Annotated in this window: 97 protein-coding genes and 1 tRNA gene; 52 read left to right on the top strand and 46 right to left on the bottom strand. The window is 62.3% G+C overall.

The features are described 5' to 3' along the window. Positions 1-52 precede the first annotated feature (52 nt). Entirely contained in the window at positions 53-646 is a 594-nt protein-coding gene (locus PG899_RS13490) for a DUF4102 domain-containing protein (RefSeq protein WP_270697444.1), read from the bottom strand. A gap of 203 nt (positions 647-849) precedes the next feature. Between PG899_RS13490 and mutS the strand changes: the two genes are divergently transcribed. Beyond that, positions 850-3,405 carry a DNA mismatch repair protein MutS gene (gene mutS / locus PG899_RS13495; RefSeq protein ID WP_270697445.1) on the top strand — a complete coding sequence of 852 codons (2,556 nt, stop codon included), beginning with the start codon at positions 850-852 and terminating at the stop codon, positions 3,403-3,405. 93 nt (positions 3,406-3,498) lie between these two features. On the opposite strand, the gene PG899_RS13500 is transcribed toward mutS, so the two are convergent. Further along, entirely contained in the window at positions 3,499-5,097 is a 1,599-nt protein-coding gene (locus PG899_RS13500) for a BCCT family transporter (protein WP_077095159.1), read from the bottom strand. A 9-nt stretch (positions 5,098-5,106) separates the two neighbouring features. Next, positions 5,107-5,634 carry a hypothetical protein gene (locus tag PG899_RS13505; protein ID WP_011707435.1) on the bottom strand — a complete coding sequence of 176 codons (528 nt, stop codon included), beginning with the start codon at positions 5,632-5,634 and terminating at the stop codon, positions 5,107-5,109. A gap of 163 nt (positions 5,635-5,797) precedes the next feature. Between PG899_RS13505 and PG899_RS13510 the strand changes: the two genes are divergently transcribed. Further along, positions 5,798-6,277: a MarR family winged helix-turn-helix transcriptional regulator gene (locus PG899_RS13510; RefSeq protein WP_011707436.1), complete on the top strand. Its 480-nt coding sequence runs from the start codon at positions 5,798-5,800 to the stop codon at positions 6,275-6,277. Between the two features lie 48 nt (positions 6,278-6,325). Here the strand turns inward: PG899_RS13510 and PG899_RS13515 are convergent, their stop codons facing one another. After that, a complete protein-coding gene (locus PG899_RS13515; RefSeq protein WP_077095160.1) occupies positions 6,326-6,907 on the bottom strand; it encodes a YjaG family protein in 582 nt (193 codons plus the stop codon). A gap of 162 nt (positions 6,908-7,069) precedes the next feature. Here PG899_RS13515 and PG899_RS13520 point away from each other — a divergent pair, with 162 nt between their 5' ends. Further along, complete coding sequence (locus PG899_RS13520) at positions 7,070-8,014, top strand: D-2-hydroxyacid dehydrogenase (RefSeq protein ID WP_017411249.1); 945 nt, start codon at positions 7,070-7,072, stop codon at positions 8,012-8,014. 66 nt (positions 8,015-8,080) lie between these two features. Here PG899_RS13520 and mepM read toward each other — a convergent pair whose 3' ends face one another. Continuing rightward, positions 8,081-9,418, bottom strand: coding sequence for a murein DD-endopeptidase MepM (gene mepM, locus PG899_RS13525; RefSeq protein ID WP_016352056.1), 1,338 nt, complete (start codon positions 9,416-9,418; stop codon positions 8,081-8,083). A gap of 260 nt (positions 9,419-9,678) precedes the next feature. On the opposite strand from mepM, the gene PG899_RS13530 reads away from it, so the two are divergent. Next, complete coding sequence (locus PG899_RS13530) at positions 9,679-10,971, top strand: LapD/MoxY N-terminal periplasmic domain-containing protein (protein ID WP_077095161.1); 1,293 nt, start codon at positions 9,679-9,681, stop codon at positions 10,969-10,971. Next, positions 10,971-11,912 carry a TAXI family TRAP transporter solute-binding subunit gene (locus tag PG899_RS13535; protein ID WP_077095162.1) on the top strand — a complete coding sequence of 314 codons (942 nt, stop codon included), beginning with the start codon at positions 10,971-10,973 and terminating at the stop codon, positions 11,910-11,912. Before PG899_RS13530 ends, PG899_RS13535 begins: the two co-directional genes overlap by 1 nt. Here the strand turns inward: PG899_RS13535 and PG899_RS13540 are convergent. Both PG899_RS13540 and znuA read right to left on the bottom strand, forming a co-directional pair. Continuing rightward, positions 11,907-12,581: a transglutaminase-like cysteine peptidase gene (locus PG899_RS13540; RefSeq protein ID WP_077095163.1), complete on the bottom strand. Its 675-nt coding sequence runs from the start codon at positions 12,579-12,581 to the stop codon at positions 11,907-11,909. The genes PG899_RS13535 and PG899_RS13540 overlap by 6 nt on opposite strands. 85 nt (positions 12,582-12,666) lie before the next feature. Beyond that, positions 12,667-13,581 (bottom strand): zinc ABC transporter substrate-binding protein ZnuA, encoded by a 915-nt coding sequence (gene znuA, locus PG899_RS13545; RefSeq protein ID WP_045525532.1) that lies wholly within the window; start codon positions 13,579-13,581, stop codon positions 12,667-12,669. Positions 13,582-13,675: 94 nt separating this feature from the next. Between znuA and znuC the strand changes: the two genes are divergently transcribed. After that, the gene (gene znuC, locus PG899_RS13550) at positions 13,676-14,440 is read left to right on the top strand and encodes a zinc ABC transporter ATP-binding protein ZnuC (protein WP_077095164.1); all 765 of its coding nucleotides are present in this window, start codon (positions 13,676-13,678) and stop codon (positions 14,438-14,440) included. 21 nt (positions 14,441-14,461) lie between these two features. Further along, positions 14,462-15,241 carry a zinc ABC transporter permease subunit ZnuB gene (znuB, locus tag PG899_RS13555; protein WP_011707445.1) on the top strand — a complete coding sequence of 260 codons (780 nt, stop codon included), beginning with the start codon at positions 14,462-14,464 and terminating at the stop codon, positions 15,239-15,241. Between the two features lie 92 nt (positions 15,242-15,333). Here znuB and PG899_RS13560 read toward each other — a convergent pair whose 3' ends face one another. After that, positions 15,334-16,251 (bottom strand): LysR substrate-binding domain-containing protein, encoded by a 918-nt coding sequence (locus PG899_RS13560; protein WP_011707446.1) that lies wholly within the window; start codon positions 16,249-16,251, stop codon positions 15,334-15,336. Positions 16,252-16,342: 91 nt separating this feature from the next. Here PG899_RS13560 and PG899_RS13565 point away from each other — a divergent pair, with 91 nt between their 5' ends. Next, positions 16,343-17,200 (top strand): DMT family transporter, encoded by an 858-nt coding sequence (locus tag PG899_RS13565; protein WP_039214048.1) that lies wholly within the window; start codon positions 16,343-16,345, stop codon positions 17,198-17,200. Between the two features lie 10 nt (positions 17,201-17,210). Here PG899_RS13565 and PG899_RS13570 read toward each other — a convergent pair whose 3' ends face one another. Beyond that, entirely contained in the window at positions 17,211-17,792 is a 582-nt protein-coding gene (locus PG899_RS13570; RefSeq protein WP_077095165.1) for a uracil-DNA glycosylase family protein, read from the bottom strand. A 102-nt stretch (positions 17,793-17,894) separates the two neighbouring features. Between PG899_RS13570 and rarD the strand changes: the two genes are divergently transcribed. Further along, complete coding sequence (gene rarD, locus PG899_RS13575) at positions 17,895-18,803, top strand: EamA family transporter RarD (RefSeq protein ID WP_077095166.1); 909 nt, start codon at positions 17,895-17,897, stop codon at positions 18,801-18,803. Here the strand turns inward: rarD and PG899_RS13580 are convergent. Further along, positions 18,785-19,519, bottom strand: coding sequence for a substrate-binding periplasmic protein (locus PG899_RS13580; protein ID WP_077095167.1), 735 nt, complete (start codon positions 19,517-19,519; stop codon positions 18,785-18,787). The genes rarD and PG899_RS13580 overlap by 19 nt on opposite strands. Positions 19,520-19,563: 44 nt before the next feature. Between PG899_RS13580 and PG899_RS13585 the strand changes: the two genes are divergently transcribed. Next, entirely contained in the window at positions 19,564-19,965 is a 402-nt protein-coding gene (locus PG899_RS13585; protein WP_077095168.1) for a GIY-YIG nuclease family protein, read from the top strand. Between the two features lie 223 nt (positions 19,966-20,188). Here PG899_RS13585 and pspG read toward each other — a convergent pair whose 3' ends face one another. The 4 genes from pspG to PG899_RS13605 all read right to left on the bottom strand — a co-directional run bounded on the left by pspG (position 20,189) and on the right by PG899_RS13605 (position 22,256). After that, positions 20,189-20,407 (bottom strand): envelope stress response protein PspG, encoded by a 219-nt coding sequence (gene pspG, locus PG899_RS13590; RefSeq protein ID WP_010636066.1) that lies wholly within the window; start codon positions 20,405-20,407, stop codon positions 20,189-20,191. 42 nt (positions 20,408-20,449) lie between these two features. After that, positions 20,450-20,656 carry a PspC domain-containing protein gene (locus PG899_RS13595; protein ID WP_077095169.1) on the bottom strand — a complete coding sequence of 69 codons (207 nt, stop codon included), beginning with the start codon at positions 20,654-20,656 and terminating at the stop codon, positions 20,450-20,452. Between the two features lie 2 nt (positions 20,657-20,658). Further along, complete coding sequence (gene pspA, locus PG899_RS13600; RefSeq protein ID WP_077095170.1) at positions 20,659-21,321, bottom strand: phage shock protein PspA; 663 nt, start codon at positions 21,319-21,321, stop codon at positions 20,659-20,661. 206 nt (positions 21,322-21,527) lie between these two features. Beyond that, positions 21,528-22,256, bottom strand: coding sequence for a 1-acylglycerol-3-phosphate O-acyltransferase (locus tag PG899_RS13605; protein ID WP_011707454.1), 729 nt, complete (start codon positions 22,254-22,256; stop codon positions 21,528-21,530). 176 nt (positions 22,257-22,432) lie between these two features. Between PG899_RS13605 and PG899_RS13610 the strand changes: the two genes are divergently transcribed. The 10 genes from PG899_RS13610 (at position 22,433) to PG899_RS13655 (ending at position 29,952) form a co-directional block, all read left to right on the top strand. After that, positions 22,433-22,813: a hypothetical protein gene (locus PG899_RS13610; RefSeq protein WP_043164617.1), complete on the top strand. Its 381-nt coding sequence runs from the start codon at positions 22,433-22,435 to the stop codon at positions 22,811-22,813. Positions 22,814-22,868: 55 nt separating this feature from the next. Next, positions 22,869-24,911, top strand: a complete 2,043-nt coding sequence (locus PG899_RS13615; RefSeq protein ID WP_179101290.1) for a protein-disulfide reductase DsbD family protein — start codon at positions 22,869-22,871, stop codon at positions 24,909-24,911. A gap of 10 nt (positions 24,912-24,921) precedes the next feature. Beyond that, positions 24,922-25,677 (top strand): DsbA family protein, encoded by a 756-nt coding sequence (locus PG899_RS13620; protein WP_077095172.1) that lies wholly within the window; start codon positions 24,922-24,924, stop codon positions 25,675-25,677. A 3-nt stretch (positions 25,678-25,680) separates the two neighbouring features. Then, positions 25,681-26,208, top strand: a complete 528-nt coding sequence (locus tag PG899_RS13625) for a protein disulfide oxidoreductase (protein WP_143238947.1) — start codon at positions 25,681-25,683, stop codon at positions 26,206-26,208. A gap of 279 nt (positions 26,209-26,487) precedes the next feature. Continuing rightward, the gene (atcJ, locus tag PG899_RS13630) at positions 26,488-26,772 is read left to right on the top strand and encodes a cold adaptation protein ActJcold adaptation protein ActJ (RefSeq protein WP_005305278.1); all 285 of its coding nucleotides are present in this window, start codon (positions 26,488-26,490) and stop codon (positions 26,770-26,772) included. A 23-nt stretch (positions 26,773-26,795) separates the two neighbouring features. Beyond that, positions 26,796-27,338, top strand: coding sequence for a cold adaptation protein AtcA (gene atcA / locus PG899_RS13635; RefSeq protein WP_045525544.1), 543 nt, complete (start codon positions 26,796-26,798; stop codon positions 27,336-27,338). A gap of 12 nt (positions 27,339-27,350) precedes the next feature. Then, entirely contained in the window at positions 27,351-28,118 is a 768-nt protein-coding gene (atcB, locus tag PG899_RS13640) for a cold adaptation protein AtcB (protein ID WP_005343119.1), read from the top strand. 11 nt (positions 28,119-28,129) lie between these two features. Beyond that, positions 28,130-29,032 carry a cold adaptation protein AtcC gene (gene atcC / locus PG899_RS13645; protein WP_077095173.1) on the top strand — a complete coding sequence of 301 codons (903 nt, stop codon included), beginning with the start codon at positions 28,130-28,132 and terminating at the stop codon, positions 29,030-29,032. A gap of 236 nt (positions 29,033-29,268) precedes the next feature. Further along, positions 29,269-29,520 carry a hypothetical protein gene (locus PG899_RS13650; protein ID WP_026080289.1) on the top strand — a complete coding sequence of 84 codons (252 nt, stop codon included), beginning with the start codon at positions 29,269-29,271 and terminating at the stop codon, positions 29,518-29,520. Positions 29,521-29,577: 57 nt separating this feature from the next. Then, complete coding sequence (locus tag PG899_RS13655; protein WP_042064827.1) at positions 29,578-29,952, top strand: hypothetical protein; 375 nt, start codon at positions 29,578-29,580, stop codon at positions 29,950-29,952. 181 nt (positions 29,953-30,133) lie between these two features. Here the strand turns inward: PG899_RS13655 and PG899_RS13660 are convergent, their stop codons facing one another. Further along, a complete protein-coding gene (locus PG899_RS13660) occupies positions 30,134-31,378 on the bottom strand; it encodes an MFS transporter (RefSeq protein ID WP_077095175.1) in 1,245 nt (414 codons plus the stop codon). Positions 31,379-31,465: 87 nt separating this feature from the next. Between PG899_RS13660 and PG899_RS13665 the strand changes: the two genes are divergently transcribed. Beyond that, positions 31,466-32,374, top strand: a complete 909-nt coding sequence (locus PG899_RS13665) for a LysR family transcriptional regulator (protein WP_077095176.1) — start codon at positions 31,466-31,468, stop codon at positions 32,372-32,374. Positions 32,375-32,467: 93 nt separating this feature from the next. On the opposite strand, the gene PG899_RS13670 is transcribed toward PG899_RS13665, so the two are convergent. The 12 genes from PG899_RS13670 to nudF all read right to left on the bottom strand — a co-directional run bounded on the left by PG899_RS13670 (position 32,468) and on the right by nudF (position 44,978). Next, a complete protein-coding gene (locus PG899_RS13670; RefSeq protein WP_256821905.1) occupies positions 32,468-33,484 on the bottom strand; it encodes an alpha/beta hydrolase family protein in 1,017 nt (338 codons plus the stop codon). Positions 33,485-33,606: 122 nt separating this feature from the next. Then, positions 33,607-35,898, bottom strand: a complete 2,292-nt coding sequence (parC, locus tag PG899_RS13675) for a DNA topoisomerase IV subunit A (protein ID WP_270697446.1) — start codon at positions 35,896-35,898, stop codon at positions 33,607-33,609. Between the two features lie 160 nt (positions 35,899-36,058). Next, complete coding sequence (gene parE / locus PG899_RS13680) at positions 36,059-37,954, bottom strand: DNA topoisomerase IV subunit B (protein WP_077095179.1); 1,896 nt, start codon at positions 37,952-37,954, stop codon at positions 36,059-36,061. Between the two features lie 114 nt (positions 37,955-38,068). Continuing rightward, positions 38,069-40,078: an FUSC family protein gene (locus tag PG899_RS13685; protein ID WP_077095180.1), complete on the bottom strand. Its 2,010-nt coding sequence runs from the start codon at positions 40,076-40,078 to the stop codon at positions 38,069-38,071. A gap of 1 nt (position 40,079) precedes the next feature. Beyond that, positions 40,080-40,946 carry an efflux RND transporter periplasmic adaptor subunit gene (locus PG899_RS13690; RefSeq protein ID WP_077095181.1) on the bottom strand — a complete coding sequence of 289 codons (867 nt, stop codon included), beginning with the start codon at positions 40,944-40,946 and terminating at the stop codon, positions 40,080-40,082. Beyond that, a complete protein-coding gene (locus PG899_RS13695) occupies positions 40,939-41,157 on the bottom strand; it encodes a DUF1656 domain-containing protein (RefSeq protein WP_005305321.1) in 219 nt (72 codons plus the stop codon). Before PG899_RS13695 ends, PG899_RS13690 begins: the two co-directional genes overlap by 8 nt. Before the next feature lie 117 nt (positions 41,158-41,274). After that, positions 41,275-41,676, bottom strand: a complete 402-nt coding sequence (locus PG899_RS13700) for a GFA family protein (RefSeq protein ID WP_077095182.1) — start codon at positions 41,674-41,676, stop codon at positions 41,275-41,277. A gap of 37 nt (positions 41,677-41,713) precedes the next feature. Then, positions 41,714-42,337, bottom strand: coding sequence for an NUDIX hydrolase (locus PG899_RS13705; RefSeq protein ID WP_077095183.1), 624 nt, complete (start codon positions 42,335-42,337; stop codon positions 41,714-41,716). Positions 42,338-42,339: 2 nt separating this feature from the next. Beyond that, on the bottom strand, positions 42,340-42,927 hold the full coding sequence (locus PG899_RS13710; RefSeq protein ID WP_077095184.1) for a YqiA/YcfP family alpha/beta fold hydrolase: 588 nt from the start codon (positions 42,925-42,927) through the stop codon (positions 42,340-42,342). Positions 42,928-42,936: 9 nt separating this feature from the next. Then, entirely contained in the window at positions 42,937-43,755 is an 819-nt protein-coding gene (gene cpdA / locus PG899_RS13715) for a 3',5'-cyclic-AMP phosphodiesterase (RefSeq protein WP_011707475.1), read from the bottom strand. A gap of 26 nt (positions 43,756-43,781) precedes the next feature. Continuing rightward, positions 43,782-44,207 (bottom strand): DUF1249 domain-containing protein, encoded by a 426-nt coding sequence (locus tag PG899_RS13720; protein WP_370539134.1) that lies wholly within the window; start codon positions 44,205-44,207, stop codon positions 43,782-43,784. A 129-nt stretch (positions 44,208-44,336) separates the two neighbouring features. Further along, entirely contained in the window at positions 44,337-44,978 is a 642-nt protein-coding gene (gene nudF / locus PG899_RS13725; RefSeq protein ID WP_179101291.1) for an ADP-ribose diphosphatase, read from the bottom strand. 306 nt (positions 44,979-45,284) lie between these two features. Between nudF and tolC the strand changes: the two genes are divergently transcribed. Further along, a complete protein-coding gene (gene tolC / locus PG899_RS13730; protein WP_029302135.1) occupies positions 45,285-46,610 on the top strand; it encodes an outer membrane channel protein TolC in 1,326 nt (441 codons plus the stop codon). A 151-nt stretch (positions 46,611-46,761) separates the two neighbouring features. Here the strand turns inward: tolC and hldE are convergent, their stop codons facing one another. Beyond that, positions 46,762-48,189, bottom strand: coding sequence for a bifunctional D-glycero-beta-D-manno-heptose-7-phosphate kinase/D-glycero-beta-D-manno-heptose 1-phosphate adenylyltransferase HldE (gene hldE, locus PG899_RS13735; RefSeq protein ID WP_016352090.1), 1,428 nt, complete (start codon positions 48,187-48,189; stop codon positions 46,762-46,764). Positions 48,190-48,494: 305 nt separating this feature from the next. Here hldE and lpxL point away from each other — a divergent pair, with 305 nt between their 5' ends. Further along, positions 48,495-49,418: an LpxL/LpxP family Kdo(2)-lipid IV(A) lauroyl/palmitoleoyl acyltransferase gene (gene lpxL, locus PG899_RS13740; protein WP_077095186.1), complete on the top strand. Its 924-nt coding sequence runs from the start codon at positions 48,495-48,497 to the stop codon at positions 49,416-49,418. A 152-nt stretch (positions 49,419-49,570) separates the two neighbouring features. After that, positions 49,571-50,038 carry an energy transducer TonB gene (locus PG899_RS13745; RefSeq protein ID WP_042064773.1) on the top strand — a complete coding sequence of 156 codons (468 nt, stop codon included), beginning with the start codon at positions 49,571-49,573 and terminating at the stop codon, positions 50,036-50,038. Positions 50,039-50,149: 111 nt separating this feature from the next. Here the strand turns inward: PG899_RS13745 and PG899_RS13750 are convergent, their stop codons facing one another. Further along, a complete protein-coding gene (locus PG899_RS13750) occupies positions 50,150-51,109 on the bottom strand; it encodes a CYTH domain-containing protein (protein ID WP_077095187.1) in 960 nt (319 codons plus the stop codon). Positions 51,110-51,278: 169 nt separating this feature from the next. Between PG899_RS13750 and PG899_RS13755 the strand changes: the two genes are divergently transcribed. The 3 genes from PG899_RS13755 (at position 51,279) to ybaK (ending at position 53,856) form a co-directional block, all read left to right on the top strand. After that, on the top strand, positions 51,279-51,959 hold the full coding sequence (locus PG899_RS13755) for a TIGR00153 family protein (RefSeq protein ID WP_005305357.1): 681 nt from the start codon (positions 51,279-51,281) through the stop codon (positions 51,957-51,959). A 23-nt stretch (positions 51,960-51,982) separates the two neighbouring features. Continuing rightward, positions 51,983-53,248: an inorganic phosphate transporter gene (locus PG899_RS13760; RefSeq protein ID WP_016352095.1), complete on the top strand. Its 1,266-nt coding sequence runs from the start codon at positions 51,983-51,985 to the stop codon at positions 53,246-53,248. Positions 53,249-53,394: 146 nt separating this feature from the next. Then, a complete protein-coding gene (ybaK, locus tag PG899_RS13765) occupies positions 53,395-53,856 on the top strand; it encodes a Cys-tRNA(Pro) deacylase (protein ID WP_011707484.1) in 462 nt (153 codons plus the stop codon). 48 nt (positions 53,857-53,904) lie between these two features. On the opposite strand, the gene PG899_RS13770 is transcribed toward ybaK, so the two are convergent. The 4 genes from PG899_RS13770 to PG899_RS13785 all read right to left on the bottom strand — a co-directional run bounded on the left by PG899_RS13770 (position 53,905) and on the right by PG899_RS13785 (position 57,025). After that, a complete protein-coding gene (locus PG899_RS13770) occupies positions 53,905-55,167 on the bottom strand; it encodes a DUF1479 domain-containing protein (RefSeq protein ID WP_077095190.1) in 1,263 nt (420 codons plus the stop codon). 223 nt (positions 55,168-55,390) lie between these two features. Further along, positions 55,391-56,113, bottom strand: coding sequence for a GNAT family N-acetyltransferase (locus PG899_RS13775; protein ID WP_077095191.1), 723 nt, complete (start codon positions 56,111-56,113; stop codon positions 55,391-55,393). After that, positions 56,103-56,540, bottom strand: a complete 438-nt coding sequence (locus PG899_RS13780) for a rhodanese-like domain-containing protein (RefSeq protein ID WP_077095192.1) — start codon at positions 56,538-56,540, stop codon at positions 56,103-56,105. The genes PG899_RS13775 and PG899_RS13780 overlap by 11 nt, the downstream gene beginning before the upstream one ends. Positions 56,541-56,557: 17 nt before the next feature. Beyond that, on the bottom strand, positions 56,558-57,025 hold the full coding sequence (locus PG899_RS13785; RefSeq protein ID WP_077095193.1) for an OsmC family protein: 468 nt from the start codon (positions 57,023-57,025) through the stop codon (positions 56,558-56,560). Positions 57,026-57,153: 128 nt separating this feature from the next. Between PG899_RS13785 and pdxR the strand changes: the two genes are divergently transcribed. Then, a complete protein-coding gene (pdxR, locus tag PG899_RS13790; protein ID WP_190283794.1) occupies positions 57,154-58,521 on the top strand; it encodes a MocR-like pyridoxine biosynthesis transcription factor PdxR in 1,368 nt (455 codons plus the stop codon). A gap of 15 nt (positions 58,522-58,536) precedes the next feature. Here the strand turns inward: pdxR and PG899_RS13795 are convergent, their stop codons facing one another. Next, positions 58,537-59,430, bottom strand: coding sequence for a LysR family transcriptional regulator (locus PG899_RS13795; RefSeq protein WP_077095195.1), 894 nt, complete (start codon positions 59,428-59,430; stop codon positions 58,537-58,539). Positions 59,431-59,557: 127 nt separating this feature from the next. Between PG899_RS13795 and PG899_RS13800 the strand changes: the two genes are divergently transcribed. From PG899_RS13800 to PG899_RS13815, 4 genes are all read left to right on the top strand, one after another. Further along, positions 59,558-59,959 carry a CidA/LrgA family protein gene (locus PG899_RS13800; RefSeq protein WP_041216456.1) on the top strand — a complete coding sequence of 134 codons (402 nt, stop codon included), beginning with the start codon at positions 59,558-59,560 and terminating at the stop codon, positions 59,957-59,959. Then, entirely contained in the window at positions 59,952-60,641 is a 690-nt protein-coding gene (locus PG899_RS13805; RefSeq protein ID WP_077095196.1) for an LrgB family protein, read from the top strand. The genes PG899_RS13800 and PG899_RS13805 overlap by 8 nt, the downstream gene beginning before the upstream one ends. A 96-nt stretch (positions 60,642-60,737) precedes the next feature. Further along, a complete protein-coding gene (locus tag PG899_RS13810; RefSeq protein WP_077095197.1) occupies positions 60,738-61,652 on the top strand; it encodes a hypothetical protein in 915 nt (304 codons plus the stop codon). Positions 61,653-61,728: 76 nt separating this feature from the next. Further along, positions 61,729-62,607 (top strand): hypothetical protein, encoded by an 879-nt coding sequence (locus PG899_RS13815; protein ID WP_077095198.1) that lies wholly within the window; start codon positions 61,729-61,731, stop codon positions 62,605-62,607. Positions 62,608-62,690: 83 nt separating this feature from the next. On the opposite strand, the gene PG899_RS13820 is transcribed toward PG899_RS13815, so the two are convergent. Next, the gene (locus PG899_RS13820; RefSeq protein ID WP_016352105.1) at positions 62,691-63,929 is read right to left on the bottom strand and encodes a multifunctional CCA addition/repair protein; all 1,239 of its coding nucleotides are present in this window, start codon (positions 63,927-63,929) and stop codon (positions 62,691-62,693) included. 272 nt (positions 63,930-64,201) lie between these two features. Here PG899_RS13820 and exeA point away from each other — a divergent pair, with 272 nt between their 5' ends. The 5 genes from exeA to mltC all read left to right on the top strand — a co-directional run bounded on the left by exeA (position 64,202) and on the right by mltC (position 69,262). Continuing rightward, complete coding sequence (gene exeA / locus PG899_RS13825; protein WP_179101292.1) at positions 64,202-65,848, top strand: type II secretion system protein ExeA; 1,647 nt, start codon at positions 64,202-64,204, stop codon at positions 65,846-65,848. Continuing rightward, the gene (gene exeB, locus PG899_RS13830) at positions 65,848-66,528 is read left to right on the top strand and encodes a GspB family T2SS assembly factor variant ExeB (RefSeq protein WP_077095199.1); all 681 of its coding nucleotides are present in this window, start codon (positions 65,848-65,850) and stop codon (positions 66,526-66,528) included. Before exeA ends, exeB begins: the two co-directional genes overlap by 1 nt. 197 nt (positions 66,529-66,725) lie before the next feature. Next, the gene (gene mutY, locus PG899_RS13835) at positions 66,726-67,787 is read left to right on the top strand and encodes an A/G-specific adenine glycosylase (RefSeq protein WP_077095200.1); all 1,062 of its coding nucleotides are present in this window, start codon (positions 66,726-66,728) and stop codon (positions 67,785-67,787) included. Between the two features lie 8 nt (positions 67,788-67,795). Further along, positions 67,796-68,068, top strand: coding sequence for an oxidative damage protection protein (locus tag PG899_RS13840; protein WP_005305420.1), 273 nt, complete (start codon positions 67,796-67,798; stop codon positions 68,066-68,068). 93 nt (positions 68,069-68,161) lie between these two features. Continuing rightward, positions 68,162-69,262, top strand: a complete 1,101-nt coding sequence (mltC, locus tag PG899_RS13845; protein ID WP_005305423.1) for a membrane-bound lytic murein transglycosylase MltC — start codon at positions 68,162-68,164, stop codon at positions 69,260-69,262. A gap of 67 nt (positions 69,263-69,329) precedes the next feature. Here mltC and PG899_RS13850 read toward each other — a convergent pair whose 3' ends face one another. Next, complete coding sequence (locus PG899_RS13850; protein ID WP_011707500.1) at positions 69,330-69,710, bottom strand: YgiW/YdeI family stress tolerance OB fold protein; 381 nt, start codon at positions 69,708-69,710, stop codon at positions 69,330-69,332. Between the two features lie 237 nt (positions 69,711-69,947). Here PG899_RS13850 and PG899_RS13855 point away from each other — a divergent pair, with 237 nt between their 5' ends. After that, positions 69,948-70,964 carry an SGNH/GDSL hydrolase family protein gene (locus tag PG899_RS13855; protein WP_124251899.1) on the top strand — a complete coding sequence of 339 codons (1,017 nt, stop codon included), beginning with the start codon at positions 69,948-69,950 and terminating at the stop codon, positions 70,962-70,964. 58 nt (positions 70,965-71,022) lie between these two features. Here PG899_RS13855 and PG899_RS13860 read toward each other — a convergent pair whose 3' ends face one another. Next, positions 71,023-71,757, bottom strand: a complete 735-nt coding sequence (locus tag PG899_RS13860; protein WP_043160294.1) for a substrate-binding periplasmic protein — start codon at positions 71,755-71,757, stop codon at positions 71,023-71,025. A gap of 233 nt (positions 71,758-71,990) precedes the next feature. Here PG899_RS13860 and ompA point away from each other — a divergent pair, with 233 nt between their 5' ends. Beyond that, positions 71,991-73,049, top strand: coding sequence for a porin OmpA (ompA, locus tag PG899_RS13865; RefSeq protein ID WP_077095263.1), 1,059 nt, complete (start codon positions 71,991-71,993; stop codon positions 73,047-73,049). A gap of 84 nt (positions 73,050-73,133) precedes the next feature. Here ompA and PG899_RS13870 read toward each other — a convergent pair whose 3' ends face one another. Genes PG899_RS13870 through PG899_RS13880 form a run of 3 tightly spaced genes read right to left on the bottom strand, consistent with a single transcriptional unit; the run spans position 73,134 to position 76,622 of the window. Further along, positions 73,134-73,703 carry a PqiC family protein gene (locus PG899_RS13870; protein ID WP_029304753.1) on the bottom strand — a complete coding sequence of 190 codons (570 nt, stop codon included), beginning with the start codon at positions 73,701-73,703 and terminating at the stop codon, positions 73,134-73,136. Beyond that, a complete protein-coding gene (gene pqiB, locus PG899_RS13875) occupies positions 73,703-75,349 on the bottom strand; it encodes an intermembrane transport protein PqiB (protein ID WP_077095203.1) in 1,647 nt (548 codons plus the stop codon). The genes PG899_RS13870 and pqiB overlap by 1 nt, the downstream gene beginning before the upstream one ends. Next, positions 75,342-76,622 carry a paraquat-inducible protein A gene (locus tag PG899_RS13880; RefSeq protein ID WP_077095204.1) on the bottom strand — a complete coding sequence of 427 codons (1,281 nt, stop codon included), beginning with the start codon at positions 76,620-76,622 and terminating at the stop codon, positions 75,342-75,344. The genes pqiB and PG899_RS13880 overlap by 8 nt, the downstream gene beginning before the upstream one ends. A gap of 177 nt (positions 76,623-76,799) precedes the next feature. Here PG899_RS13880 and hfq point away from each other — a divergent pair, with 177 nt between their 5' ends. Then, a complete protein-coding gene (hfq, locus tag PG899_RS13885; protein ID WP_011707507.1) occupies positions 76,800-77,162 on the top strand; it encodes an RNA chaperone Hfq in 363 nt (120 codons plus the stop codon). A gap of 139 nt (positions 77,163-77,301) precedes the next feature. On the opposite strand, the gene PG899_RS13890 is transcribed toward hfq, so the two are convergent. The 4 genes from PG899_RS13890 to dapA all read right to left on the bottom strand — a co-directional run bounded on the left by PG899_RS13890 (position 77,302) and on the right by dapA (position 81,673). Next, positions 77,302-77,892 carry an HAD family hydrolase gene (locus tag PG899_RS13890; RefSeq protein WP_016352117.1) on the bottom strand — a complete coding sequence of 197 codons (591 nt, stop codon included), beginning with the start codon at positions 77,890-77,892 and terminating at the stop codon, positions 77,302-77,304. A gap of 65 nt (positions 77,893-77,957) precedes the next feature. After that, positions 77,958-79,061 (bottom strand): EAL and HDOD domain-containing protein, encoded by a 1,104-nt coding sequence (locus PG899_RS13895; protein ID WP_011707509.1) that lies wholly within the window; start codon positions 79,059-79,061, stop codon positions 77,958-77,960. 4 nt (positions 79,062-79,065) lie between these two features. Next, complete coding sequence (locus PG899_RS13900) at positions 79,066-80,706, bottom strand: GGDEF domain-containing protein (protein WP_043160301.1); 1,641 nt, start codon at positions 80,704-80,706, stop codon at positions 79,066-79,068. A 94-nt stretch (positions 80,707-80,800) separates the two neighbouring features. Next, positions 80,801-81,673 (bottom strand): 4-hydroxy-tetrahydrodipicolinate synthase, encoded by an 873-nt coding sequence (gene dapA, locus PG899_RS13905; RefSeq protein WP_043127035.1) that lies wholly within the window; start codon positions 81,671-81,673, stop codon positions 80,801-80,803. 280 nt (positions 81,674-81,953) lie between these two features. Between dapA and rsmC the strand changes: the two genes are divergently transcribed. The 5 genes from rsmC (at position 81,954) to PG899_RS13930 (ending at position 86,383) form a co-directional block, all read left to right on the top strand. After that, positions 81,954-82,982 (top strand): 16S rRNA (guanine(1207)-N(2))-methyltransferase RsmC, encoded by a 1,029-nt coding sequence (gene rsmC / locus PG899_RS13910; RefSeq protein ID WP_077095205.1) that lies wholly within the window; start codon positions 81,954-81,956, stop codon positions 82,980-82,982. A 149-nt stretch (positions 82,983-83,131) separates the two neighbouring features. Continuing rightward, positions 83,132-84,349: a glucose-1-phosphate adenylyltransferase gene (gene glgC, locus PG899_RS13915; protein WP_011707513.1), complete on the top strand. Its 1,218-nt coding sequence runs from the start codon at positions 83,132-83,134 to the stop codon at positions 84,347-84,349. Further along, positions 84,339-85,799, top strand: a complete 1,461-nt coding sequence (gene glgA, locus PG899_RS13920; protein WP_077095206.1) for a glycogen synthase GlgA — start codon at positions 84,339-84,341, stop codon at positions 85,797-85,799. Before glgC ends, glgA begins: the two co-directional genes overlap by 11 nt. A 116-nt stretch (positions 85,800-85,915) precedes the next feature. Beyond that, a tRNA-Leu gene (locus PG899_RS13925) sits at positions 85,916-86,001 on the top strand. A 109-nt stretch (positions 86,002-86,110) separates the two neighbouring features. Beyond that, complete coding sequence (locus PG899_RS13930; RefSeq protein ID WP_016352123.1) at positions 86,111-86,383, top strand: late competence development ComFB family protein; 273 nt, start codon at positions 86,111-86,113, stop codon at positions 86,381-86,383. Here the strand turns inward: PG899_RS13930 and PG899_RS13935 are convergent. Then, positions 86,378-86,587, bottom strand: coding sequence for a hypothetical protein (locus PG899_RS13935; RefSeq protein ID WP_011707516.1), 210 nt, complete (start codon positions 86,585-86,587; stop codon positions 86,378-86,380). The genes PG899_RS13930 and PG899_RS13935 overlap by 6 nt on opposite strands. Before the next feature lie 299 nt (positions 86,588-86,886). Here PG899_RS13935 and nhaC point away from each other — a divergent pair, with 299 nt between their 5' ends. From nhaC to PG899_RS13970, 7 genes are all read left to right on the top strand, one after another. Continuing rightward, entirely contained in the window at positions 86,887-88,296 is a 1,410-nt protein-coding gene (nhaC, locus tag PG899_RS13940; RefSeq protein WP_017409482.1) for a Na+/H+ antiporter NhaC, read from the top strand. 106 nt (positions 88,297-88,402) lie between these two features. After that, entirely contained in the window at positions 88,403-89,326 is a 924-nt protein-coding gene (locus PG899_RS13945) for a LysR family transcriptional regulator (RefSeq protein WP_043164498.1), read from the top strand. Positions 89,327-89,517: 191 nt separating this feature from the next. Continuing rightward, positions 89,518-90,663: an ABC transporter substrate-binding protein gene (locus PG899_RS13950; protein ID WP_077095207.1), complete on the top strand. Its 1,146-nt coding sequence runs from the start codon at positions 89,518-89,520 to the stop codon at positions 90,661-90,663. 72 nt (positions 90,664-90,735) lie between these two features. Continuing rightward, positions 90,736-91,749 carry an ABC transporter ATP-binding protein gene (locus PG899_RS13955; protein WP_077095208.1) on the top strand — a complete coding sequence of 338 codons (1,014 nt, stop codon included), beginning with the start codon at positions 90,736-90,738 and terminating at the stop codon, positions 91,747-91,749. Continuing rightward, positions 91,746-92,714 carry an ABC transporter permease gene (locus tag PG899_RS13960; RefSeq protein ID WP_024944801.1) on the top strand — a complete coding sequence of 323 codons (969 nt, stop codon included), beginning with the start codon at positions 91,746-91,748 and terminating at the stop codon, positions 92,712-92,714. Before PG899_RS13955 ends, PG899_RS13960 begins: the two co-directional genes overlap by 4 nt. Before the next feature lie 110 nt (positions 92,715-92,824). Next, positions 92,825-93,640 (top strand): ABC transporter permease, encoded by an 816-nt coding sequence (locus PG899_RS13965; protein ID WP_011707522.1) that lies wholly within the window; start codon positions 92,825-92,827, stop codon positions 93,638-93,640. Between the two features lie 29 nt (positions 93,641-93,669). Continuing rightward, positions 93,670-95,100, top strand: a complete 1,431-nt coding sequence (locus PG899_RS13970) for a gamma-aminobutyraldehyde dehydrogenase (protein ID WP_077095210.1) — start codon at positions 93,670-93,672, stop codon at positions 95,098-95,100. Positions 95,101-95,256: 156 nt separating this feature from the next. Here PG899_RS13970 and PG899_RS13975 read toward each other — a convergent pair whose 3' ends face one another. Then, complete coding sequence (locus PG899_RS13975) at positions 95,257-95,589, bottom strand: hypothetical protein (RefSeq protein WP_077095211.1); 333 nt, start codon at positions 95,587-95,589, stop codon at positions 95,257-95,259. Between the last annotated feature and the right edge of the window lie 172 nt (positions 95,590-95,761).

Below are 95,761 nucleotides of genomic sequence, written 5' to 3' on the forward strand. Positions count from 1 at the left end.
GACTCATGATGAACCCTTTTTCATGGCTCCAGATGACAAACATGATCTCATATCAGGGACTTGCTCGCACCTTCCCTTGCACATTCGCTCCCCGCGCAACAATCTCCATGACCAAAGCCACGATATCGTTAGCTGGCACCTCTGTGGCTAACCTCTCTCCGAATGCACGCACAGGATCGTTATAGAGAGTCCTTCGTGTTTCTGCTTGCCCTTTGGGTTTACGGGCTCCAAGTAAAATTCCTCCTTCCTTGGCATGCCGATCTTCGATGTGCTCAGTCAGGTAAAGCTCGATCATGTCAGTGATGGTAAACGGTGCAACGACTTCAGATTCTTGGTCGCGCTTGACTTTAACTGCGCTCAGCTCTGTAGCCGGACAGACACCTTGATGCCTCATGAGCTTCAATTCCTTGAACTTGGTCCTGGCCTCCTCCAAGGACATGGCAGGAAAGACACCTAAGGTGACTTGCTTTTGCTTACGCGGATTCAAAGGGTCGTTGTAGCGATAGTAAAAGCTTTTCTTTCCCGTTTTTCCACACGCGACTCGCAATCCTCGGTAATCACCGACGTCGACTTTATCTTTGTCTCCTGGCTTCATCGACTCAATTGCCTTGTAAGAAAGCGGTTTGCTATTCTGGGGCGCGGCCATCACTTACATCCTTTCATATCGTTTTTTATGAGAGCAAAAGCGTAGGTTTTCATTTCAACCACGTTCATCATCACATAAACCTACGCTTTAACCTACGCTTTAAAGCAAGATTTAGTGAGCTTTGATGAGACAAACTGAACCATGCTGAGCCTTAACAATGAAAAAGATAAGTGCAATAACAGCAACTTAATGGCGAACAGACATTGATAACAATAGAAAATTTACACCAGCACACACCTATGATGCAGCAGTATCTGACCCTCAAGGCCGAGAACCCGGAGATCCTGCTGTTCTACCGGATGGGCGACTTCTACGAGCTGTTCTACGACGATGCCCGCAAGGCCTCCCAGCTGCTCGACATCTCCCTGACCAAGCGTGGCCAGTCGGCCGGCAGCCCCATCCCGATGGCGGGGGTGCCCTATCACGCCATCGAGGGGTATCTGGCCAAGCTGGTGCAGCTCGGCGAGTCCGCCGCCATCTGCGAGCAGGTGGGGGATCCCGCCACCAGCAAGGGGCCGGTGGAGCGCAAGGTCATTCGCATCATCACCCCGGGCACCGTCTCCGACGAGGCGCTGCTCAGCGAGCGGCAGGACAACCTGATCGCCGCCGTCTACCACGATGGCCGCCGCTTCGGCTACGGCACCATGGACATCGGCTCCGGCCGCTTCTTCATCAACCAGTTCGAGAAAGAAGAGACCCTGCTGGCGGAGCTGCAGCGCACCAATCCGGCGGAGCTGCTCTACCCCGAATCCTTCGCCTTCCTGCACCATGTCGAGGGTCGCCGCGGTCTGCGCCGCCGCCCGGAGTGGGAGTTCGAGCTCGGTACCGCCCGCAAGCTGTTGTGCCAGCAGTTCGGCACCCAGGATCTGGTGGGCTTCGGCGTCGAGCAGAGCGAGACCGCCCTGTGCGCCGCCGGCTGCCTCATGCAATACGTGAAAGACACCCAGCGCACCGCCCTGCCCCACATTCGCAGCGTGCGCCTCGAGCAGCCCGATCATGCGGTCATCATGGATGCGGCCACCCGCCGCAATCTGGAGCTGACCCAGAATCTGGCCGGCGGCCACGACAACACCCTCTCCGCCGTACTGGATTGCACCGCCACTCCCATGGGCAGCCGCTTGCTCAAGCGCTGGATCCATCAGCCGATCCGCGATCGGGTGATCCTCAAAGGCCGCCAGAGCACCATCAAGGAGCTCATCGAGCAGAACCTCTATGACGAGCTGGGCGGCTTGCTGCGTCAGGTCGGCGATGTGGAGCGGGTGCTGGCGCGCCTGGCACTGCGCTCGGCCCGCCCGCGCGATCTCACCCGGCTGCGGCAGGCCTTCGCCCAATTGCCCGAATTGCAGCGCCTGCTGGCGGAGAGCGAACACGAGGCGGTGCAGCAGCTGCGCGAACGCGCCAGCACCTTCCCCGAACTGCTGGACCTGCTGGAGCGCGCCGTGATGGAGGTGCCGCCGGTGCTGATCCGCGATGGCGGCGTCATCCGTGACGGCTTCAACCAGGAGCTGGACGAGCTGCGGGATCTGGCCAACGGTGCCACCGCCAGTCTGGCCCGCATCGAGGAGCGCGAGCGGCTGCTGACCGGCATCAACACCCTCAAGGTGGGCTACAACAAGGTGCACGGCTTCTACATCGAGGTGAGCCGTGCCAACAGCCACCTGGTGCCGGCCCACTACATCCGCCGCCAGACCCTCAAGAACAACGAACGCTACATCATCGACGAGCTTAAAAAGTACGAGGACAAGGTGCTCACCGCCCAGGCCCAGGCGCTGGCGCTGGAAAAACGCCTCTACGAAGAGCTGCTCGATGCTCTGCTGCCGCACCTCGGTGATCTGCAGGAGTCCGCCGCCGCGCTGGCGGAGCTGGACGTGCTGGCCAACCTGGCCGAGCGGGCCGAGACCCTGGACTACCGCTGCCCGACGCTCATCGACGAGGATCAGATCCTGATCGAGGCGGGCCGCCATCCGGTAGTGGAGCAGGTGATGACCGACCCCTTCATCGCCAACCCGATCCGGCTTGAGCGGGAGCGGCGGATGCTGATCATCACCGGCCCCAACATGGGCGGTAAATCCACCTACATGCGCCAGACCGCGCTGATCGTGCTGCTGGCCCACATCGGCGCCTTCGTGCCGGCCGACAGCGCTCGCATTGGTCCCATCGACCGTATCTTCACCCGCATCGGGGCGTCGGATGATCTCGCCTCCGGCCGATCCACCTTTATGGTGGAGATGACCGAGACCGCCAACATCCTCAACAACGCCACCGCCCGCAGCCTGGTGCTGATGGACGAGATAGGTCGCGGCACCAGCACCTACGACGGCCTCTCGCTGGCGTGGGCCTGCGCCGAACAGCTGGCGAGCAAGATCGGTGCCTACACCCTGTTCGCCACCCACTACTTCGAGCTGACCCGTCTGCCGGAGCTGATGGACGGGCTGGCCAACGTCCACCTCGATGCGGTGGAGCACGGCGACACCATCGCCTTTATGCACGCGGTGCAGGAGGGGGCAGCCAGCCGCTCCTACGGGCTGCAGGTGGCGGCGCTGGCGGGAGTGCCGAAATCGGTGATCCAGCAGGCCCGTCACAAACTGCACGAGCTGGAAAGCGCCACCCCGGTGGCCGCTGGCGAATCTCGCCCGGTCCCGGTGGCCATGGCGCCCCAGAGCCATCCGGTAGTCGATGAGCTGGAAGCGGTGCGCCCGGACGAGCTCACCCCACGGCAGGCGCTGGATCTGCTCTATCGCCTCAAACAGATGCTGTGACCAGCGGCAGCTGATCAGCCATGAAAAAGGGGAACCGCGAGGTTCCCCTTTTGTTTAGCTGCTTGATGGCGGCCGCAACAGGATGAAGCAACGTCAGGCCGGCCCGATCCGCTCCAGCAGGCTCATGTGGGTTGAACCGTCGTGGCGCTTGAGCTTTTGCCGGTATTCGAACTGATGCTGGCTCTCCTGCTTGAGGCCCAGCATCAGCGAGTAGCACATGGCCAGCATGATCACCGAGAAGGGCAGCGCCGCTATGATGCTGGCGGCCTGCAGGGCGGCCAGCCCGCCGGAGACCAGCAGGATGGCGGCCACCAGCCCCTGGCCCAGCCCCCAGATGGCACGGTGCAGCACGGGAGGATCCTGATCGCCGATGGAGAGCAGGGTCGTGATCACCAGGGTGCCCGAGTCGCTGGAGGTGATGAAGTAGGTACAGATCAGCAGGGTCAGCACCCCCTTGGCGATCCAGCCGAAGGTCTCCCAATGCAGCAGTTCCACCGTCTGGTAGAGCGCCAGGGTCACGTCCTGATTGACCGCGGCCACCACGCCGCCACCGCCGAACAGCTCCAGATTCATGGCGGTACCGCCGAACACGGTGAGCCAGAACATGCCGAGCAGCGAGGGCACCAGCAGCACGCCGAGCACGAATTCGCGGATGGTACGCCCCTTGGAGATACGGGCGATGAACATGCCGACAAAAGGCGCCCACGCAATCCACCAGCCCCAGTAGAAGGCGGTCCAGCTCGACTGCCAGGCCGAGGTGCCGTTGGCCTCGGTGTTGGTCCAGAAGCTCAGCTTGACGATGTTTTGCAGGTAGTCACCGATGTTCTGCACATAGGCGTTGAGGATGTAGGTGGTCGGCCCCAGCACCAGAAAGAGGCTCAGCACGAACACGCTCAACCAGATATTGAGCTCGGAGAGCAGCTTGACCCCCCGCCCGACCCCGGAGACCGCCGACAGGGTGGCGATCAGGCTGATGCCGCCGATGAGCCAGAGCTGGTTCGCTTGCGATACTTCCATGCCGAACATCTGGTTGAGACCGGTATTCATCTGGGAGACCCCCAGGCCAAGGGAGGTGGCCACCCCGAACACGGTACCGAACACCGCCAGCACGTCGGCGGCGTGGCCCCAGAAGCCGTAGATGCGATCGCCGAGCAGCGGATAGAGCACGGAGCGGATGGCCAGCGGCAGCTTGCGCCGATAACTGAAGAAGGCGAGCGACAGGCCGACGATCACGTAGATGGCCCAGGGGTGCAGGCCCCAGTGGAAGAAGGTGAGGCGCATGGCGATCTGGGCCGCCTCCGGGGTCATCCCTTCGGTGATGAAGGGGTTGCCCTGCAGGTGGTTCATCGGCTCGGCGATGCTCCAGAACACCAAGCCTATGCCCATGCCGGCGCTGAACAGCATGGCAAACCAGGCGAAGTAGCCGAACTCCGGTACCTGGTCGTCGTCACCCAGCCGGATGCTGCCAAAGCGGCTGAACATCAGGTAGACAGCGAAGAACAGGAACAGGGCGACCACCAGAATGTAGTACCACTTGAACCCGGCAATGATCTGATCCTTGGCGCCGACAAACCAGCTGGCGGCCGTTTCGGGGACGAACACCCCGAACAGCAGGAACAGGGTGATGACGGTGAGCGCCGTCATGGCCATGGTCGGGTTGAGGCCTTTGAATAGCCCTTTGCTTGCTCTCATCTGGCCTCCTTAGTCGTTGTTGAAAAAGTCTTCACCCACGTGATCGCCGGCACCGCCGATGGCGCGGTAGACCAGCTTGCCGGCCGTCTGCACCCGGTGGTCCACCAGGCTGACCGAAGGCTGGCCATTCACCGCATGACGCTTGCCGAGGAAGATGGCCATGGGCACGCCCAGGTTGGAGATGCCGCTGGTGATCCAGAGCCGGTTGAAGTCGTAAGAGCCGCCGATGAACTCCAGCTGGGCCAGACCGGTATCAAGGCCGGTCAGATAGAAGTTCATCGCGCTCTCGTCCGGGAAGAGGTGCACCAGCACATAGGCGTAACGCAATTCATTCACCAACTCCTTTAGGTTGAAAGAACCGGTCTCACTGCAGGAGAGAGGCAGCTCACCATCGTAGTGGTGCACCTTGAGGTTGTTGGGGTCTTCGTCATAGGCAGGCTGGTAACGCACGAAAGCCGAGGTGTCAGGCAGCTCATAACGCACTCTGACCACCCGAAGGTCGGCCGCCAGCGACTTGATGTCCAGTTCGTCACTCATCATCTTGCTCCTCAAAGGTCGGGTCAAAATTCGGAAAATGCCCGCTAACCTAACACAAAAATGATTAGAGCAGAAATCATTACAGTAAAAACCATATTGACCTTGTGACGAATTAGGCGGAGAATTTTGCGCCTCTCAACAGCCCCTCGACGATTCGTTCCCCATGGAAAAACATGATGAAGTGCTGGTCGCCCTGCGCCAGATAATTCGTGCCATCGACATGCACTCCAAGCGCTTGATCAAGGAGGCCGGCCTGACCTCGCCCCAGCTCTTGCTGCTCAAGGGGATCGACGAGCTGGGCCAGATCTCCATGCGCCAACTGGCGGATCACACCAACATGAGCCAGGCCACCGCCACCACCATCATGGACCGCCTCGAGAGCCGCCAGCTGGTGCAGCGCATCCGCAGCGAAACCGACAAGCGCAAGGTGCATGCGACGCTGACTGACGCAGGCCGTGCCCTGCTGGCCCAGGCGCCCACCCCGCTGCAGGAGCGCTTCATCCAGCGCTTTCAGGCACTTGAGGTCTGGGAACAGACCCTGTTGCTCTCTTCCCTGCAGCGCATCTCGGCCATGATGAATGCCGACGAGATAGATGCGGCCCCGGTGCTGAGCGTCCGGCCCCTCACCGAAGAGCGGGCATAAAAAAAGCTCCCGAACGGGAGCTTTTTTTATGGGCCGGGAAGAGTGCGCTCACTCTTCCAGACTGATGCCGATATTGGAGACACCATCCTGGGCGGCAAAGGCCTTGACGGCCAGAATACGGTCGCTGTCGCGCTCATGGGCAACCCGCTTGAGCAGCTCGACCTGGAACTCCAGCTCGGCTTCCATGTATTCGTGTTCGTAGAGCTCCTCGTCGGTGAGGTCGCGCTCTTCCAGCATCTCGATGAAACCGGCCACGGTACCGACCGACGCATGGCTGGCATCGTTGGCCTCTTCACCCACCCGGCAGATCACCGAGTTGTAGGCACAGCCCAGCGCCACGCAGGCATCCAGCGCCGGATAGGCACCGTAGGACTCGAATTTGCCAGGTTCGGGAATATAGACTTCAAACGCCTCCAGGATCGCCCCCAGATTGACGCGGGATCCCTTCACCGTCAGGTAATTCCACATCTGATCCAGGGCGTGGCGAAATGCCTTCGCATCCCCGAAACCGGAGGCCTGGGAAAACAGCGCATAGTTGGGGTACATGCGCTCTGCCAGCGCCAGGGTGTAGACGGTCTGTTGCCAAGGCTGTAGCTCGGCCAGTCGCTTATAAAACTTGTCACCAAACACTGGAGTCGGATCCTTTGCAAAATGTGGGGCAGATTGTAGCCCACGAGGGGCCGCGCGAAAACGAAAAAGCGGCCTGGTCGGCTATGTTGGCCGGTCAACTCGGGTAAGATGAGGACAGAGCGGCCTCTCTCCCGCGCCGCAAATCTGATAAGGAACAAGAGTATGAGTCAACGTACCCTTCTTTTGCTCAGCCAGGACAATGCTCACTACGAGCGCCTGCTCAAGGCGGCCCACCTCCCCCATTTGCGCATTCTGCGGGCCGACAACCAGGGCGAGGCCGAAAAATTGATCGGCGAAGCCCACATCCTGATGGCAGAGCCGGCGCGAGCCAAGCCGCTGCTGGCCAAGGCCGGCAAGCTCAGCTGGCTGCAGTCCACCTACGCCGGGGTCGACGTGCTGCTGGATGCCAGCTGCCGCCGCGACTATCAGCTCACCAACGTGCGCGGCATCTTCGGTCCGCTGATGAGCGAATACGTGTTTGGCCATCTGCTCAGCCTGATGCGCCAGCTGCCACTCTATCGGGAGCAACAGAAGCAGCGGCTGTGGCAAAGCCACCCCTATCACGGTCTCAAGGGACGCACCTTGCTGATCTTGGGTACCGGCAGCATAGGCCAGCACATTGCCCACACCGGCAAGCACTTCGGCATGAAGGTGCTTGGCATCAGCCGCAGCGGCCGCGAGCGGGCCGGTTTCGATCAGGTGTATCAGCTGCCGGCCCTCAACAAGGTGCTGGCGCAGGCCGACGTCATCGTCAGCGTCCTGCCCGCCACCCGTGAGACGCATCACCTCTTCACCGCTCCCCGTTTCGAACACTGCAAACCGGGCGCCATCCTGTTCAACGTGGGGCGCGGCAACGCCATCCACGAAGGTGACCTGCTCACGGCGCTGCGCACCGGCAAGCTGGGCATGGCAGTGCTGGACGTGTTCGCACAGGAGCCGCTGCCCGCCGACAGCCCGCTCTGGGGCCAGCCCAACCTCATCATCACGCCGCACAACAGCGCCTACAGCTTCCCCGAGGATGTGGCCCAGATCTTCGTGCGCAACTACATCCGCTTCATCGACGGCCAACCGCTGGACGGCAAGATAGACTTCGACAAGGGCTATTGATGGCCATCAGCCAATAAAAAGGCCCCGCCAGAGTGGCGGGGCCTTTTTATGTCGGCGAGAGAGGCATCAACCGGCCTCCATCTCCTTGCGATAGCTCTTCACCTTGGCGAGGAACTGGCGCTTCTCCTTGCCGGAGAGCGGTTCAGCCATCGGCAGCTTGACCTTCATGGCATCGACCGGACGATTGTTGATCCGCACTTCGTAGTGCAGGTGGGCACCGGTGGAACGACCTGTGTTGCCGGAGAGCGCAATCTTGTCACCCATCTTCACCTTCTGGCCCGGCTTGACCAGCAGCTTGCTCAGGTGCAGGTAACGGGTCATCAGGGTACGACCGTGCTTGATCACCACATAGGTGCCGGCCAGCGGGTGGCTGGTCGCCTTCAGCACCACACCGTCGCCGGTTGCCATCACGGGGGTACCGACCGGCAGGGCAAAGTCGGTACCCTCGTGGGGACGCACCTGGCCGGTGATCGGGTGACGTCGGTTCGGGTTGAAGCTGGAGCTGACCCGGTAGCGGCTGTGGGTCGGATAACGGCGGAAGCCGCGCTCCAGGCTGTTGCCCTGGCCATCGTAGTAGTTGCCATCTTCAGACAACCAGGCAGACACGCTCTGGCCCTGGCTGAACACTTCCACCCCCAGCAACTGGGTATTGCCGGTGCTCTTGCCCTCGACCGTCTCCTGGCGCACCAGCACCTTGAACTTGTCGCCCTTTTTCAGATCCTTGGCGAAGTTGAGCCGCCACTGGAACAGGTTGGCAATCTTCTGGATGTGGTTGGCCGGGATCCCCGCATTGCGAGCACTGACGTAAAAGCTGCCGTTGATGACCCCGTCATACCCTTTCTTCTGCCACTCCACCTCTTCATTGAGCATGTTGGCGCTGTAGGTGTCGTCGGTGCGCTCCAGGATCAGGGTCTGCTTGATGTTCAGACGAATCTTCATCTGCTGCAGTATGTTGTCCTGATCAATCAGCAGCTCGATGGTTTGACCGGGCTTGAGACGTGCCAGATTGTTCTTGGTATCGGCATCCAGCACCTTGTAGAGGGTGGTGGTGGAGAGACCCAGGTTGTTGAAGATGGTGGTCAGGTTTTCGCCGTTTCGTACCCGATAATCCTGCCACTGGGGGGTGGCATCGGTCGGGATGTCATCTTCCGGGGTCGCGGCTTCCACCAGCTCGTGATCCGGGATGTCGTTGAAGTCCGTATTGTCTTCGTTGGTTGCGGTGCCGTTGGTGGCGATCGGCAACTCCAGACGCAATGGCCGCTCCAGGATGTCACCCGGCGCTGGCAATATGGCTACCGCTGACAGCGTCATGGCGGTCAGCAATAGCATGGCGTAAAAGTGTTTGCGGGGAACCGGGGGTTCCCAATTGGCGGCCTGCGCTACCAAGGGACGGAGACGTTTCATCCGCTATCCTGTCATTAGATCTAAGGGTGTTAGTGGTCAGTTTGTTTGTTATGAAACCGTATAAAACTGATTGTTTGACCTAAATACTCACAATTAGTTCATAGCAATCTGCATGAACCTCACATTTTATGCATAACATTCCTTTATGGGCAGAAATGATCGTCTTTTTTAACCATTTTTTTCCTATTTTTAAGAGCCGGGTCCGCTCGCATCAGACCCAAGGTTTCAGCATGTTGCGATAACTTTTCCATGGAGTGGATATGTCGTTAGCGAAACTGTTAAATCGAATCATCCTGATCTTGTTCCTGGCCGGGGCCATCCTGCTGTTCATGCTGGAGGTCACCACGGTACGCCAGTCCATCCTCGATCAGATGTCTGCCAATCTGGAAACCGCCATCACGGCCCTCGGCCTGGTGCTGCAGGGCACCCTGCTCAACGATGACAAGGTACTGGCCGAAACCATCGTCAACGCCATGTTCGACGGCGGCTTCGTCAGTGCGGTCACCTTGCTGGATCCCGATGGCCAGGTGTTGTTTCAGAAGGTCTTCCACACGGCGCAGCAAAACGTGCCGACCTGGCTTCCCTCTGTTATCGACATGCCGCCGGTAAAAATTGAGCAGGAGCTGACCGATGGCTGGCGCATGCTGGGCACCCTCACCCTGGAAGGGCACACGGGTTATGCCTACCAGCACCTGTGGAATGCCATCAGCCGTACCGGTACGGCGCTGCTGGCCGGTCTGCTGGTATTCACCCTGGTGATCTCCTGGGTCTGCAACCGGCTGCTGCGCCCGCTCGAGCAGATCAACCAGCAGTTGGTGAAGATCCGCAAGCGCCAGTTCAGCGGCAATCTGGCCTCCCCCTGGCTGCAGGATCTCAAGGAGCTGGTGGCCTCGGTCAACCAGCTGGTGTCCGAACGAAAACGGGATCTGCTGCAACAGCGGCTCAAGATAAGCCAGCTCAGCAAACAGGTCGCCATATCAAATCAGCCGCTGCAAACCCTGACTGAGGCGGGCGAAGGCCTGCTGCAGCAACATTTCTTCTCGACCCAGGGCAGCATTCGCCTCTACAGCCGTCTCATTCCAGAGGTCACCCCCTCGCTGGACAGCTCGCCGGACGAGATCCGGCACCTGCTCGATCTCTGGTTGCACCACACGGTCGAGGGACTGCAACTTCCGCTCAGCCTGCTCGGCCACGCTGACTGGACGCAATTTTCCCCCTTGCTTGCCAAGGGCAGAGGCAAGACCCTCGACTGGCGCTGGGATCAGGAACATGTGCCGCCCCTTGCCCAGGAGCGGCTGGCCGCCTTGCAGGAACAGGGCGTGGAGATGGCTTTCAGCGCCATCCCGATGACCAACGAGACCTTCAATCAGCTAGACCCCATCAACCCTGTCTTCATCAGCTGCCAGCCGACCCAGGCCCCGCTCTACTGGAATCTGGTAGCCCAGTGCCTGCACAGCGCGGGCTACACCCTGCTGGCGGAGGCCGGCGACATTCAGGATATCGGTACCCTGCGCAACTGGGGCATCGATGGCTACGCCAGCAAGGAGGCATGATGAACAAGACCGGATTGTTGCTCGCTCTGCTGTGCCCACTGCCGCTGCTGGCCGACACTATGACCATCGCCACCGGCGGTGAGCAGGGGATCTATCACCAGATCGCCAAAGAGTTCTGCCGGCTGGCCAACAAGAGCGATGCCGGATTGCAGTGCAAGCTGCAGGCGACCTCGGGCTCCATCGAAAATTTGCGCCAGCTGAAAAGTGGCGAGACCCGCTATGCGCTGGTGCAGTCGGACTGGCTTTATCAGGCCAGTCACGGCCTGGGTCCGTATGCCAGTCAGCCGCAGCCAGAGCTCAGAGCCATCTTCGCCACCCACGCCGAACCTTTCACTATCGTGGTGAGGGCCGACGGCGATATCACCAGCCTGGAGCAGCTCAAGCTGGCCCCCATCGACATGGGGCTCAAGAGCTCAGGCACCCGCCAGACGGCGCTCGCCCTGTTCAACGTGCTGGGCACCAAGGAGCAGGATCTTGATCTCAAGAGCGTGGCCAATCTGGCCGAGTCGCTCTGCAGCAAGCAGATCGATGCCTATGGCCTGGTGATGGGTCACCCCAACCGCATCGTGCTGGATACAGCCAAACGCTGCGCCGTGCGTTTTCTGCCGATCGAGGGGGCGACCCGAGATCAACTGCTCAAGGGGGTGAAGTATTACCAGCGCAGCCAGGTGCCTGCGCGCATCTATCCGGGCAACCTCAAGGCGACGCCGACCTTTGCCATCGCAGCCACCCTGGTGACCACCGCCAGCACGCCGGAGGCCGATGTTTACCGCCTGACCAAGGCCATGCTGACCCAGCAAACCAAGTTCAATGAGCAGACCTACGGCTACGCCAACCTGTTCCACCAGGCACGCAATAAGACCGGCCCGGTACTGAGCATCGATCAGCATCCGGGCGCGGCCAAATATTTCGAGGAGTTGAAAACCGCGGGCAAGCTATAGCTCGCGGCGGGGGGAGCGCAGTTGCTCGCTGGAGAACCGGGTCTTCATCGACGTCCACTGTGCCAACCTGTCGGCACTGCCTGCCAGCGTCCCTTCACGGCGGGACTTCATGATCCAGATGCTTTTGGCATCAAAGCTGTAAACGGGGATAAGGTCAGTTCGCTTGCTGCCGGGCAGGATCCGGCTGTTGATGTTGTCGAGTACCATTGGATCCGACTTGGGGGTCGCGAAGTAGAGCGTCACCATGTGGAACTGGTTGTAACGTACCGCCTTGACGTAGGCCAGCCGCAGCTTCTTCTCATCCACCCCCAGCTCCATCAGGGTGTAGTACTTGGAGATGCTGTAATCCTCGCAGTCGCCACCGCGGGCGCCGATAAACTCCAGCGGATTGGCCCAATAATCCGTTTCTCCCCACAACCTGGGATCATCGCTATAGGTCAGGTTGTTGAAGTAGTTGTTCACCAGCTCGATCTTCTGCTGATCCGTGGTGCCGGCCCTAGGCGTGAGCAGACGAGAGAATGCCTCGGCCCGCTGAATGGCACGACCACCATACACTTCCTGCAATTTTGCCCGCAACTCGGGGCTGGCGATGTATTCGGAGAGGCGGGATGCCTGCACGCTGGCACAGCATAGTGCCAACGTGCAGGTGGGAACGAGCAGCCATTTCATACAAGACACTCCCTGTCAGATGCTGGAAGTCAGTATAGTTGGCTGTGCTCGTCCCATCGATGAGCACGACGGCTCGGCGGGTCTGTCAGCGGCACTCGGCGAAAGCGTCGGCCAGTTGCTGCATGAACCGGGGATAGCCATCCGGGCCGAGCGGCACCTGCTCACCCACTTCGTCTAGCAGCAGTACCTTGGCACCGGTATTGCGAGCCACCGACTCGATCACCGCCGGCGAGAACTGCGGCTCGGCATAGATGCAGCTCGCCTTTTTCTCTTCCAGCGCCTTGCGGATCTCCACTAGAGTCTTGGCGCCGGGGCGTCGGTCCGGGCTCACGGTAAAGTGGCCCTTGGAGCTCATGCCGTAGTGGCGCTCCCAGTAACCATAGGCCTCGTGGAATACGAAGTAGCCCTTCTGGTTCACCGCCTTCATCTGCTCGGCAATCACCTTGTCCTTGGCCTCCACCTTGGCCTTGAACGCCAGCAGGTTGGCGCGATAACGCTCGGCGTTGGCCGGATCCTGAGCGCTCAAGGTTTCGCTCAGGGCATTGGCAATGACCAGCGCCTGGGTCGGTCCCAGCCAGATGTGGGGATCGACACCCTCGTGGTGGTGCCCCTCATGACCGTCGTGGTCATGGCCTTCATGCCCCTCGTCGGTGTGTTCTTCGTGACCGGCCTGCTTGCTGTAATCGAACAGCGGCATCCCTTCGACCCGGGTCAGGGTCAACACATGGGGATGCTTGGCCAGCGGTTTGGCCATGAAGCCTTCCAGCTCGGGACCGACCCAGACCACCAGGTCGGCCTCATTGATGTTGCGAATATCGGAGGGGCGCAGGGAGAAATCATGGGGCGAGGCGCCGGTCGGCAGCAGCACCTTGGGCTCGCTTACGCCGTCGGTGATGGCGGCCGCGATGAAACCCAGCGGCTTGATGGTGGTCAGCACCTCGAGGGCACGGACAGGCAGACTCACCGCCAGCAGGGCAGTGATCAGGGCAAGAATTCGCATAGAGATCTCGTCAGGAAGTGTGTGTGTGATAATATAACAAACCAACGTTATTGTTATATTATAACTCTCACAGGCTGTAAACCCCGGAGCTGTCATGACCCAACTGGTGGAGCTGAAAGAGGTCTGTCTTTCATTTGATGGACGATCCGTGCTCGACAAGGTCTCCTTTACCCTGAACAAAGGCAAAATCACGACCCTGGTCGGTCCCAACGGGGCGGGCAAAAGTACCCTGAGCAAGCTGGTACTGGGCCTGCTCACGCCGGATTCGGGCCAAATCACCCGCAGCCGCGACCTGCGGGTCGGCTATGTGCCCCAGCGCCTCTATCTGGATCCGACCCTGCCGCTGACGGTGCGCCGTTTCCTGCAGCTTGGCAAGAATGGCCGCCTCTCCATCGAGGAGGCGCTGAACCGGGTCGGTGCGGAAGATCTCTTGAACAACCGGATGCAGAAACTCTCCGGCGGCGAGATGCAGCGGGTACTGCTGGCCCGTGCCCTGCTGGTCAAACCCGAGCTGCTGGTGCTGGACGAGCCGGTGCAAGGGGTGGACATCAACGGCCAGATCGAGCTCTACGCCCTCATCAGCCAGCTGGCCGCCGAGTTCAACTGCGCCGTGCTGATGGTCTCCCACGACCTGCACCTGGTGATGGCCAGCACCCACGAGGTGATCTGCCTCAACCGCCACGTCTGCTGTCACGGCGAACCGGAGAGCGTGGCCCGTCACCCCGAATTTGCCCGTCTGTTCGGCCGACCGGAGCAGGAGGTGCTGGCGGTCTACACCCACCATCACCACTGCGACGGCGAACACCATCATCATGAACCGCAGGCCCCCGTCATTCGCCTGCCCTCCCGCAATCAATAACGTACCCGACAGGATCATCAAGTGGACAGCTTTCTGTTATACGCCCTCGCGGCCGGCCTCGGCATCGCCCTGCTGGCCGGCCCTCTCGGCAGCTTCGTGGTGTGGCGCAAGATGGCCTATTTTGGCGACACCCTCTCCCACGCCTGCTTGTTCGGCATCGCGCTCGGCATCCTGCTGCAGGTGGATCTCACCCTGGCGGTGGTGGTCTGCTGCCTCGCCATGGCCATGCTGCTGGTGATCATGAGCCGCAACCAGCAGGTGGCCACCGATACCCTGCTCGGCATCCTGGCCCACAGCGCCCTGTCGCTCGGCCTGGTTACCTTGAGCTTCATGGACAACGTGCGGGTGGATCTGATGGCCTACCTGTTCGGCGACCTGCTCTCGGTGCAGCCGATGGACCTGCTCTGGATCTATGGCGGCGGCGCCCTGGTGCTGCTCACCCTGTGGCGGCTGTGGGATCCCCTGCTCTCCATGACCATCTCGGAAGAGCTGGCCCGGGTGGAAGGGGTAAGAGTCGATGTACTGCGCTGCGTGCTGATGCTGCTGATCGGGCTGGTGATCGCGGTGGCGATGAAGTTCGTCGGGGCGCTGATCATCACCTCCTTGCTGATCATCCCTGCAGCAACGGCCCGTCGCTTCAGCCGGACACCGGAACAAATGGCCGGCTTTGCCGCTCTCATCGGCTGCCTTGCCGTGCTCGGCGGACTGCTGCTCTCCTGGTATCAAGACACCCCGGCCGGCCCTTCGGTGGTGGTCTGCGCCACCAGCCTGTTTATCTTGAGCCAGTTCAAAAAAGCCTGAACCTAGCGTGGCCTGAGCCTTGCCGTCAGGCCACTCCATCTCTCGACCCTTCGCTGGATCTCCACCACCAGCCCTGCTCGTGCTGAGCCTATTCAAACGCGCCTGAGCGGTTCATTCTCGCCGGGGCGCAGGCTGGCTTGCGCCTCCTGCCAGAGCCACTGGCGCAGCCGGCTGATGGCGGGCTCATGGACACGCGAACGCTTGCAGACGAAATAGAAGTTGTCTCCGGTCTCCAGTGCATGCAGCGGCAGTCGCACCAGACCGGGATCCTCCGGCTGCAGCATATAGTCGTTGATGAGCGCCACCCCCTGATCCCAGTTGGCCGCCTCCAGTGCCAGCAGAATGTGGCTGAAATGATGCATCCTCGCCTCGGGGGCGATCGTCAGCCCGCCCACGTCGGCCCAGCGCCGCCAATCCTCCCCCTTCTCCTTGTAGATCGCCTGGATGGAGAGCAGCGGCAGTTGCCACAGGGCCGCGGGCCACTCCCCCTCCACCTGCTGCCACAGCCGCCGGCTGCACACCGGCATCAGCCGCTCCCGATAGAGCAGATCGTGCATATAACCGGGTCCCTTGGGGGAGACAGTGATGAAGCAGTCCGCCACCCGATCGGAGAGCTCGGGATCCTCCGCCACCATCTCCAGGCTGAGATCCAGCTCTGGATAGAGCTGACGCAGCCCCGCCAGTCGCGGGATCAGCCACTTCACCGCAAACGAGCTGTAGACCGCGAGCCGGATCCGCATTTCGCCACCGCCGCGCAGCTGCTCGCTGCTCTGGGCAATCTGGCCGAGCCCGGCGGAGATCCCTTCGAAATAGACCTCCCCCTGCGCCGTCAACGACAGCAGCCGGCCCTGGCGCAGCAGCAACCGCTCACCCAGAAAATCCTCCAGCAGGCGGATCTGGTGGCTGACCGCACTCTGGCTGACGTTGAGCTCAACCGCGGCGCGAGAAAAGCTGAGCAGGCGGGCAACCACTTCGAAGTATTGAACGGCACGCAGGGGGGGCAGCTTCATTATCCAAAATTCTCATGCATGGTGATTTTTTATCATTTTACTGGATAACATAGCGCGGGCTACCCTTCCCTCATCAAACATGGGAGGTGGTATGAATGCAGTGGGGATCGGCATCCTTTATCTGGTGCTGGGCAATATGGTGGCGGTCTTTTCCGACGCGCTGGTCAAGGTGCTGGAGCCGGACCAGCCGGTGTTCCAGTTCGTCTTCTTCCGCCAGCTCTCCGCCGCCATCCTGCTGGCCCCCTGGCTGCTCTGGTCATGGCGTCGCAACCCGCCGGTGGCGCTCAAGTGGCATCTGCTGCGGGCTCATATCTGGGCGGTCGGCGTCTGCCTGATGGTGATCGCCCTCACCCGGCTGCCGCTGGCCACCGCCAACGCCCTCTTCTATGCGGCGCCGCTGATGATGGTGCCGCTGGCGGTGTGGCTGGCGGGGGAAGCGATCTCGCGCCAGAAGGTGCTGACCGCCTTCATCGGCTTTGTCGGGGTGCTGATCGTGCTGCGCCCCACCGAGGTGAACTGGGCGGCACTGGCGGCGCTCGGGGTGGCGCTCTCCATGGCGCTCAACAATCTGCTGATCAAGCGGATCCCGCTCCAGCAGCCCATCGCCCAGACCCTGTTCTTTACCAACGTGTTGAGCATGCCCTTCATCATGGCGCTGGCCTGGTGGGAAGGGGGCGACTGGCAGTGGCAGATGTGGTGGCCCGCCTTCGGCTCTTCGGCGCTGATCATGGTCTATGCGGGATTGTGCGTGGTGGCCTATCGCAAGGCGGAGGCGAGCAAAATAGCCTCGGCAGAGTACACCGGCCTGCTGATGGCGGTCGCCATCGGGGTATGGCTGTTCGATGAGCAGCCGGGCCTGCCGCTGCTGCTGGGGTGTATCTGCATCATACTGCCGCTCATCGCCATGGCCCGCAGCAAGCCCAAACCGCAGGTCGAACCGGCACTCTAGCCAACGAGGGTCACCCCAGCAGCGGGGCGACCCTTTGTTGCAGATGGGGGATCACATCCTGCTCGAACCAGGGGTTCTTCTTGAGCCAGAAGGTGTTGCGAGGTGACGGGTGCGGCAGCGGCAACCAGGCCGGGCCGTAGTCAGCCCAGCAGCGTACCGTCTCGGTCAGCGACCCTTTCGCCGCATCCCGCAGGTAGTAGGCTTGCGCATACTGGCCGATCAGCAGGGTCAGCTCGATGTTGGGCAGCAGCATCAGCACCTTGTCGTGCCAGGTAGGTGCACATTCGGGGCGCGGCGGCAGATCTCCCGACTTGCCCTTGCCGGGGTAACAGAGCCCCATCGGCATGATGGCGATACGGGATTCATCGTAAAAGGTGGCCTTGTCCACCCCGAGCCACTGACGCAGGCGATCGCCGGAGGGATCGTCCCAGGGGATACCGCTGGCATGCACCCGGGTGCCAGGCGCCTGGCCGATGATCAGCAGACGGGCGCGCTCGCTGCCGCGGATCACCGGTCTGGGCCCAAGCGGCAAGTGTGCCTCGCACAGGCGGCAGGCCCGGATCTGTTCAAACAAACTGTCGAGTCGGTTCATGGGCCCGATAGTAGCAGAGTTTTCCGCCTGATCCTGCTTGTGAAAGATTCAGCAGATACTTATCATGCAGCCACATTTGTTTAATTTAATAAACGGAGCGAGATGAAGAACTGGATGGGCACCGGCAGCGCGGCCCTCTCATTCGTGCTGTGGGGCATGCTGCCCCTCTATTACCAGTTCATGCCCGCGGTCAACATGTGGGAGCTGCTCTCCCACCGGGTACTCTGGTCGGCGGTGCTGCTGGGCCTTCTGTTCCTCCTCATCGGCTACCGGGTGCCCTGGGCGCGGCTGCGCAGCGAACCGCGCCAGCTCGGCCTCATCCTGCTGGCCGGCCCCGTCATGTCCATCAGCTGGTGCATGTTCACCTGGTGCCTCACCACCGGCCAGGTGCTGGCCACCAGCCTCGCCTTCTTCATGACGCCGCTGTTCAACATCGTGTTTGCCGTGTTGTTCCTCAAAGAGAAGCTCACCCCGCAAAAACACCTGGCGGTGGCGCTGGCACTGGCCGGGCTGGCCTACATGCTCTTTTCTTACGGCCAGCTGCCCTGGTTCTCTCTCATCATGGGGGCCAACTTCGCCCTCTACGGTCTGCTCAAGAAGAAGGTCCACTATGACGCCGGCGTCAGTCTCTATCTCGAGGCGCTGGTGCAACTGCCCGTCGCCCTGCTGATCATCGGCGCTCTGGCGGTGAGCGGCGCCAGCCAGTTCGTGGCCGGTGACTGGACCGAGCGTCTGCTGCTGATGGGTAGTGCCCCCGCCACCCTGCTGCCGGTGGGGCTGTTCTGCTACGGCATGATGCGCACCCGCATGAGCACGGTGGGTCTGCTGCAGTACATTGAGCCCAGCCTCGCCTTCCTGCTCGCCATTTTCTGGTTTGGCGAGACGCCGGATCCGGTGAAATCGGTGGGGTTTGCCTTCGTCTGGGCCGGCCTGCTGGTGAGCCTTCTGCCGCTGCACAAGCTTGGGCGCCATCTGCGCCGCAACACCGACGCTCAGGGTCTGCCGCGGTAGGATTCCAGGATGGCGTGCCACTTGGGATCCCGGTCCATCTGCTCGGCGATGTCATTCAGCCGGCTGTGCAGTGCGCTGCGGGATTTTGGCAACAGGATGTGGCGGGTATAGCTGGACTGGGCAAAGGGCGAGACGAACAGCTTGCCCTCGAAGGCCGGGTCATGGGTGAAGAAGGCGAGCGCCGAGCCCGGCACCAGGGTCACGTCGATGCGACCGCGCACCAGCAGGCTGAAGTTGGTCTTGACCTTCTTGGCATCGACCCGCACCAGATCGCCCCTGGCCGCCGCCTCGTCGATGCCCTGATAGCGATACCCCTCGATGCCGCCGAAGGTCATCCCCTTCAGTGAGTCGGGCCCGCGATAGATGACCGGCCTGGCAACGCTGGAGATGAGCTCGTTGGTATCGCGCATGATGGGAAAGGTCCAGAGGTAGAGCTCGCGCTGGGGATCTCCCACCCAGGCGGGATTGACCCAGGCCACCAAGCCATCGAAGCCGGGATCCGACATTTCCAGCGCCAGTCTGGCCCGATTCACCAGCCAAAGTTCCAGCCTGGGTTCTCCGCCAAGCTTTTCATTGAGATACTTGACCAGATCCCGGCTCAGACCAGTCTGCTCCCCGGTCATGAAGGGGGGGTGCTGATGATAGTCGTAGAGACGCAGCGTCTCGCCATGAGCCGATATCGACAGCAAACACCACAACCACCACCACGCTCGCATCGCACCTCCTTGAGCTGCTCTTGAGTGTGGCACAGAGAGATCGAATGAGAGAACCCGCTCCCGGCGCCGAACCGGCTGTCAGTCCACCCGCCAGCCACTGGTTCATCTACATGGTGCGCACCGCCAGCGGCCTGCTCTATACCGGGATCAGCACGGACCCGCTCCGCCGCCTGCGCCAGCATCAGAGCGGCAAGGGATCCCGCGCCCTGCGTGGCAAGGGGCCGCTGACCCTGGCATGGCAGCAGGCCATCGGCGAGAAAGGGGCGGCGCTGCGCCTCGAATACCGGCTCAAGCAGCAGAGCAAGGCCTTCAAGGAGCAACTGATCACCCAGCCGGAGCGCTGGCTCGCCTGCAGCCAGTCCTGGCTGGCCGACACCCGCACACAAAAAAGACCGCTGCACGCAGCGGCCAAGGAAGGATCCGGTAACAGGGACTGTCAACGGTAGGTGTTGATTAGCTTGCTTGCGCCGGCTGCTGAAACCAGCACACCGCCCGCACGCAAAAAAGGCCGCGGTATGCAGCGGCCAAGGAAGGATCCGGTAACAGGGAGTGTCAACGGCAGGTTGATTAACCTGCTTGCACCGGCGGCTGAAACCAGCACTCCACCACCCAGACACAAAAAAGGCCGCGGTACGCAGCGGCCAAGGAAGGATCCGGTAACAGGGAGTGTCAACGGTAGGTATTGGCCTGTTTGCGCCGGCTGCTGATGAACCAGCACACCACCAGCAGCACCAGCAACCAGGGCGCCAGCTTGATGATGAGGGCAAACATGCCGGCCAGGGCGCCAAACAGCACGAAGACGCCGCTCACCAGCAACATGGCCAGCACGGTGAATCCGGCCAGCGCCATGCCGACCAGAACCAGCATCAAGACGATAAATTCCAGCATGTTTTGCTCCTCACTGGGTTAATGCGGCTGAGTGACCCGGGGTCAATCCAGCCAGCGCTTCAATTCACGACGGGGCGGCATGATCAGCACCGCCAGCAGATAGGCGGCCAGCGCCAGGGGCGGCATCAGGATCAGCGCCATCAGGGCCGCGACCCGCACCGTCACCCTGGAGAGCCCCAGCCCGTTGGCGATGCCGGCGCAGACCCCGGTCAGCTTGCGATGGGTAAGATCCTTCGGCCAGGGCGTCATGGTTATGCCTCCACCTTTTGACCCTTGAGGCGGGCCAGCTCCCGTTCAATCTCGTCGTTCAGCTCCAGCTCGCGGAACTGGGCCTCCAGCGAGGGGTTCTGCCCCAGGGTTGCGGCCTCCAGCTGAGCTTCCAGCTGATCGACCCGGCCCTGAAAGCCGTCAAAACGGGCCATCAGCTCATGCATGCGCTGGTTGTCCACCTGAGCACGGGCCCGCAGCCGGCTGTGGGCGGTCTGCTCGCGCAGGGTCAGCAGCTTCTGCTTCTCGCGCGCCTCGGTCAGCTTGGCGGCCAGCCGCTCGCTGTCGGCGGTGAGCTGAGCCAGCACCTCGGCGACCCGCGCCTTGTCCTGCTCCAGCTGTTCGCATTTTTTGGCCTCGGCCAGCTTCTCGGTCAGCGCGGCCCGGGCCAGGTCCTCGCGCCCCTTCTGGATGGCGAGTTCGGCCTTGGCCGACCACTCCAGGATCTGGTGTTGCAACGCCTGCTGATGACGCTCCAGCTGCTTCTGTTCGGCAATGACGCGGGCGGCCTGGGTTCTCATCTCGACCTGGACCTGCTCCATCTCCTCGATCATCAGCCGCAGCATCTTCTCCGGCTCTTCGCTCTTGTCGAGCAGGCTGTGCAGGTTGGCATTGATCACGTCGGTCAGGCGGCTAAATACGCTCATGGTCTGGCTCCTTGTTGATGGGATGGCTATCTCTTCTCATGACATTACAAGAGCCGTGCCAAGATAATTTTTCCTTTACTTACATATAGATGAGGTTTTATCAGGTATTTTCAACATCGTCTTGGTGGCGAAAAATACCGTTCAAGTGGTGATTTTTACCAATAAAAAAGGGAGCCGGCGGCTCCCTCATGCAATCAGCGGCGTACTCAGGCGGCCCGGGGATGACCGAGCTGGCTGTCCAGTTCGGCCAGCTTGGCCTCCATCCGGGCACGGCAGTTGTCGGAGAGGTCGCGAATGCCGGCGGCACCGTGCTCCTTGCTGCAGACCGGGGCCATCACTTCCAGCAGCACCTCGCCGTTGTCCCAGCGGTTGAGATCGATCTGGCCGAAGTAGCTGGAGCAAACGATGGGCACCACCGGCACCTCTGCCTGTACTGCGGTATGGAAGGCGCCCGCCTTGAACGGCAGCAGGCCGCGTCCCTTGGAGCGGGTCCCCTCCGGGAACATCCAGATGGAGGTGCCGCGATTCTTGATGCGCTCCACCACCTGGCCAATGGTGCCGATGGCGCGGGAGCGGTTGGAGCGGTCGATCAGCACGTTGCCGGAGAGCCAGAAGATGAGACCGAAGAAGGGCAGCCACAGCAGGCTCTTCTTGCCCACCGCCACCACGCCGGGCTGCACCGCGCCGGTCACGGTGAAGATGTCGTAGTTGCTCTGGTGGTTGCAGACGTAGACCGCCGGCCCCACCGATTTGACCTCGTCGGCCACCGTCACCCGGACCTTGAGGCCGATCAGCGGGCAGACAGCATGATACATGCGGGCGAAGACATAGACGTTGTTGGGATGGCGCGGACGCACCAGGCAAAGCAGCAGACCGAACAGGAACCAGAAGATGAGCAGCAGACCAAGCAGCAGCACACGGGCAAGTTTGAGCATCGAACACCTCGGATTTTGACTCGGCGCAGTATACTGGTCCCCCTTTTAGCGAACAAGCGTTCGCCAAACAGAACCGACCACCCCTGCCACCCGCCCCTCTGCCTTAAAACGGACGGCGGCTTGCCCCACCCGGCGTTGGCCGTTAGGATGTGGCCATCTTGATGAACGGGGCGAGCATGATTCACCAACAACGCGTGGCGAAACGACTCCTGCTGCTGGTCTGCCTGCTGGTGCTCAATTGCGCTGCCCAGCCGCTGGCCCGGCTGGCCCTGCTCGATCACGCTCTCAGCTGTCAGGCCCTGCCCTCCTTCGTCACGGCCGACGACCAAGCCGACAAGGGCACGCCCGCCAGCCCGCAGCCCAACAGCTGCCAGCTCAACGGCAAGTGGCTGAGCGCCACCACCCTGCTCTGCCTCGAGCAGCTGTTCTTTGCGGTGGCCCTGCTCATCGCCCTACTGGCCCCGCTCTGGCGCTACACGCCGCCACTGCCGCCGCCACGGGCCGTCTCCCCTCCCGAACGACGACTTCACCTCACCTTCTGTGTCTGGCGGGAATGAGTTAAGCCGCGCTTTTTTCAGCCTGCTGTCATTCATTTTTTGCGAGACAACATTTATGTCAACTCTCTTCAAGGCGAGCCTGCTGCTGGGCTGCCTGCTGTGGCAATCCAGCGGATTGGCCAGCGATACGGGCTGGCTCACCAGCCCCCAGAACGATCACGCCAAGGTCAGGCTGCAAGCCGACCGCAGCGCCCCTGACCATACCCGCATCCTGCTCGAGGTGGCCCTCGAATCCGGCTGGAAAACCTACTGGCGCAGCCCGGGTGAAGGGGGCATAGCGCCCCAGATCCTGTGGGATCAACCGGTCGGCGACTTCCAGTGGCACTGGCCCACGCCGCGCCCCTTCGAGGTGGCCGGGCTCAGCACCCAGGGTTATCAGCAACAGGTGCGCTTCCCCCTGAGCCTCAACTACCCGGCGGGGCAGCCACTCAAGGGCACCTTGCGCCTCTCCACCTGCAGCAACGTCTGCATCCTGACCGACTACCCCTTCACCCTGGCGGTGGATGGGCAGGCGCCGGCCGGTTTCGACTTCGCCTGGGCCCAAACTATGAGCACCCTGCCGCAGACGCTGCCCGCCGACACCCGGGTCGAGCTCGGCTACCAGCACAACCAGCTGCAGCTGCGCGCCGAGCGGGCAGAGGGCTGGCAGGCGCCTGCGCTCTTCATCGATGCGCTGGAAGGGGCCGAGTTCGGCAAGCCCGCGCTCGAGGTAAGCGGCAACACCCTGATTGCCCGGGTCCCGGTCAGCGATGGCTGGCAGGGGGATGCCCCTGACTTGCGTGGCCAATCCCTCAGCCTGTTGCTTGGCAACGGCGATGAGGCCTGGCAGACCCGCGCCACCATCGCCGATCCCCTCGCCCTGCCGGCACCAAGCCAGCCTCTCATCTGGCTGCTGGGGGCGGCGCTGCTCGGCGGCCTCATCCTCAACCTGATGCCCTGCGTGCTGCCGGTGCTGGCCCTGAAACTGGGTACCGTGCTGCAGCAGCAGGAGAGCGAACAGCGACAGGTGCGCAAGCAGTTCCTTGCCGCCAGTGCCGGGATCATTGCCTCCTTCTGGGTGCTGGCGGCCATGAGCAGCCTGCTGCGCGCGACTCAGGGCGCCGTCGGCTGGGGGATCCAGTTCCAGAGCGCCGGTTTCATCGGCTTCATGGTGGCGGTGACCCTGCTGTTTTGTGCCAACCTGCTGGGGCTGTTCGAAATCCGCCTGCCCAGCAATCTCAACACTCGCCTCGCCACCAGCGGCGGCCAGGGGCTCGGCGGCCACTTCCTGCAAGGGAGTTTCGCGACCCTGCTGGCCACCCCCTGCTCGGCCCCCTTCCTCGGCACCGCTGTGGCCTTTGCGCTGGCGGCACCGCTCGGCCAGCTCTGGCTCATCTTCACGGCGCTCGGCCTTGGCATGAGCCTGCCCTGGCTGCTGGTGGCGGCCCTGCCGCGCCTCGCCCTCTGGCTGCCCAAACCGGGCTGCTGGATGGGGCGACTGCGCATCCTGCTCGGGCTGATGATGCTGGGCTCCAGCCTCTGGCTGGCGAGCCTGCTTGGCAACCATCTGGGCAGCACGGCCACCGGCTGGCTGATGGCCGCCATGCTGCTGGCGCTGCTGATTGGCATCATCTGGCGCTATGGCATGCGCGGTTTCACGCTGGCCCTCTCTCTCTCGGCACTCATCGGCGGCGCCCTGTTGCTGGGGGGCGCCCTCACGGCGCAGGGGTCGGGCAGCGTCGATCGCATTGCCTGGCAGCCGCTCTCCGAACAGGCCATCGTCGATGCACTGGCCCAGCGCAAGCGGGTCTTCGTCGACGTCACCGCTGACTGGTGCGTCACCTGCAAGGCCAACAAGTACAACGTGCTGCTGCGTGACGAGGTGCAGAGCGCCCTGTCGGCCCCGGACGTGGTGGCCCTGCGCGGTGACTGGAGCCGGCCGAGCGATGCCATCTCCGCCTTCCTGCGCCAGCGCGGCGCGGCCGCCGTCCCCTTCAACCAGATCTACGGGCTCGGCCTGCCAGAGGGAGAGATCCTCTCGCCCCTGCTGGACAAGGCCGACTTGCTCGACGTGTTGCATCAGGCCGGCCTCGTCCAGGCCGATGCCCCCCATTTTTAAGGAGAATCCCATGACCCTGCGTACCCTGAAACTGCGCACCCTGACCCTCTGCACCGCCCTGCTTGCCGGCACCCTGAGTGCCCCCTTGTTGCAGGCGGCCCCCTTCACCCCGGAGCAGGAGGCGCGCATCAAGGAGCTCATTCGCGAGACCCTGGTCGCCAACCCCAAGATCCTTGACGAGGCGGCCGAATCCTGGGAGAAGCAGAACGCCGCCGCCCAGGAGGCCCAGCTCGGCGACTTCATCAAGGGCAATCAGGATGTGCTGTTCAACAGCGCCACCAGCCCGCGCCTCGGCGCCAAGCACCCCAAGCTGACCCTGGTGCTGTTCACCGACTACAACTGCCCCTACTGCAAGCAGTTCGACCCCCAGCTGACCAAGCTGCTCAAGGCCTATCCCGACGATCTGGGGCTGGTGATCAAGCTGCTGCCGTTCAAGGGGCAGAGCTCCGCCAAGGCGGCCCAGTACAGCCTGACCCTGTGGCAGCAGGAGCCGGCCCGCTTCCTCGCCCTGCACGACAAGCTGATGAGCAAGCAGGGGATGCTGACCGAAGCGGACATCAACAGGGCACTGGCGGCCACCGGCAACACGGCCCTCAAGCCCGATGCCAAGGCCACCGAGGAGCTGCGCAACAGCCTTCGCATCGGCACTCTTCTTGGTGTGCAGGGCACCCCGGCGACCCTGATTGGCAACCAGCTGGTACCGGGTGCCGTGCCCTATGACGAGCTGGAGCAGCTGGTGAAGGCCGAGCTGGCCAAGCGGAGCTAAACCATGGCGGAGGATGCAGTCGTAAAGCCACCCCGCTGGCGCCGCTGGGGCAAGGAGGCGCTCTGGCTGCTGCTGATGGCGCTGGTCATCTCCACTCTGCTGGATCTGTGGCGCAGCCCCACCCTGCCGGCGGGAGCCATGGAGGCCCCCTTCACCCTGCAGGATGGCACCACCACCAGCCTGGCCGAGCAGAGCCGCGGCAAGCCTCTGCTGGTCTACTACTGGGCCAGCTGGTGTGGCGTCTGCCGCTTCACCACCCCCACGGTGGAGCAGCTCTGGCAGCAAGGTGAAAACGTGCTGACGGTGGTGCTGCGCTCCGGCAGCGATGACCAGTTGCGCGCCGGGATGGCGAAGAGGGGGCTCGCCTTTCCCACCCACAACGATGAGCGGGGGGATCTGGCCGCTCGCTGGCAGGTGGGGGTCACCCCCACCTTCCTCATCATCAAGGATGGGAAGCTAGTGAGCACCACCACCGGCTGGAGCTCATGGCTCGGGCTCAAGGCCCGTCTGCTGTGGGCCAGCCTGCGCTGACCCCTGACCTCGACGCCCGGCCAGTCCGGGCGTTTTTTCAACCCCTGTCACACATGGGTCGCCATGGAACTGACAAAATAGTCACAAACGGCCCCAAACCTCCCCTGACGAGGCCCCGCACGACGCCACCCGCACGCCCATCTGTTCGCTTCCTATCCATGGCGATGGCGGCCTGTTTGCGTTAAAATGTCGGGTTTTTGCCGAGCCTGGTTTGCCAAGAGCCCCGCCGCCAGGCCAGCGCAGGGTCAATTCCACGATGCCAGTGAGGCAGGATCCGTCATGAACAACTACTTCCGGGTGTTGGGCGTCAAGTCCAACGCCAGTGAAAACGACATCAAGAAAGCCTATCGACGGCTGTCGAACCAGTACCACCCCGACAAGCTGCACGGGGCGAGCGAAGAAGAGAAAGAGCAGGCAGCCCTCAAGCTGCACCAGGTAAAGCAGGCTTATGAAGTGCTGTCCGATCCGAAACAGCGGGCCGCCTTTATCAAGGATTTCAACAACGTCATCGTGACCGATCCCGCTGCTGCCATGCAGGAGATGTGGGACCAGTTCTACCCCTGAGCCACCAGGCAAGAAGAGCGACTATGCAAAATAAATGGGACCAGGCACGGCTCAAGGCCCTGCAAAGCGATGCCAGTGAAAACATCGAATCCTACCGGGATCAGGACGACCCCAAGGGACTCGAGCAGTTCACCGACCAGATGAAGGCCCTGCTGCTGGCCGACATGAGCATGCTGGAGTTCATGCCCGAATACCTGCCGCTCGCCCTCTATGGCCGGGTGCAGTTCCCGGCCAAGGCCAAGTCGCAGTGGAACAAGTGGCTCGCCAGCGGCGAGCAGCCTTCCTGGGACGAGTTCAAGGTGAGCGTCGGCTTCAACAACGCCGTCCTGCCGCTGGTCAAGGCGGTGCGGGCCCAGAGCGAAGATCAGCTGATGGAAGCCTGCGCCGTGCTGTTCCTGCTCGACAACCCGCTCCCGCGCGGCAGCCACCGCGGTGATGACGACTATGAGCTGCGCGATGAAGAAGAGGAAGACGGGGAAGATGCCGACGCCGACTACCACGGCGGCAGCGACCGCTATGGTGATGACCAGGGCGAGCAGGATATGTACGACGAAGTCCGTTTCTAATTGGGGCAAGGCATGAGCAACAGTCTGATAGAAATTACCGCCATCGAGATCAAAGAGCTGGCCGTTATCGAGCCGAAGCAGGCCAGCGAAAAGTTCGAGCTGATCGCCAAGACCATGTCTGACGACCAGCTGGCAGAAGTGATTGAAAATATTGATATCGTTACCCTGACCCAGATTAACGGCCAGCACGATATCTCCTTCCCCTCCATCATCTCCGAGCTGATGACCCCGGAGCGGATCCGCGACATCGTCTGCCAGCAGCCGCTCTACTGGGAAGAGGCGATCAAGAACAACGCCGATGAGCTGCAACAGCACACCTTCGACTTCCTCAACTACCTGATCCGCACCCAGGATAGCGAGGCCAAGCAGCGCGAGATCCTCGAGTGCGTGGCCGAAGACCCGGCAGGTCTCTTCTACCTCGCCATCCCCTTTATCGAGTTCTATCGCGGCGATCGCTATGAAGAGGACGAGGGCTATCGCGACGTGCTGCACGCCGAAGAGGAAGACCTTGAAGAGTCCCTGCGCTACAGCGAGCGCCAGCAGAGCGAAGATGTCCACGACTATGCGCTGGACGACCCGCGCAGCCTCTTGATGCTCATTCGCGAGCTGGCCCCCGAGGTGGAGAAAGCCATCAAGGCGCTGCTGCGCAATGAGCACTCCAGCTGGGACGGCATCATCAACAAGTTTGCCGCCGAGCTGGTGATGCAGGCCAAAGAGAAGAACAAGGTCGAGGAAGACGAGTACGGCGACGTCGACGACATGTTCAGCTTTCTGGATTAAGGAGCCCATTCATGCAGTTAGTCATTCGCGATGCCAACCTGGGCCCCTTTCTGACCCAGGTGCTGCGCTTTGGCCGCGACAATGAACGTTTGACCGAGCAACAGCTGGCCGCCATCAAGGGCAAGGCGGTGCTGATGAGCCTCAAATTTGCCGACAAGTACTACAACAAGTACAAGATGCACCTGCTGGAGCAGGCCGCCCACGACGTCATCGGCGTGGTGAGCCTCGGCCTGCAGGAGCTCTCGGCGCGGGATCCGGCCAAGGCGCTGGCGCTGCTGCAGGCGCCGGAAGGCCCCATCAAGCCGTTTCAGAAGGGCTGGTCAATGCTCATCACCGTCAGCCCCAAGCAGGCTGGCAACAGCCTCTACGGTGACGTGGATGCGCGGCTCTTGGACAAGATCTCGAGCCCGCCCGATGTGGAGGAGTGGCAAGGGTGGCAGGAGTACGAGAAGGCGCTGACCGAGCACAACAAGAGTCGCCTGATGGCACTCATCGACCAGCACTTCTTCGCCTGCGAGAGCGACCACCCCACCATGGAGGACAAGCTGGCCGAAGCGCTGCTCTACCGCATCCTCTGCGGCAAGGGCAGTGGCGCCGCCCCGCTCAAGGTGAAGCAGGATCTCAAGCGCAAACTGGCGCGAGAGATTGAGCTCGACGAGAGCTGGTATGACACCGACTACCTCGCCGCCCAGCTCGCCCTGATGCTGAATGCGCTGCCCGCCGACATGGCCGCCGCCCTGCGCCAGGAGCTGAGCCCGGGCTTTGTGCCCAACCTGCTGCACACCCTCGGCTTTGTGCGCCAGTACCAGCTGCTGCAAAAAGAAAACGCCTCACCGGAGAAGCTCGACAACATGGAGATGCGCGCCGGTCTCAAGCACCCGCTGCTCGGCTGGCCGCTCTATCACGACTTCTAAGGGGCCATGCACCCTGCAGGACGGCCCCCACCGCTCCTCCCCACAACGCCCGGCTTGCCGGGCGTTGTGCTATCCGCCATCCCGCTGGCAGCAGAAACCCTTGTCATGGCCGCCGCCCTCGGTAGAAAACTACCCCGTAAGCGTCATTGGCCCCATTTTTGGCAAGGATATAATGACTCCCCCATACCAGAGCCGGGGAACGAGCAGTGAGTAGAAAGCCGGACCGCATTACCGCGATGCAGCAGATCATCGACGCCGTGAAGGCGGAATTTCCCCTCTATCAACCGGATACCTTCAAATGCGGGCCGGACAACACCTGCATCGGCTGCCCCAAGAAGCTGATGGAGCTGGTGGATACGGACCTCTGCTACTGGCAATATCAGATCGATCGCGGCATTCCGCCCTCCTTCGACGAGATCCAGCGCTTCGGCAAGATGTGCAAGAACATCCGCCGGGCCCTGGTGCGCAATGGCCGCATCCCCGCCTGAGCGCCCCATCGCAGCCAAGGGAGAAGCGCCCGCCGGCAACCCCGAGAGGAACAGTTTATGACCCAGGAAAGGATACAGACCCGCTACACCCTGAATGGCACCCTTGCCAGCCACGCCGAGCTGGAGCAGGCCATCGCACGGGCGATAGAGACCCACAAGCAGGATTTCTTCCCCCTGCTGGAGCGGCTGGTGGATGTGGGTGACAGCCGGGTCAAGCTCAGTCAGAAAGACCCGCTGCGGGTACTGGTGGTGGAACTCGACGGGGCTCACACCGGCGGCAGTGCGCGCCTCAGCTACGAATCCAACTTCGCCGAGAGCTGCCGGCTGATCGATGAATATGACCAGCACCAAACCAGCGTGGCCTTTCGCCTCGACGGGGATCAGCTGATATTCGATCTTGAGCTGCCCATACAGTGGAATTTCGACAACTGATTTGCGGCAGTGCAATTCGCCTTGTTGACGGCGCCCAACGGTTACTTTCCTTCACGCTGCCCCTCTCCAAACGAGAGAGGGGCACTAAACATATTGCAGCAACCGGCTTTCACGCTTATCTGATCACGCTTCGCCAATCAAACCTGCGGCCCTGCCACTTCGTTATAAATAAAACATGACGCTAAGCGGTCACCACACATAACCGTTTAAGCAGCCGATAAAGAAAGACGGGTTGCACCAGCGTCAGCGCTATCACCAGCCAGGCCAGGGTAGCCATATTGCCCAAGTGACCATCGACATCCGTCAACAGCATCGAAGAGACGACGGCGGCCGAACCGCTGAATATATGCTGGAACACATTCTGCAATGACATAAACCCTGCTCGTTCCCCGGGCTCTGCGACCTGGCTATTAACAGCAGCAGCCGTGATCGTCCGTGTCGATGTCACCACCATGAACAAGGTAAAAATGACCATAGTCGGCAACAAGGGGGACCCCAAGAAACCATCCCAGACAATGGCGATAATCAATCCCCCTGCCCACAACGTGATACGCACTGCGCCAACGCGGTCCATCAAATAACCACCCAACTGCATCGCGATCACGCTGAGAACACCGCCCATGACATAGTACTGACTCATATCGCTGCGAGGCACACCGAGATTGAACTGAAAATAGGCCGCCATGTTCGGAACAATAAGGAAGGTGCTGAAAATAGCCAATCCGATTGCCATAAATGCATGCCACACCACGGCTCGTTTCAACATAGCCGTGATTGAAAAAACCTTTTGGTGTTGCCCTAAGTGGGAAGTCATATTCGGCAGCCGCATAAATACCATCACGCTGACGCACAAGCCCACCCCCCCGACGACATAAAAAGGTGCGCTCCACCCTTTCAACATGGCCAATTCCAATCCCAAGGGCACACCGGCAATGGCTGACAACGAGAAAGCCCCCATCACTATCGCCATCGCTCGACCACGTTGTGGTACTGGCGTGGCATCCACGACGATCGCCATTGCTATCGACGTTGCCGGACCGGCAAATATACCTGCCAACAAACGGGTAAAGAACAAGCTTTCCATATTCCACGCCAAGGTGCAGGCCCAGGTGGATAGTGTGACGCCCAGCAATGAGAGCAATGCCACCTTTTTTCTATCAAATCGATCAATATATCTGGCACATAATAAAGATGATAATGCGGCGGCAAGTGCATATCCTCCCCCCAAATATCCTATATAGGTTGGACTGATATCTAGCGCGCGAGATAAATCAGGTCCAAGCGGCATGATCATCATAAAGTCCAGCGCACTCACCAATTGAATAAAGGCAGCCAGCCAAACGCTACCCACATCCATCACTGCACCATTAAAATAAGGTGTCTTACCTGCCTTGTCTTTTTCTGACATCATAGTGTCCATGCTCAATATTTGGAGACAGACAGCATACCTACTACCATCATCTATTTTTATCCTTTAGAATGGCACAGACTGTTATCACATCAGGGACAATAGATGCGCACCGGCCTGGACTTTACTTCATCAAGAATATTTATTGCGGTAGTTGAACAAGGCAGTTTTGTCGGCGCATCCAAAACCCTTGAAATACCGACCTCAAACATCAGCAGAAGTATTGCTCAGCTGGAAGAGAGACTGTCACTCCAGCTTATTGAACGCAGTACTCGGCATATGAAACTCACTCAGGCTGGTCAGCTGCTCTATACCCGAGTAAAACCCTTGCTGGAATCACTGGAGCAAACCGAGGCTGAATTGACATCACAGCAGATTCAGCTGAAAGGGCCACTGCGCCTGTGCATTCCCAATGAAGCCGGCCCCAGACTGCTCGGTACCGCGATAGCGGACTTTGCCTGTCAGCATCCCGAAATAAAGATCAGCTGTATTACCAACCTGTCAGGATTTGAGACATTAAGAGAAGACCTGGACATAGCCGTCATCATTCACAGAGGAAAGCTGGATGACAGCGATTATATCGCCAGCCATCTGACCACCATTCCTTGTACCGTGGTTGGCTCTCCGGCTCTTATTCAGCGGTGCGGGCTTCCCAGCCACACGACACAGCTACAAGACCTTCCCTGTATCACCACGGTAAACGCCCTGAAGGGAATGCCTTGGCAGTTCGCTCGTCCCGACGTTGAATTTTCCACCGTTCAGGTCAATGAACATTACCGTGTCAATAGTGGTGAACTGGCGCTAAAAGCCGCGCTCGCCGGGGTCGGATTTGCCATTCTTGCCAAGATGTCTTGCCAGGAGTTTATTGATGATGGCAGCCTGGTTGAGATTGAACTTGAATTACCCGCTGCCCCATTGCAGTTGTTTGCTGTTTATGCAAATCGACAATATCTACCGGCTAAAACGCGCGTATTTATTGACTTTATACGGCAAAACATCATTAGTTATCAGTAACTAATACCGGTAAAGCCTCAGTTGGTAACATCGGCTTTGCAAGATACCAAAACCCGGCGGCCATCGTTCTCGAACGCTGATTACTCTTTCCCATCAGACCCGCGGCTCTTTCACTTTAAGCCACGCTCTGCTGAGAAATTCAGAAATTTTACCGTTAATTATCGTGTGTATATCATCTCTGTTTACTCCTGGTGCATCATTACAAATAGCTGGTGCCAGTTTATTTAATTGAGCAGAGCATGGAGAGAGAAAAACAAAATGACCGGCATTGTGTATTACCTGAAATTCTTTTTCTGCAGCCAACGTGGTGGCCAGGTCTCTGGCATTTTCTTTCCAAGAAAGCTCTTCATCCTTATCACCAGTAAAAATAAGGGTAGGGGCAATCACTCTTCTGAGTGAGCCGGGAGCGAATGCCATGCTCACCGGAGCCATGAAAACCCATGCCTTTATCCTAGAATCGGGGTGCACAACTAGACCAGGATGGTCATTTATCATTACCCCTTTGTTTGAACATATGGCACTCATGTCATATTTACGACAATAATTTTCATAGCGTCCTGCATCAATATCTCCTCCTCTCAACAACAATCCTGTTGCTCCACCGGCAGAGAAACCAATAAATGCTATCTTATCTTTATCAATATATTTAGCTAGTTCAATATCATTGGTCGCAGCAGTAATAACGGCAGATATTTGTAATGGACGACCATACCAGGAACTAATGGCCCCTGCCCCTGTCTGATCCTTGTAGTTATCACCAGGATGCGTGAGGGTAATAACAATATTTCCCTGCCGAGCCAGAGTCGTGGCAAGGTCATGATGACTCCATAAACTACCGGCGTTGCCATGTGAGATCACTATGGCTGGATAGCGGCCTGGTACTATATTCAGCGCCTTTTGTGCCGCTATTTGATAAGGGCCTATCGTACTTGGTGTTTTTTCTGCGGCCACACCGGGATAGAAATATACGGCATCCATAGGCTTTTCACCTACAGGATCAGTCACTATGAGACGCTTAAACCCTGTATATTCAGCCGATACGACGAAGGATGGCAAGGCACTGCACGTACATATTGCACAAAGTAAAAAATAACGAAAAAGAAGCCTCATCAGATATCCTTTCTGATCCAATCGACATTGGGACGACACGCTACCACTATCCCCATGAGGAGTCATTTTTCACAAAAAAATGGGAGCGAATAATTCGCTCCCATCTTGTATAGATCCGTTGACTACCCTTCCTGATTTTCCCCGGCTGCCGGTTCTGCGCCGGCGACGGTTTCAATCTCGATGCGATCGACCCGCTGCAGACCACGAGGCAGTTTGGCACCACGGCGGCCGCGCTCGCCGCGGTAGTAATCAAGGTCAGCTGGCTTGAGGGTCAGCTTGCGCTTGCCGGCAAACAGGGTCACCGACTGGCCCTGCGGAATGACGGCGGCCATCACCACAAACTCCTCTCGCGCCTTCACCCGTGCCGAGGGGATGCTGATCAGCTTGTTGCCCTTGCCTTTGCCGAGCACCGGCAGGGTATTGAGCGGGAACAGCAGCATGCGCCCTTCGTTGGAGATGGCCATGCAGAGATCGGTGTCCGGCGCGCCTATCTTCTGAGGTGCCATCACCAGACCCCCTTCCGGCACGGTGAGCAGCGCCTTGCCGTTCTTGTTCTTACCGATCAGGTCGTCATATTTGCAGACGAAGCCGTAACCGGCGTCGGAACAGATCAGATACGGCTCGCCTTCGTTCCCCATCACCAGATGACGCACCTCTTCACCAGCCCCCAGCGCGAAGCGGCCGGTGAGCGGCTCACCCTGACTGCGGGCGGAGGGCAGGGTATGGGCCTCCAGCGAGTAGGTTCTCCCCAGGGTGGAGAGGAACACCGCCTGCTGGTTGCTGCGGCCATGGGCGTGGGCCAGATAACCGTCCCCCGCCTTGTAGGAGAGACCCTCCACATCCACGTCGTGGCCCTTGGCGGCGCGCACCCAGCCCTTGTCAGAGAGGATCACGGTGACCGGCTCGCTCGGGGTGAGCTCCTTCTCGGTCAGAGCCACGGCGGTGGCGCGCTCCACCAGCGGGGTGCGGCGATCGTCACCGTACTTCTCGGCATCTGCCAGGATCTCTTTCTTCAGCAGGGTGCTGAGACGGCGCTCGGAACCCAGGATCAGTTCCAGCTTGTCGCGCTCTTCGGCCAGTTCGTTCTGTTCGGCGCGCAGCTTGAACTCTTCGAGCTTGGCCAGGTGGCGCAGTTTCAGCTCGAGGATCGCCTCGGCCTGGGTCTCGCTGATGTTGAAGCGCTCCATCATCACCCGGCCCGGCTCTTCCTCGGTGCGGATGATCTCGATCACCTCGTCGATGTTGAGGTAGGCAATGAGCAAACCTTCGAGGATGTGCAGGCGGGCCAGCACCTTGTCGAGGCGATACTGCAGGCGACGGCGCACCGTCTCGCGGCGGAAACTCAGCCACTCGGTGAGGATGGTCTTGAGGTCTTTCACCTGGGGCCGGTTGTCCAGACCCAGGATGTTGAGGTTGACCCGGTAGTTCTTCTCCAAGTCCGTGGTGGCGAACAGGTGGGCCATCAGCCCCTCCACGTCCACCCGGTTGGAGCGCGGCACTATCACCAGACGGGTCGGGTTTTCGTGGTCCGACTCATCGCGCAGATCGGTGACCATGGGCAGCTTTTTCGCCACCATCTGGGCGGCGATCTGTTCCATGATCTTGGCGCCGGAAGCCTGATGGGGCAGCGCGGTGATGACGATGTCGCCATCCTCTTCGCTCCACACCGCCCGCTGCTTGATGGAGCCCTTGCCGGTCTCGTAGATTTTGCGGATGTCGTCGCGCGGCGTGATGATCTCGGCGTTGGTCGGGTAGTCCGGTCCCTGCACATGGGCCATCAGGGCATCCAGGCCGGCATTGGGGTTGTCCAGCAGCTCCACACAGGCGTGGGCCACTTCCCGCGCGTTGTGGGGCGGGATGTCGGTCGCCATCCCCACCGCGATGCCGGTCACCCCGTTGAGCAGGATGTGCGGCAGGCGGGCGGGCAGCACCACCGGCTCCTTCATGGTGCCGTCGAAGTTCGGCGTCCACTCCACCGTACCCTGGCCCAGCTCGGAGAGCAGCAGCTCGGAGAAGCGCGACAGCCGCGCCTCGGTATAACGCATAGCGGCGAAGGATTTGGGATCGTCCGGCGCACCCCAGTTGCCCTGACCGTCCACCAGCGGGTAGCGGTAGGAGAAGGGCTGGGCCATCAGCACCATGGCTTCATAACAGGCGATGTCGCCATGGGGGTGGTACTTACCCAGCACGTCACCCACGGTACGGGCGGATTTCTTGTGCTTTGACAGCGCCGACAGACCCAGCTCGCTCATGGCGTAGATGATGCGCCGCTGCACGGGCTTGAGGCCGTCGCCGATATGCGGCAGGGCCCGATCCATGATGACGTACATGGAGTAGTTCAAGTAAGCCTGCTCGGTGAAGGTGCGCATTGGCTGGCGCTCTACCCCGTCCAGACTGAGCTCTAGATCGCTCATAGATTTGTTCTCTTTCGGTTATAGAGCCGGTTGGCGCTCTACTTCATCCACAGACTGAGCTCGATAGCATCACTCATGTGATTATCTCTTTCGGTTTGGGAGCCGCCACAGGGCGACTCCGGCTAAATGCTTGCCGGCCCCGACAGGGCCGGTCAACGGCTTAGATGATGGCGAGGTTGCCCTTCTCTTCGAGCCACTCGCGGCGATCGCTCGCCCGCTTCTTGGCCAGCAGCATGTCCATCAGCTGCAGGGTCTCGTCCCCCTCGGCCTCTGGCCCCATGGTGAGCTGCACCAGACGGCGGGTGTTGGGATCCATGGTGGTTTCTCTCAGCTGTTTCGGGTTCATCTCACCCAGCCCCTTGAATCGGGTCACCATCACCTTGCCTTTCTTCTTCTCGGCTTCGACCCGCTGCAGCACGCCGTTCTTCTCGTCCTCGTCGAGGGCGTAGTAGACCTCCTTGCCGATATCGATCCGGTAGAGGGGCGGCATGGCCACATAGACGTGGCCCTGATTGACCAGCGCGCGGAAGTGTTTCACGAACAGGGCGCAGAGCAGGGTGGCGATGTGCAGACCGTCCGAGTCCGCATCCGCCAGGATGCACACCTTGCCGTAGCGCAGGCCGGAGAGATCTTCCGAGTCCGGGTCGAGCCCGATGGCCACCGAGATGTCGTGCACTTCTTGCGAGGCGAGCACCTGACCGGCCTCCACCTCCCAGGTGTTCAGGATCTTGCCGCGCAGCGGCATGATGGCCTGAAACTCGCGATCCCGCGCCTGCTTGGCACTGCCGCCCGCGGAGTCACCCTCCACCAGGAACAGCTCCCCCTGCATGGGGTCGGCGCAGTTACAGTCGGTGAGCTTGCCGGGCAGGGCCGGGCCCTGGGTTATCTTCTTGCGCACCACCGTCTTGGCGGCGCGCATCCGGCGCTGGGCGCTGGAGATGCAGAGCTCGGCCAGCTGTTCGGCCAGCTCGGTGTTGCTGTTCAGATAGAGGCTGAAGGCATCCTTCACCACGCCGGAGACAAACGCCGAACTCTGGCGCGAGGAGAGCCGCTCCTTGGTCTGGCCGGCAAACTGCGGATCCTGCATCTTGATGGAGAGGATGTAGGCGCAGCGATCCCAGATATCTTCCGGGGTCAGCTTGACCCCGCGCGGCAACAGGTTGCGGAACTCGCAGAACTCGCGCATGGCGTCGAGCAGGCCCTGGCGCAAACCGTTGACGTGGGTACCGCCCTGGGCGGTGGGGATCAGGTTCACATAGGATTCGGCGAGGCATTCCCCCCCTTCCGGCAACCAGCACAGGGCCCAGTCCACCGCCGACTGCTCGGTGCTGAAGGCGCCGACAAAGGGCTGCTCCGGCAGGCAGGTGAACTGCTTGACCGCGTCGACCAGGTAATCCTTGAGGCCGTCTTCATAGCACCACTCCAGCTTGATGCCGGTGTTCTTGTCGAGGAACTTGATGGTCAGACCTGGGCAGAGTACCGCCTTGGCCTTGAGCAGGTGTTCCAGCTTGGAGACCGAGAACCTAGGAGAATCGAAGTAGTGGGCTTCCGGCCAGAAGCGCACCCGGGTGCCGGTGTTACGGCGCCCGCAGGTGCCGGTGATGGTCAGCTCCTGCACCTTCTCACCCTTCTCGAAGGCGATGTCGTAGACCTGGCCGTCACGGCGCACCGTCACCTCGACCCGCTCGGAGAGGGCGTTCACCACCGAGATGCCCACCCCGTGCAGACCGCCGGAGAACTGGTAGTTCTTGTTGGAGAACTTGCCGCCCGCGTGCAGCTTGCAGAGGATCAGCTCCACCCCGCACACCCCTTCCTCCGGGTGGATGTCGACCGGCATGCCGCGACCGTCGTCGATCACCTCGAGGGACTGATCTTCATACAGGGTCACCTCCAGAGTACGGGCGTGGCCCGCCAGCGCTTCGTCGACGCTGTTGTCGATGACCTCCTGACCGAGGTGATTGGGCCGGGTGGTGTCGGTATACATGCCGGGGCGGCGACGCACCGGTTCAAGGCCATTGAGGACCTCAATGGCATCCGCATTGTATTGAGTAGACATGGAGGGCCTTGCGAATTGACGTTTGGGGAGAATCTTACTCGTTGGGAGGGTATTGGACAAACCCGGCGGCGGCAAAGCTTGATCCGGACGGGGTAAGTTGCCCCGCCGGCCCGTTCAGCGCGCCTCGGCCGCCACCGGCAGCGCCTGCTGCAACTGGGAGAGCGAGCTGTGCAGCCGCCACACCATGCCGGCCAGCTCCCGCGCCGTCGACTCCCTGTGGTTGGCCAGGGCTGCGCTGATCCGCTGCAGCTCGGCCAGGGTGCGATCTAGGGAGGCGTGCTGCACCCCCTGCTCGGTGAGGATCCCCTGCAGAGAGCGGATGCAGTTGTCGCGCACCAGGTAGAGGGGCTGATCCTCGCCGCGCCACTGGCGCAGCTGCCAGACGATGTGGCTGCAGTTGAGCAGCACCACGCCCCAGCGCAGCACCCAGAGGCGGGCGGTCTGATCCTGACTCTGGCTGAGCTGGCTGATGCAGTGATAGATGAGCGATTCGAACTGGCTCTCGCTCTGGCGCGGGGCCGGCTCCAGCTGATCCATGAAGTGGCGGCGCAGGGAGCGGATGAGGCGGCGGCTCTTGCGCCGATCCGAGCTCGGTCGCAGCAGCTGGAATGCCAGTCCGGCACTCATCACCCCCAGCGCCTGCCCCAGGCTGCCGTTGATGTACTGCAGATAGTCGTAGCTCGGCGGATTGGTGATGGCGAGAAAGGAGCCGAGCAGCACGATGAGCTGGCCCCACAACACCGCCTGCCTGGGCTGTTGCTGCTTGAACAGCTGCATGGTGATGAGCACGGGGAACAGCAGGGCGCAGAAGAGCCAGAAGTCGTCGAGGCGGATCATCAGGCCGAACTTGACCGCGAAGCAGATGAGGCTCAGCAGCAGGATCGCCTTGAGCATGGTGTTGGCCCCCTTGGCGGGCGCCGGGGTGGCCGAGTAGAGCACGCAGCAGATGGAGAGCAGGGTCAGCGCCGAGCTGCCCGCATCCCACTGGCTGTGGATCCAGAAGGCGCAGCCCAGCAGCACGCAGAGGAAGGTACGCCCGCCGTTGTAGGCCGCCTCCAGCGTGTCGGTGTGGCTGGTGAGCGAAGAGTGGCGCGGCGGTGCCGGCCACTCCTGATCGTCGTAATGGGCCAGCCGATCCAGCCAGCGCTGACACTCCAGATAACTCCAGCAGAAGTGGCGCAGCCGTCGCCAGAAGGTGTGCAGCCGGTAATCGCTGGCCGCCGTCGGCACCAAGGGGGCCAGCAGCCGGGCGATGCGGTACTTGTCGCAGCCGGGCTGGCCCAGCTCGACCAGCAGCCGCTCCAGCAACGCCTGCAGCCCCTCCGGTTGCTCCGGCCAGTTGTGCAGCATGCGGCGCTGGCTGGAGATGAGGCTGATGAGCCGCAGCTGGCGGTGCAGCAGGAAGTTGAGCAGCCGGTTGTGGCGACGCAGCCGATGGTGGCTCCAGACCGCCTGGATGCGCAGCACGTTCATGGTGAGGATCTGGCCGATCAGCCCCTCGTGGGCAGTGCGCACCTCCGGGCTCGCCTCCCCCAGCCAGAGCAGCTGGGCATGTTCCAGCAGGCGGGCCTGGGTCTTGTGCAGCGACTGCAGCAGGGTTTCCCCATCCGAGGTGCTGGGCAGGATCATCATCAGCAGGCCACCGCAGAGGATGCCGACGATCACCTCGCTCACCCGCGCCTGGGCGATGTCGAAGATGTGCTGCGGGTCGGTCACGTTGACGCAGGAGAAGGCGATGATGGCGGCGGTGTAGCCCGCCAGCGCAAAGGCGTAGGAGACGTTGTTCTGATGGTGGTTGGAGATGTAGGTACAGAGCGCCAGCCAGAGCGCGATGAGGAAGCTGAACAGCCAGGGATCGCTGATGCCAAGGCCGGTGATCACCACCGCCGCCATGGCACCGATGAGGCTGCCCACCACCCGCCCCAGACTCTTGCTGATAACGCCGCCCACGGTGGGAAAGCTCACCACCGCGGCTGAGGTCATCGCCCAGTAGGGGGAGTCCAGCTCCAGCACGAAGGCCAGCCAGAGCGACAGGCACATCGCCAGGCTGTTGCGCAGGGCGTAGCGCCACTGGCCGCCATTGGCCTTGCCCCAGGGGGTCTGGCGCCAGAGCGAGGCGGCCACCTTACTCCCCTATGGAGATGGTGCAGGTGGTGCCTGCAATCAGCGTCAGCCCGGGCGGCACCTCCAGCAGCTTGATCCGCACCGGCACCCGCTGGGCCAGCCGCACCCAGGGCACATTGGGTTTGACGTCCAGCAGCAGGTTGTCGGCCCCCTCCACGCTCTGATCGTGGATGGCGCGCCCTATGCTCTCCACTTCGCCGCGCAGCCGCTGCTCCCCGCTGTAGAGCACTACCTCGGCCGGTTTGCCCGGCGCTATGTGCCTGAGCTTGGTCTCCTCGAAGTAGCCCTGCACGTAGAAGGAGTGGATGTCCACCAGTGCCACCAGCGGCACCCCGGCGCTGGCATAGTTGCCGACCCGGGTCTGCAGGTTGGTGATGTAGCCATCGCTCGCGGCATGTACCCGGGTCTTGGCCAGCGACCATCTGGCCTGCTCCAGATTGGCCTGGGCCACCTGGTAGGCCGCCTTCATCGCCTGGGCATTGAGGCGGGCCTCGTCCACCGCCTCGGCGGAGATGACGCTGCGCGACAGGCCGCTGCGCCGGTTCGCCTCGTGCTCTGCCTTGTCGAGATCCGATTTGGCCTTGGCCAGCGCCGCCTGGGCGTTGTCCAGCGCGATCCGGTAGGGCTCGGGATCCAGGGTAAAGATCTCCTCCCCCGCCTTCACCAGCTGGTTGTCCTTCACCGCTATCTTGATGATCTTGCCCGACACCTCGGGGGTGATGCTGACCAGCTCGGCGCGCACCTTGCCATCCCGGGTCCAGGGCCCCTGCATGTAGTAGTTCCACAGCCACCAGCCCGCCGCCAGCGCCAGCGCGCAGACCAGCAGGGTAGAGAAGTATTTGAGGGTCGCGAGGGGTGATTTAGCCATGTAGCAATATCCATAGGGCGCCGCTGACGGCGAGGATAAACAGGGAGAGATCCATCAGCAGGGGATGCCAGACATCCCCGCCGTAGAGCCAGTCACGCAGCAGGTGGTGCACGGGCAGCCAGCCCAGCAGGCCGAGCAGAACCGCCTTGAACAGGGGCGGAAAGTAGAGAGAGGCGCCCAGGATCAGATCCGGCAGTGCTGAAGTTGTCACAAGCGGGCTCCCTGTTGGCAAGCGAGATTATGCGGACTCAAGGCCCGCCATGCGGCGGGTCTGGCAAGATTATCACAGCCCCGCAAGGCGCTACAGGAGCAGATGAGACCCTGTCGGTCAGACCAGCCGATCCGCCGGATGGTTGATGCCATCGAGCAGTGGCACCTCGCCCAGTTCGAACGGATTGACGCCTTCGAGGCAGGCGAGGTTGTAACCATACTGGGCCGGATTGGAGCGGCGCTGATGGTGGGTGTAGATGCCGCAGATGCTGCAGAAGTAGTGCTTGGCGGTGCGGGTGTTGAACTGGTAGCAGCGCAGCGCCTCCTCCCCTTGCAGGATGCGGATGCCGGACAGCGGCACCGAGGCGACGATGGCACCCCGGCGTCGGCAGAGGGAGCAGTCGCAGCGGCGCGGATCCACCACGCCGTCCGGCAGGGTCAGCTCCAGCACCACGGCGCCGCAGTGGCAGCTGGCTTTGTGCCGCTCCTGAATGGGGGTATTGCCGATGCGCTTGATCATGCTACCTCCTTGCAGACGGGTTCAGGTTCCGAGCCAATCAATCGAACAGGGTATCCTGCCGCCCCTGTAAAAGATGGTCATACAGGGTGCGCAGCTGGGACGCCACCACCCGATGGCGGGAGAGCGGGGGCAAGTCGTCGATGGGGAAGTACCCCGCCCCTTTGGTTTCATCGGTTTCGCCCAGCAGCTGGCCGCCGGTCACCTCGCACAGGAAGAACGCCTTGTGAGCGTGGGGCAGCTGGGGTGGATGAGGGTGTTTCAGCTTGTCGAACAGTGCCAGCAGTTGCACGGCACGACATTCGAGGCCGGTCTCCTCCACCACTTCGCGCACCACGGCCCCCGCCGGCGAGTCACCGATGTCGCACCAGCCCCCCGGCAGGGTCCAGCAGCCGTCGCTGCGCTCCTGCACCAACAGGATATGGCCCGCATCGTTCTGAATGAAGGCCCGCACATCGAGCTTGGGAGTGGGATAACCGCGATCGAGGGCGATCCAGTCGCTGATGGCTTCCGGTGCCAGCTCGCTCTGGCTGGCGATGAGCGCCACCGTGGCCGCTCGCAGCGCCTCGAAACGGCCGATATCGAAGGGATCGTTGGAGTAGGTGAGGCCCGCTTGCGCCGTGGCCAGCACCTGTTCCAGAAAGGTGGCCAACGGCGGCTGCATGGCTAGAGCCCGAGGAAACGGACGATCTGGGCGGGGTAGCGCTCGAACGCCACGAAGGCGTGGTCGCCGCCGCACTCCAGCGAGAGGCGGGCAAAACGGTATTCGTCCAGCGCCTTGCGGTAGTCGAGCACCTCGTCTTCCTGCTGTTGCAGCACCCAGAGTCGCTCGGGGGCCCTCACCGGCACCGCCAGCGCCCGCAGCTCATTCATGTGTTCAGGCAGCAGTTGATACTGCTCCCCCGTGTAGGGGTTGGTCTGGGGGCCGAGGTAGTCGCAGAGCAGCTCGTGCGGGCGCACCGCCGGGTTGATCAGGGCGGCGCGACAGCCGTATCGCTCGCTGACCCGGGTCGCCATAAAGCCGCCGAGGGAGCTGCCCACGGCGCCAAGCTTGAACTCGTTGCCATAACGGCTCTGCAGATCGGCAATGGTCTGCTCGATGGCCGCCCAGGCCGCCGCCGGGGTGTTGGGCTGGGCCGGGATCACCACCTCGATATCGGGTCTGTGCTCAGCCACCCAGGCAGCCATCTGCTGCGCCTTGGCGGAGCCCGGCGAGGAGTTGAAACCGTGCAGGTAGAGGAGTACGGGCTTCATCGCGACTCCTCAATAACCGGTGGCATTGGGGTCGGGCACGAACTGCCCCACCGGCAGACGCCACACCTGGCTGGCGATGCGGCCATCCGGGTAGAGGGTGAGGTAGCGCCAGCCCGGGCCGGATTCGTCCAGCGCGAAGCCATCGGAGAGCGGTTTGAACTGGATGCAGGTGGAGGGGCTGGCGATCAGCCGCACCCCGCGGTGCACCTCGTCAAACTCCTGGTGGACGTGGCCGAACAATATGGTCTTCTGCTGCGGGTGGCGGGCCAGCACGGCAAACAGGTCATCGGCATTCTTGAGATTGTGCTGATCGAGCCAGGCACAACCCACCGGCACCGCCTGATGGTGCAGGGCGATCAGGGCATGGCGCTCGGGATGCTGGCGCAGTGCCTGATCCAGCGCCGCCAGCTGGTGATCCCCCAGCACCCCGTGAGGTTTGCCGCGCACCTGGGTATCCAGCAGGATCACCTGCCAGTGCTCGCCTACCAGCTGCTTGGCCTCGCTGATGCCGGCCGCGTGCAGGTATTCGGTCATCAGGGGGCCGTCATCGTGGTTGCCGGGCAGCCAGTAGATGGGGCGCGCCAGCGGCGCCATCATGGAGGCGAAGCGCTGGTAGGACTCCGGACTGTGATCCTGGGAGAGATCCCCGGTGGCGAGGATCAGATCGAACGGATGGTCATTGGCCTGCACCCGTTCCAGCACGGCAGCCAGGCTCTCGGCTGTGCGCACGGCCAATAGCCGCCCCTCGGCACTCGCGAAGAGGTGGGTGTCGGTAATTTGCAACAGGCGCACACTGCCGTCCTGCGCCTGGGGTAGCTCTGTTTCCAAAATCACGCTTCTTTTTATGAGTTCAACTAGAGGATGTTTATCAGGCTGGTACCATGTCTGAGACAAAATTTTAGCCAATCGGCCAGAAACAGGTTTACCTGCTCCTTTTCATCCCGCTGGTGCATATTTTTATTGGGATAATCATAACGTGGTTGCAACCTTGAAATCTGTTGCGCCGCACACACTTCCGCCATCCGCACGTCATGGTACAAACGAATCTCTATCCGGGCCTGCAAATAACTCGGCAATTCCGGGTTGTGCTGGGCCAGGATCACCTGGCTGGTGAAGCGACTCTCCTCGCTCACCGTGAGCTGAAACTGCAGGCCGTTGCCCACCTGATAGCGGCGTTCGGCACCGACACTGCCGCCCGGGGGCAACAGCTTCATCAGGGTCATGTAGTTGACCTCGCAGGTACGCTGCAAGGACATCAGATCAGGCACATAGCGCTTCATCGGGCTCTGGACTAACGACATTTCTCAGCTCCATCAATCCGAGCACATGGATAGTTGACCTCACAAGTACGCTGCAAGGACATCAAATCAGGCACATAGCACTTGGCCTGAGAATGAACGAGCGCCACCTTAGCGCTCCGCCAGCCAGCGGGCACGCAGCTCGCCGTGATTGAGAGCCAGCCACTGCAGGGCGATGACGGAGGCGGCGTTGTCGATGAGCCCCTCTATGAGCCAGGCATAGGCCTGCTCGCGGCTCACCACGTGAACCCGGATGTCTTCCCCCTCTTCCGCCAGACCGTGGATCCCCTCGGCCTTGCTGGCATCCACCTCGCCCACGTAGACCTCGATACGCTCGGTGCTGCCGCCCGGGCTCACCAGATAGCTGATGGCGTGCTCGCAGCGGCCGACCTCGATGCCCGCTTCTTCCACTGCTTCGCGCCGCACCACCTCTTCAGCGACCTCGCCCGGGTCTATGATGCCGGCCACCAGCTCCAGCAGCCAGGGGGTGGCACTGGTCTCGATGGCGCCGATGCGAAACTGCTCCACCAGCACGATCTGGTCGCGCACCGGGTCGTAGGGCAACAGGGCGGCGGCATGGCCGCGCTCGAACAGCTCGCGGACGATGGGCTCATTCCAGCCACCTGCAAATAACCTGTGCTGCAGACGATAGACGTTCACTTTGAAGAACCCGTTATATCCTGCTGATTTATCGATGATTTTCACGTCATCGGCAGAGTAGTGACGGGTTTGGGGCAAGGCTTGCTGCGACATACGAGACTCCCGCCAGCTTGACTTGGCTCGGTTAGACCATAAAATCCGGGAACATGAATGAACATTCATTCACTCGCTCCCGTCGGAGATGAGGGATGGATTTTAGCAGCCACAGGACATTTGGCTAGGCACGAGGGGGAGAAAACTCACCCTCGTTCTTGACGTTCCTGTCGCTGGAAAAGAGACAGTTATCATAAAATTTTGCTTATAGTAGAGTGATTAAGCTGAAATCAAGCTTGCTCAGTGACAATACCCCTCCTTCATCCAGCGACAGCTTTGGGTTAATACATAAGGTTAAAACGATCTATGAAAAGAACACTCTTGTCAGCCATGGTGTTGCTGGGCGTCAGCGCCGGCGCCCATGCCGAAAACCTGCTCGATATCTACCAACAGGCCCAGATCAAGGACACCCAGCTGCTGGAATCCAAAGCCAAGCGTGACCAGGCCTTCGAGAAGATCAACGAATCCCGCGCCGCCCTCTTGCCGCAGATCAACCTGGGCGCCGGTCTGAACTACCTGCAGAACAAGGGTGATACCCAGACCAACAGCAACGCCACCGGTTCCCTGTCGCTGGACCAATCCATCTACCGCCGCAGCAACTGGGTCAACCTGAGCCTGACCGAGAAGAGCGCCACCCAGTCCGACGTGACCTACAACCTCGAAATCCAGAACCTGATGCTGCGTACCGCCCAGGCCTATTTCGACGTGCTCAAGGCGATGGACACCCTTGAGTTCGTGCGCGCCAACAAGGCCGCAGTGGAACGTCAGCTGGAACAGACCCAGCAGCGCTTTGAAGTGGGCCTGACCGCCATCACCGACGTGCACGAAGCCGAGGCCGAGCGCGATCAGGCGCTGGCGGACGAGATCAACGCCGAGAACACCCTGGACAACAGCTACGAGAGCCTGCGCGAGCTGACCGGTATCGACCACCGTCAGCTGGACGTGCTCAACACCGAGCGCTTCAGCCCGCAGAAGACTCCGTTCAACTCCGACAAGTGGCTGGAGCTGGCGCTGGACAAGAACCTGCAACTGCACAGTGCCCGCATCGGCAAGGACATCGCCAAGGAGCAGATCGATCTGGCCAAGACCGGTCATGAGCCGACCCTGGATCTGGGTGCCGGCCTCTCCAGCACCTACAGCGACTACAAGGACGAGATCCGCAACCCGGAGAGCAACGCCAATCAGGCCAACATCGGTCTGAACTTCAAGCTGCCGCTCTACAGCGGCGGGGCAACCACCTCCCAGGTCAAGCAGTCCCAGTTCAACTACGTGGCCGCCAGCGAACAGCTGGAGCGCAGCTTCCGCAACGTGCAGAGCACGGTACGCTCCTCCTACAACAACGTGAACGCCAGCATCGGCTCGGTGCGCGCCTACGGCCAGTCCGTTATCTCCGCCGACAGCGCCCTCAAGGCGACCGAAGCGGGTTACGAAGTGGGTACCCGTACCATCGTCGACGTGCTGGACTCCACCCGCAAGCTGTACCAGGCCAAACAGAAGCTCTCCGAGGCCCGCTACAACTACATCCTCAGCATCCTCTCCCTCAAGCAGGCCGCCGGCACGCTGGAACAGAAGGATCTGGAAGACGTGAACCAGGGGCTGATGCCCGCCGCTCAGGCCAAGAACAAATCCTGATCCGGTTCATGACGACAAAAAGGCGACCAGAGGGTCGCCTTTTTCATCTCTGTTCGCCGCCGGGAGTGCATTGGTAGGAGTCAGCCAGGCAACATCATGTCACCGGCCCGGCTGCCCCATCAAAAAACCCGGCCTTGGCCGGGTTTTGCGCTTAGCCGCGTTCGCGGATGGTCTTGATGATGTCGCTGGTGGAGCAGCCATCCTCAAAGTTGAGGACCCGCACCTCGCCACCGTTGGCGGTCACCTCGGCGTAGCCGGCAATCTCTTCCGGCTTGTAGTCGCCGCCCTTGACCAGCAGGTCCGGCAACACCTCGGCGATCAGCCGCTGCGGGGTGTCCTCGGCGAAGGGCACCACCCAGTCCACGGCACCCAGCGCGGCCAGCACGGCCATCCGGCGCTCGGTCGGATTGACCGGACGACCCGGCCCCTTGAGGCGACGCACCGACTCGTCGGTGTTGACCGCCACGATCAGGCGATCCCCCAGCTTGCCGGCATTGGCCAGGTAGGAGACGTGACCGGCGTGCAGGATGTCGAAGCAGCCGTTGGTCATCACCACCTTCTCGCCACGCAGACGGGCGGCCTGCACGGCAATCTTGAGCTGGGCTTCAGACATGACGCCAAAGCCGGTCTCCTGCTCGGTGTAGAGGGCATTTGCCAGCTCGACCGGGCTGACGGTGGAGGTCCCCAGTTTGCCGACCACGATACCGGCGGCGGTGTTGGCCAGGGCACAGGCTTCGTCCAGGCTCTTGCCGGCGGCCAGCGAGGTGGCCAGGGTGGAAATGACGGTATCACCGGCACCGGTCACGTCATACACCTCGTGGGCCTGGGCCGGCAGGTGCAGCTCGGGCTGGCCTTCACGGATCAGGGTCATGCCGTTCTCGGAACGGGTGACCAGCAGGGCCTCCAGCTCGAAGCGCTTGACCAGCTCCAGCCCCTTGGCAACCAGCTCCTCTTCACTCTTCACTTTGCCCACCACGGCCTCGAACTCGGACATGTTGGGGGTCAGCAGGGTGGCACCGCGGTACTTCTCGAAATCGGTCCCCTTGGGATCGACCAGCACCGGGATGCCGGCGGCGCGCGCGCGCTGGATCATGCCGGGCACGTCGTTGAGGGCGCCCTTGCCGTAGTCGGAGAGGATCATCACGTCGCTGTGCGGCAGCGCCTGCTCGACCTTGCCCATCAGCAGGGTGGAGTCCACATCGTGGAAGGCCTCTTCAAAGTCCAGACGCAGCAGCTGCTGGTTGCGCGACAGTACGCGCAGCTTGGTGATGGTCGGGTAGTCGGCCAGACGAACGAAGTCACAGGCGACCTTGACGCCGGCCATCTGGCCAGCTAGGGCATCGGCGGCCTCATCCTGACCGGTCAGACCCAGCAGCACGGCGTGGGCGCCCAGCGCGGCGGAGTTGAGCGCCACGTTGGCGGCGCCCCCCGGGCGCTCCTCAATGTGTTCGACCTTGACCACGGGCACCGGTGCCTCGGGCGAGATCCGGCCGGTGGGGCCATGCCAATAACGGTCCAACATGACATCGCCAACGACCAGAACGCGGGCTTTTTCAAACTCGGGCAGGGTGATCTTCATCTGTATCGACTCTCAAAACCTGAAAAATCAGTCGCCGATTTTATCACACTCTTTTATTTGAGGGAGAAAAAGCAAACCTGCGGTTTCCATTTAAAGAAACCGGTAGTGACGATTCCCATCACGCCAGTGAACCACCATCAGCCCCTCTGACCAGCACATAGCCATTCGCTCCCGACCCCGCTTTTCGGCTAGAATCCCCGCTTGCGAATAAAACGATCCGTTCAGGATCCCCACGTGCCTTTATCGCCTTCCCTTATTCGACCGGGCTTGCCCGGTGCATGGCGATTGCGAACAAGAGACTTTTCATGGCCCACGACAATGCTCCCCGCCTCGAACCCCGCCTGTTTCATCCCCGCTACTGGGCCAGCTGGTTCGGCCTCAGCCTGCTCTGGCTGCTGGTGCTGCTGCCCTGGCGCAGCCAGATGTGGCTGGGACGCCAGCTCGGTAGCCTGGCCCGCAAGCTGCTGAAATCCCGCGTCAAGATTGCCCGCCGCAATCTGGAACTGGCGATGCCCGAGCTGACCAAGGATGAGCGCGAGAAACTGCTCAAGCAGAATTTCGAGAGCGTGGGCTGCGCCATCTTCGAAGTCGGCATGGCCTGGTTCTGGCCAGACTGGCGGATGCGCAACCTGATGAAGGTGGAAGGGGAAGAGCACGTCATCGCCGCCATGGAGAAGGGTCAGGGCATGCTGCTGCTCTCCTGCCATTTCCTCACGCTGGAGCTCAACGCCCGCTGCTTCGGCCTGGTACGGCCCGGGGTCGGCGTCTACCGTCCCAACACCAACCCTGTGCTGGAGTATGCCCAGTACCACGGTCGCTGCGCCTCCAACAAATACCTGGTGGACCGGATGGACGTGAAAGGGATGATCAAGGCGCTGCGCAACGGCGATGCGCTCTGGTATGCGCCGGATCATGACTACGGCAGCCATGCCAGCGTGTTCGTGCCCTACTTCGCGGTGGAGCAGGCCGCCACCATCACCGGCACTGCCACCCTGGCGCGGGTGAAAAATACCGTCACCCTGCCCTGCTACAACATTCGCACCAGCGAGGGTTACACCCTGCATATCGGGGCGCCGCTCGCCGACTATCCGAGCGGTGACGACCTGGTTGATGCGACCCGTGCCAACCGCGAGATAGAAGCCGCCGTGCGCAAGGCGCCGGAGCAGTACATGTGGCTGCACCGCCGCTTCAAGACCAGGCCCAACCCGGACGATGCGGGCTATTACTGAGTGGGAAAAAACCGAAAAAGCCGCCGAAAGGCGGTTTTTTGTGGCCTGTTGCCGGTAAAGGGTTTTCATTCGTGGCTGAATATTTTATTAATGGCCCTGCCGAGCGGCGGGCCCCGGCCCGCCAGCAATACCAATAACGAAGGGAAGCGAACATGAAAGCCACTCTTTTGCTGGGCGCCCTGTGCGCATTGACCGGCTGCAGCCAGCAGACCCATAACGTCCATCTGACCTCCCTCCCCTTAAGCGATCTCAAGGAAGTGAACGCCCAGTGGAGCCCGCTCACCCGGATGGAGTCCCGCTACCCCAAAGAGGCCATCCTGGCCGGGCAGACCGGTTGCAGCTCGCTCGAGTACGTGATCAACCCGGCGGGACGGGCCGAACAGATCCGGGTGCTGGACAGCAGCGACCCGCAGTTCAGCGACGCCGCCATCGCCGTGCTGCAGCAGTGGCAATGGCAGGCCACCCCCACCAACTCGCAGCACATCCCGGTCAAATCCCGTACCCGCTTCGAATTCTGCATCGAGCACAACGGCCAGCCCTGCGACACCAGCGAACTGGAACTGCGCTGCCAGGGGGAAGACGTGGTGCGCAGTACCGGGCTGATCTACACCCAGGTCTGAATCAGCCGCGCAGGCCTCCATTGCCAGCCCCGCTGGCCCCATCGACAGCCAAAGAAAAAGGTGAGCCAGGCTCACCTTTTTTAAATTGCAGGCGCGACACAGCTCGGCTCATCACTCTTGCCGATGCAGCCAGGCGGCGATGGCCAGTTGCAGGCGCACATAGTCGGCCTGAAGGAACAGGGCCGGCAACGCCTGCTGCCAGTCGGCCTGTCCGGCGGCCGAGGCCAGCCGCGGCCCGAACCGGGTCAGCTCAACCAACCAGTCCACGGCCGGCAACCTGCCGGCCGCCTCGGCAATAAGGTCCATGCCCAGGCGCAGCTGCTGCAACGCCAGCCCCTGCGCCTCGGCGTCCGTCTGTTCCAGCCAGTACTGCTCGTGATGCTGCCAGTGCTGCAGGCCGAGAGCGATCCGCTCGGTCGCACTCAGGTCGGTCAATGCAGGCAAGGCCTGCAGCGCCAGCGGCTTGCCGAGCCCAGCCAGCCGATAACCGCGCTGGGCCTTGGACTGAGCCCCGAGCCGCAGGCCGCCAAGCCCGGCCAGCTGCTCTGCCAAGCCGAACAGGGCGCTCGCCTCGCCGGATTTGAGCTCCAGCTCCAGCTCGTCGATGCGGCTCTTGCCGAGCACGCCGACGATCTCCCCCTGATCCCAGGCCAGCTCGATCTCAGCCCCCGCGAAGGCGATCAACCAGTGGCGGCGCAGGAAGTCGGTACGAAACTGGGCCACCAGGGCGCTCTGGATTGCATCCCGTGTGGAAAGACTCGGCCAAATCTCGTCAGGAAAAGCGTCAAGCGCGGGCATATCGCCAGCGACCGGGGCATTGTATTCGGGTCTGGCATGCAATCCGCCCACCGCCTGGCCCCGACATTTAATCGTCTGTTCGGCGAAATCATCGCTGCGACGGATCCGCAATCCCATCTCCAGGCGGCGCAAATCCAGCGCTGGCGTATCAAAATAGACATTGCCGAGCTCGGCTTGAGAGTTGGATATAATTTCCAGTGAATTCAGAAGGTTGAAAAAAGGCTGTCGAATATCTCGGGAGACAAAAAACTTTATCTCGATCTCAGTTTGCATAGTCATTCCGGGCTGGCAGGCAACTTTGGGGGGCGTGATGCTAAGCGCGAGGATATAATGCCTGCGATACATCAGGATTAATTCACGGTTTTATTGATGGCGCAGTTCGGTTACCATGCGCCCCTCATAAAATCGTATCGAGTGTTTTTTCACCGACACAGGTTTGGCCATGCCAGTAAATACTATTTTGGGGCTTTTTGCCAAGTCCCCCATCAAGCCGCTGCAGAAGCATATCGTCAAGGTTCACCAGTGCTCCCAGCAGTTGGTCCCCTTCTTTGATGCCGTTGCCGAAGACCGTTGGGAAGATGCCGAGAAGATCCGGCAGCAGATTGCCCAGCTGGAAAAAGAAGCGGACATCCTCAAGCGTGAAATTCGTCTGAAGCTGCCTCGCGGTCTGTTCCTGCCGGTTGCCCGTACCGACCTGCTCGAACTGCTGACCCAGCAGGACAAGATTGCCAACCGTGCCAAGGATATTTCCGGCCGCATGCTTGGCCGCAAAATGGAATTTCCTTCCGAGATGCGTGCCGATTTCATGGCCTATCTCAAACGCTGTATCGATGCGACCGCCCAAGCCGAGAAAGCCATCGGAGAACTCGATGAGCTGCTCGAAACCGGCTTTAAAGGACGTGAAGTTGAAATGGTTGCCGAGATGATCCACCAGCTGGATCTTATCGAGGACGATACTGACACCATGCAGATCGGGCTGCGCCAACAGCTGCAAGCCGTTGAGCAGAAATACAATCCGATCGACGTTATGTTCCTCTACAAGATCCTCGAATGGGTAGGTGACCTGGCAGATCAGGCCGAGCGCGTTGGCGCCCGTCTGGAACTGATGCTGGCTCGTTCGTAATCGACTGACTGGGTAAACACTAAATGGACATTATCGCGAATTACGGCACCACCCTGGTGCTCGTGGCGGCCTTGTTCGGCTTTTTGATGGCCTGGGGTATTGGCGCGAATGACGTTGCCAACGCCATGGGCACGTCGGTCGGCACCAAATCCCTGACCATCCGTCAGGCCATCATCATCGCCATGATCTTCGAGTTTGCCGGTGCATATCTGGCCGGCGGCGAAGTGACCGCGACCATCCGCAACGGCATCATCGACAGCAACGCCTTTGCCGATACGCCGGATCTGCTGGTGCTCGGCATGATCGCCTCCCTGCTGGCCGCCGGCGCCTGGTTGATCCTGGCCTCCTACTTCGGCTGGCCCGTCTCCACCACCCACTCCATCATCGGTGCCATCGTCGGTTTCGCCGTGGTGAGCATTGGCCCGGAAGCGGTACAGTGGAGCAAGTTCGGCGGCATCGTCGGCTCCTGGATCATCACCCCGGCCATCTCGGGCGTCATCGCCTACTTCATGTTCATCAGCGTGCAGAAGCTCATCTTCAACACCGATGATCCCCTCAACAACGCCAAGCGCTACGTACCCTTCTACATGTTCCTGACTGCGCTGGTGATCTGTCTGGTGACCATCAAGAAGGGGCTGACCCACGTCGGTCTGCACCTGACCGACGGCGAAGGCATCCTGCTCTCCATCGCCATCTCCATCGCGGTGGCGTTTGCCGGCTGGCTCTACATTCGTGGCCAGCAGTACAACCCACAGGATGACAGCAAGATGCACTTCGCCAACGTGGAGAAGGTATTCGGCATCCTGATGATCATCACCGCCTGTGCCATGGCCTTTGCCCACGGCTCCAACGACGTGGCCAACGCCATCGGCCCGCTCTCCGCGGTCGCCTCCATCGTGGCGGCCGGCGGCGAGATCGGCGGCAGCTCCCACATCGCTTGGTGGATCCTGCCGCTCGGCGGCATCGGCATCGTCATCGGTCTGGCCACCATGGGCGAGAAGGTGATGGCCACCGTCGGTACCGGCATCACCCACCTGACCCCGAGCCGTGGCTTCGCCGCCCAGCTGGCCACCGCCGCCACCGTGGTGATCGCCTCCGGCACCGGTCTGCCCATCTCCACCACCCAGACCCTGGTCGGTGCGGTCATGGGCGTGGGTCTGGCGCGCGGCATCGCGGCGCTGAACCTGGGTGTGCTGCGCAACATCGTGGTCTCCTGGGTCATCACCCTGCCCGCTGGCGCCATCCTGGCCATCGCCATCTTCTACGTGCTGCAGATCTGCTTCTCCTGAGGCGCGCTGCAATGAAAAGCCCGGGTCATTGACCCGGGCTTTTTTATCTCGGCACGCTCATCCGCACCTTGGGGACGCGAGCAACTTGCATCACCCGCCCCACAGGCGCAGACTGTTTGGCCTTGTTTCGACTCAAGGCACCCATCATGACGCCAGCCATCAACCTGCTGAAGAAGCTCAAGATCCCCCACAAGCTCTACCCCTACGAGTGCGAAGCCCACGACGACTTCGGCAAGCATGCCGCGACCCAGCTCGGCCTGCCGGAGGCCCAGGTGTTCAAGACCCTGATCGCCCATCACGACAAGCAGGCGGTGGTGGCCATCGTCCCCTCGTCCGGCCTGTGCAGCCTCAAGCAGCTGGCCAAGGCCACCGGTCTCAAGAAGGTGGAGATGATGAAGCCGGCGGAGGCGGAGAAGCTGACCGGCTACAAGGTCGGTGGCATCAGCCCGCTGGCCCAGAAGAAGCTCTTGCCCACCGTGCTCGACGACTCGGCCATGCAGTTTGACGAGATCCTGGTGAGCGGTGGCAAGCGCGGCCTCTCGGTGGGGGTGGCGCCTGCTGACATGCTGCGCCTGATGCAGTGGATCGCCGCCCCCATCGGGGAATAGAGGCGTGAGCGGACCTGCCACTGCGCAGGCCCGCCCGGCCACTCTCGTTTACGGGAGCATGCCCAGTGCGCGGCGGCCATGGTCGTTCAGATCGGCCAGGGTGAAGCGCCCCTGCCAGTCGGCCTCGTAATCTTCGCGGGGGAAGTCGCCAGGCGAAGCCCCCTGCTCCAATGCCTGCCGCACCAGGCGCGCATAGGCCAGGTTCTTCTCGCAGCGGGGCGCCGCCGGAATATACATGACGTTGCCCCACCCCTGCTGCTGCTCCACCGGCGCCACGCCGTGGATCAGGTCGCAGTGCCACCAGACCGAATCCCCTGCGGTCACCGCCGGGATCGAGCTCATCGCCCGCAGCAACAGCGGATGCCAGGTCTCGGAGACCGGCAGCACCTTGCCCGGCGCGACACCGCACAACTCATCTTCCGGCACGTCCGGCTGCAGCGGCCGCAGCAGCACGTAGGCCATCGCCTCGGGGATCGGCACCACGTGCAGCAACCCCTGCCCCGGCAACATGTCGGAGAGCGCCGTCCACCCCTGGAAGGTACGAAATACCGAGCACTTGGTGGTGTTCTCCACACTGTACTCCTCGACCTCGGTGCGATGGGCCGCATCCCAGGGATCGTAGGCGGCTATGTCCCCCCGGAAAATCGGTGCGAACACCTGCTGGTAGGCCGGCAGCAACCAGCGCTCGAGGGCCCCCGAGTCGGTATGGGCCCCCAGCCCGCGAGAACTAGTGCCGGGCGGACGGCGGCGAATACGATCGGGATAGATGATGCTCACGTCCGGGTCGAACCAGGGTATCCCATCCGGTCGCTCGAACTGCCACAGGCGGTTCAGGAACGACTGCACGGTCGCCATCTCGTCGCTCTGGCGCGCCTCCATCTGGGCCCGTGACCAGTAGATGGGATAGATCTCGGGGCGCGACGCGGCAAGGGAGCCGAAGAAACTGTCGCCGGGACCGCGATACAGCTCATCAAAACGGTTGAGATCCAGGTAGTCGAGCATGTCGCGATCCCAGGCCAGCGCCCGTTCCCGTGCAAAGTGCCCGCGGATCACCAGGCAGCCGCGCCGCCGTATGGCTGCACGCTCGGCCTCGCCGACCTGGCCCGCCGCCAGCGCCTGGTAATCCAGTTCTGGCCACACCGGCTCACCACGGGCTCGCAACGCTTCCACCTCGGCCACCCGCGCCTCGATGCGGCGGCTGACCTCGGCAAAGACCGCCTCCACGTCGCCGAGTTGTGCGCGCAGGGCTTGTTTCATCTGACGGATGGCCGCCTTGTGATCGGCGGGCAACTGGGTATGGGTGACGCTCATCTTGCCTCCTGGATAATGGACGAAAGCCAGCAAAAACTTTCGTTCGAAACAACATATAATTTCAAAAACAAGATACATTAAAAAAATGTTAATACAATCTTCTCCGCACCCGGGCAGTGAAGACGCAGCGAAGAAGCAGTGCAGAGAGAGAAGCGAAGGGAGATCAGCAGAGAGCAGACAAGACGGCAAAAACAACAGGGCGGCCATGGCCGCCCTGGTTTATTCAAGCGCCGCGCAAGGCGGCCGTGAGGGTCGAGAGGCGCAGGCGCTGGTGCCCCTGCGCATCGAAGTTGTCAGGCGCCAGCCAGCGCGCAAAGCAGGCCTGCAGCGCCGGCCACTCACTGTCGATCACCGAGAACCAGGCGGTATCGCGCGTGCGCCCCTTGTCCACCCGGCTCTGGCGAAAGGTCCCCTCGTAGCTGAAACCAAGGCGCAACGCCGCTTGCCAGGAGGGCTGGTTGAAGGCATTGCACTTCCATTCGTAACGCCGATAGCCGAGGGCAAAAGCATTGGCCATCATCAGCGCCATCGCCGCCGTCGCCAACCGCGAGCGCTGCAAGGCGGGGGAAAAGTGCAGCCAGCCCACCTCGATGCTGCCGGCCAGAGGGTCGATGCGCAGGTAGCTGGCCAGCCCCAGCGGCTGTTCACCATGCTCGTCGAAGATGGTGTAGAACTGGGGGTCGCTCTTGGCGGCGCACTCTCGCAGCCAGACCAGCATGTCAGCCTCTGTTGCGTAAGGGCCTGTGGTCAGGTAGGTCCACATGGCCCCGCTGTCGGCGCTGAAGGCCTGCCACAGGCCGGGGCCATGACGCTCAGGATCCAGCGGCGCCAGCCGGCAACCCCAGCCGTTGAGGGGGCGACGGGGCGGGAACTCGGCGCCCCGCCAGTCGGGCAGCGGCGCACCGACCGGCTGGCCGAACTCATTCAGATGGATGTCAGCAGCCACAGGCAATCCCTCCCGTTTGCAGCACGCCCGGTTCGCTACCGGTGGCGACGGCAAAGCCGTCCTGCCGCCACCAGTGCAGCCCACCGATCAGCTCCTTGACCTGAAAACCGAGCGCCGCCAGCTTGTAGGCACCCCGGGTCGAGCCGTTGCAACCGATGCCGTCGCAATAGCAGACATAGACCTTGTCCCGCGCCAGCGCGGCCGTGGTGGCCGGGTTCATGGTGGCGTGGGGGAAGCTGATGGCACCAGGGATGTGTCCCTCGGCATAGTGACCGGCAGAGCGGGTGTCGATGACGACGATCCGCTCTTCACCGGCCAGCAGATCGGCGGCCAGATCCGCCGGATCAGTGCGCAAGGCCAGCTGGGCCTCGAAGAAGAGGCGGGCTTGTTCGGCACTGGCCAGCCCGCTGCTCAATACATGACTCATAGTGACGCTCCTTGTACTCAAACCCGGATCCGGGTGGTGATGTCGGTGGTGACCGAGTTGGCGATGAAACACTCCTCGTGTGCCTGATGGTGCAACTGCTCCAGCGCGGCCAGATCCGGCTGCCGTTCACCGCCGAACTGCGCCAGCGGCTGCAGGGTGACCCGGGTGATGGCCTGACGACCGCGGGCATTGGCTTCCATGATGCCCACCGCCTCGTCCCGGTAGCTCTCCACCAGGTAGCCCGCCCTGGCCGCCAGCCAGAGAAAGGTGAGCATGTGGCAGCTGGAGATCGCCGCGACGAAGGCCTCTTCCGGGTCGACGTTCTCGGCCACCGACCAGGGCAGCGACACCACGTGGGGAGACGAGGAGGCGGGCACCCTGACGCCGCCGTCGAACTCCCACCAGTGGGCCCGGCTGTAACCTTGATCAACGAAGGGCTCGCTGGCCCCGCGCTGCCAGCTGATGGTGGCGCTGTACTCCGACATGCAGACTCCTTTCATTGCCAATAGTTGTGAATCCCGAACCTTGAGCCTCAATGTAGCGACATAATGGCCTTGCCACGCCGACCAATTTTGCCAATATGAGCAGACCAATTAGCGCCCGGGAGATCCCCATGCCTGCCCTGCCCACCCTGTTTGCCACCCAGCAAGCCAGCGATCTGCCGCTGCACGAACAGCTGGTCCGCACCCTGCGCTCGGCCATGCTGGCCGGCCACCTGCCCCAGCACAGCCGGCTGCCCGCCAGCCGCATGCTGGCCGCCGATCTGGGGGTCTCCCGCAGCACGGTGGAGCTGGCCTATGGCCGGCTGGAGGCAGAGGGCTATCTGGTGCGCAAGGTGGGGGCCGGTCTGTCGCGCCGAGGTCAGGAGATGGCCGACAGCGGCGCCTGTCACGACGTGCCCGAGGTGGGCCGCTCCTTTGCCTCCAGCCAGCCGGATCCCCGCCTCTTCCCGCAGACCCTGTGGGGCCGGTTGATGCAGCAGCAGTGGCGCCGGCACGCCGGTGACTGGATGAATTACGGGGAGCCGCAGGGGCTGGAGGCGCTGCGCGGCGCCATCAGCAGCTATCTGGTGCAATCGCGCGGCGTGGTATGCGAGCCGGACCAGATCCTGATCCTCACCAGCTCCCAGCAGGGGATCCTGCTGGCGACCCAGCTGCTGATCGATGCCGGCGATACCGTCTGGGTGGAGGATCCCGGCTACCCCGGGGCCCGCACCGCCATGGAGAGTGCCGGCGCCCGGGTGCACCCGGTGCCGGTGGATGAAGAGGGGCTCAACCCGCAGGGGGCACACCCGGCACCGCGGCTCATCTACACCACGCCCGCCCACCAGTATCCGCTCGGCGTGCCCATGAGCCTGCCGCGGCGGATGGCGCTGCTGGCCGAGGCCGAGCGGCACGGCGCCTGGATCCTGGAAGACGACTACGACGGCGAGTACCAGTACGATCAGCGGCCGCTCCCCGCCCTGCAGGGGCTGGATGGTCAGGGACGGGTGCTCTACGTGGGCACCTTCAGCAAGGTGTTGTTCGGCTCGCTGCGCCTCGCCTACCTGGTGCTGCCCAGGCCGCTGATGGAGTCCTTCTGTCGGGCCCGGGCCGCGGTCGATGGCCACAGCAACCAGCTGCTGCAGGCGGTGACCGCCGACTTCATCCGCGCCGGCCACTTCGCCACCCACCTGCGCCAGAGCCGGCTGGTCTACCAGAGCCGCCGCGACCTGCTGCTGGCCGAGCTGGCCAACCACTGCCCCGCCCTTACCCCCATCCACAGCGGGGCCGGCCTGCAGTGCGCCGTGCGGCTGCCCCCCGGCGGCGAGGCGCGCTGGACAGAGGCCGCCAACGCACAGGGGCTGGGGCTGCGCCCCCTCGGCCAGTTCTACCTGGCCCCGCCGACGCAGGAGGGGTGGCTGCTCGGCTTTGCCTCCCTCGACAACCAGGCCCTGCGCCGTCTCTGCCGCCAGCTGGGCAGCCTGCTGGCCGCCCGCTGAAGGCGGCCCGTCCACTCAGCCTTGGGAGCCGGTTTGCCCCTGCTCGCGGCAGAGCGCCAGCCAGGCCTCGGCGGTGCGGGAGAGGTAGCGTTCGCTCGGCCAGATCACCCCGAGCCGCCAGCTCAGCTCGGGCACCAGCGGTCGCAACACCAGGCCGTCCGGCGCCAGCCGCCGGCAGATGGGGTCGGGCAGAAAGGCGACCCCCATGCCGCTGCGCACCATGGCGGTGAGAAAGTCCCACTGGCTGCTGCGTGCCGCCACCTGGGGCTCGAAGCCGGCCGCTCGGCACGCCTGCTCCAGCCGCTCGCTCAGGGTGAAGGCCTGGGTGTAGAGCAGGAAGGGCTCGTCGCAGAGCGCCTCCAGCCGGATTTCAGAGCTATCGCGCCAGCGCGGCAGGTCGGGCAGCACCACCTGGATCGGGTACTGGTCCAGCTCCAGCGCACTGAGGGCGCCCCCCTCTTTGGTCGGCAGCATGGTGATGGCGAGATCCAGCTCCCCTTCCAGCACCGCCTGCTCGATGCGCCGGCCGCCGTACTCGACGATGGAGAGCTCGACCTTGGGGTAGCGACTGCGGTAGGCGCGGATCAGATCGGCATAGACGTGGCCCACCATGGGCGGAATGCCGAGCGCCAGCCGGCCGAATTGCAGACTCTGCAGATCGGCGAGCTCCGCCTCCAGCTGCTGCATCTCGGCCAGGATGGTCTGGGCCCGGTTGAACAGCACCCGGCCGCTGTCGGTCAGGGTGAAGCGGCGCCCCGCGCGGCTCAGCAGGGGCTGACCCAGCTCCTCCTCCATGTTGCGGATCATCTTGCTGATGGTGGGCTGGGTGACGAACAGTTTCTCGGAAGCGCGGGTGAAGCTCTGTTCCCGCACCAGTTCGACAAAGTAACGCAGGGCGCGGATGTCCATGGCTCTCTCCTGGCGGACGGCAAAACCTGATCATGCCTCTTTGGCATGATTTTGATAATTTAAATTCATTTTTTGCAGGTTTGGCCTCTCTCTATACTGTGAGCAAGTTCACAGAAAGACCTAGATCATGAAAGCCCTCTGCATTCGCTGGTTCCAGACCCCCTTCCAAATCGCCCTGCTGGCCGCCATCTGGCTGCTGGCCGATCTGGCGGTACGTACCTTCCATCTGCCGCTGCCTGCCAACCTCACCGGCATGCTGGCCCTGCTGGCCTTGATCCTGCTCGGCGTGGTCAAGACCCGCTGGTTCAGCGCCGGCGCCCGCTGGCTGCTGGCCGAGATGCTGCTGTTCTTCGTGCCGGCGGTGGTGGCGGTGGTCAACTATCAGGATCTGCTGCTGCAGGAGGGGTGGCGCATCATGGTGGTGCTGCTGCTCAGCACCATACTGGTGCTCGGCACCACGGCGCTGGTGGTGGACCGGGTCTATCGCCTCGAGTTGAAACTGGCCCGCCGGAGTCGTCGTCATGTCTGATACCCTGCTCGGCCTGCTCTGCTTCGCCCTCACCCTGCTGTTCTACTACGCCAGCAAGTGGCTCTACGGCAAGAAGCGCATCCTGCCCCTGATGCCGCTGCTGCTGGCCCCCACCCTGCTGGTGGCGGTAGTGATGCTGTTCCACATCCCCTATCAGGACTACATGGCCGAATCCCACTGGCTGCTGTGGCTGCTGGGGCCGGCCACCGTCGCCTTCGCGGTGCCGGTCTACGAGAACCGCCAGCTCATTCGCCGCCACTGGCTGTCGCTGTCGGTGGGGGTGGTCGCCTCGGTGGTGATGGCGGTGGGCAGTACCGTGCTGCTGGCCCGCTGGCTCAATCTCTCCGACATGCTGCAGCGCAGTCTGGCGATGCGCTCCATCACCACCCCGTTTGCGGTGGAGGCGACCCGCGCCATTGGCGGCCAGACCGATCTCACCGCGCTGTTCGTGGTGCTGACTGGCGTCATCGGCATGGCAGTCGGCGAGAGTGTGCTCACCCTGCTGGCCATTCGCAGCCGACTCGGCAAGGGGGCAGGGTTTGGTGCCTCGGCCCACGGCGCTGGCACCGCCAAGGCCTATCAGATGGGCAACGAGGAGGGGGTGGTCTCCAGCATGGTGATGATGATCGCCGGCATGGTGACCGTGCTGCTGGCCCCCCTGCTCGGCCAGCTGTTCTGGTAACCAACTCGTCGGTAAAAGCCGGGTTTCCCGGGCCCAGGACCCCAGCCTTGGCACCACAGCCGCTACACTCAACTCAATGTGACAGCAGTGAGCGGTATGATGAACCACAGAGTGATGATCCTCGGGCTGCTGGCCGGCAGCCTGTTCTTCTCCCCCCTTCTGCCGGCCCTGGACATAGTGACCCACGTCAGCCCCGAGAGTGAGCGGGACCTGCGCACCCTCTACGGCCAGCAGCTGCTGCAACTGGCGCTGGAAAAGACCCGCGACAGCTTCGGCGACTACGAGCTGCGACCGGCCCCCCCCATGAGCCGAACCCGGCTGCGTCAGGTGCTGCAGTACAACCTCTACCCCAACCTGCTGGCCATCGACAGCTTCCCGCGCCCGGAGGGCAGCCACGACCTCGACTATGTCCGCTTTCCGGTGGATCTCGGCATCCTCGGCTATCGCATCTGCTTCGTCAGCCCCAAACAGCAGCAAGCCGTGGCCCAAGTCCGAACCCTGCACGAGCTGCAGCAGTTCAGCCATGGCCAGGGCCGCGGCTGGCAGGATGCCGAGATACTGCGCAGGGCCGGTTTCAAGGTACAGGAGGTGGAGGGGTACGAGCGGCTGTTCAAGCTGGTGGTGCGCGGCCGGGTGGATCTGTTCTGCCGGGGAGCCAATGAGCTGCTGACAGAGCTGGATACGCACCGGGATCTGGAAAAATTGACGGTCGACCAGCATCTGGCGCTCTACTACCCCTTCATCCACCTCTTCTACAGCCACAAGGATAACCAACACGCCCTGCGCCGGGTCCGGGCCGGCCTGCAACTGGCCTGGCAGGACGGCTCCCTGCAGGCGCTCTGGCTCAAGACCTTCAAGCCGGCGCTGGATTTCGCCAGGCTGGACCAGCGGCTGCTGTTCAGGCTGGACAACCCCTTGCTGCAAGGGCTCGACTTCGATTACCAGCCCTACCTTTACGATCCCCTCACCCAGCGCTTCGGGCCCGGCGAGCCGGCCAGCGGCAAGCAGTGACTCCGGCTGCTCCCCGCCCGCAGCTGGGGAGAGCCACTACACTCAGAGGAGTCTCAGCTTTTCACAGGAGCTCATGATGCACTGGACCCCGCTGCTCGCCCTGCTGCTGTCCCTGCCCGTGCTGGCCAGCCCGACCCTGTTCACCTACATGAGTCCGGAGAGCGAGCACGATCCCAGAAGCACCTATGATCGAGAGCTGCTGCGCCTGGCACTGGAGAAGACCCGCGCCAGCCACGGCGACTACCGGATGCAGGCCGCGCCCCCCATGACCCTGGCCCGGATGTGGGTCAGCCTGCGCTTCAATGACTACCCCAACCTGTTCGCCATGGACAGCTACCGCTCCGATCGGGACATGAACGGCATCGACTACGTGCGCTTTCCCATCCACCTCGGCATCGTCAGCTACCGCATCTGCTTCGTCAGCCCCGAGCAGCAGAGCGCCGTCGCCGGAGTGACCAGCCTGGAGGGACTCAAGCGCTTCGACATCGGTCAGGGCAAGGGCTGGCTCGACGTGCAGATCCTGCAGCGGGCCGGTTTCAAGGTGCAGGAGGTGGAAGGCTACGAGCAGTTGTTCAAGATGGTGGCGCGCGGCCGTTTCGCACTCTTCTGCCGCGGGATCAACGAGTTGCCCCAGGAGAAACTGAACCATAGGGATGTCCCCGGGCTGGTGATGGATGAGAACGTGGCGCTCTACTATCCGCTGCCCAGGGTCTTCTTCACCCACAACAGCAACCAACAGGCCATCACCCGGGTGCAGCAGGGGCTCAAGGCCGCCTGGCGCGACGGCTCCCTGCAGGCGCTCTGGCTCAAGACCTTCAAACCCTCGCTGAGCTTCGCTCACCTCCATACCCGCCGGCTGTTCCGGCTGGAGAATCCCTACATCGAGGGGATCGATTTCAACTATGAGGCTTACTACTACGACCCCGTACAGGGGCGCTTCGGCCCAGGTGAATAGCCGCCTGCCGTGCAGACGCCGCAATAAAAAAGCCCGGGTCAGTGACCCGGGCTTTTTTATCCATGCCTCGTCTCCACACCTCGTCAATCCTCGAGGAAGGTCCACTCGTCGCGCACCCGGCTGATGGCGTCGAGCCGCCGCTTGGCCAGCTGCTCGCGAATAGCCTCCCCCTTGAACCCGGCCGCCACTATCTCCTTCACCGGCACGGCCTGGGCCGCCGCCAGTGCCTGCGCCACATAGTCGGGCTCGGCATAGACCCGCTCCTCGAAGCCGGTACGGCCGTGGAAATCGGCCCGGCAGGCGTCCAGCAACTGGGCGAAGCGCTCCGGCCTGCGCCAGGCATCGGCCTTGTCGAACACCTTGAGCAGGGTCGCCGGCTTGAGCTCGAAGGCGATGTGGATATGGGTGTGCAGGTCGCTCACCAGCAGCGCCAGATCGCGGCACTCGTTCGGTACCCGGAACCGCTCGCAGAAATCGCGGATCAGCGGCAAGCCCTTCTGGCCGTGGCCGTGGTGGCTCGGCCAGAACTCCGGCGGGGTCAGCCCCTTGCCAAAGTCGTGACACAGCGCCGCGAAGCGCACCGCCAGTTCGGGCGAAAGCCGGCAGGCCTGTGCCAGCACCATCATGGTGTGGATGCCGGTATCGATCTCCGGGTGCCATTTGGCGGGGGCAGGCACCCCGAACAGGGCATCCAGCTCGGGGAACAGCGCCGCTAGGGCGCCGCACTCGCGCAGCACCTCGAAGAACACCTGCGGGGTCGGTCCCAGCAGCACCTTCTCCAGCTCCTTCCAGACCCGCTCCGGGGTCAGGTGAGCCAGTTCGCCGGCCTCGGTCATCTCGCGCATCAGCGCCAGCGTCTCGGGGGCCACCACGAAACCCTGGGCGTGGAAACGGGCGGCGAAGCGGGCCACCCGCAAAATGCGCAGCGGATCTTCGGCAAAGGCGGGGGAGACGTGGCGCAGCAGCCGTTGTTTCAGATCCTCGATGCCACCATAGGGATCGTGCAGTTGCCCCGCCTCATCCTCGGCGATGGCGTTGACGGTGAGATCCCGGCGCAGCAGATCCTGCTCCAGCGTCACCTCCGGCGAGGCGTGGCAGACGAAGCCGGTATATCCCCGGCCCTGCTTGCGCTCGGTGCGGGCCAGCGCATACTCCTGCTGGGTCTTGGGGTGCAGAAACACGGGAAAATCGCGGCCCACCTGGGTAAAGCCCAGCGCCAGCATCTGTTCCACGGTCGCCCCGACCACCAGGTGATCCCTGTCGCCCTGCGGCAATCCCAGCAGGCGATCCCGTACCGCGCCCCCAACCAGATAAGTCTGCAAGCTGTGTCTCCCTTGATAAACCTGTCCCGATTATACCGGTTTGGCCGGTGGAGACTATGGCTGCCCCCATCCCCCGTCGGCGGGAACGAGCCGACGACGGCCCCATGAGAGGCAAAACGCCCCTCGCCAGCAGCCTCGCCAGCCAACCCGGCAGCGCCCTTTCTCCCGCCGGCAAATCAGGGTGCGCGCTGGCCCCCCTTATGGCATCCGGGTCTTTGACATCCCTTTGGGGAGGCTTTAACCTGCCGCCCATAACAACGGAATGGATCCTTATGTACACACAGTTCTTCGGTCTGTCGGAGCACCCGTTCTCCATCTCGCCCAATCCCAAATACCTCTACATGAGTGAACGCCACGGGGAAGCCCTCGCCCACCTCAACTACGGGTTGCAGGATGGGGGCGGCTTCGTGCTGCTGACCGGGGAAGTGGGCACCGGCAAGACCACCGTCTCCCGCTGCCTGTTGCAGCAGTTGCCGGCCGAGACCGAGATCGCCTACATCCTCAATCCATCCCTGACCGAACGAGATCTGCTGGCGGCCATCTGCGACGAGTTCCAGCTGGCCTATGGCCAGGAGGCCGGCCTCAAGCAGCTGTTCGACCTCATTCGCGATCACCTGTTGGCCAATCTGGCTGCGGGCAAGCGCAGCGTGGTGCTGGTGGACGAAGCCCAGCACCTGCTGCCCGGCGTGCTGGAACAGCTGCGCCTGCTCACCAACCTGGAGACCGACGAGAAGAAGCTGCTGCAGGTAGTGCTCATCGGCCAGCCCGAGCTGCAGCAGATGCTGCGCCAGCCCCTGCTGCGCCAGCTGGCCCAGCGCATCACCGCCCGCTACCACCTGCTGCCGCTCTCTTGCCAGGACGTGGACGCCTATGTCCGCTTTCGCCTGCAGGTGGCCGGTTGCGTGCAACCCATCTTCACCCCCAAAGCTATCCAGACCCTGCACCGCCTCTCCGGCGGCATCCCGCGCCTCATCAACCTCATCTGCGACCGCGCCCTGATCGCCGCCTTCGCCCGCGGCAGCCACAAGATAGTCCACGGTGACATCAGCCTGGCGGCCTTCGAGGTGAGCGGCATCCGTGACGAGGGCACCTGGCAGTCCGGCTTGATGGTGGCACTGGTCGGCGCCTTGCTGGTGGCCACCGGCTGGTGGGGCTGGCAGTTCTTCGGTTTCTTCCCGACCCGCCCGGTGGTCACGGTGGAGGTGCCGGTCAAGGTGGACGACACCCCGGAGCAGCAGGAGCAGCTGACCCGCGCCATCAATCAGGCGCTGGAACCGGACAGCGCCATGCAGAATCTCTACAAGGTGTGGGGCTACCAGACCGAGCTGGAAGAGGCGACCTGCGACAACGCGCCGCGCGCCGGCCTACGCTGCCAGGAGGGCGAGGCTTCTCTGGCCGATCTGCAGGCCCTGCAGTATCCCGCCCTTGTCAGCCTGACCGACGAGACCGGCGGTACCTATTACGCCACCCTGGTCAACCTCGGCCCCGACAAGGCCAACCTGCTCATCGGCAACCAGAGCTGGCAGGTGGACAGACAGTGGCTGAGCGATTACTGGGGTGGCAGCTACACCCTGCTGTGGCGCATGCCCAAGGGGGGTGTCACCCTGATCGGCAACAACGCCGGCCCCAGCCAGGTGCAGTGGCTCGACAACGCCCTCAGCCGGGCCCTGCAGCAGCCGGATCGCAAGGTCCGCCGCTTCGATGCCGAGCTCAAGACCAAGCTGCAGCAGTTCCAGCGTGCCCAGGGGCTGAACCCGGACGGCATCGCCGGCAGCAACACCCTGCTGCGTCTCAACGTGATGGCTGGCGAACCCATGCCGAAGCTGGAAGACCCTGCCCAGCGGGCCAGCAAGCCAGCCAGGCTGGACCCGGCCGAGGATGACGATGCCATCAACACACTGTCGGAGGAGGCTTCCTGATGTCCACCCTGCTCAAGGCGCTGCGGCGGGCCGACCAGCCCCAGTTCACCCCGCACATCCCGGCGATGGGGCTGCCGGTCAGCCAGGAAGAGGAACAACCCAGGCGCTGGATCTGGTGGCTGCTGGCCCCGCTGGCGCTGGTGATGGGGGCCGCCGCCAACTACGGCTGGCACCTGCTCAACAACCGCCCCATCGAGAAGACGGTGGAGGTGAAGGAGGTGGTGACGCCGCCCTTCGTGCGAGTCGAGCCCAAGCCGATGATCACCCGTCCGCTGCCACCGCCGCCGCCCGAACCCGTGGTCATCCCCAAAACCGATGCCCAGCCCGCACCGGCACCCGCCGACAGCAGCCAGGGGCTGGCCGAGCGCATTCTCAATGCCCTCAACAGCACCCCGTTGCAGCAGAGCGCGCCACCACAGGTGCCGGAAGAGCTGCAGGCCACGCCGCTCAGCGCCCTGCCGCAGGCGCTCCGCCAGCAGGTGCCACCGCTGGCCTACGGCGCCCACGTCTTCTCCTCCAACCCGGCCAACCGGGCCGTGACCCTGAACGGGCGCACCTACCGGGAAGGCAGCGAGGTCGCCCCCGGCGTCACCCTGCTCGCCATCGCCCAGGATTACATCATCCTGCAGGTGGGCGGCCAGAACGTCAGCCTCAAGGCGCTGCAGGACTGGCGCGGCTGAAGCGCGCCCCTGCCAGCCCGAGACTGGCCACCATTTCAAGAGGGAGCCTGAGAGCTCCCCTTTTTAATCAATAACATGAGAACAACGTGAGCAATCCGAACAACACCACCTTCGCCAACCGGGCGTTGCACTGGTATCAGCGCCAAGACCGCTACACGTTAGTCAATTTAGTTTTAAATCAATAACATGAGCATAATGTGAACAACTCAGATAACGCGACCTTCGCCACCAGGATCCTGGACTGGTATCAGCTCCACGGCCGCAAGACCCTGCCCTGGCAACAGGAGAAGACCCCCTACCGAGTCTGGGTCTCGGAAATCATGCTGCAGCAGACCCAGGTCGCTACGGTTATTCCCTACTATCAGCGCTTCATGGCCCGCTTTCCCGACGTGCTGGCGCTGGCCGACGCCCCCATCGACGAGGTGCTGCACCACTGGACCGGGCTCGGCTATTACGCCCGCGCCCGCAACCTGCACAAGGCGGCCCAGCAGATCCGCGACCTCCATGACGGCCTCTTCCCGGAGCGGCTGGAGGAGGTGATGGCGCTGCCGGGGATCGGCCGCTCCACCGCGGGCGCCGTGCTCTCCCTCTCCCTTGGCCAGCCCCACGCCATTCTGGATGGCAATGTGAAGCGGGTACTCACCCGCTGGCTGGCCCTGCCCGGCTGGCCCGGCCAGAAGCAGGTAGAGAACGATCTGTGGGAGCTGGCCACCCGCCTCACCCCCAAGCTCGGGGTGGCCCACTACAACCAGGCCATGATGGACATGGGGGCCACCGTCTGCACCCGCAGCAAGCCCGCTTGCGAGCGCTGCCCGGTGCGGGAGGATTGCCAGGGGCTGTCGCAGGGCAACCCCACCGCCTACCCCAACAGCAAGCCCAAGAAGAGCATCCCGGCCCGTACCGGCATCATGCTGCTCATCCGCCACGGCGATCAGCTGCTACTGGAGAAGCGGCCACCGCAAGGGATCTGGGGCGGGCTCTACTGCTTCCCCCAGGTGGAGTCGGACGCCGAAGTGGCAGGGCTGTTGCAGCAGCTCGGCCTGACCGGCAGCGAACCCCGTGAACTGGCCGGTTTTCGCCATACTTTCAGCCACTTTCACCTCGATATCCGGCCCATGCTGCTCGAAACCGACGCACCGCCGGCCCCCCTGCTCATGGAAGCGGATAACCGACTCTGGTATAACTTACGCCATCCTGCAGAGGTGGGTCTGGCAGCCGCCACGGCCCGTCTGCTCGCCTATCCGGACTTACAACCATAGAGGTCAACATGAGCCGTACCGTATTTTGCCAGCGCCTGAAAAAAGAGGGCCCGGGTCTCGATTTCCAGCTCTACCCCGGTGAACTCGGCAAGCGCATTTTTGACAACATCAGCAAGGAAGCCTGGACCGAGTGGCAGAAGAAGCAGGTGATGCTGATCAACGAGAAGAAGTTGAACATGATGAACCTCGAGCATCGCCAGCTGCTGGAGAAAGAGATGGTGAACTACCTGTTCGAAGCGGGTGAAGTGGCCATCGACGGTTATACCCCGCCCAGCAAATAATCCGTGAACGGGGCTGGCCTGCGCAGGCCGGCCCCGTCGACTCACGGCAACGACGGAAGTGACGGGCGGCCCGCCGCCCAGTTTGAGGACTCTATGGGCCGAATTTTCTGGCTGCTGTGCACCCTGCTGTTTCTCTCTGCCTGCTCATCCTCCCCCAAGCCCAATGGCAACGAGGATGACGATCTCGTCAACGGCAAGGACATCCGCGGTTTCGAACACATGATCAGCGCGCTCTCCCACAACGTGAACGAGATATGGGGGCGTGAGGCGCTGTTTGCGGGCAAGTTTGACTACGTCAAATACACGGATCAGTACAAGAGCCGGGCCCACATCGACTTCTCCAGCGGCCACATCATGGTCGAGACCGTCTCCGGCATCGACCCGCGCTCCCACCTGCGCCGCGCCATCATCGAGACCCTGCTTACCCCGGACGATCCGGCGGAAGTGGATCTTTACTCCGACGCCGAGATCCTGCCCGGCGGCGAGCCTTTCCTTTACGGCCAGGTGCTGGACAACCAGGGCCAGCCGATCCGCTTCGACTGGCGCGCCGAGCGCTATGCCGACTACCTGCTCAACACGGCGATGAAGAAGCGCACCCTGGGCATTCGCACCATCTTCTTCGTCGACATCCCCATGGTGGCCAACCACGAGGATCGACGGGGCTACAAGTACGCCAGCCTGATCCGGGAAGCCTCCCGCAAGTACGGGGTGGCGGAGAGCCTGATCTACGCGGTGATCAAGACCGAGAGCAGCTTCAACCCCTATGCGGTCAGCCATGCCAACGCCTACGGCCTGATGCAGGTGATCCCGGCCACCGCCGGACGGGACGTCTACGTGCGGGTCAAAGGCAAGAGCGGCCAGCCGACCCGGGAGGACCTGTTCAACCCGGCCTACAACATCGACGTCGGGACCGCCTACCTGCACCTGCTGCAGACTGTCTATCTGGTGGATATCCAGGATCCGCGCTCGCGCCGCTACGCCGTCATCTCCGCCTACAACGGCGGCGCCGGCGGGGTGCTCAATACCTTCTCCAGCGACCGCAAGGCGGCGCCCGGCATGATCAACCAGCTCTCGCCCGAGGCGGTGTACCAGATCCTGACCGAGCAGCACCCCAAGGCGGAAGCCAGACGCTATCTCTACAAGGTCAATCAGGCCGAGAAGGGCTTCAAGCGCACGCTGGCCCGCACCGGCTAAGCAGACCAACAGCAAAAGGGCGCCTCATGGAGGCGCCCTTGTTACGTCTGGCGTAGGGGTTCAGGCCTTACTTGGCGATGAAACCGCCCTTGCTCTGCGGGGCGGCGCCCACCTTCTCCAGGCTCTCCACCTCCACTTCGGTCTTGTTCCAGCTGTGGTCCACCTCGCCACGGATGCGGATCAGATCGTCCGGGCCCACCTCGGTGCCGCGCCACACATCCTGATCCACTTCCACTTCCACCTCGCCACTGGCGTCGCGGAACATGTAGTTCTCGCCGCCCAGGTGCTTGACCAGCTTCCCTTCCAGGGTGGCCCAGCTGTCATCGGCCAGATCCTTCAACTGCGCGACGGACACCTTGTTCTGCTCCTGCGGGCCGGTATAGGCCGCCATGGCGAAAGAAGAGATGGACATCAGGGTCAACAGACCGATTACGCTTGCCTTGTTCATTTCATGCTCCTGTCATTGGGTACGGGAGCAGTGTGCCGGCCGGTGCGTGAAACAAACGTGAAGCCTCCCCATCTGGGGGACAGCGGTGTGACCGTAATCGATTTAATCCATATCGCATACTGCGAAATTAAATTCGGCTAGATACCCTGCAAGATGGCAAAACAGCTTCCCAGCACCTTTGCCTATCGAGGAACAGTCTGCAGGCACCACCTGCTTCCAACCAATGAGAACAACAAGATGAAGAAATGGTTTGTGTGTTTATTGGGACTCTTCGCGCTGACAGTTCAGGCAGCCGACAGTCGCCCCGCCTTCTCCCGGATCGTGATGTTTGGCGACAGCCTCTCCGATACCGGCAAGATGTACAGCAAGATGCGCGGTTACCTCCCCTCCAGCCCCCCCTACTATCAGGGCCGCTTCTCCAACGGGCCGGTCTGGCTGGAGCAGCTGACCCGGCAGTTCCCGGGGCTGACCATCGCCAACGAGGCGGAAGGGGGCGCCACCGCGGTGGCCTACAACAAGATCTCCTGGAATCCCAAGTATCAGGTCATCAACAACCTGGATTACGAGGTGACCCAGTTCCTGCAAAAGGACAGCTTCAAGCCCGATGATCTGGTGATCCTCTGGGTCGGCGCCAACGATTACCTGGCCTATGGCTGGAACACCGAACAGGATGCCAAGCGGGTGCGCGACGCCATCAGCGATGCAGCCAACCGCATGGTCTTGAACGGCGCCAAGCAGATTCTGTTGTTCAACCTGCCGGATCTGGGCCAAAACCCCTCCGCCCGCAGCCAGAAGGTGGTCGAGGCGGCCAGCCATGTCTCCGCCTACCACAACCAGCTGCTGCTGAACCTGGCACGCCAGCTGGCCCCCACCGGCATCGTCAAGCTGTTCGAGATCGACAAGCAGTTCGCCGAGATGCTGCGCGAACCGCAGAACTTCGGTCTGAGCGACACCGAGAACGCCTGCTACGGCGGCGGCTATGTATGGAAGCCGTTTGCCTCCCGCAGTGCAGCCAGCGTCGCCAGCGACAGCAGCCTCTCCGCCTTCAACCCGCAGGAGCGGCTCGCCATCGCCGGCAACCCGCTGCTGGCCCAGGCCGTTGCCAGCCCCATGGTGCGGCGCAGCGCCAGCACCCTCGACTGCGAAGGCAAGATGTTCTGGGATCAGGTGCACCCCACCACCGTCGTGCACGCCGCCCTGAGCGAGCGGGCTGGTGCCTTCATCGAGGCTCAATACGAGTTCCTCGCCCACTGATGAAAAAGGGCCGACGACAGTCGGCCCTTTTTGTTGTGCGGCCCCGGCGGGCCCCCCCTCAGCGGTAGCGCTTGACGATGCCGTCGTAGATGCCGTTCTGCTTGATGGTGGCCAGCGCCTCCTGCAGTCGCTTGATCACCTCGGGCGGCGTCTTCAGACTCGCCGCCACGTACAGATCGCCCCCGGTAAAATCCTCGATGTCGTGCACTATCTTGAGGGTCTCAGGCCCATAGCCCGCCTGGCGTACGTAGTAGTTGGCCGTCTCCTGCGATACCGGCCAGAGATCGATGCGCCCCATCAGCAGTTTGAGCATGTTGGCCTCGTGGTTGTTGTTGCGTTGCAGGTTGGAGAACTTGCGACCGATCAGGTACTGCTCCAGCGCGTCGTTGCGCACCGTACCGATGGACCAGGCCCGTGCCTGCGACAGCTGGCTGAACGGCTTGATGTCGTCCCGCTTGGCCAGGGCGAAGACGTGAAAATTGATCTGCGCTATCGCCCCGATCCACTGGAACTGTGCCTCGCGCTCGGGGAAGCGACTGATGCTGTAGATGAGCACGTTGGGGCGGCTGCGCGCCAGCGAGATGGCCCGCGCCCAGGGGTAGATGTCCAGCGTATATTCGAAGCCAGCCTGCTCCAGCATGGCCTCCACCACCTCGGTGCCGAGCCCTTTGACGTCGGCCTCCTCCAGATAGTTGTAGGGTGCATAGTCCTCGGTCACCACCTGCAGGGTCTCGGCCGCCCAGCCCGGCGCCAGCCACAATGCCCAGCACAGCCCTATCCATCTGATGTTCATGTCCACCTCGCAGCAAATCCGCCTCGGTTAACTATTGCGCTCCCTCGCCAGAGCGCAAACTCCCGCGGCAAATTGCGGCAATGGTAATCACATTATGTTTTATATCAGTTGGTTGAGAACCTGCTTAAAGCGACTACCCTTAATCTGTTGTGGCTGTGCTATAAGCCCCGACCCATAAGGAGAGGCGACCCTATCAACCTCCCCCCGACAATATGAAATTGCAGAGGCTCAACATGAATAAAACACTGATTACCTTGCTGGTTTCAGGCTTGCTTGCGGCCAACGCCCAGGCAGCCGGACAAGACAATACCTGGTATGGCGGTGCCAAGCTGGGTTGGTCCAACTTCTATGGCGTCGATCACAACCAGGACATCAAGGACAACTACGCCATCAGCGAAGAGGACAAGAATGACGTCGGCGCCGGCGCCTTCCTCGGCTATCAAATCAACCAGAACCTCGGCGTCGAGCTCGGTTATGACTGGCTCGGCAAATACAAGTACACGGCGACCGACAAGCTGATCCCCACCGACATCAGCCGGGACGAGATCAAAGCCCAGCTGGCTCAGCTCACCATGAAGATCGGCCTGCCGGTCAGCGAAAGCCTGGATCTCTATACCCGCCTCGGTGGCGCCTACGCCTGGACCGACAGCAAGCAGCTGGACAATGACAACGGCGCCGCCTTCGTCGGTGCGCTGGGCGCCGAATACGCCTTCAACCGCGACTGGGCTGCCCGTCTCGAATACCAGTACACCACCCCGCTCGGTGACAAGGCGCTCGACAAGACCGGGGCCGAACTCGACAACGGCCTGCTGGCGGTCGGCGTGGTCTATCGCTTCGGCCAAGTAGCCCCCGTGGTGGCCGCGCCGGTGCCGGCCCCGGCGCCCGAGCCGGTAGTGGTCGACAAGCAGTTCACCCTGAGCTCGGACGTGCTGTTCGACTTCAACAAGGCCACCCTCAAGCCGGCCGCCGGCCAGGCGCTGGATAACCTCTACAGCCAGATTGAGCAGGCCAGACCCAAGGATGGCGTCGCCACCGTGATCGGCTATACCGACCGCATCGGCTCCGATGCCTACAACCAGAAGCTCTCCGAGCAGCGCGCCCGGACCGTCGCAGACTATCTGGTCGGCAAGGGCCTGCCGGCAGGCAAGGTCAACGTGGAAGGTCGCGGCAAGGGCAATCCGGTCACCGGCGACAGCTGCACCAGCAAGTCCAAGAAAGAGCTGATCGTCTGCCTGGCCCCGGATCGCCGGGTTGAGGTCAAGGTCGAAGGGATCTCGGAAGTTCAGCAGTGATCCTCAAGCGTGGCTGACGGCCACAAATAAAAAACGGGAGGCCAAGGCCTCCCGTTCCATTTTGGGTCGTGCATAGGCACAGCGTCAGGCGCTCTTGCGCACCTCTGCCGCAATCTGATCGAGCAGTTGCTGCCAGCCAGCTCCCAGCTCGCTCACCAGAGTGCCGTAGCCATCGGCCGGCAACACCCGCACCTGCTGGAAGGGGACGTCACGCAGTACCGTGCCCTCTTCGGTCAGCAGGCGCCAGCGGCCGCTCAATACGGCGCGACCGTCGTGGCGCCCCTGGAAGCGCTCCACCGAAATGGTCAACACCGGCCCCTTGCGGGCACCGTCCTGCCGCACCACCCAACCCGGCAAGCGGCTGGAGAGGCCATTCAGGGTCAGCTGATCGAGCTGGGCATCCAACGACCCCGCCCAGCGATGATACTCGGCGAAGTGCAGCTCCTTGCCCTCCAGCTGATAGACCAGGCTCATCCGATCCAGCTGGCCGGAAAGGGACACCGGCTTGAGCACCAGCTGGTGCTGCGGCTGAGCCACCACCGCGGCCGCTTGCTGCGCCTCGGCGTCGAGGGAGTAGTAGTGCAGTTGCGTCGGCGCAGAACTGCAACCCGCCAGCAGGCCCAGCAAGGCCAGCGCCATCATCTGTTTTTTCATCATTGACCTCGCTTGGGCTCGGGATCACGGGGACGAGCCCGATCGAAAATCAACGAGCTCGGCTGCTCGTTGAGCGAATGCACCAGCGGCTGCAACTCGCGCATCAGCTGGTTGAGCGACTGCACCGACTGCCGCAGATCCTGGTTGGTCTGGGAGTTGGCGTCATACTCCTGCAGCGTGCTCTGCAACTGCTTCAGGCTGTCGTTGAGGGACGCCGGCAACTGCTGGGTCGCACTCTGACCGGTGAACTTGTCCAGGTTGGCGCTCACCGCGCTGACGTTCTTCAGGGTCTGCTCCAGGGTCACCAGGGTGTGGTTGACCTGGTTCAGCGTCTTGGCGGTGTCCATGTCGACGAACTTGTCTAGGATCTGGTTCACCTTGCGCTCAATCTGATCCAGCCCGGCCTGCACGGTCGGGAACACCTGATAGCCCGCCAGCTTGGTGGGCTGGAACTTGGGCGCATCCGGATAGAAGTTCAGATCCACCACCTTGCCCCCGGTCAGCAGGCTGGAGGTCTTGAGCGTCGCCCGCAACCCCTCCTTGAACTGCCGGCCGAACAGTGCCCGCCACTGCTCCTTCTCCGCATTGGCATAGCGGTGGGAGAGACGTTGTACCTCGATCCGCGCCAGTACCGGGATCTGCCGGCTCTGGAACATCTGCACCCCTTTCTCGTCGATGAGATAGGGGGCCGAGATGACGGTGCCGACCCGGATGCCGCGATACTCCACCGCCGCGCCCGGGTGCAGGCCGCCGACGCTGTCCTCGAACAGGAACACGTAGTCGATGAACTGATCCAGGCTACCGGCCAGTACGCTGGCCTGATCCTGGAACAGGGTGAAGTCGTCCATCTGCTTGACCGGCTCGCCGGGGGCCCAGCCGGGCGGCAGCCCCATGGTGATGCCGCCGTCCAGCAGGCTCTCCAGCGAATCCATCTTCACCTTCATCCCCTCGCTGCTCATGGAGACTTCGAAACCCGGGGTCATCCAGAAGCGGGAGTTGCTGCTCACCAGCACGTCATAGGGGGCGTTGATGAAGATCTGGTACTGCATCTCGCTCTTCTCGGGCAGGAACTTCGCCTCTTCCACCTGGCCTATGGTGAAGCCCTGATAGTTGATGGGCGAGCCGACCCCGAGCGCCCGGGTGTCGCGGCTGCTCAGCGATAATCGCAGCCCCTTGGCGTCCTGCGAGGCCAGTGGCGGCTTGTCCAGCATGGCGTACTCATCGCGCGCCTTGCCCTTCTTGCCGGGCGCCAGTTCGATATAGGCACCGGAGAGCAGGGTGCCGAGGCCAGAGACCCCCTCCCGACCGACCCTGGGCTTGATCACCCAGAACTGGCTGTCCTTCTTGAGCATGCCGGCGGCGGCATTGGTCAAACGGGCCTTGAGCACCGCATGGCTGTAGTCCTCGCTGAGCTCCACCGCCTCGATGCGGCCCACTTCCACCTCGCGGGAGCGGATCACCGTCTTGCCCGCCACTATGCCTTCGGCCGTCGCCACCGTCAGGGTGAAGCTGGGACCTTGTGAATACCAGTGCTGGAACAGCATCCAGATCCCGATGAACAGCGCCAGCAGCGGCACCATCCAGATAGCGGCGGCCGAGCTCAGAAAATCAGAGCCGGGTTTCCACCTTTTCTTACGCTCACTCACGTTCGCGTTCTCCTTGTTGTAAATCCCAGATCAGGCGGGAATCGAAGCTCATGGCTGCCACCATGGTGATCAGCACCACACCCGCAAAAGCGACGGCCGCAGGGCCCGGATAGATGGTCATCAGGTTGTCGAGCCGGATCAGGCCCGCCAGGATGGCCACCACGAAGACGTCGATCATCGACCAGCGTCCCACGAATTCAGTCATGCGATAAAGCTTGAGCTTGCCAAGGGGCGATGTCCCATGGCCGCGCTGCACCATGTAGCAGAGCCACAGCAGCGCCAGGATCTTCACCAGCGGCACCACCACGCTGGCGAAAAAAATCACCGCGGCAATCGGATAGGAGCCCATGGCCCACAGCAGCACCACCCCGCCCAGAATGGTGGAGGGACTGTCATCCCCGAGGAAGACGGTATCCATGATGGGATAGAGGTTGGCCGGGATGTAGAGGATCACCGAGGTGAAGAGCAGCGCCCAGGTCCGGTTCAGCCCACCCGGTTTACGGCTGTGCAGATGATCGCCGCACCGTTTGCAACTGTCGGCACCGACCTCGCTCAGGGCGCCGCAGATGTGGCAGCCCACCAGCCCGGAGGCCATGGCGCTGGCCTCGTCATCCTCCACCGTCAGCCCGTGCAGCTCGCTCGGCCCGAACAATCGTTGCCACAGCCACATCCGGTCCAGCGACGAGATCATCTTGATCAGCAGTACCGTGTAGCCGACGAAGGCCCAGAACGACAGGCCCATCTTGATGTCGGCCATTCCCATCAGCTTGACCAGCGAGATGAGCACCCCGATGAGGAAGACGTCCACCATCAGCCAGGGCTTGATCCGGCACAGCAGCCGGCCGAGGGAGCGCAGGGCGTTGCTGTGCAGATCCTTGTCGACCCGCCACAGCACCAGCATGATGGAACCGATATAGACCAGCGGCAGGCCGATCAGGGTCAGGCTCAGCACGGCCCCGAGAAACAGGTAGCCCTGATCCACCAGGGTGGTGATGCACTGCAAAAAGGTCATCTCCTGCCCCACCCCCTTGGCGGAGAAGGACATGAAGGTAAAGGAGTTGGAGAGCACGAACATGATGATGGCCGCAAAGCCGTAGGCGATGGGCCTGCGCTCCTGCTCCGGCAGATGGCGGCTCAGGGTGTGACCGCAACGCGGGCAACTGCTCGCCTCCCCCACGGCCAGCGTGGTGGCCGGCACCAGCAGGTCGCACTCTTCGCACGCGGTGGCGTCATGGGTATAGGTGGGTTGGTGTTGGTGTGAAACCGGATGCAAGATGAAACCCCAGCATGAGGCCCGCCACGGGGCCAGAGCCGCCAATTATTACAGCAGCGGCCCGCGTCGACCAGCCCTGTCGTTGCACCATCCGGGTCAGGTGTGAGAATGACTTTGACAAGCTAGTGACCATTTAGCACAATCAAACGCCACTTTTTTTCCGCGGGACAATAATTTATGACAACTGAATCCCCAAGCTACTCCACGATTGAGCAAGCCTTCTCCCTCGGGAACGGGCAAGATTCTGCCCTCAACTGGTTGCGCAAGAATCGCAGTCAGGTCGCCATCTTCCTGGTGAGCGGCATCAAGCTGGAGGGGACCATCAGCGGTTTCGACCAGTACAGCGTGCTGTTGACCGATGCCCACGGCAACCAGCAGCTGGTCTACAAGGCCAAGATTTCCACCATCGCCATGCACTCCGGCCGGCCGCAGGTCAGCATCCAGCGTGCCCGCAAGCCCCGCGTCTCCATGGCGCCGCGCCCCCACGGTGCGCCCGGTCGTTATGACGACAACCAGGGCGGCGGTAGCAGCGAGCAGTAATGCACTTGCCTGAGTCACCCAGACGCCATTGCTGCGTCAAAGGGTGACCGAGTCCATTCTCATGTATCATGTCTGTCCCGTATGAGAATGGACTCCACTCTTCCTCCGAGTGGATCCATCCGTTTTCTCTCTCTTCCCTTCAATACTGCAAGTCGACCGGTCTGCCATCCCTGACCATGCAGGTCTGCATCCCCGCAGCCTGACCGGCCTGCACGCCGATCCCCGTATCCTCGAATACCAGACAGCCTGCCGGCTCGACCCCCAGCCGACGAGCGACCAGCAGAAACGTATCGGGATGGGGTTTGTGCAGCTCCACATCGTCGGCAGTCACCACCACGGGGAAGTAGCGATCCAGCCCGGTGTTGCGCAGCACGGCCTCGGCATTGATGCGGGGCGAACCGGTGCCGATCCCCATCGGGATGCGGCCATGGTAGCGCTCAACCAGTTCCAGCATGGCCGGGAAGACGGTCGCCTTGTGCAGGTTGGCCACGTAGTGTTCGGTCTTGCAGCGGGTCACGATAAGCGGATCCAGGGCGATCTGTTGCTGCTCGGCCACCAGCAGGGCGATTTTGCGGCTCGGCATGCCGCCCAGCTCATAGAACCAGTCGGCATCGAAGTGAAAGCCAAATTCGCGGGCCGTGTGCGCCCAAGCGGCGAGGTGCAGCGGCATGGAGTCCACCAGGGTGCCGTCGAGGTCAAATACCAGGCCTTGAAATCCGGATAGGGTCATGTGCGGAGTCTGTCTCTGAACAAAGGGCCCCCATTCTAGCCAGAGCCATCCCCGCTCGCCACGGCCTAGGTGGCGAGAAACGCTTGCCCCCACATTTGTGCCTGAAAATAGATGGGCGTCAGTCTGGCAGGCTCCAGCTGATAAGTGGGCGCCAGCTGGGCCAGCAAGGGCCAATCCCCCTGTTCATAGCTCTTCACCAGCTGGAACAGGTGAAAGAGCGGCCCCTCGCGAGACTCCAGCGCCCGCCTCACGTCCTTGGGCAGGTGGGCCTTGAGCTGCTCGGAGAGCAGCGAGCCATCCAGTACCAACCCCACCAGAAAGGCCCAGCTGGCAGCCGCCTTGCCGAGCGCATTCAGTGCTATCAGCTCGCAGAAGCGGCCGCGAGCGATGGCCATGCGGGTGCAGGCCTCCGGCATGTGCTGGCTGACCCTGGCCAGCCCGTAGATGAGCACAAACTTGCGGATCTCCTGCTCCCCCAGATAGGAAAGCGCCCGGGTGACCGAGACGATAGGGCTGGCGTGATCGAAACCGGGAGCGTTGACATAGCTCAGCAGCTGCCCCGGCAACCAGGCATCCTGCTCCAGCAGGGTAGCCACCCGGGCGAAGGAGAACTCCTCGCGGCAGATCAGCTGCAATATCTCCTGCACCAGCTTCATGTCTGGCTGGGCGGCGCGCTGGTTGACCAGCTCGGGGCGGGCGAGAAAACCGCCGGCGAAGAAGTCGACCCCCGCCTCCTTGAGCGGCAGGAAGTCTCCCCAGGTCTCGATGTCGAGCGCCATCCGCTTGTGCTCGGTCGGCTGGCGGATCCCCTCTTCGCCCATCCAGAACACCAGCAGCCGGGAGGCGTTGAACCAGCGCGGCTCGCGCTGGGCACCGTGCACCGCCAACCGGCGCCGGTAGTCGCGCCACTGCTCCAGCACGGGGAAGGAGGCGGGCAGCCGATCGGCGGAAGCCTCGACCAGCGGTATGGTGTCCTGATCAAACAGCAGGGGGCGCAGTTCATCGAGCTGCTCGTGGGTGAAGGGCAGCAGGTATTGCCGCCCCTGTGCCAGCAACCGGCACTGGGCCGCCAGCAGCGTCCATTCGGACGGGTCGGCAAGCTGGTAGTCGATGCCATAGGCGACGAGGGCGAGGCGGCGGTTGAAGATGGGATAGCGACGTAACAACATGGGCTCACCGATAGGCTAGCGTACACGCCCTCCCCTGCGATTTGGCATGATAGAGCGCCTGATCAGCCTGTTCGGTCAAGCTCTGCCATGTTCCATCCAGCGAGGGAACCAGATAGCTAAAGCCTATGCTAACCGTAATGAAATCAGCAACTCGGGAGGCCGGATGCGGGATCTTTAATTCGCTGAGCCCCTGGTGAATCTGCTCCGCCAATCGTTCCGCCTCGCCGGGTTGCGGACCGCACAACAGGATCACGAACTCCTCGCCGCCGTAACGGGCCACCAGGTTGGTGCGCCGCCGCTCCGCTTCCTGCAGCAGACCGGCCACCTGTTGCAGACATTGGTCTCCCTTGGCATGACCGAAGTGATCGTTGTAGGACTTGAACTCATCCACATCGATCATCAGCACCGCCAGCAGATTCTGATGGCGGCGCGCCCACTCCCACTCCCGCTGCATGGTGAGATCCCAGTGGCGGCGGTTGGCGATGCCGGTCAGCGGGTCCTCCAGCGACAGCAGCGACAGGCGCTTGTTGGCCTCCTCCAGCGCCCGGTTGGTCTCCGCCAGCTGCATGGTGCGCTCGCTGACCCGCTGCTCCAGTTCACGATTGAAACGCTCAAGCGCCTCCTGGGTACGCTGGCGGATCAGCAACTGGGAGAGCATGGCCGCATACTGCTTGAAGATCTCGCTCTGATAGGCCTTGAGCGGTCGGCGCCACAGCAGGTTGTCGGCCGCAATCCAGCCGATCGGGGTGGCGCCGTCCCACAACGACACCATGGCGTTCCAGCCGCGCCCCACCTCCTGCTTTTCGTAGTAGAGCGGCGCATCCTCCAGCACCAGCACATAATCCTTGCGGCGCAGCGCCTCCTGCACCGTGGGGTGATCGGGAATGGGGCTGATGAAGTGATGTTCGTCGATCAGCTCGCCCGCCTCGTTGGTACCCCAGGTGCCGTGCATGGTCTTGAACTCGGCGTCGACCAGGAAAATGGCGATGCGATCGAACTGAAGCTCCTGGCGGGCCAGCACCACGGCCTCGCGCAGCAGTTGATGCTCGCTGTCGCAGCGGGAGAGTTGAACCCCCACCTGATGCAGCGCCTGCAACATGCTGAGGAAGGAGCCTTGCAGCGCCTGGCTTCGGATGAGGTCGGCCTGGGTATGGCGTCGTTGATCCCGCTCCAGATCGATCTGGCTGGCGAGCAACCGGCTCTCCAGCTCGGCGGCAAGATAGTGCATCAGCAGCTGAATGCTCTGTTGCTGGCGACGGGAGAGGCGATCGAGGCGGCGGCGGGTCTCCAGATAGACCACCGCCTCCAGCCCCTTGTGGCGCTTGAGCGGGAAACAGGCGCGCAGGCGTGTCGTCTGTGGCTCAACCGTCTCCCAGATGTCGTGAGGGTGGGCTAGCTGCTCCACCACCAGCTGTCCCTTGTCGAGGGCATGTTCGATGAAAACGATTGGCAGCTGGAGCGTAGCAAGGGCGTCGGCAGTCAGGCAGACCAGCCCCTGTTCGAGCTGAAAGCTGTATAGCTGGGACTCGGGCGCCCGCAGCCACAAGTAGATCTGTTCGGCTTCGGTTTTTTCCCTGACTGCCGCCAGCGTCACTTCACAGAGATGTTCAAAACTGGTGAAGTGCTCTGGATCCCATTCCTGCATGCCTGCCATCCTTGGTTGTATCCAAGCGAGTATATCGGCAAACTTTGCACTTTAATTGACTAGCCAGTCAAAAGCGCGATCCAGAGCCCACTTTTTATAACAGATTCAATGCCTGCATCGCGTCACGAATGCGGGTGCGCGTCGCCTCGGACAGCGGCATCACCGGCAGGCGGCACTCCTCGCTGCAAAAGCCCAGCAGGGAGACCGCATACTTGGCGCCGGCGGGGCTCGGCTCGGCAAACATCGCCTGATGGAGCGGAATCAGCTTATCTTGCAGCTCACGCGCGGCTTGCCACTTGCCGGCCAGCGTGAGGTTCTGCACTTCGGCCACCAGCTTGGGCGCCACGTTGGCGGTCACCGAGATGCAGCCCTGACCGCCGCCAATGTTGTAGGCCACGGCGGTGGCATCTTCACCGGACAGCCAGGCAAACGGCTTCTTGATCAGCTGGCGTTCGGTCCAGGGGCGGGCCAGATCGCCGGTGGCGTCTTTCACCCCGGCAATGCGCGGCAGCTCGGCCAGTCGGGCCAGGGTGGCCGGCTGCACGTCGACAATGGCGCGCGGCGGGATATTGTAGACGATGATCGGCTTGCTGGTGGCGTCGTGCACCGCCTTGAAGTGGTGGTAGAGCCCCTCCTGATTGGGGCGGTTGTAGTAACCGGCCACGTGCAGGGTGGCATCGGCTCCCGCCTGCTCGGCATGACGGGTGTACTCGATCGCCTCGACCGGGTTGTTGGAGCCGGCCCCGGCGATCACCGGAATGCGCCCCGCCACCAGCTTGACCACCAGCTCCACCACCCGGCAGTGTTCGTCATGGGTCAGGGTCGGGCTCTCGCCCGTGGTGCCCACCGGCACTATGCCGTGGGTACCCTGCTCGATATGCCACTCCACCAGACGCGCCAGCGCCTCTTCATCCAGCTTGCCCTGTCGAAAGGGGGTGATCAGGGCGACGATTGAACCTTTGAACATGGAATTTCCTTCTCCGTTGACTCATGAATGTGGCAATAAAAAACCCCGGTACGATGTGCGCAACCGGGGTTTGAATCTGCTCAGGGATGAGAGGTTACGCGCGAACGTCGGCAGGCCCGAATGTCAGGCTTTTTTTATGCTTTCGTTTCAACCCGTTGAACCGCATTGCGTCATCTCTGCTCAAAAAATGGTGTCTGGGCATATTTCGGGAACACGGCATAAATGTCAAGGCGAAAGCGGCTATGTATAATGGCCGCCCAAAATTGCGTGGAGAGACCCGATGAGCAGCCCGATCAGTGCCGTCAGCCAGATGCTGGAACGAAACCAAGCCCTCTTTGTCGGCAAGCGGCTGCTGGTGTGCGGCGCGCTGGAGGATGACTATCCGCGCCAGCTGGCGACCCTGACCCACTCCCTCACCGTCTTTACCACGGATTACTGCTACTACCGCAGCCAGCAGGCCGCGCTGGGGGATACCATCCTATTCGACCATCAGCTCGGCGGCGCCCCCCGTTTCGATGCCCTGCTGCTGCTGATGCCCAAGGCCAAGGCCGAGGCCCAGTATCTGCTGGCCATGATGACCCCACTGCTGGAGGCCGGTGCCGAGCTGTTCCTCGCCGGTGAAAACCGCGGTGGCATCAATGGGGCCGACAAGCTGCTGGCCCCCTATGGCGACAAGCCAGTCAAACGCGACTCGGCCCGCCGCTGCTCGCTCTATCATGGCGAGCTGAGCAAACCGGTCGCCCCGTTCGAGCTGGATAGCTGGTTCGGCCGCTACCAGTGCCAGGTCGGCGAGACCGAACTGACCGTGCTGGCCCTGCCCGGCGTGTTCAGTGCATCCGAACTGGATCTGGGTAGCCAGATGCTGCTGGCCAGCCTGCCGGCCATGCAGGGATCGCTGCTCGATTTTGGTTGCGGCGCCGGGGTGATTGGCTCGGTACTGGCCAAGCGCAATCCCGAACTCAAGGTCACCATGGTGGATATCAACGCGCTGGCGCTGGAGTCCAGCCGCCGCACCCTGGCCATCAACGGCCTGCAAGGCGAGGTGCGGGCATCCGACGTCTATTCCGACATTCAGGGGAAATTTGACCGCATCGTCTCCAACCCGCCGTTCCACGCCGGTCTCAAGACCTTCTACGCGGCCACCGAGACCTTCCTGGCCAAGGCGCCGGATCATCTGCAGTCCCAGGGCTCGCTGACGATAGTTGCCAACGCCTTCCTACGATATCAGCCTATACTGGAGACGCACTTCAAACGGACTGAAGTGATCAGCAGCGATGCCAAATTCAAGGTCTATCTGAGCAAAGTGTAAATAAGTGTAACCAGTCACCGGAAACAGGTAGAGAGCCCCATACGGGATCTGATAAGGTAATTGTCACACCTCAAACCACCCCTTTAGGGGTGTTTTTTTGCATCAAGCTGAAAACCTTTTCATAGTATGAATTCAGGGAGAGAAATACGATGGCAGGCATACTCACCATGATCCTGGCCGGCGGCGAAGGTACTCGCCTCCAGCCACTCACCACCACCCGCAGCAAGCCCTCGGTTCCCTTCGGCGGCAGCTACCGACTGATCGACTTCGTCCTCAACAACTTCGTCAACGCCGACTTCCTGCGCATCTACGTATTGACCCAGTTCAAGTCCCAGTCCCTCTATTTGCATATGAAGAAGGGGTGGAACATCGTCGGCATCACGGATCGCTTCATCGACCCGATCCCGGCCCAGATGCGGATGGGCAAACGCTGGTATGACGGCACCGCCGACGCCATCTACCAGAACCTGCGCTTCATCGAGATCTCCGACCCCGAGCACGTCTGCATCTTCGGTTCCGACCACATCTACAAGATGGACGTGAGCCAGATGGTGACCTTCCACAAGCAGAAGGCCGCCGCCCTGACCGTCGCCGCCCTGCGCATGCCCATCGAGGAGGCGAGCGCCTTCGGGGTGATCGAGGTGGATCAGGAGGGCCGGATGATCGGCTTCGAAGAGAAGCCCAAGCGACCCAAGCACATCCCCGGCGATCCCACCCAGGCGCTGGTCTCCATGGGCAACTACATCTTCGAGACCGAGGCGCTCTATCGCGAACTCAAGCGCGATGCCGCCGAGGAGAACTCCAGTCACGATTTCGGCAAGGACATCATCCCCAGCCTGTTCCCGCGCGCCCCCGTCTATGTCTATGACTACAGCACCAACGTCATTCCGGGCGAGAAACCCAACGTCTACTGGCGCGATGTGGGGACGCTGGACTCCTACTGGCAGGCGCACATGGACCTGGTGGCCGACGATGCCCCCTTCTCTCTCTACAACCGCAAGTGGCCGCTGCATACCCACTATCCGCCGCTGCCGCCCGCCACCTTCGTCGACACTGACGACTGCAAGGTGAAGATCGCCAACTCGCTGATCTCCGGCGGCTGCTTCATTCAGGGCAGCCAGATCCAGCGATCCATCCTGGGTTTTCGCTGCAACGTGGGGCCTTGCAGCCACATCAGCGAGTCGGTCCTGCTCGGGGACGTGAAGATCGGCGAGGGCTGCTCCATTCGCCGCGCCATCATCGACAAGAACGTTGAAATTGCGCCCGGCACCGTGATCGGTGAAAATCTGGACCATGACAGAGAACGATTTACCGTGTCCGAAGGCGGTATCGTCGTGGTACCTAAGGGAGCAAGAGTTGGCTATTAACCCACTGAAAATCCTGTTCGTTGCCTCGGAAGTTGAGGGGCTTGTGAAGACCGGGGGTCTGGCTGACGTGGCCAGAGCCCTGCCGCTGTACCTGGCCCAGAAGGGGCATGATGTCAGGATCATGCTGCCCTTCTACAAGACGATAAAGCGACGGGATGAGGCCAAACAGCTGGTCTCGCGCTGGCTGCCAACCCACCCGGGCCTGCCGGATATCGGCTATCGCATCTATCAGATGGATCTGGAGGGAGTCTGCGTCTATCTGCTCGACTGCCCGCAGTACTTCGATCGCCCCCAGCTCTACGCCGAGAACAACCAGGCCTATCCGGACAACGGCGAGCGCTTCGCCTTTCTGGCCGCGGCTGCGCTGCACGCCAGCGAACAGCTCGCCTTTGCTCCCGACATAGTGCACTGCAACGACTGGCACACCGGCCTGCTGCCGCTGCTGCTGAAAACCCGTCACGCCCACAACCCCTTCTTCCAGCACACCCGCAGCGTGATCAGCATTCACAACGCGGCCTTTCAGGGGGTATTCGAGCGCCAGCAGTTCTGGGCCGTGCCCGAGATTGCCGACTACGAACAGCGCATCAGCTACGACTACGGCCACGTCAACCTGCTCAAGTGCGGCGTGCTCTATGCCGACAAGATCAACGCCGTCAGCCCCAACTATGCCAGCGAATTGCTGACCCACCTTGGCGCCCACGGCATGGCCAGCATCTTCCAGCAGCGGGCGGCGGATCTGCGCGGCATCCTCAACGGCTGTGACTATCAGGACTGGGATCCGGCGTTCGACGACTTCCTGCCGGCCACCTATGACGTCGACAACCTGGCCGGCAAGCGCATCTGCAAGCAGAGCCTGCAACAGGAGACCGGCCTGCCGGTGGCGGATCTGCCCATCTATGGCATGGTGTGCCGGCTGACCGAGCAGAAGGGAGTTCACCTGCTGCTGCCGGTGCTGGACAAGTTTCTGCATCACAAGGTGCAGGTGGTGATCGTCGGCTCGGGGGATCCCTCCCTCGCAGCCCAGCTGCAGACCCTGGCGCAACAATTCCCGGACCGGCTCGCCTTCATCAACACCTATGACGACCGGCTCGCTCATCTGGTGGAAGCGGGTGCCGACTTCTTCCTGATGCCCTCCCTGTTCGAACCGTGTGGACTCAACCAGATGTACAGCCTGGCCTATGGCACCCTGCCGCTGGTGCGGGCCGTCGGCGGCCTGAAAGATACTGTGGTGGACTGGGATTCCGACCCGGAGCACGCCACCGGCTTCTGCTTCAACGATCCGACCGCCAACATCTTGCTCGATGCCATGCGCCGCAGCCTGCTCTACTACCTGCAGGATCCCGAGCAGTTTGCCCGGGTACAGCGCAACGCCATGAACACCCGCTTCAACTGGCTGGATTCGGTCACTCAATATGAGCAGATGTATCAGGACGCACTGGCCCGCCACTGAGGCAGATTGCTGAAGTTTTGTCCCCTTGATGCTGCTTTGAACGTCAACAGCGAAAAAAGTCCCCTTTGGCTGTTGACGCTCCTTCAAAACTCTATAGAATCCCCCACCGCAGTGATGCGAAGGTGGCGGAATTGGTAGACGCGCTAGCTTCAGGTGTTAGTGTCCCACGGATGTGAGGGTTCGAGTCCCTCTCTTCGCACCATTCATTATGCAAAAGGCCCATCACGAAAGTGACGGGCCTTTTGTTTTTACCCCTTGTTATGACTATGCTTTTGACGACTCACCGCCCATCGTCATGCCAAGGAACGCATATGATACTGGATACCGACATTCACAACTTCTACGAGCATCTGGTGCTCAAGGAGATTGAGAGACAGGGGCTCAACCAGAAGCTGAGCGCCAACCAGATGGCCGATCTCTGCTGCCTGACCCTGAACCAGCTGCCCTCCCACTACATTCGTCACGACGTCGACATGATCTACTTCCTGACCGATGCCAAGCGTACCGAGATGGAGAAAAACGTCATCGAGTCGCTCAAGCTGGCGCAAGAGAAGGTGCAAAGCGCCCCGGCCACTTCGTCATAACCAGGGCTGTTGCCAGATCAGGGCCGCGACTCCCGTCATACCGGCCACCGGCAGCAGGATCAGCGCAGGCCTCAGCCTGGGTTCCAGCATGACCCAGGCGGCCAGCAAGAAGCCCAGACTCCACATACCGTACGCCTTGTCCTGACCCCAGATCAGGATCGCCAGCAGCCCGATCAGCAGCATGGCTCTCACTATCCATCTCATGACACATTCCCCCTCACCAACTGATAACAATTATCATTTGTATTTTAGGAGTATGCAATCGGACTTTTCTATCGGAGTCGAATGTCCCATCGGGGCAAACAGAGCACTCAAAAACGGGTTATGAGATCAACTAATTTGTAAGTTTTTCAATCAAAACTGCATTTTTGCTAAATCAGTTGGGATTTGCCCCCCCAGGTTTGTGGTAGATTGCGGCCTCTTTTTGGGTGGGCCCCTCGGGATACGTGTATCCACAGGACGAGAGGGACTGACCTTGGCGAGCAAGAGTTTAGGAAGTATCTATGCAAAACCAACAAAACCACATCCGATTGCCGGGCATGTCGCAGGTGTTTGCCTGCCTGGCTATTTTCCTGGCCCTGGCCTTCTCCTTCACCAGCGTGCTCGACCTGCCAATCCAGTTGGCACTGTTCATCGCCTGGTTCGTCATCATGGGGCTCGGCATCAAGCTCGGCCATGATTACAAATCCCTGGAGCAGGCGGCCGTCGACGGCGTCGCCAAGGGGATGGGGGCCATCCTGATCCTGGTCTCCGTCGGGGCGCTGGTGGGCACCTGGATTGCCGGCGGCATCGTCCCCAGCATCATCTACTTCGGCCTCAAGGTGATTCACCCGTCCATCTTCCTGCTGGCAACCCTGATCATCTGTTCGCTGACCTCGCTGGCCACCGGCACCTCCTGGGGCTCGGCTGCCACCGCCGGCATCGCCATGATGGGGATCGGCCACAGCCTCGGCGTGCCCGCGCCGCTGGTGGCGGGTGCCGTGCTCTCCGGCGTCTACTTCGGTGACAAGCTCTCCCCGCTCTCCGACTCCGTGGTGCTGGCCTCGACCATGTCCAACGTCGACGTGATGGAACACATCAAGGGGATGCTGCCCATTAGCCTGTTCTCCTATGTCATCACCGCCGCCCTGTTCACCGTGGTCGGCATGCAGTACTCCGGCAACGTCAGCCTGGAGCAGGTCAACCTGGTGATGGAAGCGCTCGACAAGCAGTTCAACATCACCCCGCTGGCCATAGTCCCGGTGGTGCTGGTGCTGGGCCTCTTGGCCAACCGCAAGCCCGCCTTCCCGGTGATCAGCTTCGGCGCCCTGCTGGGCCTTGTCTGGGCCATCCTGTTCCAGGACATGGATCCGGTCAAGGCGATGCACTCCGCCTACAGCCCGTTTGCCATCACCTCCGGCGTCGACTTCATCGACAACATCCTGGGCCGCGGTGGCATGGAGTCCATGCTGGGCTCGGTGGCCGTCATCATCTTCGGCTTGGGCTTCGGCGGCCTGCTGGAGAAGGTCGGCATCCTGGAAGTGATCGCCAGCGCCTTCGAGAAGCGCATCAAGGGTGCCGGCAGCCTGACTACCCACACCATAGGCACCGCCTTCCTGGCCAACGTGTTCGGCTCGGCCATGTATGTGTCGCTGATCCTGACCCCCAAGATCATGGCCAAGAACTACGACCGGCTGGGACTGGCACGCAAGAACCTCTCCCGCAACGCCGAGTTCGGCGGCACCCTCACCTGCGGCATGGTGCCCTGGAGCGACAACGGCATCTTCATGGCCGGGGTACTGGGGGTGGCTACCCTCGACTACCTGCCCTACATGTGGCTCAGCTTCACCTGCATCATTGTGACCATCACCCTCGCCTATCTCGGCAAGGCGGTGAACCGGATCCCGGTGATCGAGGCTGCCAGCTCCCGCTAACCACCGGAAAAACCATGATAAAAGGCGCCAGCACGGCGCCTTTTATCTGGCCGCGATTCGAGGTTAAGCTGGCAGTCACCTTGATCGCACGCGGCAGGACGCCCAGATGAACTTCACCTTTCGCCAGATCCGCTATTTCGTGGCGGTGGCCGACAGCTTCTCGGTGAGCCGCGCCGCCGCCGAGCTGCACATCTCCCAGTCGGCGGTCACCAGCGCCATCCGCGAGCTGGAGACCGAGCTCGGCGCCGCCCTGTTCGAGCGCAATCCGCGCGGCGTCAGCCTCACCACCCAGGGTCACCAGTTTCTGCTGCACGCCCGGCGCATCCTCGGCGCCATGACCGAAGCCGGCCAGTCCCTCAAGGCGGTGGCCCAGCAGGATCAGGGGCGGCTCACCATAGGCGTGACCACGCTGGTGGCAGGCTACTACCTGTCGGAGGCGCTCGGCCGCTTTCGCCGCGCCTTCCCGGCGGTGCAGATCGAGGTAAAGGAGGATGAGCAGCCCTACCTCGAGCACCAGATCGTCAATGGCGAGGTGGACGTGGGGATCCTGATGACCAACCGCACCATCCGTCAGGAGGCGTTCGATACCGAGCTGCTGACCCGCTCGCCGCTGCGGGTCTGGCTCGCCGCCAACCACCCGCTCTGCGCCGAGTCGACCCTCTCTCTCAAAGCGCTCGGCGAGGAGCCCATGATCTCGCTGACCGCCGACCAGCTGGATCAGATCATCGGCGGCGGCCTGCGCCGCTACGGCATAGCGCCGCGCATCGTGCTGCGTACCGCCTCGGTAGAAGCGGTGCGCAGCCTGGTGGCGAGCCAGCTCGGGCTCGCCCTGCTGCCGGACTTTGCCTACCGCCCCTGGTCGCTGGAGCAGGAACGGGTCGAGGCCCGCGCCATCAAGGAGCCCATCCCCGCCATCGACATCGGCCTGGTGTGGCGGCGCGGCTCGCGGCTGGAGTGGACCGCCCGCGAGTTCATCGACATAGTGCGGGATCAGAGCCGGCTGCGGGCCCGTCAGCAGGTTTCTCGCTAACCGTTTCCGGAGACCGTATTGCCATAGAAATTCAGATTCATCTGCACTCGATATCGATTTAGCAGATACCTCTGGCGTTAAAAATTGAAATTCTCATTGCTCACGGCTTCTCCTACGCTCATGACTGGTTAACAGGATGTTAATTGTCAGCGTGGCATCACAACCGTGCCCGCCCCAGCAAGGAGAGCAAGATGAAACTGACCCCCCTCACCCTGGCCCTGATCCCCGCCCTGCTGGCAGGCCAGACTCAGGCTGCCCCCACCACCCTCGGCAAGGGTGAAGGCCAGCTCAACATCGTGGCCTGGGCCGGCTACGTGGAGCGCGGCGAGACCGACAAGAACTACGACTGGGTCACCGGTTTCGAGCAAGAGACCGGCTGCAAGGTCAACGTCAAGACGGCCGCCACCTCGGACGAGATGGTGGCGCTGATGAACGAGGGAGGCTTCGATCTGGTGACCGCCTCCGGCGACGCCAGCCTGCGCCTCATCGCCGGTGGCAAGGTGCAGGCACTCAACCTGGCGCTCATCCCGAGCTACGGCAAGATAGACCCCCGCCTGCAGAGTGCCCCCTGGCACACGGTGGACGGCAAGCACTACGGCGTGCCCTACCAGTGGGGCGGCAACATCTTGATGTACAACACCAAGGTGTTCCCCAAGGCGCCTGACTCCTGGAGCGTGGTGTTCGAGGAGCAGACCCTGCCGGACGGCAAGTCCAACAAGGGACGGGTGCAGGCGTTCGACGGCCCCATCCACATCGCCGATGCCGCCCTCTATCTGATGAGCCACCAGCCGGCGCTCGGCATCAAGGATCCTTACGAGCTGAACGAGGATCAGTACAAGGCCGCCCTCGACCTCTTGCGCCAGCAGCGTCAGCTGGTGGGACGCTACTGGCACGACGCCTTCGTCCAGATCGACGACTTCAAAAACGAGGGGGTGGTCGCCTCCGGCTCCTGGCCGTTCCAGGCCAACACCCTGATCGCCGACAAGCAGCCCATCGCCACGACGGTGCCCAAGGAGGGCGTCACCGGTTGGGCCGACACCAGCATGGTGCACAGCGAGGCGAAGAACCTCACCTGTGCCTATAAGTGGCTGGAGCACTCCCTCAACAACAAGCTGCAGGGGGATCTCGCCTCCTGGTTCGGCTCCGTCCCCGTAGTGCCAGCCGCCTGCGAGGGCAATGCCCTGCTCGGGAAAGAGGGGTGCAAAACCAACGGCATCGACAACTTCGATCGGGTGCGCTTCTGGCGTACCCCCGTCACCCAGTGCAAGAGCCAGGGGACCTGCGTTCCTTACTACCGCTGGGTCTCAGACTATATCGCCATCCTGGGTGGTCGCTGAGGTACCTCAGTAAATGCCGATATGGGGCCGGACAGGAGTCCGGCCCGCTTCCCACACAGACAAGGACGTCCCATGAATGCCGTACAATTTGACCGGGTCAGCCGCCACTATGGCGAGGTGAAGGCGGTCGACGACATCTCCTTCCAGATCCCGGCCGGCGAGTTTTTCACCCTGCTGGGGCCGAGCGGTTCCGGCAAGACCACCTGCCTGCGGATGATTGCGGGTTTCGAATACCCGAGCGAGGGGGAGATCCGGCTGTTCGGCGAGCCTTGCTCCACCGTGCCCCCCTACGATCGTAACCTCAATACCGTGTTTCAGGACTACGCCCTGTTTCCCAACATGGATGTGCGCGACAACATCGGCTACGGCCTGATGCTCAAGGGCGTCGCCAAGGCGGAGCGTTACCGCAAGGTGGACGAGATGCTGGAGCTGGTGCGCCTGCCCGGCGTCGGCAACCGCAAGCCGGGCCAGCTCTCCGGCGGCCAGCGCCAGCGCATCGCCATCGCCCGGGCACTGATCAACCAGCCGCGCATCCTGCTGCTGGACGAACCGCTCGGGGCACTCGACCTCAAGCTGCGCGAGCAGATGCAGCTCGAACTGAAAGCCTTGCAGCGCCAGCTCGGCATCACCTTCATCTTCGTCACCCACGATCAGCAGGAGGCGCTCTCCATGAGCGACCGCATCTGCATCTTCAATCAGGGCAAGATCGAGCAGATTGCCGCGCCGGATACTATCTACGACGCCCCCGCCACCCCCTTCGTCGCCCGCTTCGTCGGCACCGTCAACCTGTTCGAGGGGGAGCAGGCCCGCCGTCTGTGCGGCGATGCTAGCCAGATGATGGTACGCCCGGAGCGGATCCGGCTCGCCAAGGCCGGCACACCAGGCTGGTCCGGGGAGGTGCGCGAAGTGGAGTACCTCGGCCCCTTCGTGCGCTACCGGGTCGATCTCGGCGAGCAGCTCGAGCTCATCGTCAACCACCCCAACGAAGGCCAGGCCCGCCTGCCCCGTGGCGCCCGGGTCAGCCTCAGCTGGCCGGAGCAGGCGATCCATCGCCTGCACACCGCCCCTCTGGGAGCTCAACCATGAGCGCCCCCCACAGTGCGAGCCTTGCCATGAGCCAACCCACTGCCCCCCTCTCCTATCGGCCGCTGCGGCGCCTTTCCACCCTGCTCTACGGGCGGCCGGGTCTGTTGCTGGCCATCCTGCTCGGGCCGCCGTTGCTGTGGCTCGGCATCATCTATGTCGGCTCCCTGCTGATGCTGCTCTCCAACGCCTTCTTCGGGCTGGACGAGTTCAGCGGCCAGATCCGCCACGAGCTGGGGCTGCAGAACTTCGTCGCCCTGCTGCGGGCGGAGAACCTGGACGTGATCCTGCGCACCGTCGGCATGTCGCTGCTGGTGACCTTGGCCTGCGCCCTGCTCGGCTTTCCGGTGGCCTACTACATGGCGCGCTACACCAGCGGCAAGACCCGGGCCCTGTTCTACGTCGGCATCATGCTGCCGCTCTGGTCCAGCTATCTGGTGCGGGTCTACGCCTGGAAGCTGATCCTGGCCAAGGAGGGGGTCATCAGCTGGCTGGCAGATACTCTGGGACTGGACTGGCTGCTGGACGCCATCCTCTCGTTGCCGGTGATCGGCGGGCCGTCGCTGTCGTTCTCCCGCATTGGCACCTTCATCGTGTTCGTCTACGTCTGGCTGCCCTTCATGATCCTGCCTATCCAGGCGGCGGTGGAGCGGATCCCGCGATCCTTGCTGGAAGCGAGCGGCGATCTCGGCGCCACCCCGGCCCAGACCTTTCGCACCCTGATCCTGCCGCTCGCCCTGCCCGGCGTGGTGGCGGGCTCCATCTTCACCTTCTCTCTGACGCTGGGGGACTACATCATCCCCGGCATCATAGGCAACTCCACCATGTACATAGGCCAGGTGGTCTACATGCAGCAGGGTACGGCGGGCAACCTGCCCTTCGCCGCCGCCTTCTCGCTGGTGCCGATCCTCATCATCGCCATCTACCTCACCATCGCGAAACGCTTGGGGGCTTTCGATGCGCTTTGATACCCATGTGTCACTCATCCACACAAGTTCGCGGGTGCCCATCCTGATCATGGCTATTCACCTGACGACAGCGAAACGCTTGGGGGCTTTCGATGCGCTCTAATACCTCCATGAAACGGGACCATGGCAACCAGCCTTCCGGCCTGCTCAAGTACGCTGCCATCGGCGGCCTCTTGTTCCTGCACTTTCCGATCCTGTTCATCTTCCTCTACGCCTTCACCAGCGAGAGCAAGAGCTATCAGTTCCCGCCCCCCGGCCTGACCCTCAAGTGGTTCGAGGTGACCCTCAACCGCCCCGACGTGTGGCGCGCCATCCAGCTGTCGCTGGAGGTAGCGGGGCTGGCGACGCTGGCCGCCATGGTACTCGGCACTCTGGCGGCGGGGGCCATCGCCCGCAGCCGCTTCTTCGGCCAGGAGGTGGTGTCGCTGTTGCTGGTGCTGCCCATCGCCCTGCCCGGCATCGTCACCGGCATCGCGCTGCGCTCCGCTTACGGGGTGATGGAGATCCCCTTCAGCTTCTGGACCATCGTCATCGGTCACGCCACCTTCTGCGTGGTGGTGGTCTACAACAATGCCCTGGCGCGCTTTCGCCGCACCAACCAGAGCCTCATAGAGGCGTCGATGGATCTCGGGGCCGACGGCTTCCAGACCCTGCGCTACGTGATCCTGCCCAACCTCGCCACCGCCCTGCTGGCGGGGGGCATGCTGGCGTTCGCCCTCAGCTTTGACGAGGTGATCGTCACCACCTTCACCGCCGGCCAGCAGACCACGCTGCCGATCTGGATGTATCAGGAGCTGATCCGGCCACGGGACAGGCCGGTCACCAACGTGGTGGCGCTCATCATAGTGGCCTTCACCACCATTCCCATTCTGCTTGCCTACTACCTCACCCGCGACGGCCAGGACGTCGCTGGCAGTGGCAAATAACGACTCAACGCGTGCGCAAGGATGCAACCATGAAACTCTCTACCCAACTCTTGATCGACGGTCAGTTCGTCACCGGTGACGGCCAGGCCGAGCCCATCCTCAACCCGGCCACCGGGGAACTTCTTGCCTCGGTGCCCGAAGCCTCGTTCGAGCAGGTGAACCGGGCGGTGAACGGTGCCCAGCGCGCCTTCGCCCAGTGGAGCCGCACCACCCCGGCGAGCCGCAGTACCCTGCTGCTGCGCCTGGCCGACGCCATCGAGCGCCACGCCGAGGAGTTTGCGGCGCTCGAATCCCTCAACTGCGGCAAACCCTATCTGGCGGTGCTCAATGACGAGCTGCCGGCGGTGGTGGACTGCTTCCGCTTCTTCGCCGGCGCGGCTCGCTGCCTGCAGGGGCCGCTGGCGGGGGAGTACATCGAGGGGCACACCAGCATGATCCGCCGCGACCCCATCGGGGTGGTGGGCAGTATCGCCCCCTGGAACTATCCGCTGATGATGGCGGCCTGGAAGATGGCCCCCGTGCTCGCCGCCGGCAATACGGTGGTGCTCAAGCCCTCCGAGCAGACCCCGCTCACCGCCCTGCGCCTGGCGGAGCTCGCCAGCGAGCTCTTCCCGCGCGGCGTCATCAATATCGTCTGCGGCCGGGGCGAGAGCGTGGGGGCGCCGCTGGTGGAGCACCCGCTGGTGCGCATGGTGTCGCTCACCGGTGACATCGCCACCGGCCAGAAGATCCTGCAGAGTGCCGCCCGCACCATGAAGCGCACCCACCTGGAGCTGGGGGGCAAGGCACCGGTCATCATCTTCGACGATGCGGATCTGGAGGCCGTGGTGGCCGGCATTCGCACCTTCGGCTTCTACAACGCCGGCCAGGATTGCACCGCCGCCTGCCGCATCTATGCCCAAGGCAAAATCTACGACAAGTTCGTCGCCGCCATGACCGAAGCGGTCGCCTCCATCAAGGTGGGAGGTCCGCGCGAGGAGGGGGTGGAGATGGGGCCGCTCATTTCGGACCGGCAGCGCAACCGGGTGGCCAGCTTCGTGGAGCGGGCCCAGAGCAGCGGTCACGTGGAGGTGACGGCGGGGGGCAAGATCCGCCCGGGCAACGGCTTCTTCTTCGAGCCGACCCTGATCGCCCATGCCCGCCAGGAGGATGAAATAGTGCGGCGCGAAGTGTTCGGCCCAGTGGTGTCGGTAACTCGCTTCAACGACGCCGAGCAGGTGGTGCAGTGGGCCAACGACTCGGACTACGGCCTCGCCTCCTCGGTCTGGACCCGGGATCTCGGCCTTGCCAGCAAGGTAGCCAGCCACCTGCAGTACGGCTGCACCTGGATCAACACCCACTTCATGCTCACCTCCGAGATGCCCCACGGCGGCATGAAGATGTCCGGCTACGGCAAGGATCTCTCCCTCTACGCGCTGGAGGATTACACGGTGCCGCGCCACATCATGCTCAAGCTGTGAAACCCGGACAGCCGAAGACGAAAAGCAGAAGGTCCCGCATGGCGGGGCCTTCTCTCTGAGCACTCTGCATCTTTACGTCACTGTGGCGATCATGGCCGGGGACGGTACCGGTCGTACCGGTGCAGTCTGCGGCCATCGCGCCAGGGCGTCGTCAGCTTAGCGCTGCTTGCCGCTGCCGATACCGAACGGAATGCGGTAGTCACTGCTCTGATCACCCAGGCTCACGGTCAGGTTGCCCTGGGTGCGGCTCGGGATCTGCACTTGCTGGGTGCCCATCAGGTTGGCATGGACGGAGGCAACCACATCACCAGACTCGTCACGCACTTCCAGCATGGGGTTGGCCTTGCCTTCGACGGCGGCGGTCGCGTGCCAGTTCACAAACAGCACGCCCGGGGCGGCGTTGAAGTCAGCCGGAACGGAAGCCTGGGCGAGACCTGCGGTCATCAGGCCTGCAACGGCCAGCATCTTGATTACGTTTTTCATGTTCATTCACTCTCTTGGTTTTTATGTCATTGCCTGGGCCGACGGGCCCGAATCAATGCATCCTTGCAAGAGGTTATTCAAATAGTGTGTTGTTCTTTCACCCTTAACCATCCCCTCATATGAGCGAGGCGTGGCGCGGCTTCTGAGGTATGATCGCCATCCTTGACCAGCTAATACC

The organism is Aeromonas sp. QDB39 (assembly GCF_027707585.1).
GTDB classification, from domain to species: Bacteria; Pseudomonadota; Gammaproteobacteria; order Enterobacterales; family Aeromonadaceae; genus Aeromonas; species Aeromonas hydrophila.

What these genes read in the sequence shown, in the direction of transcription:
- PG899_RS13490 (WP_270697444.1), bottom strand. Translation starts at nt 646, where the DNA reads ATGGCCGCGCCCCAGAATAGCAAACCGCTTTCTTACAAGGCAATTGAG.
- PG899_RS13500 (WP_077095159.1), bottom strand. Translation starts at nt 5,097, where the DNA reads ATGAGAGCAAGCAAAGGGCTATTCAAAGGCCTCAACCCGACCATGGCC.
- PG899_RS13505 (WP_011707435.1), bottom strand. Translation starts at nt 5,634, where the DNA reads ATGAGTGACGAACTGGACATCAAGTCGCTGGCGGCCGACCTTCGGGTG.
- PG899_RS13510 (WP_011707436.1), top strand. Translation starts at nt 5,798, where the DNA reads ATGGAAAAACATGATGAAGTGCTGGTCGCCCTGCGCCAGATAATTCGT.
- PG899_RS13520 (WP_017411249.1), top strand. Translation starts at nt 7,070, where the DNA reads ATGAGTCAACGTACCCTTCTTTTGCTCAGCCAGGACAATGCTCACTAC.
- mepM (WP_016352056.1), bottom strand. Translation starts at nt 9,418, where the DNA reads ATGAAACGTCTCCGTCCCTTGGTAGCGCAGGCCGCCAATTGGGAACCC.
- PG899_RS13530 (WP_077095161.1), top strand. Translation starts at nt 9,679, where the DNA reads ATGTCGTTAGCGAAACTGTTAAATCGAATCATCCTGATCTTGTTCCTG.
- PG899_RS13535 (WP_077095162.1), top strand. Translation starts at nt 10,971, where the DNA reads ATGAACAAGACCGGATTGTTGCTCGCTCTGCTGTGCCCACTGCCGCTG.
- PG899_RS13540 (WP_077095163.1), bottom strand. Translation starts at nt 12,581, where the DNA reads ATGAAATGGCTGCTCGTTCCCACCTGCACGTTGGCACTATGCTGTGCC.
- znuA (WP_045525532.1), bottom strand. Translation starts at nt 13,581, where the DNA reads ATGCGAATTCTTGCCCTGATCACTGCCCTGCTGGCGGTGAGTCTGCCT.
- znuC (WP_077095164.1), top strand. Translation starts at nt 13,676, where the DNA reads ATGACCCAACTGGTGGAGCTGAAAGAGGTCTGTCTTTCATTTGATGGA.
- PG899_RS13560 (WP_011707446.1), bottom strand. Translation starts at nt 16,251, where the DNA reads ATGAAGCTGCCCCCCCTGCGTGCCGTTCAATACTTCGAAGTGGTTGCC.
- PG899_RS13565 (WP_039214048.1), top strand. Translation starts at nt 16,343, where the DNA reads ATGAATGCAGTGGGGATCGGCATCCTTTATCTGGTGCTGGGCAATATG.
- PG899_RS13570 (WP_077095165.1), bottom strand. Translation starts at nt 17,792, where the DNA reads ATGAACCGACTCGACAGTTTGTTTGAACAGATCCGGGCCTGCCGCCTG.
- rarD (WP_077095166.1), top strand. Translation starts at nt 17,895, where the DNA reads ATGAAGAACTGGATGGGCACCGGCAGCGCGGCCCTCTCATTCGTGCTG.
- PG899_RS13580 (WP_077095167.1), bottom strand. Translation starts at nt 19,519, where the DNA reads ATGCGAGCGTGGTGGTGGTTGTGGTGTTTGCTGTCGATATCGGCTCAT.
- PG899_RS13585 (WP_077095168.1), top strand. Translation starts at nt 19,564, where the DNA reads ATGAGAGAACCCGCTCCCGGCGCCGAACCGGCTGTCAGTCCACCCGCC.
- pspG (WP_010636066.1), bottom strand. Translation starts at nt 20,407, where the DNA reads ATGCTGGAATTTATCGTCTTGATGCTGGTTCTGGTCGGCATGGCGCTG.
- PG899_RS13595 (WP_077095169.1), bottom strand. Translation starts at nt 20,656, where the DNA reads ATGACGCCCTGGCCGAAGGATCTTACCCATCGCAAGCTGACCGGGGTC.
- pspA (WP_077095170.1), bottom strand. Translation starts at nt 21,321, where the DNA reads ATGAGCGTATTTAGCCGCCTGACCGACGTGATCAATGCCAACCTGCAC.
- PG899_RS13605 (WP_011707454.1), bottom strand. Translation starts at nt 22,256, where the DNA reads ATGCTCAAACTTGCCCGTGTGCTGCTGCTTGGTCTGCTGCTCATCTTC.
- PG899_RS13610 (WP_043164617.1), top strand. Translation starts at nt 22,433, where the DNA reads ATGATTCACCAACAACGCGTGGCGAAACGACTCCTGCTGCTGGTCTGC.
- PG899_RS13615 (WP_179101290.1), top strand. Translation starts at nt 22,869, where the DNA reads ATGTCAACTCTCTTCAAGGCGAGCCTGCTGCTGGGCTGCCTGCTGTGG.
- PG899_RS13620 (WP_077095172.1), top strand. Translation starts at nt 24,922, where the DNA reads ATGACCCTGCGTACCCTGAAACTGCGCACCCTGACCCTCTGCACCGCC.
- PG899_RS13625 (WP_143238947.1), top strand. Translation starts at nt 25,681, where the DNA reads ATGGCGGAGGATGCAGTCGTAAAGCCACCCCGCTGGCGCCGCTGGGGC.
- atcJ (WP_005305278.1), top strand. Translation starts at nt 26,488, where the DNA reads ATGAACAACTACTTCCGGGTGTTGGGCGTCAAGTCCAACGCCAGTGAA.
- atcA (WP_045525544.1), top strand. Translation starts at nt 26,796, where the DNA reads ATGCAAAATAAATGGGACCAGGCACGGCTCAAGGCCCTGCAAAGCGAT.
- atcB (WP_005343119.1), top strand. Translation starts at nt 27,351, where the DNA reads ATGAGCAACAGTCTGATAGAAATTACCGCCATCGAGATCAAAGAGCTG.
- atcC (WP_077095173.1), top strand. Translation starts at nt 28,130, where the DNA reads ATGCAGTTAGTCATTCGCGATGCCAACCTGGGCCCCTTTCTGACCCAG.
- PG899_RS13650 (WP_026080289.1), top strand. Translation starts at nt 29,269, where the DNA reads ATGCAGCAGATCATCGACGCCGTGAAGGCGGAATTTCCCCTCTATCAA.
- PG899_RS13655 (WP_042064827.1), top strand. Translation starts at nt 29,578, where the DNA reads ATGACCCAGGAAAGGATACAGACCCGCTACACCCTGAATGGCACCCTT.
- PG899_RS13665 (WP_077095176.1), top strand. Translation starts at nt 31,466, where the DNA reads ATGCGCACCGGCCTGGACTTTACTTCATCAAGAATATTTATTGCGGTA.
- PG899_RS13670 (WP_256821905.1), bottom strand. Translation starts at nt 33,484, where the DNA reads ATGAGGCTTCTTTTTCGTTATTTTTTACTTTGTGCAATATGTACGTGC.
- parC (WP_270697446.1), bottom strand. Translation starts at nt 35,898, where the DNA reads ATGAGCGATCTAGAGCTCAGTCTGGACGGGGTAGAGCGCCAGCCAATG.
- parE (WP_077095179.1), bottom strand. Translation starts at nt 37,954, where the DNA reads ATGTCTACTCAATACAATGCGGATGCCATTGAGGTCCTCAATGGCCTT.
- PG899_RS13690 (WP_077095181.1), bottom strand. Translation starts at nt 40,946, where the DNA reads ATGGCTAAATCACCCCTCGCGACCCTCAAATACTTCTCTACCCTGCTG.
- PG899_RS13700 (WP_077095182.1), bottom strand. Translation starts at nt 41,676, where the DNA reads ATGATCAAGCGCATCGGCAATACCCCCATTCAGGAGCGGCACAAAGCC.
- PG899_RS13705 (WP_077095183.1), bottom strand. Translation starts at nt 42,337, where the DNA reads ATGCAGCCGCCGTTGGCCACCTTTCTGGAACAGGTGCTGGCCACGGCG.
- PG899_RS13710 (WP_077095184.1), bottom strand. Translation starts at nt 42,927, where the DNA reads ATGAAGCCCGTACTCCTCTACCTGCACGGTTTCAACTCCTCGCCGGGC.
- PG899_RS13720 (WP_370539134.1), bottom strand. Translation starts at nt 44,207, where the DNA reads ATGAAGCGCTATGTGCCTGATCTGATGTCCTTGCAGCGTACCTGCGAG.
- nudF (WP_179101291.1), bottom strand. Translation starts at nt 44,978, where the DNA reads ATGTCGCAGCAAGCCTTGCCCCAAACCCGTCACTACTCTGCCGATGAC.
- tolC (WP_029302135.1), top strand. Translation starts at nt 45,285, where the DNA reads ATGAAAAGAACACTCTTGTCAGCCATGGTGTTGCTGGGCGTCAGCGCC.
- hldE (WP_016352090.1), bottom strand. Translation starts at nt 48,189, where the DNA reads ATGAAGATCACCCTGCCCGAGTTTGAAAAAGCCCGCGTTCTGGTCGTT.
- lpxL (WP_077095186.1), top strand. Translation starts at nt 48,495, where the DNA reads ATGGCCCACGACAATGCTCCCCGCCTCGAACCCCGCCTGTTTCATCCC.
- PG899_RS13745 (WP_042064773.1), top strand. Translation starts at nt 49,571, where the DNA reads ATGAAAGCCACTCTTTTGCTGGGCGCCCTGTGCGCATTGACCGGCTGC.
- PG899_RS13750 (WP_077095187.1), bottom strand. Translation starts at nt 51,109, where the DNA reads ATGCAAACTGAGATCGAGATAAAGTTTTTTGTCTCCCGAGATATTCGA.
- PG899_RS13755 (WP_005305357.1), top strand. Translation starts at nt 51,279, where the DNA reads ATGCCAGTAAATACTATTTTGGGGCTTTTTGCCAAGTCCCCCATCAAG.
- PG899_RS13760 (WP_016352095.1), top strand. Translation starts at nt 51,983, where the DNA reads ATGGACATTATCGCGAATTACGGCACCACCCTGGTGCTCGTGGCGGCC.
- ybaK (WP_011707484.1), top strand. Translation starts at nt 53,395, where the DNA reads ATGACGCCAGCCATCAACCTGCTGAAGAAGCTCAAGATCCCCCACAAG.
- PG899_RS13770 (WP_077095190.1), bottom strand. Translation starts at nt 55,167, where the DNA reads ATGAGCGTCACCCATACCCAGTTGCCCGCCGATCACAAGGCGGCCATC.
- PG899_RS13780 (WP_077095192.1), bottom strand. Translation starts at nt 56,540, where the DNA reads ATGAGTCATGTATTGAGCAGCGGGCTGGCCAGTGCCGAACAAGCCCGC.
- PG899_RS13785 (WP_077095193.1), bottom strand. Translation starts at nt 57,025, where the DNA reads ATGTCGGAGTACAGCGCCACCATCAGCTGGCAGCGCGGGGCCAGCGAG.
- pdxR (WP_190283794.1), top strand. Translation starts at nt 57,154, where the DNA reads ATGCCTGCCCTGCCCACCCTGTTTGCCACCCAGCAAGCCAGCGATCTG.
- PG899_RS13795 (WP_077095195.1), bottom strand. Translation starts at nt 59,430, where the DNA reads ATGGACATCCGCGCCCTGCGTTACTTTGTCGAACTGGTGCGGGAACAG.
- PG899_RS13800 (WP_041216456.1), top strand. Translation starts at nt 59,558, where the DNA reads ATGAAAGCCCTCTGCATTCGCTGGTTCCAGACCCCCTTCCAAATCGCC.
- PG899_RS13805 (WP_077095196.1), top strand. Translation starts at nt 59,952, where the DNA reads ATGTCTGATACCCTGCTCGGCCTGCTCTGCTTCGCCCTCACCCTGCTG.
- PG899_RS13810 (WP_077095197.1), top strand. Translation starts at nt 60,738, where the DNA reads ATGATGAACCACAGAGTGATGATCCTCGGGCTGCTGGCCGGCAGCCTG.
- PG899_RS13815 (WP_077095198.1), top strand. Translation starts at nt 61,729, where the DNA reads ATGCACTGGACCCCGCTGCTCGCCCTGCTGCTGTCCCTGCCCGTGCTG.
- exeA (WP_179101292.1), top strand. Translation starts at nt 64,202, where the DNA reads ATGTACACACAGTTCTTCGGTCTGTCGGAGCACCCGTTCTCCATCTCG.
- exeB (WP_077095199.1), top strand. Translation starts at nt 65,848, where the DNA reads ATGTCCACCCTGCTCAAGGCGCTGCGGCGGGCCGACCAGCCCCAGTTC.
- PG899_RS13840 (WP_005305420.1), top strand. Translation starts at nt 67,796, where the DNA reads ATGAGCCGTACCGTATTTTGCCAGCGCCTGAAAAAAGAGGGCCCGGGT.
- mltC (WP_005305423.1), top strand. Translation starts at nt 68,162, where the DNA reads ATGGGCCGAATTTTCTGGCTGCTGTGCACCCTGCTGTTTCTCTCTGCC.
- PG899_RS13850 (WP_011707500.1), bottom strand. Translation starts at nt 69,710, where the DNA reads ATGAACAAGGCAAGCGTAATCGGTCTGTTGACCCTGATGTCCATCTCT.
- PG899_RS13855 (WP_124251899.1), top strand. Translation starts at nt 69,948, where the DNA reads ATGAAGAAATGGTTTGTGTGTTTATTGGGACTCTTCGCGCTGACAGTT.
- PG899_RS13860 (WP_043160294.1), bottom strand. Translation starts at nt 71,757, where the DNA reads ATGAACATCAGATGGATAGGGCTGTGCTGGGCATTGTGGCTGGCGCCG.
- ompA (WP_077095263.1), top strand. Translation starts at nt 71,991, where the DNA reads ATGAATAAAACACTGATTACCTTGCTGGTTTCAGGCTTGCTTGCGGCC.
- PG899_RS13870 (WP_029304753.1), bottom strand. Translation starts at nt 73,703, where the DNA reads ATGAAAAAACAGATGATGGCGCTGGCCTTGCTGGGCCTGCTGGCGGGT.
- hfq (WP_011707507.1), top strand. Translation starts at nt 76,800, where the DNA reads ATGACAACTGAATCCCCAAGCTACTCCACGATTGAGCAAGCCTTCTCC.
- PG899_RS13890 (WP_016352117.1), bottom strand. Translation starts at nt 77,892, where the DNA reads ATGACCCTATCCGGATTTCAAGGCCTGGTATTTGACCTCGACGGCACC.
- PG899_RS13895 (WP_011707509.1), bottom strand. Translation starts at nt 79,061, where the DNA reads ATGTTGTTACGTCGCTATCCCATCTTCAACCGCCGCCTCGCCCTCGTC.
- PG899_RS13900 (WP_043160301.1), bottom strand. Translation starts at nt 80,706, where the DNA reads ATGCAGGAATGGGATCCAGAGCACTTCACCAGTTTTGAACATCTCTGT.
- dapA (WP_043127035.1), bottom strand. Translation starts at nt 81,673, where the DNA reads ATGTTCAAAGGTTCAATCGTCGCCCTGATCACCCCCTTTCGACAGGGC.
- rsmC (WP_077095205.1), top strand. Translation starts at nt 81,954, where the DNA reads ATGAGCAGCCCGATCAGTGCCGTCAGCCAGATGCTGGAACGAAACCAA.
- glgC (WP_011707513.1), top strand. Translation starts at nt 83,132, where the DNA reads ATGGCAGGCATACTCACCATGATCCTGGCCGGCGGCGAAGGTACTCGC.
- PG899_RS13930 (WP_016352123.1), top strand. Translation starts at nt 86,111, where the DNA reads ATGATACTGGATACCGACATTCACAACTTCTACGAGCATCTGGTGCTC.
- PG899_RS13935 (WP_011707516.1), bottom strand. Translation starts at nt 86,587, where the DNA reads ATGAGATGGATAGTGAGAGCCATGCTGCTGATCGGGCTGCTGGCGATC.
- nhaC (WP_017409482.1), top strand. Translation starts at nt 86,887, where the DNA reads ATGCAAAACCAACAAAACCACATCCGATTGCCGGGCATGTCGCAGGTG.
- PG899_RS13945 (WP_043164498.1), top strand. Translation starts at nt 88,403, where the DNA reads ATGAACTTCACCTTTCGCCAGATCCGCTATTTCGTGGCGGTGGCCGAC.
- PG899_RS13950 (WP_077095207.1), top strand. Translation starts at nt 89,518, where the DNA reads ATGAAACTGACCCCCCTCACCCTGGCCCTGATCCCCGCCCTGCTGGCA.
- PG899_RS13955 (WP_077095208.1), top strand. Translation starts at nt 90,736, where the DNA reads ATGAATGCCGTACAATTTGACCGGGTCAGCCGCCACTATGGCGAGGTG.
- PG899_RS13960 (WP_024944801.1), top strand. Translation starts at nt 91,746, where the DNA reads ATGAGCGCCCCCCACAGTGCGAGCCTTGCCATGAGCCAACCCACTGCC.
- PG899_RS13965 (WP_011707522.1), top strand. Translation starts at nt 92,825, where the DNA reads ATGAAACGGGACCATGGCAACCAGCCTTCCGGCCTGCTCAAGTACGCT.
- PG899_RS13970 (WP_077095210.1), top strand. Translation starts at nt 93,670, where the DNA reads ATGAAACTCTCTACCCAACTCTTGATCGACGGTCAGTTCGTCACCGGT.
- PG899_RS13975 (WP_077095211.1), bottom strand. Translation starts at nt 95,589, where the DNA reads ATGAACATGAAAAACGTAATCAAGATGCTGGCCGTTGCAGGCCTGATG.